Annotated in this window: 106 protein-coding genes, 1 tRNA gene, 1 other RNA gene and 1 pseudogene (2 of these 109 running past the window's edge); 59 read left to right on the forward strand and 50 right to left on the reverse strand. The window is 63.0% G+C overall.

The window, feature by feature from the left end; all coding sequences use genetic code 11:
• The 16 genes from F0Q04_RS12540 to F0Q04_RS12615 form a co-directional block, all read left to right on the forward strand.
• On the forward strand, nt 1-1,196 hold the 3' portion of the coding sequence (locus tag F0Q04_RS12540; protein ID WP_182340985.1) for a hypothetical protein. The gene continues 1,192 nt to the left of window position 1, outside the view; the window shows 1,196 of its 2,388 coding nt (coding positions 1,193-2,388); its start codon lies off the left edge, out of view; the stop codon is at nt 1,194-1,196.
• A complete protein-coding gene (locus tag F0Q04_RS12545; protein ID WP_182340987.1) occupies nt 1,193-1,633 on the forward strand; it encodes a hypothetical protein in 441 nt (146 codons plus the stop codon). Before F0Q04_RS12540 ends, F0Q04_RS12545 begins: the two co-directional genes overlap by 4 nt.
• Before the next feature lies 1 nt (nt 1,634).
• Complete coding sequence (locus tag F0Q04_RS12550) at nt 1,635-3,446, forward strand: hypothetical protein (protein ID WP_182340990.1); 1,812 nt, start codon at nt 1,635-1,637, stop codon at nt 3,444-3,446.
• Between the two features lie 52 nt (nt 3,447-3,498).
• Nucleotides 3,499-3,945, forward strand: coding sequence for a hypothetical protein (locus tag F0Q04_RS12555; RefSeq protein ID WP_182340993.1), 447 nt, complete (start codon nt 3,499-3,501; stop codon nt 3,943-3,945).
• Nucleotides 3,942-4,448, forward strand: a complete 507-nt coding sequence (locus F0Q04_RS12560) for a hypothetical protein (protein WP_182340996.1) — start codon at nt 3,942-3,944, stop codon at nt 4,446-4,448. Before F0Q04_RS12555 ends, F0Q04_RS12560 begins: the two co-directional genes overlap by 4 nt.
• A 1-nt stretch (nt 4,449) precedes the next feature.
• Nucleotides 4,450-4,968 carry a hypothetical protein gene (locus F0Q04_RS12565; RefSeq protein WP_182340999.1) on the forward strand — a complete coding sequence of 173 codons (519 nt, stop codon included), beginning with the start codon at nt 4,450-4,452 and terminating at the stop codon, nt 4,966-4,968.
• A gap of 104 nt (nt 4,969-5,072) precedes the next feature.
• Nucleotides 5,073-5,702 (forward strand): hypothetical protein, encoded by a 630-nt coding sequence (locus F0Q04_RS12570; RefSeq protein WP_182341002.1) that lies wholly within the window; start codon nt 5,073-5,075, stop codon nt 5,700-5,702.
• 3 nt (nt 5,703-5,705) lie between these two features.
• Nucleotides 5,706-6,257: a hypothetical protein gene (locus F0Q04_RS12575; RefSeq protein WP_182341005.1), complete on the forward strand. Its 552-nt coding sequence runs from the start codon at nt 5,706-5,708 to the stop codon at nt 6,255-6,257.
• Entirely contained in the window at nt 6,254-6,562 is a 309-nt protein-coding gene (locus F0Q04_RS12580; protein ID WP_182341008.1) for a hypothetical protein, read from the forward strand. The genes F0Q04_RS12575 and F0Q04_RS12580 overlap by 4 nt, the downstream gene beginning before the upstream one ends.
• On the forward strand, nt 6,555-6,875 hold the full coding sequence (locus F0Q04_RS12585) for a hypothetical protein (RefSeq protein ID WP_182341011.1): 321 nt from the start codon (nt 6,555-6,557) through the stop codon (nt 6,873-6,875). Before F0Q04_RS12580 ends, F0Q04_RS12585 begins: the two co-directional genes overlap by 8 nt.
• 54 nt (nt 6,876-6,929) lie before the next feature.
• Nucleotides 6,930-7,313 carry a holin gene (locus tag F0Q04_RS12590; protein ID WP_182341014.1) on the forward strand — a complete coding sequence of 128 codons (384 nt, stop codon included), beginning with the start codon at nt 6,930-6,932 and terminating at the stop codon, nt 7,311-7,313.
• Nucleotides 7,314-7,345: 32 nt separating this feature from the next.
• Nucleotides 7,346-7,942 carry a glycoside hydrolase family protein gene (locus F0Q04_RS12595; RefSeq protein WP_232539327.1) on the forward strand — a complete coding sequence of 199 codons (597 nt, stop codon included), beginning with the start codon at nt 7,346-7,348 and terminating at the stop codon, nt 7,940-7,942.
• 8 nt (nt 7,943-7,950) lie between these two features.
• Nucleotides 7,951-8,253, forward strand: coding sequence for a DUF6527 family protein (locus F0Q04_RS12600; protein WP_232539328.1), 303 nt, complete (start codon nt 7,951-7,953; stop codon nt 8,251-8,253).
• A complete protein-coding gene (locus F0Q04_RS12605; protein WP_182341022.1) occupies nt 8,250-8,801 on the forward strand; it encodes a hypothetical protein in 552 nt (183 codons plus the stop codon). Before F0Q04_RS12600 ends, F0Q04_RS12605 begins: the two co-directional genes overlap by 4 nt.
• Nucleotides 8,782-9,144 (forward strand): Gp49 family protein, encoded by a 363-nt coding sequence (locus tag F0Q04_RS12610; RefSeq protein ID WP_182341025.1) that lies wholly within the window; start codon nt 8,782-8,784, stop codon nt 9,142-9,144. The genes F0Q04_RS12605 and F0Q04_RS12610 overlap by 20 nt, the downstream gene beginning before the upstream one ends.
• A gap of 142 nt (nt 9,145-9,286) precedes the next feature.
• The gene (locus F0Q04_RS12615) at nt 9,287-9,949 is read left to right on the forward strand and encodes an SOS response-associated peptidase (protein ID WP_182341027.1); all 663 of its coding nucleotides are present in this window, start codon (nt 9,287-9,289) and stop codon (nt 9,947-9,949) included.
• Nucleotides 9,950-9,955: 6 nt separating this feature from the next.
• On the opposite strand, the gene F0Q04_RS12620 is transcribed toward F0Q04_RS12615, so the two are convergent.
• The 3 genes from F0Q04_RS12620 to F0Q04_RS12630 all read right to left on the reverse strand — a co-directional run bounded on the left by F0Q04_RS12620 (nt 9,956) and on the right by F0Q04_RS12630 (nt 12,082).
• On the reverse strand, nt 9,956-10,189 hold the full coding sequence (locus tag F0Q04_RS12620) for a hypothetical protein (protein WP_182341030.1): 234 nt from the start codon (nt 10,187-10,189) through the stop codon (nt 9,956-9,958).
• Nucleotides 10,190-10,335: 146 nt separating this feature from the next.
• Complete coding sequence (locus tag F0Q04_RS12625) at nt 10,336-11,637, reverse strand: Y-family DNA polymerase (protein ID WP_182341033.1); 1,302 nt, start codon at nt 11,635-11,637, stop codon at nt 10,336-10,338.
• Between the two features lie 7 nt (nt 11,638-11,644).
• Nucleotides 11,645-12,082, reverse strand: coding sequence for a LexA family protein (locus F0Q04_RS12630; protein WP_182341036.1), 438 nt, complete (start codon nt 12,080-12,082; stop codon nt 11,645-11,647).
• A gap of 907 nt (nt 12,083-12,989) precedes the next feature.
• On the opposite strand from F0Q04_RS12630, the gene F0Q04_RS12635 reads away from it, so the two are divergent.
• Nucleotides 12,990-13,829, forward strand: coding sequence for an alpha/beta fold hydrolase (locus F0Q04_RS12635; RefSeq protein ID WP_182341039.1), 840 nt, complete (start codon nt 12,990-12,992; stop codon nt 13,827-13,829).
• Nucleotides 13,830-14,670: 841 nt separating this feature from the next.
• Here the strand turns inward: F0Q04_RS12635 and F0Q04_RS12640 are convergent.
• The 4 genes from F0Q04_RS12640 to F0Q04_RS12655 form a co-directional block, all read right to left on the reverse strand.
• On the reverse strand, nt 14,671-14,994 hold the full coding sequence (locus F0Q04_RS12640) for a helix-hairpin-helix domain-containing protein (RefSeq protein WP_182341042.1): 324 nt from the start codon (nt 14,992-14,994) through the stop codon (nt 14,671-14,673).
• Nucleotides 14,995-15,307: 313 nt separating this feature from the next.
• Nucleotides 15,308-15,853 (reverse strand): endonuclease V, encoded by a 546-nt coding sequence (locus F0Q04_RS12645; RefSeq protein WP_116927362.1) that lies wholly within the window; start codon nt 15,851-15,853, stop codon nt 15,308-15,310.
• Nucleotides 15,854-15,945: 92 nt separating this feature from the next.
• Nucleotides 15,946-16,284, reverse strand: a complete 339-nt coding sequence (locus F0Q04_RS12650; RefSeq protein WP_133248210.1) for a hypothetical protein — start codon at nt 16,282-16,284, stop codon at nt 15,946-15,948.
• 871 nt (nt 16,285-17,155) lie between these two features.
• Complete coding sequence (locus F0Q04_RS12655; RefSeq protein ID WP_116927358.1) at nt 17,156-17,374, reverse strand: hypothetical protein; 219 nt, start codon at nt 17,372-17,374, stop codon at nt 17,156-17,158.
• A gap of 428 nt (nt 17,375-17,802) precedes the next feature.
• Here F0Q04_RS12655 and F0Q04_RS12660 point away from each other — a divergent pair, with 428 nt between their 5' ends.
• Nucleotides 17,803-17,982, forward strand: a complete 180-nt coding sequence (locus F0Q04_RS12660) for a hypothetical protein (RefSeq protein WP_182341045.1) — start codon at nt 17,803-17,805, stop codon at nt 17,980-17,982.
• 163 nt (nt 17,983-18,145) lie between these two features.
• On the opposite strand, the gene F0Q04_RS12665 is transcribed toward F0Q04_RS12660, so the two are convergent.
• Entirely contained in the window at nt 18,146-18,355 is a 210-nt protein-coding gene (locus F0Q04_RS12665) for a hypothetical protein (protein ID WP_133248208.1), read from the reverse strand.
• Between the two features lie 719 nt (nt 18,356-19,074).
• Here F0Q04_RS12665 and F0Q04_RS12670 point away from each other — a divergent pair.
• The 5 genes from F0Q04_RS12670 (at nt 19,075) to F0Q04_RS12690 (ending at nt 23,956) form a co-directional block, all read left to right on the forward strand.
• Nucleotides 19,075-20,199 (forward strand): branched-chain amino acid ABC transporter substrate-binding protein, encoded by a 1,125-nt coding sequence (locus tag F0Q04_RS12670; RefSeq protein WP_116927355.1) that lies wholly within the window; start codon nt 19,075-19,077, stop codon nt 20,197-20,199.
• A gap of 89 nt (nt 20,200-20,288) precedes the next feature.
• Nucleotides 20,289-21,212 carry a high-affinity branched-chain amino acid ABC transporter permease LivH gene (gene livH, locus F0Q04_RS12675; RefSeq protein WP_116927424.1) on the forward strand — a complete coding sequence of 308 codons (924 nt, stop codon included), beginning with the start codon at nt 20,289-20,291 and terminating at the stop codon, nt 21,210-21,212.
• On the forward strand, nt 21,209-22,441 hold the full coding sequence (locus F0Q04_RS12680) for a high-affinity branched-chain amino acid ABC transporter permease LivM (protein ID WP_409935194.1): 1,233 nt from the start codon (nt 21,209-21,211) through the stop codon (nt 22,439-22,441). Before livH ends, F0Q04_RS12680 begins: the two co-directional genes overlap by 4 nt.
• A 37-nt stretch (nt 22,442-22,478) precedes the next feature.
• Entirely contained in the window at nt 22,479-23,246 is a 768-nt protein-coding gene (livG, locus tag F0Q04_RS12685; protein WP_182341048.1) for a high-affinity branched-chain amino acid ABC transporter ATP-binding protein LivG, read from the forward strand.
• Between the two features lie 8 nt (nt 23,247-23,254).
• Complete coding sequence (locus tag F0Q04_RS12690) at nt 23,255-23,956, forward strand: ABC transporter ATP-binding protein (RefSeq protein WP_116927423.1); 702 nt, start codon at nt 23,255-23,257, stop codon at nt 23,954-23,956.
• 90 nt (nt 23,957-24,046) lie between these two features.
• On the opposite strand, the gene F0Q04_RS12695 is transcribed toward F0Q04_RS12690, so the two are convergent.
• From F0Q04_RS12695 to ffs, 12 genes are all read right to left on the reverse strand, one after another.
• On the reverse strand, nt 24,047-24,910 hold the full coding sequence (locus tag F0Q04_RS12695; protein ID WP_116927352.1) for a TIGR00730 family Rossman fold protein: 864 nt from the start codon (nt 24,908-24,910) through the stop codon (nt 24,047-24,049).
• 154 nt (nt 24,911-25,064) lie between these two features.
• Complete coding sequence (gene crcB, locus F0Q04_RS12700; RefSeq protein WP_116927422.1) at nt 25,065-25,448, reverse strand: fluoride efflux transporter CrcB; 384 nt, start codon at nt 25,446-25,448, stop codon at nt 25,065-25,067.
• A 70-nt stretch (nt 25,449-25,518) separates the two neighbouring features.
• Nucleotides 25,519-27,339, reverse strand: coding sequence for a peptidase M14 (locus tag F0Q04_RS12705; protein WP_182341051.1), 1,821 nt, complete (start codon nt 27,337-27,339; stop codon nt 25,519-25,521).
• Nucleotides 27,340-27,473: 134 nt separating this feature from the next.
• The gene (gene mnhG / locus F0Q04_RS12710; RefSeq protein WP_116927350.1) at nt 27,474-27,851 is read right to left on the reverse strand and encodes a monovalent cation/H(+) antiporter subunit G; all 378 of its coding nucleotides are present in this window, start codon (nt 27,849-27,851) and stop codon (nt 27,474-27,476) included.
• Nucleotides 27,848-28,126, reverse strand: a complete 279-nt coding sequence (locus F0Q04_RS12715; protein WP_021028262.1) for a K+/H+ antiporter subunit F — start codon at nt 28,124-28,126, stop codon at nt 27,848-27,850. Before F0Q04_RS12715 ends, mnhG begins: the two co-directional genes overlap by 4 nt.
• Entirely contained in the window at nt 28,123-28,611 is a 489-nt protein-coding gene (locus tag F0Q04_RS12720; RefSeq protein ID WP_116927349.1) for a Na+/H+ antiporter subunit E, read from the reverse strand. Before F0Q04_RS12720 ends, F0Q04_RS12715 begins: the two co-directional genes overlap by 4 nt.
• Complete coding sequence (locus tag F0Q04_RS12725; RefSeq protein ID WP_116927348.1) at nt 28,608-30,380, reverse strand: monovalent cation/H+ antiporter subunit D; 1,773 nt, start codon at nt 30,378-30,380, stop codon at nt 28,608-28,610. The genes F0Q04_RS12720 and F0Q04_RS12725 overlap by 4 nt, the downstream gene beginning before the upstream one ends.
• Nucleotides 30,380-30,745 carry a Na+/H+ antiporter subunit C gene (locus tag F0Q04_RS12730; RefSeq protein WP_021028259.1) on the reverse strand — a complete coding sequence of 122 codons (366 nt, stop codon included), beginning with the start codon at nt 30,743-30,745 and terminating at the stop codon, nt 30,380-30,382. Before F0Q04_RS12730 ends, F0Q04_RS12725 begins: the two co-directional genes overlap by 1 nt.
• A gap of 12 nt (nt 30,746-30,757) precedes the next feature.
• The gene (locus tag F0Q04_RS12735; RefSeq protein WP_116927347.1) at nt 30,758-33,682 is read right to left on the reverse strand and encodes a monovalent cation/H+ antiporter subunit A; all 2,925 of its coding nucleotides are present in this window, start codon (nt 33,680-33,682) and stop codon (nt 30,758-30,760) included.
• Between the two features lie 469 nt (nt 33,683-34,151).
• Nucleotides 34,152-35,318, reverse strand: coding sequence for a lipopolysaccharide assembly protein LapB (gene lapB / locus F0Q04_RS12740; protein ID WP_182341054.1), 1,167 nt, complete (start codon nt 35,316-35,318; stop codon nt 34,152-34,154).
• Nucleotides 35,308-35,619 (reverse strand): LapA family protein, encoded by a 312-nt coding sequence (locus tag F0Q04_RS12745; RefSeq protein ID WP_116927345.1) that lies wholly within the window; start codon nt 35,617-35,619, stop codon nt 35,308-35,310. Before F0Q04_RS12745 ends, lapB begins: the two co-directional genes overlap by 11 nt.
• 98 nt (nt 35,620-35,717) lie before the next feature.
• Nucleotides 35,718-35,813, reverse strand: an RNA gene (ffs, locus tag F0Q04_RS12750) — signal recognition particle sRNA small type.
• 155 nt (nt 35,814-35,968) lie between these two features.
• On the opposite strand from ffs, the gene dnaX reads away from it, so the two are divergent.
• The 4 genes from dnaX to F0Q04_RS12770 all read left to right on the forward strand — a co-directional run bounded on the left by dnaX (nt 35,969) and on the right by F0Q04_RS12770 (nt 41,003).
• Nucleotides 35,969-38,230: a DNA polymerase III subunit gamma/tau gene (dnaX, locus tag F0Q04_RS12755; RefSeq protein ID WP_182341058.1), complete on the forward strand. Its 2,262-nt coding sequence runs from the start codon at nt 35,969-35,971 to the stop codon at nt 38,228-38,230.
• A 64-nt stretch (nt 38,231-38,294) separates the two neighbouring features.
• The gene (locus tag F0Q04_RS12760; RefSeq protein ID WP_021028254.1) at nt 38,295-38,627 is read left to right on the forward strand and encodes a YbaB/EbfC family nucleoid-associated protein; all 333 of its coding nucleotides are present in this window, start codon (nt 38,295-38,297) and stop codon (nt 38,625-38,627) included.
• A gap of 105 nt (nt 38,628-38,732) precedes the next feature.
• A complete protein-coding gene (gene recR, locus F0Q04_RS12765) occupies nt 38,733-39,323 on the forward strand; it encodes a recombination mediator RecR (RefSeq protein ID WP_116927343.1) in 591 nt (196 codons plus the stop codon).
• 366 nt (nt 39,324-39,689) lie between these two features.
• Nucleotides 39,690-41,003: an MFS transporter gene (locus tag F0Q04_RS12770; protein WP_182341061.1), complete on the forward strand. Its 1,314-nt coding sequence runs from the start codon at nt 39,690-39,692 to the stop codon at nt 41,001-41,003.
• 98 nt (nt 41,004-41,101) lie between these two features.
• Here F0Q04_RS12770 and F0Q04_RS12775 read toward each other — a convergent pair whose 3' ends face one another.
• Nucleotides 41,102-42,223, reverse strand: a complete 1,122-nt coding sequence (locus F0Q04_RS12775) for an EAL domain-containing protein (protein ID WP_182341064.1) — start codon at nt 42,221-42,223, stop codon at nt 41,102-41,104.
• Between the two features lie 232 nt (nt 42,224-42,455).
• A complete protein-coding gene (locus F0Q04_RS12780; protein WP_116927340.1) occupies nt 42,456-43,262 on the reverse strand; it encodes a ferritin-like domain-containing protein in 807 nt (268 codons plus the stop codon).
• A 112-nt stretch (nt 43,263-43,374) separates the two neighbouring features.
• Between F0Q04_RS12780 and F0Q04_RS12785 the strand changes: the two genes are divergently transcribed.
• Together F0Q04_RS12785 and F0Q04_RS12790 are read left to right on the forward strand one after the other, a co-directional pair.
• Nucleotides 43,375-43,902: a gamma carbonic anhydrase family protein gene (locus F0Q04_RS12785; protein WP_116927421.1), complete on the forward strand. Its 528-nt coding sequence runs from the start codon at nt 43,375-43,377 to the stop codon at nt 43,900-43,902.
• A gap of 68 nt (nt 43,903-43,970) precedes the next feature.
• Complete coding sequence (locus F0Q04_RS12790) at nt 43,971-44,960, forward strand: Hsp33 family molecular chaperone HslO (protein ID WP_116927339.1); 990 nt, start codon at nt 43,971-43,973, stop codon at nt 44,958-44,960.
• A gap of 24 nt (nt 44,961-44,984) precedes the next feature.
• Here F0Q04_RS12790 and F0Q04_RS12795 read toward each other — a convergent pair whose 3' ends face one another.
• The 6 genes from F0Q04_RS12795 to F0Q04_RS12820 form a co-directional block, all read right to left on the reverse strand.
• Nucleotides 44,985-45,521, reverse strand: a complete 537-nt coding sequence (locus F0Q04_RS12795; RefSeq protein ID WP_133248207.1) for a hypothetical protein — start codon at nt 45,519-45,521, stop codon at nt 44,985-44,987.
• Nucleotides 45,522-45,632: 111 nt separating this feature from the next.
• Entirely contained in the window at nt 45,633-45,911 is a 279-nt protein-coding gene (locus F0Q04_RS12800) for an FtsB family cell division protein (protein WP_021028246.1), read from the reverse strand.
• 60 nt (nt 45,912-45,971) lie between these two features.
• Nucleotides 45,972-47,258 carry a phosphopyruvate hydratase gene (gene eno / locus F0Q04_RS12805; protein ID WP_021028245.1) on the reverse strand — a complete coding sequence of 429 codons (1,287 nt, stop codon included), beginning with the start codon at nt 47,256-47,258 and terminating at the stop codon, nt 45,972-45,974.
• 97 nt (nt 47,259-47,355) lie between these two features.
• Nucleotides 47,356-47,646 carry a DUF1330 domain-containing protein gene (locus F0Q04_RS12810; RefSeq protein WP_021028244.1) on the reverse strand — a complete coding sequence of 97 codons (291 nt, stop codon included), beginning with the start codon at nt 47,644-47,646 and terminating at the stop codon, nt 47,356-47,358.
• Nucleotides 47,647-48,504, reverse strand: coding sequence for a 3-deoxy-8-phosphooctulonate synthase (gene kdsA, locus F0Q04_RS12815; protein ID WP_021028243.1), 858 nt, complete (start codon nt 48,502-48,504; stop codon nt 47,647-47,649).
• A 111-nt stretch (nt 48,505-48,615) separates the two neighbouring features.
• Nucleotides 48,616-50,271 carry a CTP synthase gene (locus F0Q04_RS12820; RefSeq protein ID WP_116927337.1) on the reverse strand — a complete coding sequence of 552 codons (1,656 nt, stop codon included), beginning with the start codon at nt 50,269-50,271 and terminating at the stop codon, nt 48,616-48,618.
• A gap of 189 nt (nt 50,272-50,460) precedes the next feature.
• On the opposite strand from F0Q04_RS12820, the gene coaBC reads away from it, so the two are divergent.
• Nucleotides 50,461-51,675 (forward strand): bifunctional phosphopantothenoylcysteine decarboxylase/phosphopantothenate--cysteine ligase CoaBC, encoded by a 1,215-nt coding sequence (gene coaBC, locus F0Q04_RS12825; protein ID WP_182341067.1) that lies wholly within the window; start codon nt 50,461-50,463, stop codon nt 51,673-51,675.
• A 57-nt stretch (nt 51,676-51,732) separates the two neighbouring features.
• Here coaBC and F0Q04_RS12830 read toward each other — a convergent pair whose 3' ends face one another.
• The 3 genes from F0Q04_RS12830 to F0Q04_RS12840 all read right to left on the reverse strand — a co-directional run bounded on the left by F0Q04_RS12830 (nt 51,733) and on the right by F0Q04_RS12840 (nt 53,888).
• Nucleotides 51,733-52,758 (reverse strand): Ldh family oxidoreductase, encoded by a 1,026-nt coding sequence (locus tag F0Q04_RS12830; RefSeq protein WP_182341071.1) that lies wholly within the window; start codon nt 52,756-52,758, stop codon nt 51,733-51,735.
• 12 nt (nt 52,759-52,770) lie between these two features.
• Nucleotides 52,771-53,355: a peroxidase-related enzyme gene (locus tag F0Q04_RS12835; protein ID WP_116927334.1), complete on the reverse strand. Its 585-nt coding sequence runs from the start codon at nt 53,353-53,355 to the stop codon at nt 52,771-52,773.
• Between the two features lie 89 nt (nt 53,356-53,444).
• Complete coding sequence (locus tag F0Q04_RS12840) at nt 53,445-53,888, reverse strand: DUF192 domain-containing protein (protein ID WP_116927333.1); 444 nt, start codon at nt 53,886-53,888, stop codon at nt 53,445-53,447.
• Nucleotides 53,889-54,203: 315 nt separating this feature from the next.
• Between F0Q04_RS12840 and icd the strand changes: the two genes are divergently transcribed.
• From icd to F0Q04_RS12885, 9 genes are all read left to right on the forward strand, one after another.
• Nucleotides 54,204-55,469 carry an NADP-dependent isocitrate dehydrogenase gene (gene icd, locus F0Q04_RS12845; protein WP_116927332.1) on the forward strand — a complete coding sequence of 422 codons (1,266 nt, stop codon included), beginning with the start codon at nt 54,204-54,206 and terminating at the stop codon, nt 55,467-55,469.
• A 56-nt stretch (nt 55,470-55,525) separates the two neighbouring features.
• Nucleotides 55,526-56,170, forward strand: coding sequence for a trimeric intracellular cation channel family protein (locus F0Q04_RS12850; protein ID WP_232539329.1), 645 nt, complete (start codon nt 55,526-55,528; stop codon nt 56,168-56,170).
• A gap of 31 nt (nt 56,171-56,201) precedes the next feature.
• Nucleotides 56,202-56,753, forward strand: coding sequence for a DUF1439 domain-containing protein (locus F0Q04_RS12855; RefSeq protein ID WP_182341074.1), 552 nt, complete (start codon nt 56,202-56,204; stop codon nt 56,751-56,753).
• Nucleotides 56,754-56,872: 119 nt separating this feature from the next.
• Nucleotides 56,873-57,877, forward strand: a complete 1,005-nt coding sequence (locus F0Q04_RS12860) for a sulfate ABC transporter substrate-binding protein (protein WP_182341077.1) — start codon at nt 56,873-56,875, stop codon at nt 57,875-57,877.
• 72 nt (nt 57,878-57,949) lie between these two features.
• Nucleotides 57,950-58,822, forward strand: coding sequence for a sulfate ABC transporter permease subunit CysT (cysT, locus tag F0Q04_RS12865; RefSeq protein WP_021028234.1), 873 nt, complete (start codon nt 57,950-57,952; stop codon nt 58,820-58,822).
• Nucleotides 58,823-58,834: 12 nt separating this feature from the next.
• Nucleotides 58,835-59,800 (forward strand): sulfate ABC transporter permease subunit CysW, encoded by a 966-nt coding sequence (cysW, locus tag F0Q04_RS12870; protein WP_165841235.1) that lies wholly within the window; start codon nt 58,835-58,837, stop codon nt 59,798-59,800.
• A 23-nt stretch (nt 59,801-59,823) separates the two neighbouring features.
• The gene (locus F0Q04_RS12875) at nt 59,824-60,957 is read left to right on the forward strand and encodes a sulfate/molybdate ABC transporter ATP-binding protein (protein ID WP_182341080.1); all 1,134 of its coding nucleotides are present in this window, start codon (nt 59,824-59,826) and stop codon (nt 60,955-60,957) included.
• Between the two features lie 134 nt (nt 60,958-61,091).
• Nucleotides 61,092-61,589 (forward strand): disulfide bond formation protein B, encoded by a 498-nt coding sequence (locus F0Q04_RS12880; RefSeq protein WP_232539330.1) that lies wholly within the window; start codon nt 61,092-61,094, stop codon nt 61,587-61,589.
• Nucleotides 61,590-61,808: 219 nt separating this feature from the next.
• Nucleotides 61,809-62,882: an alcohol dehydrogenase gene (locus tag F0Q04_RS12885; RefSeq protein WP_182341083.1), complete on the forward strand. Its 1,074-nt coding sequence runs from the start codon at nt 61,809-61,811 to the stop codon at nt 62,880-62,882.
• A 91-nt stretch (nt 62,883-62,973) separates the two neighbouring features.
• Here the strand turns inward: F0Q04_RS12885 and F0Q04_RS12890 are convergent, their stop codons facing one another.
• Nucleotides 62,974-63,294: an FHA domain-containing protein gene (locus F0Q04_RS12890; protein WP_165841234.1), complete on the reverse strand. Its 321-nt coding sequence runs from the start codon at nt 63,292-63,294 to the stop codon at nt 62,974-62,976.
• Between the two features lie 489 nt (nt 63,295-63,783).
• Here F0Q04_RS12890 and F0Q04_RS12895 point away from each other — a divergent pair, with 489 nt between their 5' ends.
• The 3 genes from F0Q04_RS12895 (at nt 63,784) to F0Q04_RS12905 (ending at nt 64,736) form a co-directional block, all read left to right on the forward strand.
• On the forward strand, nt 63,784-63,966 hold the full coding sequence (locus F0Q04_RS12895; RefSeq protein WP_021028228.1) for a CsbD family protein: 183 nt from the start codon (nt 63,784-63,786) through the stop codon (nt 63,964-63,966).
• 31 nt (nt 63,967-63,997) lie between these two features.
• Complete coding sequence (locus F0Q04_RS12900; RefSeq protein ID WP_409935195.1) at nt 63,998-64,384, forward strand: PRC-barrel domain-containing protein; 387 nt, start codon at nt 63,998-64,000, stop codon at nt 64,382-64,384.
• Nucleotides 64,385-64,659: 275 nt separating this feature from the next.
• A tRNA-Arg gene (locus tag F0Q04_RS12905) sits at nt 64,660-64,736 on the forward strand.
• A 196-nt stretch (nt 64,737-64,932) separates the two neighbouring features.
• On the opposite strand, the gene F0Q04_RS12910 is transcribed toward F0Q04_RS12905, so the two are convergent.
• On the reverse strand, nt 64,933-66,747 hold the full coding sequence (locus F0Q04_RS12910; RefSeq protein WP_182341086.1) for a M14 family metallopeptidase: 1,815 nt from the start codon (nt 66,745-66,747) through the stop codon (nt 64,933-64,935).
• A 314-nt stretch (nt 66,748-67,061) separates the two neighbouring features.
• Between F0Q04_RS12910 and F0Q04_RS12915 the strand changes: the two genes are divergently transcribed.
• On the forward strand, nt 67,062-68,009 hold the full coding sequence (locus F0Q04_RS12915; RefSeq protein WP_182341089.1) for an IS481 family transposase: 948 nt from the start codon (nt 67,062-67,064) through the stop codon (nt 68,007-68,009).
• Here the strand turns inward: F0Q04_RS12915 and F0Q04_RS12920 are convergent.
• Both F0Q04_RS12920 and F0Q04_RS12925 read right to left on the reverse strand, forming a co-directional pair.
• A complete protein-coding gene (locus F0Q04_RS12920; protein ID WP_182341091.1) occupies nt 68,006-69,118 on the reverse strand; it encodes an endonuclease/exonuclease/phosphatase family protein in 1,113 nt (370 codons plus the stop codon). The two genes, F0Q04_RS12915 and F0Q04_RS12920, sit on opposite strands and share 4 nt — an antisense overlap.
• Nucleotides 69,119-69,243: 125 nt before the next feature.
• Nucleotides 69,244-71,025, reverse strand: a complete 1,782-nt coding sequence (locus F0Q04_RS12925) for a DEAD/DEAH box helicase (protein ID WP_182341092.1) — start codon at nt 71,023-71,025, stop codon at nt 69,244-69,246.
• Between the two features lie 254 nt (nt 71,026-71,279).
• Between F0Q04_RS12925 and ettA the strand changes: the two genes are divergently transcribed.
• The 6 genes from ettA to recD all read left to right on the forward strand — a co-directional run bounded on the left by ettA (nt 71,280) and on the right by recD (nt 86,101).
• Nucleotides 71,280-72,941 (forward strand): energy-dependent translational throttle protein EttA, encoded by a 1,662-nt coding sequence (ettA, locus tag F0Q04_RS12930; RefSeq protein WP_027010548.1) that lies wholly within the window; start codon nt 71,280-71,282, stop codon nt 72,939-72,941.
• A 62-nt stretch (nt 72,942-73,003) separates the two neighbouring features.
• Nucleotides 73,004-75,037: a DUF1631 family protein gene (locus F0Q04_RS12935; RefSeq protein ID WP_133248112.1), complete on the forward strand. Its 2,034-nt coding sequence runs from the start codon at nt 73,004-73,006 to the stop codon at nt 75,035-75,037.
• Nucleotides 75,038-75,245: 208 nt separating this feature from the next.
• On the forward strand, nt 75,246-76,268 hold the full coding sequence (locus F0Q04_RS12940) for a tripartite tricarboxylate transporter substrate binding protein (RefSeq protein WP_182341094.1): 1,023 nt from the start codon (nt 75,246-75,248) through the stop codon (nt 76,266-76,268).
• A 136-nt stretch (nt 76,269-76,404) separates the two neighbouring features.
• Complete coding sequence (recC, locus tag F0Q04_RS12945; RefSeq protein WP_198424317.1) at nt 76,405-80,013, forward strand: exodeoxyribonuclease V subunit gamma; 3,609 nt, start codon at nt 76,405-76,407, stop codon at nt 80,011-80,013.
• A 5-nt stretch (nt 80,014-80,018) separates the two neighbouring features.
• A complete protein-coding gene (gene recB / locus F0Q04_RS12950; RefSeq protein WP_182341096.1) occupies nt 80,019-83,855 on the forward strand; it encodes an exodeoxyribonuclease V subunit beta in 3,837 nt (1,278 codons plus the stop codon).
• An 11-nt stretch (nt 83,856-83,866) separates the two neighbouring features.
• Nucleotides 83,867-86,101, forward strand: coding sequence for an exodeoxyribonuclease V subunit alpha (gene recD / locus F0Q04_RS12955; RefSeq protein WP_232539331.1), 2,235 nt, complete (start codon nt 83,867-83,869; stop codon nt 86,099-86,101).
• 9 nt (nt 86,102-86,110) lie between these two features.
• On the opposite strand, the gene F0Q04_RS12960 is transcribed toward recD, so the two are convergent.
• On the reverse strand, nt 86,111-86,572 hold the full coding sequence (locus tag F0Q04_RS12960) for a hypothetical protein (protein WP_182341098.1): 462 nt from the start codon (nt 86,570-86,572) through the stop codon (nt 86,111-86,113).
• Between F0Q04_RS12960 and F0Q04_RS12965 the strand changes: the two genes are divergently transcribed.
• The 3 genes from F0Q04_RS12965 (at nt 86,571) to F0Q04_RS12975 (ending at nt 89,145) form a co-directional block, all read left to right on the forward strand.
• Nucleotides 86,571-86,900, forward strand: a complete 330-nt coding sequence (locus tag F0Q04_RS12965; protein WP_182341100.1) for a hypothetical protein — start codon at nt 86,571-86,573, stop codon at nt 86,898-86,900. The genes F0Q04_RS12960 and F0Q04_RS12965 overlap by 2 nt on opposite strands.
• A gap of 133 nt (nt 86,901-87,033) precedes the next feature.
• Entirely contained in the window at nt 87,034-88,608 is a 1,575-nt protein-coding gene (rlmD, locus tag F0Q04_RS12970) for a 23S rRNA (uracil(1939)-C(5))-methyltransferase RlmD (RefSeq protein WP_182341102.1), read from the forward strand.
• A gap of 129 nt (nt 88,609-88,737) precedes the next feature.
• Entirely contained in the window at nt 88,738-89,145 is a 408-nt protein-coding gene (locus F0Q04_RS12975; RefSeq protein ID WP_116925544.1) for a GlcG/HbpS family heme-binding protein, read from the forward strand.
• A 101-nt stretch (nt 89,146-89,246) separates the two neighbouring features.
• On the opposite strand, the gene F0Q04_RS12980 is transcribed toward F0Q04_RS12975, so the two are convergent.
• From F0Q04_RS12980 to F0Q04_RS13005, 7 genes and pseudogenes are all read right to left on the reverse strand, one after another.
• Nucleotides 89,247-90,332 (reverse strand): metallophosphoesterase, encoded by a 1,086-nt coding sequence (locus F0Q04_RS12980; RefSeq protein ID WP_182341104.1) that lies wholly within the window; start codon nt 90,330-90,332, stop codon nt 89,247-89,249.
• Between the two features lie 133 nt (nt 90,333-90,465).
• Nucleotides 90,466-90,981 carry a dihydrofolate reductase gene (locus tag F0Q04_RS12985; RefSeq protein WP_116925546.1) on the reverse strand — a complete coding sequence of 172 codons (516 nt, stop codon included), beginning with the start codon at nt 90,979-90,981 and terminating at the stop codon, nt 90,466-90,468.
• Nucleotides 90,978-92,057, reverse strand: a complete 1,080-nt coding sequence (locus F0Q04_RS12990) for an acyltransferase family protein (protein ID WP_182341106.1) — start codon at nt 92,055-92,057, stop codon at nt 90,978-90,980. Before F0Q04_RS12990 ends, F0Q04_RS12985 begins: the two co-directional genes overlap by 4 nt.
• A 112-nt stretch (nt 92,058-92,169) precedes the next feature.
• Nucleotides 92,170-92,817 carry a glutathione S-transferase gene (locus F0Q04_RS24030; RefSeq protein ID WP_269780269.1) on the reverse strand — a complete coding sequence of 216 codons (648 nt, stop codon included), beginning with the start codon at nt 92,815-92,817 and terminating at the stop codon, nt 92,170-92,172.
• 63 nt (nt 92,818-92,880) lie between these two features.
• Nucleotides 92,881-94,008, reverse strand: a pseudogene (locus tag F0Q04_RS24035) (rhodanese-related sulfurtransferase); the annotation flags it as partial.
• Between the two features lie 93 nt (nt 94,009-94,101).
• Nucleotides 94,102-94,632: a DUF3617 domain-containing protein gene (locus F0Q04_RS13000; RefSeq protein ID WP_182341110.1), complete on the reverse strand. Its 531-nt coding sequence runs from the start codon at nt 94,630-94,632 to the stop codon at nt 94,102-94,104.
• 147 nt (nt 94,633-94,779) lie between these two features.
• The gene (locus F0Q04_RS13005) at nt 94,780-95,676 is read right to left on the reverse strand and encodes a LysR substrate-binding domain-containing protein (RefSeq protein ID WP_182341113.1); all 897 of its coding nucleotides are present in this window, start codon (nt 95,674-95,676) and stop codon (nt 94,780-94,782) included.
• Nucleotides 95,677-95,792: 116 nt separating this feature from the next.
• On the opposite strand from F0Q04_RS13005, the gene bla reads away from it, so the two are divergent.
• Nucleotides 95,793-96,683 (forward strand): class A beta-lactamase, encoded by an 891-nt coding sequence (gene bla, locus F0Q04_RS13010; protein ID WP_182341116.1) that lies wholly within the window; start codon nt 95,793-95,795, stop codon nt 96,681-96,683.
• Nucleotides 96,684-96,815: 132 nt separating this feature from the next.
• On the opposite strand, the gene argA is transcribed toward bla, so the two are convergent.
• The gene (gene argA / locus F0Q04_RS13015; RefSeq protein ID WP_116925551.1) at nt 96,816-98,162 is read right to left on the reverse strand and encodes an amino-acid N-acetyltransferase; all 1,347 of its coding nucleotides are present in this window, start codon (nt 98,160-98,162) and stop codon (nt 96,816-96,818) included.
• Between the two features lie 262 nt (nt 98,163-98,424).
• On the opposite strand from argA, the gene F0Q04_RS13020 reads away from it, so the two are divergent.
• From F0Q04_RS13020 to hrpA, 4 genes are all read left to right on the forward strand, one after another.
• Nucleotides 98,425-99,420, forward strand: a complete 996-nt coding sequence (locus tag F0Q04_RS13020; RefSeq protein ID WP_116925552.1) for a tripartite tricarboxylate transporter substrate binding protein — start codon at nt 98,425-98,427, stop codon at nt 99,418-99,420.
• 79 nt (nt 99,421-99,499) lie between these two features.
• Nucleotides 99,500-100,105 (forward strand): flavin reductase family protein, encoded by a 606-nt coding sequence (locus tag F0Q04_RS13025; RefSeq protein WP_116925751.1) that lies wholly within the window; start codon nt 99,500-99,502, stop codon nt 100,103-100,105.
• Between the two features lie 48 nt (nt 100,106-100,153).
• Entirely contained in the window at nt 100,154-100,891 is a 738-nt protein-coding gene (locus tag F0Q04_RS13030; RefSeq protein ID WP_182341119.1) for a glycine-rich domain-containing protein, read from the forward strand.
• 81 nt (nt 100,892-100,972) lie between these two features.
• A complete protein-coding gene (gene hrpA / locus F0Q04_RS13035; protein ID WP_182341122.1) occupies nt 100,973-105,046 on the forward strand; it encodes an ATP-dependent RNA helicase HrpA in 4,074 nt (1,357 codons plus the stop codon).
• Between the two features lie 55 nt (nt 105,047-105,101).
• On the opposite strand, the gene F0Q04_RS13040 is transcribed toward hrpA, so the two are convergent.
• The 4 genes from F0Q04_RS13040 to F0Q04_RS13055 are packed head-to-tail and all read right to left on the reverse strand — an operon-like array spanning nt 105,102 to nt 108,453.
• The gene (locus F0Q04_RS13040; RefSeq protein ID WP_116925555.1) at nt 105,102-105,767 is read right to left on the reverse strand and encodes an isochorismatase family cysteine hydrolase; all 666 of its coding nucleotides are present in this window, start codon (nt 105,765-105,767) and stop codon (nt 105,102-105,104) included.
• Nucleotides 105,768-105,802: 35 nt separating this feature from the next.
• A complete protein-coding gene (locus F0Q04_RS13045; RefSeq protein ID WP_232539332.1) occupies nt 105,803-106,645 on the reverse strand; it encodes an ABC transporter permease in 843 nt (280 codons plus the stop codon).
• A gap of 2 nt (nt 106,646-106,647) precedes the next feature.
• A complete protein-coding gene (locus tag F0Q04_RS13050) occupies nt 106,648-107,436 on the reverse strand; it encodes an ABC transporter ATP-binding protein (RefSeq protein WP_021024935.1) in 789 nt (262 codons plus the stop codon).
• A gap of 9 nt (nt 107,437-107,445) precedes the next feature.
• The gene (locus F0Q04_RS13055; protein WP_182341125.1) at nt 107,446-108,453 is read right to left on the reverse strand and encodes an ABC transporter substrate-binding protein; all 1,008 of its coding nucleotides are present in this window, start codon (nt 108,451-108,453) and stop codon (nt 107,446-107,448) included.
• 231 nt (nt 108,454-108,684) lie between these two features.
• Here F0Q04_RS13055 and F0Q04_RS13060 point away from each other — a divergent pair, with 231 nt between their 5' ends.
• Nucleotides 108,685-109,302, forward strand: coding sequence for a hypothetical protein (locus tag F0Q04_RS13060; protein WP_182341128.1), 618 nt, complete (start codon nt 108,685-108,687; stop codon nt 109,300-109,302).
• 69 nt (nt 109,303-109,371) lie between these two features.
• The gene (locus F0Q04_RS13065) at nt 109,372-111,117 is read left to right on the forward strand and encodes a long-chain fatty acid--CoA ligase (protein WP_182341131.1); all 1,746 of its coding nucleotides are present in this window, start codon (nt 109,372-109,374) and stop codon (nt 111,115-111,117) included.
• Between the two features lie 133 nt (nt 111,118-111,250).
• Here the strand turns inward: F0Q04_RS13065 and F0Q04_RS13070 are convergent, their stop codons facing one another.
• Nucleotides 111,251-111,412 (reverse strand): hypothetical protein, encoded by a 162-nt coding sequence (locus tag F0Q04_RS13070; protein ID WP_182341133.1) that lies wholly within the window; start codon nt 111,410-111,412, stop codon nt 111,251-111,253.
• Nucleotides 111,413-111,498: 86 nt separating this feature from the next.
• Nucleotides 111,499-111,517, reverse strand: the 3' end of a protein-coding gene (locus F0Q04_RS13075; RefSeq protein ID WP_182341136.1) for a cupin. It continues 296 nt past the right edge of the window; only the last 19 of its 315 coding nucleotides appear in the window; its start codon lies off the right edge, out of view — the gene reads right to left on this strand; the stop codon is at nt 111,499-111,501.

Consider the following 111,517-nt stretch of genomic DNA (forward strand, 5'->3'; position numbering starts at 1 on the left):
ACCAGCCAGTCTGGTCCAACCGCTCAGCCCCAATGGTGGTGATCACAAACCGAGAGTACCTCGGAGATGACGCCAACGGCAATCCCATGTACCGCACTACCTGGAAAGGTGCAGGGCCCGTGTCTGCAACGGAGGAATCCAGTTGGAAGGGTAAGAATGTTCTGCTGAACTACTTCGCAGGTAACGAGCGGGTGGTCCTGGTGGCCGAGTCGGAGGGGCGCTATTCATTGACCGCCAGCGGAAACTACGATGAGACGGCTGACATCTGGACGGATTCGTCCAGGAACAATGCCAGCAAGGAGCACAACGATGGCGGGACTATCTCTCGCTCTCGCACCTCGTACGTGACGCTCAACAGCGGGGAAAAATTCCAGCTCATAGAGCAGGTGGTCTCTGAGAGCGGGTCTTTTACCTCGCGCCAGGTGAATGCAGAGCACACCAACCAGGCGGAATTGTGGGTGGACAACTGGACAACCTCGGATGTGTCCTATTCAGCAAAGCTGCTGTCCAGAGGCATCTACGTGTATGACCCATCGCTCTATCTACTGGTCTACACGGAGGGCACGGCTGAGCATTCTGGCGGGTTTGCTTATGACGCTCATACATGGACACACAACAAAGGCGCACTGCGTGACAACGGGACAGATTCCTCCCTGTCCAACAACTGCCCCTTGCCCAATCCAAAATTCAGCTTGGTTATCCGCTTTGGCAATACGAAGCTCACTTTTCCCATCCAGCTGCGGACCGATGACGCCATTGCTCGGAAGCGTGCACGCCTGTCATGGGGCGTGACCTGCGGCGTGGAGCCGGAGTGGCAGCTACCTGCAAAAGGGTTGATCACTATCAACAGTGGCCGGAACTTTGGCACGCCCCCTGGTTTTCGGGAGAACGGCCAGCAATGGGGGGTGAACGAAGGGCGCGTGGTCAATTCGACCTACGCCTTTTTCGAGACCATCCCCCGCTGCGTGCCCTTGGGATGCTCCATGCCCACCATAGAGGTGTATTACGCCAAGGACCCGTGGACGGGTGCCGCGCTGCTGCTCATCAAACCCTACCAGATAGTCGGCGGCATTCCTGTGATTCTCACGGTAGACGAGCCCATGGCCTTTGCCATTGATCGCCAGGGAGTCAAGCGGCTATCTGCCATCGATGCCAGCGTGCTGGTCAACCAAACCACGAACATCAACCCAGAATGAACGCCATTGTCCTCAACACCCTCACAGGGGCCGTGAGCGAGTACACCCGCCACGAGTTCCAAAGCATCACGCCCACACACGCGGGGGCGGCCACAGGCCTGTATGCCTTCGGCGGTGACCTCGATGTGGATCTGCCCATCGTGGCAAGCATCCGGCTGCCGGCAACCTTGCGCGAGTCCACCTTGAAAAAGCGGATCGACATGACCTACCTGTCCATGCGCGGGGAGGGCTGCGCGCAGTTCAGCGTGCTGGGCCCAGATGACTTCCCCTGGGACTATCAGTTTCCCCTGCGCAGCAGCGGGCAGACCAGGTGCCAGGTGGGCAAAGGCATCCGCGAGAACTACCTGGGCTTTGCGCTCAGCAACCCCGCCGGCCAGGCTTTCACCCTCGATCGCATCGAGATCCTGACCCTCGAATCCAAAACACGGAGAGTTTGATATGGCAACCGATGTCAACGGCCCAGCCGAAATCGTCAAGGACAAATACGAGCGCTCTGTTGAGCTGGCCGACAAGGCCGCCAAAGAGGTAAGCACGTTCCAAGACGCGCTCAACAAAAGCATCTACCAGCCCCCGCAGATCAGCGTGCAGTGGTCATCCCTGGCTGCGCCCAACCTGCCGGCTATTCCTGATACCCCTGACCTGCCGGCCCTGGAGCTGCAGCTGCCCTCGGACATGCCAGCAGCTTTTAACGGCACCATGCGCGATGTCACGTTCAGCGATTTCGCGGTTTCGGCCCCGACGCTTAACTTTGGCGTTGCGCCAACACTCACTATCGGCCAGGCACCCAGCCTGCCGCAGATGCGCGAGGTGGCGCTGCCGGATGCGCCAGAGGTGGTAATGCCAGGGCTCCCTCAACTGCTGACCCTGACAACTCATACCTTTGGTGGCGTGAACCTGCACGAGGACTGGCTGGACAAGCTCGATGACATCCCCGCGCTGTCGGTGTTGCAGCCTGCGCCTTTGAAGTACACGCCCGGCCAGAAATACGCCTCTCAGCTACTGGACGGCCTCAAAGCCACGCTGACCGCGCGCATCAACGGCGGGTCAGGCTTGTCGCCGGCGGTGGAGCAGCTGATTTGGGACCGCGCGCGCGACCGGGAAACCTACCTGGCGCTGGCCCGGGAGCAGGAGGTGCAGCGCAGCGCCGAGGCGCTGGGCTTTCCTCTGCCTATTGGTGTCATGGCTGGCCAGCTCGCCGATGCGCGCCGCGAATACCACGACAAGCTCTCTGGCCTGAGCCGCGATGTTTCGATAAAGCAGGCCGAGCTCGAGCAGCAGAATGTGCGAGACAGCATCCAGTCTGCGCTGCAACTGGAATCGGCGCTGATGGATCAGCACTACAAGTGGGAAATGCTGGTGTTCGAGTCCACCAAAGCAGCGGCAGACAATGCCATCGCCATCCACAACGCTGCGCTGGAGCACTACAAGGCGCTGCTGGCCGGCTACCAGGCCTACGCCTCTGCTTACGATGCGGTGATTCGCGCTGAGCTGTCCAAGGTGGAAGTGTTCAAAGCGCTGCTGTCGGCAGAGCAGATCAAGGCCGACATCAACAAGAGCTTGGTCGACCGCTACAAGGCGGAGATTGAGGGAACCATGGCGGCCGTCGAAATCTACAAGGCCCGCGTGGGCGCAGCGCAGACCCTGGTGGAGCTGGAGCGCACGCGCATTCAAGCTGGCGGCGAGCAGATCAAGGCCTTTGTGGCCACGGTCAACGCCGAGCAGGCCAAGGCCGAGCTGTACAAAGCGCAGATCAGCGCCGAGGCCACCAAGGTGGATGCCTATGGCCGCATGGTCCAGGCATATAGCGCGCGTGTGGGTGCCCAGGCGGAACGCGCGCGGGTGGAGGTGGCGCGCTTCCAGGCGCTCATCTCGGCCAAGGGCCTGGAATGGGATGGCTGGAAAGCTCGTCTGTCGGCAGCCTCCGCCCAGGTGGAAGCGGCGGCCCGGTCATCCTCGGTGCTGATGGACGGCTACCGGGCCGGTGCCTACGCTGCTGAAGCGCAGGCCAACTCGCTCATGTACCGCTGGCAGTCCGATATCAAGCAGTACGAAGCCGGGCGCGAGCTCACCTACCGCGTGCAGAAGTCGAACAACGACGCGATCATCCATGCCAACGATGCGCGAATGGATGCGGCCAAGGTCATGCTGGGCACTGGCTCCCAGCAGGTGGCGTCTGCATGGAGCATGGTGTCTGCATCGGCTGCCATCTCTGCGGGCTCGTCGGATAACTACAACCACCAGGTGAATTAACGTACCCCGCGTAGGGTTCGCCTCGACGAGCCAAGGGCCGGACACTGTTCACATGACAGAACCGGCCCACCTTTGCTACACGATCTACCAGGGAGCGACGTTCCGGCGTCGCTTCCGGTGGTGCATTGCGCCTTATCCCACCAAGCTCCTCAACGGAAAGCTGGTGTACGCGCAGACCGGCCGGCCTGTTCCCGACTCTGACCTGATGCCGGTGGACCTGACGGGCTGCCAGGCGCGCCTGCAGCTGCGCTCCGATGTGCTTGCACCTGATGTACTGCTGGAGCTGACCACCGAGAACGGCCGGATCGACCTGTCTCTGGGTGATGGGCACATTGCTTTTTTCCTGGACGCCGCGACTACCGCTGGCTTGCCTTATGGCGAGTCTCCGCCCACGCGCTGGCGCACTGCTGTTGGCCAACTGGAGGTGGTGCACCCTAATGGCGATGTGACGCGCGCGGCCGAGATCTCCTGGAGCCTGAATCCTGAGGGCACGCGATGAACTGCGATTCCTCTGTTGTGTTCGACCTGCAGCCCGGCAGCATCCTGGTGACGCCCGAGCAAAGCCATGTGGTGGTGGACCGGGAAGAGGTCACCCATGTGGTGATCGCGCCTGGTGAGCAGGGGCCACCTGGTCCTGCGGGCCCGCCCGGGGGGGGCGGCGATCAATACGTGACGCGCACCGCTGGCCAGACCATCAGCGCCAACCGCGTGCTGTATGACCGGGCAGGCCTTGTGTATCCACTGGGCCAGACGGATGGCGACAACATTTTTGCCATCTTGGGGCTGGCAGTGTCTGCGGGCCAGGCCGGCGCCCAGATTTCAGTGCAGCGCAGCGGCACGGTGACAGATTCGGGCTGGTCTTGGGCCTTTGGCCGTGTCTACCTGGGCGCCAACGGGCAGCTTACCCAAACACCGCCTACCAGCGGCTTCTCTGTGCTGATCGGCTTTGCAGCCACTGCGACCAGCATCAATCTTTCAATTAACGATCCAATCGAGGTGTGATATGCCACAAGGTTTTTTGGCCCTGGTGGGCGGCAAGGTAAAGCAGATTATGGGCATCGCCACTTCGGCGGGGGCCACAGACGCGGGCAAGATCCCGGCGCTGGACAGCGCGGGCAAGCTCGACATGAGCATGATGCCAGCGGGCATCGGCGCCAATACCAAGATCGCTCCGGCGTTCGAGGCCTTGGGCACGGGCAAGTTCGTGAACCTGTTTTCTGACGCGGGCACCCTCAAGGCACGCCTGGCCGACAACTCCAACAACCGGCCGGCCCACGGGTTTGTGCTGGCTGCAGTGGCTTCGGCCGCGAATGCGACCATCTACCCGCTCGATGTGGCCAACACCGCTTTGACTGGCCTCACCTTGGGGAACGACTACTGGCTGGGCACAGCCGGCGATGTGACCTTGACCCCGCTGGATGCCACTGATGTCGGCAACGTGAACAAGGTCAACCAGATGCTGGGCACGGCCACGAGCGCGACTGAGCTGCGCACTGACGACTACGGCTTCCAGATTCTGTAAAGCTCATGGGCATCCGTAAGCCACTCGTCCTCAGCGGGGGAATCCCGAGGCAGCTGCCTGCCGGGGATGCCGTCGTGGCGCCGACGCGGCTGGTGCCAGTGCGCATGGCCGACGGCGTGACTGTGCGGGAGGTGGCGGTGAGCAGCGCGGGTCCAGCCATGGTGGTCTTTGCCAATGGCACAAGCGCGGAAGTGGCGGCGGCCAATGCAGCCGTTTGGCTGCTGACGCAGGATCCAGCCCCGCCCGATCCGGTGGACCTATCCGGCAAGCTGGATGTGGATTTCAGCGGGTTCGCGGATGGCGTAGCTCCACAGGTGACCGACCTCTGGCCGGTGCGCCGGGGCTCATCTACCTTCAAGCTGACGGTGCAGGCGTTGCTGACCTGGCTGCTTGGCTCGGCCCGGAACTGGCTGGGCGTGCAGACCTTCTCTGCAGGTGCAGTGCTGGGTGAGCAGTCACTGGTCATCAAGTCCAAGACGATAGATACCACGATGACCAGCAGCACTGTTGGTGTTGACCTTGTTGTCCATGGCTTGGTGCAGGCAGACATTCTGAGCGTTCAAGGCATGGTTTTTTCCACTGCTGGGCATTGGATCGGCGTGAACAGCATCTATGCCGATTCTCAATGGGCATTCAGCGTAAGCGCGACGAATCTTCGAGCCGCAGTAACACCCTCCGCCAGCGCAGCAGTCTCTGGGCGCCCAGCGCGGTTCCATATTTTCTACAAGGGATGACCTATGACTACACCCCTTAAAGCGGTAGCAGCCGGCGGCAATAGCGCAGAGCTGCGCGAGTGGGTTGCTGGAGATTTTCTGCCAGTGGCCAATGGCGGCACGGGCGCCACGACTGCGGCGGCAGCACGGAGCAATTTGGGCTTGGGCGCTGCAGCAGTCGCGGCCATATTGGGCACCGTTTCTCAGTCTGGGGGTGTTCCCACTGGTGCGATTTTTCAAACCGGAAGTAACGCGAATGGGGAATTCATCCGGTTTGCAAGTGGATGGCAGATTTGCTCTAGATCCTCTGCTGTCACTTCAATCTCAGGAGCTGCAGGTTCAGTATTCGTAAACGGGGCGGCGCTGGGCCCATACAGTTGGGCGGCTGCCTTCTCTAGCATTCCTCGCGAGATCTACATAGGTCATAAATTTGACGGTGCAGCAAATCATTGCTGGGCTGCGGCAGCCTCCAAAGGCAGCACAAGCCAATCAGGGACTTTTCAGCTGTTTCGAGCAAGCGCTTCCTCTGAAAATTTCTACGTCGAAATGATCGCTATTGGACGGTGGTTCGAATGAAAATCAATCTCTCCCCTCAAGTACGCCCAGATGCTCTGGAAGTGCTCAAGTCCGGTGACAAGCTCACGATCAACGGCGAGCAGTTTGACTTTGCGCCTCTGGCTGAAGGTGCTGTTCTGCCGGCGGCTGCAGTGGACTGCGAATTCATCATCTGCGATGTGCGCCGCCAGGGAGGCGAGTTGCATCTGACACTGCTGCTGCCCATCGCTTGGGATGCGCCCGAGAGCTGTGCCTTCCCGCAGCCGATCCTGAACCCAGCAGATGGCCGCGTGCCATTGCCTACCGACGAGGTGCCCAATGCCTAATATCGACTGGGGCCAGCTCAAGACGGCCGAGCAGATTGCCGAAGACGAGCGCCGCGCCCGCGTGCCAGCAGAGATCAGCCGGGCGCAGGGCAGGGCGATCCTGGGGTTACAGGGCCTCACACAGGGCGTTCTCGACTACATGGCTGGGATCACCAACGATCAAGAGGCGATGTGGGCCGACCTGGCGTGGAACCACACCAGCACCTGGCGCCGATTCGACTCGCCGTTTCTGACCAAGGCAGCAGCTGCGCTTGGTCTGAGTGACGATGCTCTGGACGAGATGTTCATCGCTGCGGCGGAGATAGTTATCTGATCCTCCCCCGCGTAGGGTTAGACGCAAGGGGCTGGGCCCGGGATCATGCGATCCATGGCCAACCAAATCCACGAATCCACAACCGATGTGGCAACCCCATGGCTGCAAGCGCTGGGCGCAAAGCTCAACGTTTACGCAGCCTGGTTTTTAAGCCTGTTCGGCACCATGACGCTGGACAAGCTGGTTGCGCTGTCTGGTCTGGTGCTGGGTGTGGCCGGCTATCTGATGAACCGGCACTACCGTCGCAAGGAGGACCGTCGCCAGGCGTTGCGCGCCAAGCGCGACGACGAGCAAGCCCGGCGCCTGCACATCAGCTGGGTGATGGATATGCGAGCCAAGCACTCTGAGTCGTACCTGATTGCGCAACTGGGCGAGAACTGGGCGGACTTCATCAAGCTGCCGCCCAGCGGCGATACGGATCTGGGGGCGCTGTCATGAGCCGCATACCTGATGCCCTGCGTTCTGGCCTGATGGCTCTGGCTGTTCTGACTGCAGGCGGTGGCGGCTACGTGGCAGTCGAGCGCGACAAGGAAGCTGCCCAGGCCATGGTTGACCAGAATCAGTACATCCAGGCTGTGGCTGCTGACTCAGGCACATCCGAGGCAGTCAAGATTGCCATGGTGATGGGCAGCTACTACGAGAGCAGCTACCGGCACATTGGCACCCCCTACGTGGACAAACTGGGCAAGGGTCAGCCGCTGACGGTCTGCAACGGCATCACTGGCCTTGCCGTGGTGGCTGGTAGGTACTACACGCCGGCCGACTGCTACGACCTGGAGCGCATCCGTTACCTGGCGGCCGAGCGCACTGCCATGAGCATGTTCCGTCTCTGGACCACCTACACCCCGCTGCAACAGGCTGTGTTCATCGACTTCATCCACAACAAGGGCGAGGGCGCGCTGTACACCTCGACCCTGCTGCGCAAGGCCAATGCGGGCGATGTGGTGGGTGCATGCCGTGAGAACCCGCGCTGGAACCGTGGCACGGTCAATGGAGTGTCTGTGGTGCTGCCGGGCCTGCAGGCGCGGGGCGATGCCAATGGCGAGATCTGCGAGGTGGGGCTATGAAACCAGTGATGCGACAAGACGATGAGTTGCTGCGCTTTAAGTGCCCGGGGTGCAAAACCTCGCACGCAGTCCAGCACGGCAGCGACTTCGGGCCCAACTGGGGCTGGAATGGCTCCCTGGAGAAGCCGACGCTTACGCCATCGGTGTTGGTGACCTACCCGGGCGCGGATGCCGGTCAAGATGGCGCCCCGCCTGCTGTGTGCCATTCCTTTGTGACGGATGGCCGTATCCAGTTTCTGGGCGATTGCACCCATGAGCTGGCTGGCCAAACGGTGGCGCTGCCAGAGTGGACTGAATGGGTGGCGCCATGAACCCGCAAATCAAGCTCATTCTGGCGGCCATCATCGCCGCGCTGGCCTTCTCATCCGGCTGGGTGGTCAAAGGCTGGCAGGCCAGCAAGACCATCGCCGAGCTGAAGCTTGATGCGACTACCCAGGATCTGAAAGAAGCCCAGAAGGTGCTGGGCGACATGGCTGGCTTTCAAAAAGGATTTACCGATGCTCTCTCCAACTTCCAAGCTGGCAACAGCGCCAATGCCAAAGCGCAGCAAGAGCTGGGCACTCTCATTCTTGATGTGCGCGGCACTGCTGCAGGGCTGCGCGGCGACTTCGCCAAGCTTCCCCAGCGGATCACTGACGCTGCCCGACCCGCCCTCGCAGAGTACGCCACAACCTGCACAGCCGTATTCGAAGCAATGGCAGCTGCAGGTGGAAGACTGGCAGAAGGTGGTGCAGGAATCGCGCGCCAAGCTGAAGGGCACGCTGCTGATGCGCGATTGATGCAGGAGGCGTGGCCCAAGACCCCGAGCCGGCCGGCAGCCGGTGCAACCCAGGAGAAGTATGAACGACCAAGCAATTGAACAAGCAATACTGGCCAAGGGCAAGACTGCCGCACGCGTGACGCCAGCGGACGTTGAAGCAGAGATCGCTAGCGAGTGGTACATCAACGGCGCAACAGGCGTCGTGCCAGATGAATTTCAGCCTCCAGTGCCAGCCGGTCACCCGCTGGACATGTTGAACATCTGCGTTCTCATCCTGCGCAATGGCACCAAGGTGGTTGGCATCAACCATGGCGCAATCGACCCAGCCGCGCATAAGGCAGGTCGTGGTCGCCAAGACGCCCGGGCACAGGCAGTGGAGAAAGTTTGGGAGCTGCTGGGCTTTCGCCTGCGGGACCAGCTGGCAGCCGAGGCTTCTGAATAAGCAACCAGGCGCGCAGCCAGAAATAGAAAGAGCCTCCCCGGCGCCACTACGGCACTGGGGAGGCTCTTTTTTCGTTTCAGATAGGGTTTCGGATGACACCGGCCGGATGCGTGCCCCTGTACCTTGGCGCTAGGAGGCTCCAATGTGCAATCGCTACCACTCCCCAGACGAAGGCTATATCCAGCAGTACTGGCGGCTGAACCCCAGGCAGCTTGGGCTGGGCGGCCGTGATGTGTTTCCGCGCTCAGCGGGCGGATTCATCCGGCGTGCCGTGGATGATCCTGGCTATAGCAAGGAGCTGGTAGTGGGACGGTGGGGCTTGATCCCCTGGTTCAGCAAGACGCCGGACATCAAGTACAGCACCAACAATGCCCGGGCCGAGGAAGTCGCGGACAAAGCCAGTTTCAAAGACCCGTGGAAGCGCGGCCAGCGCTGCATCATCCCGGCGACGACTTTTGATGAGCCTAACTGGGAGAGTGGGAAAAACGTGTGGTGGAGGTTTGCCCGGGCCGATGGCGACCCGTGGGGCCTGGCGGGACTGTGGAACACCTGGAAGGATCCAGCGACCGGCGAGCTGATCGAGAGCTACACCATGCTCACGCTCAACGCGGATGAGCACCCCCTGATGAATCGCATGCACAAGCCAGACCCGAAGCTCGCAGCTGACAAGCAGGACAAGCGAAGCGTGATCCCGATTGACCTGGCCGACGTGGACCAGTGGCTGGAAGGCTCGATCAAGGACGCGCAGGCGCTGCTGAGGCTGGCACCGCTCGAAGTGTTCGCGGCCGGGCCAGTCCAGACCTGAACGGGCTTAAATTTCCAGGTCCTGCAAAACCCACGCCTTCACCTGCTGGTACGGATCCATCCGGGGCATGTCCAGGAGGTGCGGCTGGTCAGCCTGCAGGTACTCGAAAAACAGGTGGATCTGCTTGCCCGAGTCGTAATAGGGGAACCACCCATCATTGAGGTCGCGCATGTTCTTGCGCCACAGGCGCCAGAGCGAGACAACGGTCTTTTCGCGGTCAGTAAGGTACATCTGGCTCAAGGCTCCTGTAAAGGCGCTGGAGTTCAGCGGTAGTCATGGGGGGCGGCGGGGCGACCTGCCGTAGCTTTATGTGCATCACCTGTTGTTCCTGAGGCGGGAGCGTATCAGGCGGGCATGTCCAAAAATCAAACTGCTGGCTCTGCATATCAGCACCTTGCAATGGGGATTTCGTCGATGTTGGTGGTGTAGCGGGGCGTGCGCCGCTCCTGGCGCATCCGCCATCCCGCTTCGTCCTGGGAGGCAAAGCCCGTGCTGGCAACGTGCACCGTGCCTTTGCCGAACCGGCCATTCACCCGATCCATGGCCTCCATGAGGCGGCTTTGATCCCGGCCAACGTCTGCGGCGGCGAGCAGGTCGTGCTGCTCATGGCGGCTTTCGGCAAGGTCCATCAGCATCACGCCGGCCTTGGCCAGGCGAAAGCCCGGCTGGTAGATCGAGTGCATGCCGCCCAGCGCAGCGCGCACTAGGGCTTTTGTGTCGGAGGTGGGGGGAACGAGTTGGGTGGTGGTCTGCCCGTAGAACCTGGGCCCTGGCCGGAAGGGTGAGGTATGGGCGAAGACGTGCAGGGCGCCGGCGCGCAGATCCTGCTTGCGCAGCTTCTCGGCTGCGCGCGTGGCGAACTCGCTGACGGCTTCGAGCAGGGGCTCGAGCTCATTGATGCCATGGCCAAAGCTGCGCGTGCACGCAATCTGCTTCTTGGGCGGCGGTGCCAGCTCCATCGGAATGCAGCTGATGCCCTGCAGCTCGCGGACGGTGCGCTCGAGCACGACACCCCAGTTGCTGCGCACCATGGGCCCCGGCATGCGGGAGACATCGAGCGCGGTGACAACGCCGCGCTCTGCCAGCTGAACAGCGATCCGCCGGCCGATACCCCAGACATCGCCAGCCATGGTCCGGCGTAGCACATCCTCACGCATGGCGGGCGGCATCTCCTGCCAGTTGCAAACCCGGGCCAGCTCGGCCGGGTAGCTGCCGGGCTTGCGCTCTGAGTCTTTGGCCACATGGTTGCAGAGCTTGGCCAGGGTCTTGGTGGGGGCCAGGCCTATGCAGCAGGGTATACCGACCCATTGCAGGATGCGCGCGCGCACGGCCCATGCACGGCGGTTCAGATCGCGCACGCCGGCCAGGTCGCCAATGAAGGATTCGTCAATGGAGTAGATTTCCTGCCGGGGCCCCAGCCCGGCGGCCAGCGTCATCATGCGGTCGCTCATGTCGCCGTACAGCTCGAAGTTGGCCGACAGGCACACTAAACCCTTGAGCTCGACCAGGTGCTGCAGTTGGAAGAAGGGCTGGCCCATTTTGACGCCCAAGGCTTTGGCCTCATCCGATCGGGCGATGGCGCAGCCGTCGTTGTTGCTGAGCACCACCACAGGCAGGCCCTGCAGGCTCGGCCTGAATACCCGCTCACAGCTCACATAAAAGTTGTTGCCGTCGATAAGTGCATACATGGCTGCCTCACGCGAAGATCTTGATGCAGCTGGTGACCACGCCCCAAATCTCCAGGCTCTGACCTTCCTTGGGCGTGATGTCGGGGTAGGTGGGGTTGCCGGCCTTGAGCTTGACCATGCCGGCGGCCTTGAACAGCTTCTTGACCGTGAACTCCCCTTCGATGACGGCCACGACTATGCACCCGTGGCGGGCCTGCAGCGCCCGGTCGACCGCGACCAGGTCGCCATCATCAATGCCGAACTCGCGCATGGACGGCCCGGCCACGCGCAGCAGGTAGGTGGCCTGCGGGTGCTTAACGAGCAGGGCGCCTATGTCTAGCCGGGTGACGGCAAAGTCCTCAGCTGGCGAGGGGAAGCCTGCGCGCACAGACCCTTCGGCCCGCAGGATTGAGAGCGGGGCAGCGGACACCAAGATCGGCGTGTTAGGCTGAAAAGTACTGTGCATGCATACAGTATATCTGAAAGGAAGATAACGCCTTCAACACTTTCTATTGATTCAATTCAGTAGCGATTTGTCATGGGAGACAGGGGGCCGGAGAGGCCTGCAGCGGTGGCAGGGCCCGGCTCACTGTAGGAGCTGAATGCAGCCAAAAGTGTTCCGCAAACGCTTTTCAGCATGTTGTAAAACAATAGGTTGCGCAGTGGTTCGCGCTCTCTTTTGCGGAACTAAATTTTTGGCAAGCCATTGTTTTTAAAAGATAAAGCAATGGCCTTTTAATCCGTTGGTCGCGAGTTCGAATCTCGCAGGACCCACCATATATAACAAGGAAACCCTGCTATCTCATAGGTAGCAGGGTTTTTCGTTTGTCTGGCGCGAAACAAGACATGTCTCCTATGCGGTACCGGGCAAATGATGCCATCGGTGTGTCGTTCGGTGGTGGCTTGGTGTCGCCACGAGCCATGCTCGGTGTAGCGCTCGGCACTGGTCTTGCCTGAAGGTTCATCGACTCCAAGATCTTTCAGCCTGATGCAAACGCAGGATGACCCGAAGGGCTTTCGCCACCTGGCCGCGGAGATAAGGGAATTGCTGCTGCGCGGTATCGGCAATGCGGTCGCCCAAGTAGGGCGCGGCGGCCTAGAAGGAGTCAGCCAGCAGAGCTTGCCCCAGTGTCCCGGATGATTTGCTCAGCCCATCAAGCGTTGCTCAAAGTCGGCGGCGGCGCGGCAGGCATTGGCGGCAAGTACGGACCCGCGTTAATCAGAAAGCCAGTGGGTGTGTGGCGGTAGTCCTTCTGCATTTACGCCTCCGTTTTCGGTATCTACCCACAGGCGTATCAGCTATCCCTGACAGGCCTCGTCATCAGAATTTGGGACAGTGAAGCTGTCGATTCACGGTCTGACAGGAGTTATACGTGCCGCACATCACACTTCCATCCGCTGACAATCAAGAGGTTCGCCTCCACTACCAGGACTATGGCCAAGGCAAACCGGTTGTGCTTATTCATGGCTGGCCGCTCAGTGGCCGTAGTTGGGAAGCGCAGATCCTGCCGCTGGTTGAGGCTGGATTCCGCGTCATTACGTATGACCGCAGAGGATTCGGAGAGTCCTCGCAGCCCTGGTCTGGCTATGACTACCACACTTTTGCCCAAGATCTCGAGGCTTTGCTCGACGCCCTGACGCTCCAAGATGTCACCTTGGTCGGCTTTTCTATGGGGGGTGGAGAAGTGGCCCGCTACCTGGGTTTATATGGCAGCAAGCGTATTGCCAAGGCCGTGTTCGCGGCGGCTGTCACCCCGTACCTGCTCAAGACAGACGACCACCCAGAAGGCCCGGTGACAGAAGAGGCCATTGCGGAGAAGGACGCAGCCATCCGCGCTGACCGCCTGGCTTTCTTGGAAAAATTTACCCATGATTTTTTCACCCCCAAAGGCGGAAAGCTGGCAGTCAGTGAAGCCCAACGTGCTTACGCGTATGCCATCGCTACGTTGGCATCACCTAAAGCCACGCTCGATTGCAGGCATGCATTCTCGCGCACTGATTTTCGGGGAGACCTGAGAAAGATCACCATCCCCACCTTGGTGTTGCACGGTGACAGTGATGCCATCGTACCGTTTGAAGTGAGCGGCCATCATACGCACCAACTGGTGAAAGGTTGCGAGTTGCACCTCATCAAGGGAGGCCCGCACGGTTGCAATGTATCGCATGCAGCTGAGTTCAATCAGGCCCTGATCAGCTTTATGAAGCGAGGCTGACTAACGTCAATCGCTGGGATTGGCGGAGGTTAGAGGCGGATGGCGAGTTAATCTAAGGCCGTTAAATGACTGCCAAAGAGGGATTGGCAAATGCCAGTCTCCAGCCAAAACCGTGATCTATTTGCCCGAACTGGCAGTGGCTTGGATGGGTTGAAGGCGCGGGCGTAAACCGTAGCTCGCGGATTGAAAAAATAGCACACTCCGCCGAATAAAACTTTAAAAATCAAGCCCTTGCGTGCATCGCGCGAGGGCTTTTCTTGCGTTCCCTTCCGCAATTTTCGGGCGTGCTCCGCAATGCGTATGCAGTGAATAACTGGAGATGGGGCGCGTAAAAAAAAGCCACCGGCTGGGGTGGCTTGAATGCCCGCAGGGTTACGGGCGGGAGGGAGCTGTGCAAAGGGCTGGTAGGTCAACCAGCCCCATGACTTGAGATGATCCTATGCAAGCGATTGGCCGGGAGTTTGTCTCTGGTGTGAAGCGCAATGTAACTCTTTGAAACTCTGTGGATAGGTCTCACCTAGCCCGCAGCTGGGCCTGCAGCTAGGCTGGGTGCCGTGTGCATGGTGGAAAAGCGATCTGTTTGGGCGCTTGGGCGCGGTCGCCGTGCGACGGATATTGGCCGTTATTCAAAAGCGACACCAGGCGGTGGATGGGCGTACCCTCCATGCCATAGCAGGCAGGGATCTGTCATGCCGGGGTTGCGGAGCCTTATTGCTGCGGCAGCATTCGAGGCTGCGGTTGGGATGGTGACATGCAGTCACCACCCTTTGGAGGCGAATGAGGCGCGAACGCAAAGATCGTCGCAAGGTCTCCCATGGCCCTTAGCCCGGCCCAGCCTTGGCTACTTGAGATCGTGCCGCCTCAGTGCATTCTGGGTGCGTCTGAAAAAAGGCAGGGCTCTGGGTGCCTGGTCCAGATCGGCCTGCGCAATGTTCGGCTGCTGGGGAGGCGCATAGCGCTCGCCTGGAAACAGGCTTTCCTCTATTTTTCTGAAGGTTCTGGGGCCCACGCTGGGCATTTGCAAAAGCTTTTCCGGGTAGCTCTGGGCTACCTGTTCAATGGTGGTAATGCCATTTCTTGCAAGCACTCGCCACAAATGAGGCGGTAGCAAGCCTTGCAAGGTCGTAGCCGCATGGAGCGATGGGTGTGCAGTGCTGGTATTCATCTCTAGCCATCCAACAATGTAGAACTGAAACGCCGCAGCCCGGGTGCGTTGGGAAGTGAAGGGCTGCGGAGTTTGAAGCATAGAGTGAGCGCGTAACAATTGGTATCACTGAAAATAGTGATTCTGTCAATGTCAACGCAAAAAGAAGGGGTGTGCCGAGGTCTGCACTGGAGGATATCTAGCGTCGTATCGCTCGCTACGACTCCGTGCCGGGTCCTGGGGTGCCGGCCAAGCAGGATTGCCAACTATAGGGCCTCGGCCCACCAATGGCCAAGCACCTCTGCCACACGTGCGGCACAGGCCAGAGCGCTTCCTAAGCAGGCCTGTGGTTCGCCTGCAGTTGACCATCCATGCTGCCAGACCTGGAGAGCTGATCGGTCAGGGCCAGCAGTGATGGGATTCTGTGCGCGCCCGCCATGCGCGAGACCCGGGCACTGGCTAATTGAGGGCTGACGCCTACGGCTGTCACAAACAGGGGGCGCTGCGATTGCCCGCGGCGCACCTGAACCACGTCCGGGCAAGACGCCACACCATGAAACGCGGTCTTTGCAACGCCGATGACTGGCGCAGCGCCATCCAGTGCCTCGTAGAGGTGGGCGCCCAGCCCCGCACGCTTTTCGTCGCCCAGCCACACATAGCCGTCGATGACGATGGCTTGGGGCAGTGCGGGTAGCGTTTGCAGAACACTCAGCAGACAAGGCAGCTCACGCTTGTAAAACGCCCCGGGTTCATAGTCTTGTATGGCTTCGATATGGGCCAGGTAGTGGTGCAGGGCGGCTGGTGATGACCAATCGCTCGCAGTGACGCAAGCGGCTTGCGCCTTTTGGCCCTGGTAGTGGACATCCAGAATCGCAATCATGGTGCGGATTCCCTGGCTGAGCCGCCACTTCTGCTGATGGCTTGCATGACTCGAGTCTTCGTGGGGGCTGCAGTGAGGAGCGAGCCCATCGCTTATTCCAATTCCAGATCCAGGCGCTGCTTAGCCGTGCTGAGCTTGCTTTCCAAGGCGGAGAGGCGCAGCGCGTACGCGTATTTTGTTTCTTCCGCTTGGGGATCGATGCCGTCCAGAAAGGTCATGAATGCCACCTGGTAGTCTTTCACGGCCTTCTTGGCGTCGCTCCCCTTGGCTTTGCCGAGCACTTTTTGGTAGACGTTCTTGGATGCCTGCAAGACTGCAGTTCGGCAGTCCAGGAAATCGCTGTAAGCCTGTTGTGGTGTTGTCTCACCCTGGTTCGCCTGGAGGCGACCTATCGTATATTCTTCCTTGCAGATCATGGCTTTGATCTTCAAGGTCTTCCAGGCAAAGGCTTCTTGTGAGGCGGGACTGGCGTGGGACAGACCTGCATATGTGAATAATACACATGAGAGTGACAAAGTAAGCCGGGACAACATGGTGGACACCTGGTGTTCTGAAGACGCAGGCAGTTTACGGCCATCCGGGCTGAGCGCTGCAGCGGAAATTCTCTTTGTCTTGGTGCGCAACTGGTGCGAAAGGCATCCGCAAGCTGCCCGCGGGCAAGAGACGGCCACGATGGACGTATATTAAGGACGATCACCGCTGCAGCTCGCCACCAAGTCCCAAAAAAAGGCCACCCGAAGGTGGCCCGAGGCGCTGAAAAAAGCCGTTCCTGATCGCTCAGGCATGTTCATGCAAATATAGAGAGGGAGGGAGGATGGTGCATGAATCCGGCAAAATCGTTAGATATATTCTATAGATTGATATAAAACGATTTTGCAAGGGTATTCCCTTGGTTCGCAAAAAAAAGAGCCTGCGTTCAGCCGGCTCTCAAGCGATGACTAGCTCATACTTCGTTCTAGCACCTCCCTATATTCATAAAATCATAAGCTAGACCAATTGCAGGACGGTCTTGGTACCATCAACAACTGTCAGGGCAAGCGTGTCAGCATGTGAGCTTGCGATGCAACATCATCGGGCTCACACCCCTTGGACGGAATTGCCCGGCCGGACTGGCCATCCCAATGCCATCTCGCCCAGTGGGCCCACTGGATCGACTTGGCCCACTTGGCCCACCTGAACCACTTCACCATTTGTCGAATCCATGCCAATGGTGGTCCTTCATGGGGCCTAGCAAGCCTGAAGGCTGGCACCGATCCCTCGGCAGCTCGTGCCTGCACCAAACGCTGCGCTCGGCAAAAAATTTCAACCCAGCAACAAGCTTCCCGCATCCAGAGCAGGAGGTCGCAAAAGATCGTCATTGACCCCCATGGCCAGGCTTGCGCGCTCAATGGCCTGCCAGAGGTTCGAAGGCATCTGCAGAATTTCTTCGGGGGAGTTGGACTGGTCAATCCAGGCGCTGATCTCGCCATGTTGGGCATGGGTGAGCAGCTCCAGGCTCAGCATTTCGTCGATGGTTTTCATAAAGCTCAAGCGGTGTGCACGGGCGAGATGACCGCAGTCATGCGCCATCGGCAATCAAAAGGAAATCGGGGCGGAGAGGGGACGGGCAAGTCTGCTGCGTGCGTCAAGGAGCGGCTGGTACTTGAAGCGCGTATCCATGTGCGTGCGTGTCCGGGCTGCAGTTGCGTTGCGCTTGGGTGGCCATGGAATCCTCCTGATGCTATGCCCCACTGTAACCGGTTCCGGAGCGCACGCAGGCGCATTGGTTGCCATGCAACACAATCCGAGGTTGCGTTGCGGCCGGGAGGGAGTAGGCGGCTGTCATACAGGTCATGCCGCAGGGCGGGGGAGTAGCCGCTGGGCGCGGGGACAAGGCATTTCGCCCGACAATAGCGGCTCTCGAAAGACAAGGAAAAGCGGTGGTCCCTTCCCAAGAACATGCTGCGTTGATGGCCAGTTACCAAAAGCTGGTGGCCGAGGTCAACCAGAAAACGGCCCTGGTGCGCATCGCATCGCTCAAAGGGCCTCAGGCCATGCGTGCTGCGATGGCGACTGCTGCAAAGGCTGAGCGCCGGCGCGATGTGCTGGCCGCCAAGCTGGCGGCGGCTGGGGTGGTAGTGGGTGACTGACGCCAAACCGGAGCGTGCAGCCAAAAAATCTGGCAGTCTCGGCAGTGAAAGCGGTGCTGGGGCAACCGCATAGGCGCTTGCCTTTGCGCAGCGATGCTGCAGGGAGACATGACCCCGGCGCCGCCAACCGGTATAAGCGGCCAGCGCGCAAAGCCCGCAGCGCTTAGGCTGGCGTGCAAAACGCCCGGTTGGGGTAGAGAATATCCGTAAGCACATGGTGGCCACGGGTCTGCAGCAGGTAGGTGCCTGGCCCGCCGTCAGCAATGGCCTGCTCCAGCAGTTCCAGGAATTGCTGGCGATGGTGGACGTCATCGGGCAGCCAGGCAGAGGCAGCCACGGCGTTGTCCGCGCCGCTGCCTTTGGAATTGATCAACCTAATCTCTTTCATGTTGAACAATTCTCTATACGTGATTGACATTGTGCAAGCAGTTTTTGCTTGAGTTAGCAATGGTTAAAGAATCACCCAATAAAAACATTCACATACCGTTAGGTTCGGGCAGCAATATAAGCCCATGTGCATCAAGCGTGTTTACCGATTTCTGGGTGGTTGGCCACGCTCTAGGCGACCGTAAGGGTGGCGATTTTTGATTGCGGATGTAACAAAAAAACCTGTGAACTCGGTGCGCGTTGCCGATCTTGGCGGGCTGTGGATGTGTTTGGACTGGTCAGAATGCGCGCGCGGCAGGATTTTTCGCGCACAATGCTGCCTCTCGCAATGGCGTGCTTGTACTCTGGGCTTGATGATAGCCGTTGGGCGGTTGGCCAGGGGAGGGTTGAGCACGCTGCAGATGCCGGGGAGGGCGCGGGTCCTTCTTATAGGTGCACTAAATGCATTTAAATGTAGAAGGTCTCAACCACCGCTTGCGGTGGCTTTAGCGGTATTTGCACACATTTGGTGCAAAGATGCCGATGGATGCCTCGCATAGGTGCAAAGGTCACTGTCTGCTAGCACATACGTGACATATTTGGCAATCCTTGGCATCCCTCTTGTGAGAGTTGGTTAGACCTATATGCTGTCTCCGCATCGCATTTGATAGTTGCTCTATTGGCAATGATTGCGATCCATAGCTTGATTAAAAAAAGGATTCCGATATGAAGGTACCGTTTCGCCTCAACTCGATGGTGGTTGCATTTGGTTTGGCCGGCAGCATGCTCGCTGGCGCCGCCCAGGCTCAAAATATCAAGATTGGTGTGGTCATTCCTGCGACGGGTCCGCTGACCCAGTACGGCGACATGGTCAAGGAGGGTGTGGATACGGCGCTCGAGCAGATCAATGCAGCCGGTGGTGTCAATGGCAACAAGCTCGAAGCGGTGATCGTTGACGATGCCTGCGAGCCCAAGCAAGGCCCAGTGGCCGCCAACCGCGTGGTCAACGCCAAGATCCATTACGTGGTCGGCCCCGTGTGCTCGGGCGCTGCCATTGCTGCGGCGCCCATCTACAACAACGAAGGTGTGGTGGTGGTGACTCCGTCGGCCACGTCGCCAGCGCTCACCGAAGGCAAGAACTTCAGCTCGATCTTCCGCACCATTGGCCGTGACGACCAGCAAGGTCCTTTCGCTGCCAAGTTCATTGCCCAGAACGTCAAGCCCAAGAAGGTTGCCGTGCTGCACGACAAGCAATCCTACGGCCAGGGCATTGCCACGGCCGTGCGTGACACGCTCAAGGCCGACGGCGTGAACGTCGCGCTGTTCGAAGGTATCAACGCCGGTGACAGCGACTACTCTGCCGTGATCACCAAGCTGAAAAGCGCCGGTGTGGACTTTGTCTACTACGGCGGCTACCACCCAGAGATGGGCCTGCTGCTGCGCCAATCGGCTGAGCAAGGCCTGAAGGTCCGCATCATGGGCCCAGAAGGCGTGGGCAACCCTGAAATCAACGCCATCGCCGGCCCGGCTGTTGAAGGCATGCTGGTGACCTTGCCTGCGGACTTCGCTTCCAACCCCAAGAACGCCGCCATCGTCAAGGCCTTCAAGGACAAGAAGCGCGATCCTTCCGGCTCGTTCCAGATGGGCTCGTACACCGCAGTCCAAGTCATTGCTGACTCGATCAAGGCCGTGGGCAATGATGGCGCCAAGGTGGCCAAGCACCTGCATACCGCAACTTTTGAAACCCCGCTGGGTAAGCTCGCCTGGGATGCCAAGGGTGACCTGAAGTCCTACGACTTCCAGGTGTTCAGCTGGCACAAGGACGGCAGCAAGTCGCCTGCAACCAAGTAAGTGTTTGGCAAAAGCATGGCTCTAAAACATAGAGCCATGCTTTTTTATTTTGGCGGCCACAAGCGCCAATGGAATTGGGTTGGTACGGTATGAACGATTTTTTGCCCCAATTCATACAACAGTTGTTCAATGGTCTGTCACTGGGCGCGATCTACGCGCTGGTGGCCATTGGCTACACGATGGTGTATGGAATTATCGGAATGATTAATTTCGCCCATGGCGAGATTTATATGATTGCGGCCTATATCGGCCTGGTGACCTTGTCGGCCATCGGCACGCAAAGCGGGCTGCCGGTCTTTGTGGTGATCGGTGCCATGCTGCTCGTAGCGGTGGTGCTCACCGGTGTCTATGGCTATGTGGTCGAGCAGGTGGCTTATAAGCCCTTGCGCAGCAGCCCCCGTCTGGTGGCCCTGATCTCGGCCATTGGTATGTCAATCTTTTTGCAAAACTGGGTGGCCCTGGGCCAGGGCGCACGTGATATGGCGGTGCCTTCGCTGTTGCCTGGTGCCTTCAACTTTCACATGGGTGATTTCGAGGTCTTTGTGCCCTACACCCGCATCTTGATCATCGTAGTTGCCGTGGTGCTGATGGCCGCGCTGACCTTCTACATCCGCCACTCGCGCATGGGCCGCGCCTCGCGCGCCTGCTCGCAAGATATGCAGATGGCCAATCTGTTGGGCATTGACACCAACAAGGTGGTGTCGTTCACCTTCATTCTGGGCGCGGTGCTGGCTGCGGTGGGCGGCGTGCTGATTGCGCTGGCGATCGGCAAGCTCAACCCGTATATCGGTTTTGTTGCGGGCATCAAGGCCTTCACAGCGGCGGTGCTGGGCGGCATCGGCAGCATTCCGGGTGCGATGCTGGGCGGCGTGCTGCTGGGCGTGGCCGAGACCATGGCTGCCGCCTATATCTCGTCCGAGTACAAGGACATCGTCGCCTTCGGTCTGCTGGTGCTGATCCTGCTCTTCCGCCCCACGGGCCTGTTGGGCAAGCCTGAAGTGGAGAAAGTCTGATGGTGAAAGCGAACATCAAGAACGCCATCATCTCGGCCGTGCTGGCCGCTTTGGTGGTGGTCCCCATCTTTGGCCTGCACCTGGAGCGCAAGGGCGGCCAGAACTACATTGAGCCGCACTGGAACCTGGTGATCTGGGGCTTTGTCATCGTGCTGGTGCTGCAGCTGGTCAAGCCGATGCTGGGCAAGCATATGGCACGGGTGCAGGCGCCGCGACTGCCCGAGGTCAGCGCCCGCATGCGCATGACGCTCATGTGGCTGGTGATTGTGGCGGCCATTGCCTGGCCGTTTTTCAGCGGCCGCAACGCGGTCGATATTGCCACCTTGGCCTTGATCTATGTGATGCTGGGCCTGGGCCTGAACATCGTCGTGGGCTTTGCCGGTCTGCTCGATCTGGGCTTTGTCGGCTTTTATGCGGTGGGCGCCTATACCTATGCCTTGCTGTTCCACTGGGCCGGCTGGTCGTTCTGGGAAGCGCTGCCGCTGTCCGGCGCAGCCGCTGCCCTGTTCGGCTTCTTGCTGGGATTTCCGGTGCTGCGCCTGCGCGGCGATTACCTGGCGATCGTGACCCTGGGCTTTGGCGAAATCATCCGCCTGCTGCTGGTCAACCTGGTGGACTTCACCGGCGGGCCGGACGGCATCTCGAGCATTCCCAAGCCCACCTTCCTGGGCTTTGAGCTGACCCGTTCGGCCTCGCAAGAGGGTGCGCAGACCCTGCAGCAGTTCCTGGGCATCGAGTTCAACACCATGCACATGGTGGTGTTCCTCTACCTGTTGGCGCTGGGCCTGGCCTTGGTCACCTTGTGGATCAGCAACCGTTTGATCCGCATGCCCATTGGCCGTGCCTGGGAAGCGCTGCGTGAAGACGAAGTCGCCTGCCGCTCACTGGGCATGAACCCCACGAAGATCAAGCTCTCGGCCTTCACCTTGGGCGCCATGTTTGCCGGTTTTGGCGGCGCATTCTTTGCCGCGCGCCAGGGCATTGTCAGCCCCGAGTCGTTCAGCTTTATCGAGTCGGCCCTGATCCTGGCCATCGTGGTGCTGGGCGGCATGGGCTCGCAAATCGGCGTTGTCGTGGCCGCGATCCTGATCACGGTGCTGCCTGAGCTGGCACGCGAGTTCTCGGAATACCGCATGCTGATTTTCGGCCTGGTGATGATCTTGATGATGGTCTGGCGTCCGCAGGGCTTGTTCCCGATGAAGCGCCACCATGAAGAGTTGAAGCAATGACCGTAAACACGGAAAACGCATACAGGGAGAAGTGTTTATGAGTCAAAGCATACTGAAGGTCGACGGCCTGTGCATGCGCTTTGGCGGCTTGCTCGCGGTCGACCAGGTCGCGCTCGATGTCAAGCCGCAGGAGGTGTTCGCCATCATTGGCCCCAATGGTGCGGGCAAGACCACCGTGTTCAACTGCATCAGCGGTTTCTACAAGCCCACGGCCGGTACCGTGTCGCTGGGCGGGCAGTCGATTGCCGGCCTTGCCAGCCATGAGGTGGCCAACCACGGCGTGGTGCGTACCTTCCAGAACGTGCGCCTGTTCAAGGGCATGACCGTGCTGGAGAACCTGCTGGTGGCCCAGCATCAGCAGATCAAGCGCCACCTGCTCTCGGGCCTGTTCAAGACTAAGGCCTACCGCGCGGCCGAAGAGCACGCCAAGGAGCAAGCGGCCCACTGGCTGGATGTGATGGGCCTGCGCGCCTTCACCAACCGCGAGGCGGGCAACCTGGCCTATGGCCACCAGCGCCGGCTGGAGATTGCGCGCTGCATGATCACCAAGCCCAAGCTGCTGATGCTCGACGAGCCTGCAGCGGGCCTGAACCCGCAAGAGAAGGTGGAGCTGCAGCACCTCATCGACCGCTTGCGCCGCGAGTACGGCGTGACGGTGCTGCTGATCGAGCATGACATGAGCCTGGTGATGGGGGTGTCCGAGCGCATCCTGGTGATGGAGTATGGCAAGCCGATTGCATTGGGTGTGCCGGAGGTCATTCGCAATGACGAACGCGTGATCAAGGCATACCTGGGAGAGTCCTGATGCAGCCGATGTTGGAAATCAAGAATATCAGCACGCATTACGGTGCGATTTGTGCAGTCAACGATGTGAGCCTGCATGTCAATGAGGGGGAGATCGTCTCGCTGATCGGCAGCAATGGCGCTGGCAAGACCACGTTGCTGATGAGCGTCTGCGGCAATCCCTGCGCCACCACGGGCTCGATCAAGTTCGAGGGTGAAGAGCTGGTGGGGCAGTCCTCGCACCTGATCATGCGCAAGGGCATTGCGATCTCGCCCGAAGGCCGGCGCGTCTTCAAGGACCTCACGGTCATGGAGAACCTGCAGATGGGCGCGTTCTTCTTGAACAAGCAGGAGATTGCGCACGGCATTGACTATGTCTACGGGCTCTTTCCCCGCCTCAAGGAGCGTGCCGAGCAGCGCGCCGGCACCATGTCGGGCGGCGAGCAGCAGATGCTGGCCATTGGACGGGCGCTGATGAGCAAGCCGCGCCTGCTGCTGCTCGATGAACCCACCTTGGGCCTGGCGCCGCTGATCATTGCGCAGATCTTCGAGATCATCAAGGCCGTGCGTGAGCAGGGCGTGACCGTGTTCCTGGTCGAGCAAAACGCCAACCAGGCGCTGCAGATCGCCGACCGGGGCTATGTGCTGGAGACCGGCAAGGTCACGCTGGAAGACAGCGGGGTCAACCTGCTGCGCAACCAGGACATCCGCAAGGCCTACCTGGGCGGCTGATCGGCGCAGCGGCAGACGCTGCCACTACCCAAAGCAAAACCGCTCCTGGCTGCATGGTCAGGAGCGGTTTTTTAATGCCTGGGCGCTGCGTTAGCGCTGGTAGTAGGCCTGGATGATGCGGCAGGCCTCATGCACATCGTCGGTGATGTGGAAGAGCTTGACGTTCTCGGGCGAGATGGTTCCGTACTCGATCATCACATCGAAGTTCAGCATGCGCGACCAGTAGTCCACGCCAAACAGCACAATGGGCACACCCTTGGCCTTGTGGGTCTGCACCAGGGTGAGCACTTCGAACAGCTCATCCATCGTGCCAAAGCCGCCGGGAAACACCACCAGGGCCCGCGCGCGCATCATCAGGTGCATCTTGCGCAGCGCAAAGTAGTGGAACTTGAAGCACAGCGCCGGCGTGATGTAGCGGTTGCCCGACTGCTCATGGGGCAAGGTGATGTTCATGCCGACATTGGGTGCGTGCTCCTCGGAGGCGCCCCGGTTGGCCGCTTCCATGATGCCGGGGCCGCCGCCAGTGCAGATGTAGAGGCGGTCTTCGAGCTTCTGGGTTTCGCTGAACTTGGCCACCAGGCGTGCAAAGCGGCGTGCGGCGTCGTAGTAGCGGCTGGTGGCCATGGCGCGCTGCGCCACGGCAATCGCTTGCGCATCGCCCTGGGCCTGGGCGGCCGCCAGCAGCAGCTCAGCCTCTTCAGGCGCCACAAAGCGCGCGCTGCCAAACACCACGACGGTGTTGTTGATGCCTTGGGCGGTCAGCTCCAGGTCGGGCTTGAGCATCTCGAGTTGAAAGCGGATCGAGCGGGTCTCGCGGCGGCTCAGAAACTCGGGGTCTGCAAAAGCCAGGCGGTAAGAGTCGCGCTTGGCCGCCTGCTCTGCAGGTATGTCGGCACCGAACAGGTTCCAGTCATGCGCCATGACTTGTTCGTCGAGTTGGGTGTTGGCGTCCATGGTCTTCTCCAGCTTTCACAATGCCAGTGCCCGGCAGGCACCAGCGTTCACAAAAAACACAAACAGCGCAAGCGGGGCCTGCGCTGCTACTGAATATAGAGCGATTTGGGCATGCACTCGCGGCAATGCCTTAAAAAATACGCCTTAAGGATTCTTAGCGCCCACCCCACAGCGCCTGGCCGGTCGCCAGGCCCAGGGCCGTCAACGCCAGCGAGCCCAGCAGGTGCAGGCTGCATTGCAACAGCGCCAGGCCGTAGCGCTGGGCCTGCAGCATCGATACCGTCTCGGCAGAGAAGCTGGAAAAGGTGGTGAGGGCGCCCAGAAAACCGGTGATCAGCACCAGGCGCCAGACCGGGTCGATGCCCGGTGCGTTTTGGAACAGCGCCACCAGCAGGCCAATGGCGTAGCCGCCCCCCAGGTTGGCCGCCAAGGTGCCCCAGGGCAGCAAGGCATGGGGCTGGTTGAGCCAGCGGCCCAGTTGCCAGCGTGCCAGCGCGCCCAGGCAGGCGCCAATCGATATGCCAAGAACATTCCACATGGCAGGCAGCTTAGCAGGGCGCAGCTGCACTGCGTGAAAAATCGGTGCCACGCCAGTGATGCTTCCCAGCTCAGCGCGTTTGCACAATGTCCTGCCAGGCGGCATAGGCGGCCAGCACCGCAGCGCGTTGCACAGTATGCGCAAAGACCAGCGCATCGCCCACCACCGTCTGGTCCGGGAACTCGGTGATCAGGCTCACGGGGGTCAGGCTGTTGTTGTCGACCTGCATCGTGCAGGGTGTGCCATGCCGCAGCTCAAACGGCTGGCGGCCGGAATGGCTTTGGTACAGCGCCAATTGGCGGCGGTTGTACTCCGGCAAGCCCGCCACCTGCAGCAGGGCCTGCGCCACCCGCTCGGCCAGCGCTTCGGCCTGCGGCTGCCACTCTTCCTGGTAGCGCAGAATCAGGAAAAAGCCCTTCGGAATGGTCCAGAGGTCAAAGCCCTGGGGCACATAGCCGGACAAGGGGCGCGTCCATTCATGGGCGGGATAGCCATGCAGGCTCAGGTGCAGCTGCGCGCCGCTGGCGGCAATCGCATCACGGCGCAGTGCGCCTTCGTACCAGGGGGCATGGTCGCGGTAGGCCAGGTCATCGCCCAGCGCGGTATAGCGTGCTGCATGGTGCATCTGCTCGGGGGCGTAACGGCAGTACCACTGGTGCAGGTCATAGCCGTCGGGGTTCTCGACGGGGATGTAGGCAAAGTGGCTGTCCGCCTGCTGCGCCAGTGCCAGCGCGCCGCGCAAGGCGCCTGTCACACCTGATATCTCATTGGCATGCTGGCCGCCACTCAGCACCACCGGATGCTCGCTGCCCTTTTTGTAGGTGGCGGCTATGCGGCGGCCCTGCACGCTCTGGCCCTGGCAGGCGCTGCCATAGGCATCAAACAGCGGCTGGACCAGCGCATCCATCTGGGTGAGGCTCGGCGCGCGCTGCAGCTGCGCTGCGGCCGCATCGGCCTGGGCAAAGCTGTGGGGGCTATAGGTAGCGGTTGGCAGGCCTTCTTCCACCTCGGGCAGGGGCTCGCTCAGCGCGAGTGCGCGGATCTGCAAGCCGACCGTTGTCAGCTCCAGCGGATGGGACTGTGCGGCGATCTGGATGTCCGGCACGATCTGGCCCGGTTGCAGGCGGCGGTCACCGGCTGCGCGCCCGGACAGCTTTTGAAAATGTTCCAGCAGCGAGAAATACAGGTCCTCGTGCATGGCTTCGGGCGTGCTCATGGTCTCGCCGGTGCCGGCAATCGCTTGTTCAAATCCGGGCAGTTGCATGGCGATATGCAGACGGCCAAAGAAGGGCTCGGTCTTGGGCCAGGCATGGTGCTCAATGGCCTGCATGGCCTGGCTATAGGCTGCCTCGTAGTCCGTGAGCAGGGCGGCATCGTGCACGGTGCGGCCTTGGGCGTCATGCGCCTGCTGCCAGCCGCAGGGGGTGATGCCGCTGCTGCCGTGCGCTGATTGGAAAGCCCGGTTGGGCGCGAACACCTGCAGGCTTTGTGTGCGCCCATCCTGGTAGCGCAGCGCCAGGGTGTAGTTGCTGTTGTGCTGGCCGGCGGCCATCTGCAGATCGACACCGTGTGGCAGCATGGCGGCCAGCGGGTAGGCCTCCAGCATAAAACGGTTGGGCGCCGCATCCGCATGCAGCGGATAGTGCAGCTGCAGGCTTTGCAGCCCGGTGGTGTCTAGGTCTTCCAGCACCGCATGTACCATCGGCTTGTAGGCACTGCGAATGCGGGCGCGGATGCCGTGCTTGGCCAGTTGCTGCTCAGCCGCCCGGCGTGCATCAACGCCTTCAAAACACCAGAGCTGCCATGCCAGCTCGGGCTGCGGATGGGCCAAGCGCTCAGCCATCCATTGGCTGAGCGTGCGGTTGAGGGTGTGGGAGAGCAGAAGCGTCATGGCAGGGCCTGGGGTGTGGATGCTGGTGATCCACCAGCATAGAACAAGCGCGCTGTTCCTGCTGTCCCCGGGCGCTTATTCCCGCCTGAACCTCGTCCCTGGCGGTGCCTTAGCCGCCTACCGCCATCACGGTTTCAGGCGTCGTTGCCTTCCGGGTTGGCCGACACGATGCGGCTCAGGCTAGGCGGCACATCCTTGCCCATGCGCCGGTCGCGGAACAGCGCCGCACGCATCAAAAAGATATTGGTGATGGGTACGGCCACGGACAGCAGCACAGCGATCAGCAAGGTGTGAAAGCTGGGTTTGTGCGACTGCAGGCTGAAGAAGAGGACCGAGCTCCAGACAATCAGCCAGCAGCCGGCGCAGGCGATGATGGACGGCGTGTGGACGCGTTCGTAGTAGCTGGGCAGGCGAAACAGGCTGAGCGCGCCGATCAAGGTGATCAAGCAGCCCGCGAGCACCAGCACCGACACCACAATCTGCACCCAGATGGGCAGGTCGATTTCCGTCATTCGATCACCTCCCCGCGCAGGAGGAACTTGGCCATGGCCGTCGAGCTGACAAAGCCAAACAGCGCGATGAGCAGGGCGGCCTCAAAGTAATTGACCGACGCATAGTGGATGCCCAGCACCAGCATCGCGAGCATGCCGATCAGGTACATGCAGTCCAGGGCCAGCACACGGTCCTGGGCCTGCGGGCCCTTGAGCAGCCGGATCATCGCAAACAGCATGGCCAGCAGCAGGATGAACAGGGCCGCCGGCATCGTCCAGGCAAGAATGTTGTTCATTCGAAAATCTCCATGAGGGGCCGTTCATAGAAGGCCTTGATGTGGTCGATAACGCCCTGTGGGTCATCCGCCTCCAGCACGTGCAACAGCAGGATGGAACGGTCACGCGATATCTCGGCCCAGGCGGTGCCCGGCGTGATGCAGACGATCATTGCCAGCACCGCCAGACCGTTGGGATCGCGCAGTTGCAGGGGCACGTGCACAAAGCCAGCCGGCTTTTTGCGGGTGCCGGGCATCAGCAGCAGGCGCAGCACGGCGCGATTGGATTGCAGCGAATCGGCGGCGACACGAAAGCCCAGGCGGATGATGGTCCAGGGCTTTTTGATGCTGACCGAGCGGGGACGCAGGCCTTGGGTCAGCACAGGAATCAGCAAGCCGAACAGCACGCCCAGGATGATCTGGCCCGGGCTGATGCTGCGGTTGAGCAGCAGCCACACCAGGCACAGCAGCACGGACAGCAGGGGCGCAGGGAAAAGGCGCTTCATGGCTCGGTACCTCCGGCGATGGCTGCATCGGGCGCAGCGGTAAAGCCAGTTTCAGGCAGCACGGTCGGGATCTCGGGCGTGACCACGGGCTTGGCCGTGGGGGAGGGCTTGGGGTTGGTCTCCAGCACAGCGCGGATGTAGTTGCCAGGCGAATGGAGGTTGTCGGCCGCGCGCTGGGTAAAGCGCATCACACTGGCGCCATGGGTAACCATCAGAATGCAGCAGCCCAGCAAGATGGCGAGCGGCAGGCCTTCAATCACCTTGAGCTCGGGCGTGCTGCGGCTGATGCTGGACCAGAACTCGCGAATGCCGATGCGCACCAGGGCCGTCAAGGCCATCAGGCCCGTGGCGATCAAAATGGCCATGAACAGCCAGCCCAGCCAGCCGATCTGCGTGCCCGCCGACGAGCCCAGGCCCAGCGGATTGAGCAGCGCCGAGAGCATCGCGAATTTGCCGATAAAGCCCGACAGCGGGGGAAGGCCGGAAATCACCAGGGTGCAGACCATGAACGACAGGCCCAGGAAGGCCATCGCCGCCGGAATGGCCCGGCCAATCAGCACTTCCTCGTCCTCGTCGAGGTTGAGGCCCTCGCGTGGCAGCAGCTCTGCGGTCAAAAACGGCGCCTCCTCATCCTCAAAGCGCACACTGGCGCCATCGGTGGTGCGCCATCGCTCGATCAGGTCAGTGACCAGGAACAGGGCCGCTACGGCCAAGGTGGAGCTGGGCATGTAGTAGAGCAAGGCGCTGGTCATCAGGTTCTGGCCAAAGCCAGCAGCGGCGAGCAAGGTGCCTGCCGATAATATGGCCGCATAGCCCGCCACATAGCCCAGGCGCTGCGTACCCAGGATCGAGATCGCCGCGTACAGCATCGTGGCCAGCCCGCCCAGGATCAGCCAAGCGCTGCCAAAATGGGCCGAAGGCCCGGCCTCGCTGCTGAACATCAAGGTCCACAGCCGCACAATCGTATAGATGCCCACCTTGGTCATCAGCGCAAAAATGGCGCCCACCGGCGCGGTGGCCGAGCCATAGGCGGGCACCAGCCAGAAGTTCAGCGGCCAGACTGCCGCCTTGATCAAAAAGGCCGTGGCCAAGATACCGGCTGCGGTGTGCAGCAAGCCCCGGTCAGCGCTGCTGACGCTGGGGATGATGCGCGCCAGATCGGCCATGTTCAAGGTGCCGGTGATGCCGTAGAGCATCGACACGCCGATCAAAAAGAGCGAGGATGCTGCCAGGTTGATGGCGATGTAGTGCAGGCCATGCTGCACCCGGGATTTGCCCGAGCCGTGCAGCAGCAAACCGTAGGAGGCGGCCAGCATGATCTCGAAGAACACGAAGAGGTTGAACAGATCACCGGTCAGGAAGGCACCGGCCAGGCCCATCATCTGGAACTGGAACAGCGGGTGAAAATGCACACCCACCCGGTGCCAGCGCGCGCCGGAATACACCACGGCACACAGCGCGACCACGCTGGTGGTCAGCAGCATCAGGGCCGAGAGCCGGTCGAGCACCAGCACAATGCCAAATGGCGCGGCCCAGTTGCCCGACAGGTAAACGCTCATCGAGGTGGCCATGCCATCCTGGTTGCTCCACTTGACCAGGGCCATGGCGATGACCAGGCCGATCAGGCAGGAGCTGATGTTCATCAGCAGTTTGGTGCGTTGGTACTTCTCGCCCAGCGTCAGCATCAGCGCTGCCGTCAGCATGGGCAGCAAAATCGGTGCCAGCAGCAGGTGCGGCATCAGGCGCTCAGTCAGCGTCATCAGCGACATCAAGGCGCCTCCTGCACATCGTTGGAAAGGGATCCGTCCACGTGGTCAGTGCCCGTCATGCCGCGCGAGGCGAGCAGCACCACCAAAAAGAGGGCGGTCATCGCAAAACCGATAACGATGGCCGTCAGCACCAGGGCCTGCGGCATGGGGTCGGCGTAATGCATCAGGTCGGTGGGCACACCGGGCTGCAGTATCGGCTCGCGGTCGATCGCCAGGCCCACGCGGCCCATGCTGAAGATAAACAAATTGACCGCATACGACAGCAAGAGCAGACCCATGATGATCTGAAACGTCCGTGGGCGCAGCAACAGCCAGACGCCGGAGCCGGTCAATACGCCAATGGCAATGGCCAGTACGATTTCCATTCGGTATTGTCCTTAGGGTTGAGAAGCAGAGTCGCTGCGCTCGCCTTGCTGGCGCTCGTGGAAGCGGAATCCCCGGACGGATTGGTGGGCAATGCTGGTGAGCATCAGCATGGTCGAGCCCACGACCAGCGAGAACACCCCAATATCGAAGAACAGCGCGCTGGCGATATGGATCTCGCCCACCACGGGCAAGGTCAGATGCGCAGTGTGGCTGGTCAGGAACGGGTAGCCAAAGTACCAGCTGCCCACACCGGTGCCCAGCGCAAACAGCAGGCCGGCGGCAATCCAGCGGCGCGGGTAGATCGGCAGATGCGACTCCACCCAGTGCGTGCCGGAGATGATGTACTGCAGCAGCAGGCCGATGGCCAGGGTCAGGCCGGCCACAAAGCCGCCACCGGGCTCGTTGTGACCACGCATGAACAGGTACATCGCCACAATCGCGGCAAACGGCAGCAAGAGGCGCACCAGCACGGCGGGCACCATCAGGTAGCCCACGGCGGTATCGGTGGCACTGCGCGGGTTGAGCAGGTCGGTCTGCAAGTCAGCCGGCAAGAAGCGCTGCTGCTCGGGCACATCCATGGCCTCTGGTGCGGGGCGGAAGCGCCGCAGCAGGGCATAGACGGTGAGCGCCACAATGCCCAGCACGACGATCTCGCCAAAGGTATCAAAGCCACGGAAGTCGACCAGCATGACGTTGACCACGTTGGTGCCGCCGCCCTCGGGCAGGGCGCGCTCCAGGAAGAAGGTAGAAGTGCTCTCCGGGAAAGGCCGGCTCATCATCGCAAACGACAGCCAGGCCATGCCTCCGCCGGCGAGCAGCGCAATGGCCAGGTCACGCCAGCGGCGCAACGTGACCAGTGCACCATGCTGGGAGACTTTCTTGAGCTTCTTGTCGCGCTTGGGGAGCCAGCGCAGGCCCAGCAGCAGCAGCACCGTGGTGACCACTTCGACGACCAGCTGGGTCAAGGCCAGATCGGGTGCGGAGAACCACAGGAAGGTAATGCAGGTGGCCAGGCCCGCGCCGCCCAAGGTGACCAGGGCCGCCAGGCGGTGGTACTTGACCAGGAAGGCCGCTGCCAGCGAGCAGCTGATACCGATGAGCCAGAGAATGCCAAAGGCGGGCGACAGCGGCTGCAGGCCCCGGTTGCCCAGCTGCAGGCCGTGGATCAGCAGCGGCAAGGTGGCGGTCAACAAGGCCGCCAGCACCAGCCACAGTGCCTGCCACTGCCAGCGGCGCGTGCCCAGCCAGCGGCGCATATGACGCGCGCCATTGGTGATGATCGCCATCACCGCCTGGAACACCCATTGGCCATTGACGCGGCCAACCAGCGGCGCATCATCGAGGTATTGCTTGGCACGCAAGAGGCGCAGCAGCAAATACAGCAAGATGCCCGCCAGCATCGCGATGATGCTCATCACCAGCGGTGCATTGATGCCGTGCCACAGCGCCAGACTGAACTCTGGCAAGTTGCCGCCCACCACGGGCGAGGCGGCAGCATCCAGGTAGCTGCCCACCGCCCAGGCCGGGAAGATCCCCACCAGCAGGCAGATCAGTACCAGCAGCTCGACCGGCACGCGCATCCAGTGCGGTGGCTCATGGGGCTCGTGCGGCAGGTCGGTGGCCGGTGGGCCAAAAAACACATCGACCGTGAAGCGCAGCGAATAGGCGACGCTGAAAATGCCCGCCAAGGTAGCGGCCACCGGCAAGGCGGTGGTCAGAAACGGTGTGGTGTTGATGTACACCGTCTCGGCAAAAAACATTTCCTTGGACAAAAAGCCGTTGAGCAGCGGCACGCCGGCCATCGCTGCACTGGCCACCATCGCCAAGGTGCCGGTGATCGGCATCATCTTTTGCAGGCCGGAGAGGCGGCGGATATCGCGTGTGCCTGACTCGTGGTCGACAATGCCGGCGGCCATGAACAGCGAGGCCTTGAAGGTCGCGTGGTTCATGATGTGGAAGACGGCAGCAACGGCGGCCAGCGGGCTGTTGAGGCCCAGCAGCAAGGTGATCAAGCCCAGGTGCGACAGGGTGGAATACGCCAGCAGCGCCTTCATGTCATGCTGGAACATGGCGATATAGCCGCCCAGCAGCAAGGTGATGGCGCCGGCGCCACCAACGAGCCAGAACCATTCCTCGGTGCCGCTCAGCGCAGGCCAGAGGCGGGCGAGCAAAAAGACACCGGCCTTGACCATGGTGGCCGAGTGCAGATAGGCCGAGACCGGGGTGGGCGCCGCCATTGCGCGCGGCAGCCAGAAATGGAAGGGGAACTGCGCGCTCTTGGTGAGCGCGCCGAGCAAGATCAGCACCAGGGTGACGCGGTAGAGCTCATGGTTGCGGATCTGGTCACCGGCGGCCAGCACATTGTCGAGCTCATAGCTGCCCACGATGTGGCCCAGCAGCAGCACACCGCCCAAGAGGCACAGGCCCCCGGTGCCGGTCACGGTGAGCGCCATGCGCGCGCCCATGCGTGCGTCCTTGCGGTGGTGCCAGTAGCCGATCAGCAAAAAGGAGAAGAGGCTGGTCAGTTCCCAGAAGAACACCAGCTGGATCAGGTTGCCCGAGAGCACCACGCCCATCATCGAGCCCATGAAGGCCAGGAAGAACGAGAAAAAGCGTGGCACCGGATCGGCTTGCGACATGTAGTAGCGCGCATACAGCACCACCAAGCTGCCGATGCCCAGCACCAGGATGGAGAACAACCAGGCAAATCCATCCATGCGGAAGTGCAGATCCAGCCCGAGCTGGCCCAGCCAGGCCACATTGTGGTGCACCACGCCGTTGTTCTGCGTTTCCGGGAAAAGCATGGCAACTTGAACCACGCAGAACACCGCAATGGCCCCTGCCAGCGTGGACTCGGTGTTACGCGCGTTGGCAGGCAGCAGCGCTGCAATTGCGCTGCCGATGAAGGGGAGGAGGATCAGGTAGGAAAGTGCCATTTCTTTGTAAATTCTACAAGCTGGCCCGATCCCAGCTGCTACTAAAACCCGAGCAAGTTCAGGATATTGGTCATGGCTTATCGATAGTCAATACCCTATGTTAGTGACTGCAAATGCGCGAGCAAAGGTGGTTTCTTGATGCCTGTTTTGAACATGCGCCCATGCATGCTTTGCATGAATAGCCGGCCACTTGCCCATAGGGCAACACTGCAGCGTTGCGGCAGGGGGCTGGGACAGGGGGAGGAGATGGTTGCGCCGCAGGTCCGCTGAGTCCAGGAGTTGTAGTGCGCGGGGCGGGGGCGCGCGCGGTACCGCTGCTGGCGCATGGCAGCAGGGCTGTGCGGGCGAGGCTGGGGTGCGTAGGGTCCGGTGCCGTGGCATATCAGGGCTCCTGCGCCCAGAGCAGGGCGTTTGCGCATCCTAGCAGAAGCGACTGGGAAGTCCTACCTCTCCTGGGAGAGCGAGGTTCTTATTGCTCTTCCACCCGGCGCGGCGGGTAGCTGTCCCAGGACTGGCAGCCGGGGCATTGCCAGAAATGCTGGCGCGCCTCAAAGCCGCAGGCGGCGCAGCGGTAGCGGGTCAGCGGTTTTGCGGCATTGTCCAGCGCGCGCTGAATGGCGGGGTGGTGCTCTTCGTGGCTGAGCGATTCCTGGGCGAGCCAGCGGCCGGCCGCAACCAGTGAGGGCTCGTGGCGCAGGTGCTCGATGTACCAGTCGCGCCCGACCGGTCCCTCGGCTTGCTCCACGCCGGCAAATTCGTCCAGCTGCACCAGGCTTTGCATCACATCCAGCGATGGCGCGCTGTGGTAGTTGGCCTCCAGCAGCGCACGTACCTGGGGCTTGCGCTCGTCGGCCTTGACCAGCTCCAGCATCAGCGGCGCGACCAGGGGCACCGAGGAGGGCGACACCGCGGCCAGCTCCATCAGCGATCCCAGTGCCAGCGCGGGATGGCCGCTCTTGTGCTGCAGATGGGCCAGCTCGATCCGGGGGCGCGGTGCATGCGGCGCCTCGGACTGGGCTTGCTGCAGCAAGTCCTGCGCGGCGTCGAGCTGGCCATGGGCGAGTTGGCCCAGCGCCTGCTCACACAGGTAGTGGGCAATGCGCACGCTGTAGTCGCCCTGGTTATGGCTGTGCATCAGGCGCGCAATCTGCACGGCTTGCGGCCAGTCGTGGGCGCGCTCGTAGATCGCCAGGCGCGAGAGACGGGCCTCGTTCTCGTAAGGGGTGTTCTCCAGCCGGGCCAGCGCATCTTCGGCGCGGTCCAGCAGCCCGGCCTTCATGAAATCCAGGGCCAGCGCATGCTGGGCGCGCTCGCGCTCGGGCTTGCTGATGTCGGCGCGTGAGAGCAGGTGCTCATGCACGCGTACCGCACGGCTGTATTCGCCCCGGCGGCGGAACAGATTGCCCAGTGCAAAGTGCAGCTCGGCGGTATCGGGGTCGTTCTGCACGGCCTCGATAAAGGCATCGATGGCCTTGTCCTGCTGCTCGTTCAGGAGAAAGTTCAGCCCCTTGAAGTAGGCCTTGGGGGCGCTGCGGTTCTCGCGGCGAATCTGGCGCAAGTCAAAGCGCGAGGCCAGCCAGCCCAGCACAAACGCAGCGGGGAAACCCAGCAGGATCCAGGAGATGTCAAATTCCATGAGGTGGCAGCGGGGTGGTCTCGTCCGCAGGGGCGTTGGTGGAGGGGGTGGGTTCGCCCGCAATGGCTTGCGCCGCCGCTGCACGCTGCGCGGCTTTGCGGTGCTTCCACCAGCGCGGCACCATGCCGATGATGCCGAGAATCACGCCCGCGCTGAAGGCGAGCAGCACCACCAGAACGAGCGGGGCCTGCCATTGGGTGCCAAAGAACAGGTGCACCACCACATCCCGCTGGTTATTGAGCGCAAATGCAAACAGGGTGAAGAAGATGACAGCTTTGAGCAGCCACAGCAGGTATTTCATGGCAGTGACAGGAATGGCTTGGGCGCCATTCTACGTGGATTCCCACGCCTGGCCTGGAAAAGCAAATGCCAGCACGAGGCTGGCATTGTTCGAAAGAAGGTGACGAGCCTGACCCCGGCACTGGATCCACAGTTAGGGCTGCTTGGTTCCCCACCTGACCCGGTTGGCCGCTTCCCCATGCGAGGAGGCCCGTCAGCTGTCGATTGTACCTAAAGAATGGGGCCCCTTGGCCAAGCTGGCCAAAAAGTCCTTGTTCGCCTGTGCGGCCAGGGCGCAGCGGCCAAAAGTATTGCAAGCTGCGCGCAGCCAGTGCCGCCCATGGCCGTGACTGACCGTAGAATGCGATGCTATGTCTTATCTTGTTCTCGCTCGCAAATACCGTCCGCGAAATTTCTCTGAAATGGTAGGCCAGGAGCATGTGGTGCAGGCGCTGTCCAATGCGCTGGTGCAGCAGCGCTTGCACCATGCCTACCTGTTCACGGGAACCCGGGGTGTGGGCAAGACGACGGTCTCGCGCATTCTGGCCAAGTCGCTCAACTGCACGGGCGCGGACGGCCATGGCGGCATCACCGCTGCGCCTTGCGGCGTGTGCCCAGCCTGTACCGAGATCGACAGCGGACGTTTCCCCGATTACACCGAGCTCGATGCCGCCTCCAACCGTGGTGTCGATGAAGTGCAGGGCCTCCTGGAGCAGGCGGTGTACAAGCCGGTGCAGGGGCGCTTCAAGGTCTTTATGATCGACGAAGTGCACATGCTCACCAATACCGCCTTCAACGCCATGTTGAAGACCCTGGAAGAGCCGCCCGAGTACCTGAAGTTTGTGCTGGCGACGACCGACCCGCAAAAAGTGCCGGTCACGGTGCTGTCGCGCTGCCTGCAGTTCAACCTGCGCCCGATGGCGCCAGAGACGATCCAGGAGCACCTGGGCCGCGTGCTGGTGCAAGAGCAGATTGCGGCCGAGCCGCAGGCCTTGCGGCTGTTGTCGCGCTCAGCCCGGGGTTCCATGCGCGATGCGCTGTCGCTGACCGACCAGGCCATTGCCTTTGGTGGCGGCCAGCTGCAAGAGGCCAGCGTGCGCCAGATGCTGGGCGCCGTCGATTCCAGCCATGTGTTTCGCCTGATTGAGGCACTGGCGCGCGGCGATGGCGCCGAGGTGGTCGATACCGTCAACCAGCTGCGCCACCAGGGCTTGTCTGCTGCGTCTACCCTGGAAGACATGGCCGTGCAGCTGCAGCGCATGGCCGTGTTCCAGGCTGTGCCGGGCAAGGCCCAGGCCGCTGCCGCTGAGGACGACGCCGAGCAGCAGGAGCTGCTGCGCCTGGCCCAGTTCATGCCGGCGGACGAAACCCAGCTGCTGTACAGCATTGCGCTGCATGGCCGGGGCGAGCTGGGCCTGGCACCGGATGAATATGCGGCCTTGACGATGGCGCTGCTGCGACTGCTGGCCTTCAAGCCTGCGGGCACGGCTGAAAAAAAAACTCTGAATAGTGCTGGGGCTGCGGCGCCGGTGGCTGCTGGGCCCAAGCAGGCTGCTGCCCCCCTTGCCGCGCCTGCCGTGGCTGTTGCTCCGCGCGTGGTGCCGCCGCTTGCTGCGTCTCCAGCGCCGCAGGTCGCCACTGCGGTGGATGCGTCCGTAGCCCTTGCAGCGCCTGTTGTTGCTGCTCCGCCATCCGCAGCCATTTCTGCGCCCGTTTCTACACCTGTTTCAGTGCCCGCGCCCGTGCCCACACCGGCACCTGTGGCGGCTCCAGTGGCCCAGCCAGCACCTCCGGCTTCGGAGCCTATCGTCGCCACGCCCACGGTCGAGGCCGTCAAGCTGCCTGTGCGCAGCGCAGAAGATTTGATTCCCGCACGCGCCACTGCCACTGTGGCGCCTGTCCCAGTCGACCCGCCGACCCCCGCCCAGACCGAGAAGGAGCTGGTGGAAGAGGAGCAGCCGCAGTCCCATGACGACGATGCCCCGTCCGAGCCGGACAGCGATGCCGAGGACGAGACCGCAGCGCCGTACTTTGATGAGGTACCGATGGAGGCGTATGCGGATGACGAGCCAGCAGCGCTGGCCGATCTGCCCGATGCGGCGCCTGCTGCGCAGCCGCCCGCTGCAGCGGCACCTGACCGTGCCAGCCTGATTGCCTTGCCGGTGCAAACGCCGCAAGCCAGTGAGCTGGACCGGCCAGCGGCCAACTTTGGCGAGAACCTGGGCCGGGTGCCGCCCGAATTCGAGGACACCGAAGAGGGGCGTTTCTGGAACGACACCGTGACAGCCCTGGTGCAGGCCGAAGCCATTACGGCGGTGGCGCGCCAGTTGGCGCTGCGCTCGCAGCTCATCAAGCGCGAGGCCGACGAGTGGTGGCTGCGGGTGGACCTCGAGTCGCTGGCCCAATCCGGCACGATCGAGCGCCTGCGCACCGCACTGGTGGCCGCCGGTCTGGTGGGCAAGATCCAGGTGTCGGTGGGCGCCGTGAGCGACTGCCCGGCGCGGCGCAAGGCCCATGCCGTGCAGGCCCGCCAGCGCGCGGCCGAGGAAACCGTGCGCCAGGATCCCTATGTCCAGTCTTTGATACAGCAATTTGGCGCGAAAATAGTGCCCGGCAGCATTCAGCCTCTATGATGCGGCGTTCGCTGGCAGATGGGCCCTCCCGTCTGCTGCAGGTTTTTATACAAAAGGATTTTCCATGTTCAACAAAGGACAACTCGCAGGTTTGATGAAGCAAGCCCAGGCCATGCAGGACAACCTCAAGAAGGCCCAGGACGACCTGGCCAACATCGAGGTCGAAGGTGAGTCTGGTGCCGGTCTCGTCAAGGTGCTGATGACCTGCAAGCACGACGTCAAGCGCGTGACCATTGACCCCAGCCTGCTGTCCGAAGACAAGGACATGCTCGAAGACCTGGTGGCTGCCGCCTTCAACGCCGCGGTGCGCAAGGCCGAAGAGACCAGCAACGAGAAAATGGGCAAGATCACCGCTGGCATGCCAGGCCTGCCCGGCGGCATGAAGTTCCCGTTCTAAGCGCGCGCCTCGTTTTGCCGCACGCTTTTGCCGCCCCTGTGCCTTTGGCTGCCACGCGCAACCCAAGGCTTGTCTGCGCTGTGCACTGCTTGGTGAGGCATCGCCATGTCTGATACCGGCACGCTGGAGGCCCTGGTGCAGGCACTGCGCCGACTGCCGGGCGTGGGGGTGAAGTCGGCATCGCGCATGGCGTTTCACCTGCTGCAAAACGACCGGGAGGGGGCCGAGCTGCTCGCGCGCGCCTTGCACGAGGCCAGCAGCCGGGTGCAGCACTGCGAGCGCTGCCATACCTTTACCGAAAACACGATCTGCGACACCTGCCTGGATGAGGGGCGCGATGCCGCTCGCCTGTGCGTGGTGGAAACCCCCGCTGACCAGGCAGCCCTTGAGCGCACCGGTGCCTACAAAGGCTATTACTACGTGCTGATGGGGCGCCTGTCACCGCTCGATGGCATTGGACCGCGCGATATCGGTGTGCAGCAATTGCTGCAACGGGCGAGCGACGGCGTGGTGCAGGAGGTGATCCTGGCCACCAATTTCACCGCCGAAGGGGAGGCCACTGCCCATGTGATCAGCGAGGCTTTGCAGCGCAGGGGTATTGGCTTGACGCGCCTGGCCCGTGGGGTACCCATTGGCAGCGAGCTCGAATATGTGGACCTGGGCACGATTGCCCACGCATTGGCGGATCGCCGCTAAAGCCTTGGTCATTGGGAGGGGTGGCAGCGCCTTTTCCCAGCAATTCAGCGGCTTGCACCGTCTTTGGCGCAGGGCCTCCCGCAGCTTGGGAAAACCGGTTTTCCTGCGCCGCCATTTGGGCTAAATCCGGCTGAGGCGCCCGGCGCGCTGCTTGCGACCGATTACAATTCAATGCTGATCTTTATGGTTATTTATGCATTGCGTGCATAAATCAAGCCCGGTGCGGTCTGTGTTTTCCTGGATTTGCCCGTTTTTCAGTCTTGCACGCCTGTCTGTCTGCACCGCTCCAAAGATCATTCTCCGTTCTCCTTATTGCATCTAGCCGTGTTGCTGCCGGCTGTGCCTCGTGTTTTTTAGGATTTTTGCGTGCAATCTACTGCTGTATCCAAGCGAAATATTCTGGCCGCTGTCATTGGCAACGCGCTCGAATGGTATGACTTCCTGGTCTTTGCCTTCATGACGCCCATTGTGGCCAAGCTGTTCTTCCCCTCCAACCCCAACGATCCGAGCGATGACCTCAACCGCATCCTGATGACCACGGCGGTGTTTGGCGTGGGCTTCTTTATGCGTCCGGTGGGCGGCATCTTGCTGGGCCTGTACGGCGACCGCAAGGGCCGCAAGGCGGCGATGGTGATGGTCACCGGGATCATGGCCGTGGCCATTGCACTGATCACCTTTGCGCCGACCTACCAGGGTGTGGGTATCTGGGCGCCTATCTTCATCGTGCTGGCACGCTTGCTGCAAGGTTTTGCCGCAGGGGGCGAATTCGGCACGTCGACGGCCTTGCTGATCGAGCTGGCGCCCAAGGGCAAACGGGGCTTTTATGGCTCCTGGCAGATGACGGGCCAGATGGCGGCACTGCTGATTGGCGCGGCGGTGGGCACCTTGATCACCGACTTCTTCACCCAGGAGCAGCTGATGTCCTGGGCCTGGCGCATTCCCTTCGCGGTGGGCCTGTTAATTGTGCCGGTGGCCATCTATATCCGCCGCCATGTCGAAGAGCCAGAAACCTTTGTGAAGATGCAGGCCGCGCAAAAGGCGGGCACGGTCAAGCAAGTGGGCGTGCTGGAGATGCTGCGCACCCATGCGCGTGAAACCCTGGTGGGCATGGGCCTGGTGGTAACGGCCACGGTGTCCATCTACATCACCTTCACCTATCTGGTGACCTATTCGACCGTCACCTTGAAGCTGCCGCTGCACGATACCTTCATGGTGCAGATGGCCGGTGCGGCGCTGATGGTTGTGCTGATGCCCTTCATGGGCGCCTGGTCCGACCGGGTGGGCCGCCGTCCCTTGATGATTGGTTCGCTGCTGGGCTATCTGGTGGTGCTGTACCCGCTGTACGCCTGGCTGACCGATGGCCCGAGCATTGCCAAGCTGATGACCGTGCAGGTCGTTGTGTGCCTCTTTGTGTCGGTGTTCTTTGGCGTCTTCAGCACGGTGATGGCTGAGCTCTTCCCTGCGAATGTGCGCTCTGTGGGCATGTCCATGGCCTACAACATCGCCGTGATGGTGTTTGGCGGCTTTGCCCAGTTCATCGTGACTTGGCTGATCAAGACCACGGGCTCGACGATGTCGCCGGCCTTCTATGTGATGTTTGGCGTGACTTTGGGACTGATTGCGGCGTTCTTTATCCGTGAGCGCGCGCATGACGACGACCTGGATGGCGAGATGGTCTGATCACCCCGGCCAGCAGGCATGACGCTGCTGGTCAGCGAGCTGACAAAAAAGCCCGGTGCTGATGCAGCACCGGGCTTTTTCTGTGGGGTGTATAGGGCTTAGGCCAGCACGGGCAGCAACGCCTGCCACTCCTGGGCCAGCAGGCGCGCTGATGAGGCCAGCGCGCCGGGCAGCAGCTGGCTGGCGGTGTGCTCGACGCCCATGCCCAGGATGTGGCCAAGCAGCAAGGCGCCGGCCACCAGCTGCAGGTTGCCGGCGGGCACCTGCGGCCACTGCGCCTGGGCCTTGGCTGCCAATTCTGCGCTCAGGCGCGGGTAGAGCTTTTCGCAGTGCTGGATCTGGGGCAGCTGCGGAATCTTGGCCGCCACGGCCTGCAGCAGGGTCTCCCAGGCCTTGAGGTCTTCGGCCGGGTAGGCCTGGACCAGCTCGGGCAAGGACAGGTAAGGCGCGCGCGCCTCCAGGTTTTGCGACTGTGCCATGCGCAGCAGATTGAACAGCAGGGCGGGGCGGTGCTGCAGCAACTCGACCAGGGTCGCGGTATCGGCCTTGTTGTTCAGCGCCTGAGCCAGTGCCGCGACATCGGCGGTGCTGGGCAGCACGACCCGGGCGGGTATGGGTTCTGGGCGGCTGACCGCATAGCCTTGCAGCAGATGGGCCTTGTTCTCCTGCGCCAGTTGCAGCTGCGCAGTGGACTCGATCTTGTCGGCGATCAAGGTGGCGCCAGAGATGCGGCGCGCCCACTGCAGCATCAGTACCGCGCGCTCGGCCGAAAGCACCGAGAAATCGATCTTCAGGTAGTTGACCAGGTCGTGCCAGGGCGCGTAGGCCGAATCGAGCACCGAGTGGTTGAACGCGAGCGCAAAACCTTTGGCACGCAAGGCCTCCAGCGCGGGGCGGCGTGCCAGCGCTTCAGACGATGCGGCATGGCCCAGTGACGGGATCTCCAGCACCACCTGGCTTGCAGGCAGCAGATTCAGATGGCTGCCGCGCAGGCTCTCGAACGTGGTGTTCAGAAACAGCAGGCCATCGCCCAATAAGGGGGCGGGCTCGATGTGCGAGAGCACGGCATGCGTCAGCGCCAGGTCTGATTCCAGCGTATGGGACGACGCGGTGCGGGAGCGGTTGAATATCTCGTGGCCGGTGACGGCGCCGCTGGCATCTTTGATCGGCTGCCAGGCAATAGGGGGTGCGGGTGATGTGAACACCATGGCAGCTGCCATGGAGGGGGGTGTTGAAGGAGGCGCGCTCGTGTGTTGCATGTACGGCTGAACCATTGCATGCATCAGTGGTGCCTCACCAGCAACTGGTGTAAGCAATGTCTGCATTTCGTTAACTCGGGATCGACGTGCATTGTCCTTCATATCGGGCATTTCACGCGTCTATGGAGAGAGTGAACCTGCTGGTTTTGTAGCAAACTGCACACGCTTTTGGCGTATAAAAAGCGTCTGTTTGTTACAGTTGCCCCTGCAGCCAGTCCAACTCGCTCTGGCTGAACCCGGCCTGGCGGCGGGCAGGCAGGTTGATTGGCGGGCGGGGGCGGGGTGCCTCGTAGTGGCTGACAAGCCAGCTGTAGTGCTGCTCTGGGTCCAGATCGCGCTGCGCACAAAGAAACCGGTACCAGTGGTTGCCGATCGCCACATGTCCCACCTCTTCGCGCAGGATGATGTCCAGGATGGCGACCGCCTCCAGTGCGTCTGGCGCAGCTGTTTGTTGCAATTTTGCCTGGATCTGGGGAGTTGCATCCAAACCACGGGCCTCCAGGGTGCGGGGTACCAAGGCCATGCGCGCCACGATGTCATCGGCCGTTTTCTCGCACATGGTCCACAGACCCTGGTGCGCGGGGTAGTCGCCATAGTCATGGCCCCATTTGCGCAAGTGGGCACGCAGCAGCCGGAAATGCTTGGCTTCCTCGCCCGCCACCTGCAGCCAGTCCTGGTAGAAGGCCTCGGGCATGCCTTCATAGCGCCAGATGGCATCGAGCGCCAGGTTGATGGCGTTGAACTCGATGTGGGCGATGGCGTGCAGCAAGATGGCGCGCCCCTCAGCCGTTGCCGGGGAGCGCCGGCCCATGGCGGTATGGACCTTGAGCTCGGGTCTGGCCGGGTGGCCGGGCAGGCTGATGCCCTCGGGCACTTGCAGCTGCGCCCCGGGTGCTATTGAAATAGTGGCTCTTTGCGCATACATGGCAAGAGTGAGCGCGGATTTTTCCTCGGCATCGGCCACACACAGGGCTTGCAAGGCACATTGACGTAATTCCATCCCTACAATTATGAGGCTGGCGCCCCATGGAGGCGTGCAAGGCAGGCATGGCCCGCGCTCCTGCGAGCACTCACAGGGGATTGACCTGTAACCATAACCCGATGGAGACATGATGGCGAAGTATGAACTCGATGGTGTGCAACCGCAGGTTGCCGCCTCGGCATGGATTGCAGACAGCGCGCAGGTGGTCGGCCGCGTGGAGATGGCCGCAGACAGCAGTGTGTGGTTTGGTGCCATTCTGCGCGGGGACAATGACCCGATCCGCATTGGCGAGGGCAGCAATATTCAGGACGGCAGCGTGCTGCACACCGACAAGGGCAAGCCCTTGGACATCGGCAAGCACGTCACCATCGGCCATAACGTCATCTTGCATGGCTGCACGATTGGCGATGCGTCGCTGATCGGCATGGGCGCCATTGTGCTCAACGGCGCCAAAATCGGCCGCCATTGCCTCGTGGGTGCTGGCGCGGTGGTGACCGAGAACAAGGAGTTTCCTGAAGGCAGCTTGATTGTGGGCAGCCCCGCCAAGGTGGTACGCCAGTTGAGCCAGGAGCAGATCGAGGGGCTGCGGCGCAGCGCTGAGGGCTATATGGCCAATGCGCGGCGTTTCAAATCGGGTCTGCGAAAATTGCCGGATTGAGGCGCTGCGGCCCCGGGTGCGAAGCCCGGGCGCAGCAGGCCTGCATGTATTGAATTGGAAGAATTACAGTGTCTGAACTGCATAAATTTTTGTTTGATGGGCTGCCCGTGCGGGGAGCCATTGTTCGACTGACCGATGCCTGGCAAGAGATCTTGCAGCGCCGCGCCGTCAATACCAGTACCGGCCCGTACCCGCTGCCCGTGCAGGAGATGCTCGGCGAGATGACCGCCGCTGGCGTGCTGATGCAGTCCAACATCAAATTCAATGGCGCGCTGGTGTTCCAGATCTCGGGTGATGGCCCGGTGAAGCTGGCCGTCACCGAGGTGCTGACCAACCTGAGCGTGCGCTCCACCGTCACGATGGTGGGCGACTTGCCCGCCGATGCGACCTTGACCGACCTGGTCAATGTGCATGGCAAGGGCCGCTGCGCGATCACCTTGGACCCCAAAGACAGGCAACCTGGTCAGCAGCCCTACCAGGGCGTGGTGCCGCTGGTCGATGTGGATGGCCAGCCGCTCCAGAGCATGGCTGCCATCTTGCAGCAGTACATGCGCCAGTCCGAGCAGCTCGACACCGTGCTGGTGCTGGCAGCCAACGACAAGGTGGCCGCTGGCCTGATCGTGCAGCGCATGCCGATCAAGGGCGAGGCCAATCTGGCCGCAGGCGCGCAGAACACCGAAGAGGTCGACCAGATCGGCCTCAATGAAGAGTACAACCGCATTGCCCACTTGGCTGCCAGCCTGACCCGCGATGAGCTGCTGAGCCTCGATGTCGAGACCATCCTGCACCGCCTGTTCTGGGAAGAAAAGCTGCTGCGCTTTGTGCCTGAAGACGGCGAAGGCGGCCCGCACTTTGCCTGCACCTGCAGCCGCGAGCGTGTGGGCAATATGCTGCGCAGCCTGGGCCAGGAAGAGTCCGACAGCATTCTGGAAGAGCAGGGCATGATCGAGGTGGGCTGCGAATTCTGTGGCCAGCAGTACCGCTTTGACGCTGTCGATGTGGCGCATCTGTTTACCGAGCGCGGCAATGACCCGCCGGCCTCCAACCTGGTGCAGTGATGCCGGGCGCCCCGCTGGTCGCGCTTAGCTGGTTTGCGGTGTGATCAGGCCCTGGAACAGGCGCAGCTCGCAATCGGGGTCGCTGCATTTTTCGCAGTTCCAGCGCGCACGCGCGCCTGGGTTGGCCTGGCCCAGTGCCATGCGCAAGGCCTGCAGGCCCGGCGCCTGCGGGAACCAGTTGCACAGCGCTGCAAGTGCTTCCTGCTCCAGCCGGTGGCCCTGGCTGAATAACAATTGAAACGCCTGCCCCTGGCCCACCAGGTGCAGGCGTGCCTGCATCAGCAGAGTCTGCGCTGGATCGGACTGGCCTGAGCTGGCCGGCAGTGGTGGCGCAATCAGCAGTACGGCGTCGTGCCTGTCTAGCAAAATGGCTGGCGCATCCTGCGCTGGCAGACCTGCCAATTGGGTAAAGCTGCATGCCTTGAGCACCAAGGCGGGCGTGGATGCGGTAGCGCTCTGTGCCAGGTAGTGCTCCAGCTGCTGTGCAAGCCGCTTGGCATCTTCACAGGCAGCAGAGGCCAGATAGACCGCCGGTGGCGAGCGCTGGGTACTGGGCGTCATGGCTGGGTTGGGCGTCGCAGGCATGGCCGCGATGATACGGCCAAAGCCAGCGCGCAGCGACAAAAAAGCGCCTGCAAAGAGGCGCTTGTCGGGGCTGGGGGCGGCGCTGCTTTATTTGCGCGTGTACTGCACAAATACTTCATTGGGCTTGACCATGCCCAGCTCATTGCGGGCCTTGCCTTCGACCATGTCCATGCCCTGCTTGAGGTCGTTGACCTCGGTCTCCAGGCGCACGTTCTCACGCGTGGCCGCTTCGTTCTCTGTTTTCTGCGTGGCGATTTGCTGCTTCATGTCCTTGACATAGGGCACGCTGCCGCGCCCACTCCAGAGCTGGGCATGGATGCTGACCAAAATGGCCAGCAGCACAAAGGGAACAATGCGAGAGATCATGGCAAACAGGGCTCGAAAGGGCTGGCGGGGCAGGGCCTGAGGCCATGCCCCGCAGCAGGCTTAGCGCAGATTGTAGAAGGCGGCGCGGCCGGGGTACACGGCCACTTCGCCCAGGTCTTCTTCAATGCGCAGCAACTGGTTGTACTTGGCCATGCGGTCCGAGCGGCTGAGCGACCCGGTCTTGATCTGGCCCGCGTTCAAGCCCACGGCGATATCGGCGATGGTGCTGTCTTCGGTCTCGCCCGAGCGGTGCGAGATCACGGCGGTGTAGCCGGCGCGCTTGGCCATCTCGATAGCGGCAAAGGTTTCGCTCAAGGTACCGATCTGGTTGATCTTGATCAGGATCGAGTTGGCGATGCCCTTGTCGATGCCTTCCTTGAGGATCTTGGTGTTGGTCACGAACAGGTCGTCACCCACCAGTTGCACCTTCTTGCCCAGGCGCTCGGTCAGCACCTTCCAGCCATCCCAGTCGCCTTCGTGCATGCCGTCTTCGATGGAGATGATGGGGTACTTGTCGCACCAGGCGGCCAGCATGTCGGTCCATTGCTCGGCCGTCAGGCTGATGCCGCCTTCGCCTTCGAGCACGTACTTGCCGTCCTTGTAGAACTCGGAGGCAGCGCAGTCCAGCGCCAGAGCGATCTGCTCGCCAGCGGTGTAGCCGGCCTGGTCGATGGCTTCGAGGATCAGCTGGATGGCGGCTTCATGGTTCTCGACCGATGGCGCAAAACCACCTTCGTCACCCACGGCGGTGGGCATGCCACGGCTGTCGATGATCTTCTTCAGCGCGTGGAACACTTCAGCACCCCAGCGCAGCGCTTCGCGAAAGCTCGGCGCGCCCACGGGCACGATCATGAACTCTTGCAGGTCCAGCGAGTTGTTGGCGTGCGCGCCACCGTTGATCACGTTCATCATCGGCACGGGCAGCTGCACACCACCCATGCCGCCAAAGTAGCGGTACAGCGGCAGACCGGCTTCTTCGGCAGCAGCGCGGGCCACGGCCATCGACACGGCCAGCATGGCATTGGCGCCCAGGCGGCTCTTGTTGTCGGTGTTGTCAAGATCGATCAGGGTCTTGTCCAGGAAGGCCTGTTCGGCGGCGTCCAGGCCCAGGATGGCTTCGGAGATTTCGGTATTGATGTGCTCGACGGCCTTGAGCACGCCCTTGCCCAGGTAGCGGCTCTTGTCGCCGTCGCGCAGCTCGATGGCTTCACGCGAACCGGTGGAGGCGCCCGATGGGACGGCCGCGCGGCCCATCACACCCGATTCCAGCAGTACATCACATTCCACGGTGGGGTTGCCACGCGAATCCAGAATTTCGCGGCCAACAATATCAACAATTGCACTCACTTTAGAGCCTTTCAGAGATTGAGAAAAGGGTTGGTGCGCTGCAAACGGGTGGACTGCAACTGCACGGAATCAAGGGGAGGGGATGCGGGATGGACGTTCAAACGCCTTCGACCAGCACCATGCGCATGATGGCGGCGCCGGCACGCGCTTCGCGCGCCTTGCTGTATTCGGGCGAATCATAGAAACGGCGGGCTTGCTCGCTGTCCTTGAACTTCAGGATCACGGTGCGGCCGGGGTTCCAGTCGCCCTCGATCACCTCGACCTTGCCGCCGCGCACGCAGACCTCGGCGCCATAGGTTTGCATGGCGATGGTGCTGTACTTGCGGTACTCCTCGTACTGCTCGGGGTTGGTGACGGTGACCGATGCAATGATGTATGCGCTTGGCATTTAAGCTCCAAAATTGTTTTCCAGAAAACCGTTCTTCTTGGTGATGCTGTCCAGCGCCACCATGGTTTCGAGCAAGGCCTTCATGTGCTTGAGCGGCACGGCGTTGGGGCCGTCGCTCAGGGCGTTGCAGGGGTCGGGATGGGTTTCCATGAACACGCCAGCGACGCCCACGGCAATCGCTGCACGGGCCAGCACGGGCACCATTTCGCGCATGCCGCCACTCGACGTGCCATTGCCGCCGGGCAACTGCACGCTGTGCGTGGCGTCGAACACCACGGGCGCGTTGGTTTCGCGCATGATGGCCAGCGAGCGCATGTCGCTCACCAGGTTGTTGTAGCCAAAGCTGGCGCCGCGTTCGCAGGCCATGAAGCTGTCTTCGGGCAGGCCCACTTCCTTGGCGGCAGCGCGGGCCTTGTCGATGACATTCTTCATGTCATGGGGCGCCAGAAACTGGCCCTTCTTGATATTGACCGGCTTGCCCGATTGGGCGACCGCACGGATGAAGTCAGTCTGGCGGCACAGGAAGGCCGGGGTCTGCAGCACATCGACGATGCTGGCCACATAGGGCACTTCGGCTTCGGTGTGCACATCGGTGAGGATGGGCACATTCAGCTCTTTTTTCACCTTGGCCAGAATCTCCAGGCCCTTTTCCATGCCGGGGCCGCGAAAGCTCGTGCCCGAGCTGCGGTTGGCCTTGTCAAAGCTGCTCTTGAAGATAAAGGGGATGCCCAGGCTGGACGTCATTTCCTTGAGCTGTCCGGCCACATCCATCTGCAGCTGCTCGGACTCGACCACGCAGGGGCCGGCGATCAGGAAAAACGGTTTATCAAGCCCGATATCAAATCCGCACAATTGCATGGACGGTGTTCCTTAAGGATGGGGTGAGAGCAAAGACGCCATGAAAAACGCAGCGTTGGTGGATGCTTTGTTTGTCATGGCTTCTGTGTGTGCCGCAGCGTGGCCGCAATTTTACTTGGCTGCCTGCTTCTTGCGATCGACTGCCGCCTTGATGAAGGCATTGAACAGCGGATGGCCGGCCCAGGGGGTGGACTTGAACTCGGGGTGGAACTGCACACCGATGAACCAGGGGTGCACCGCCTTGGGCAGCTCGACAATCTCGGTCAGATGCTCACGCTGGGTCAGCGCCGAGATCACCAGGCCGGCGCTGCGCAGCTGGTCCAGGTACTGGGTGTTGGCCTCGTAGCGGTGGCGGTGGCGCTCGGTCACCACATCGCCATAGATGCTGTGGGCCAGTGAGTCCTTTTGCACATCGGACGATTGCGCGCCCAGGCGCATCGTGCCGCCCAGGTCCGAGTTCTCGTCGCGGGTCTTGATGGTGCCGTCGGCATCCTTCCACTCGGTGATCAGCGCGATCACGGGGTGGGGCGTCTGGCGGTCAAACTCGGTGGAGTTGGCGTTGTCCAGGCCCGCCACATGGCGGGCGTATTCGATGGTGGCCACCTGCATGCCCAGGCAGATGCCCAGGTAGGGCACCTTGCCTTCACGGGCAAACTTGGCCGTGGAGATCTTGCCTTCGACACCGCGCGAGCCAAAGCCGCCGGGCACCAAAATGCCGTCATAGCTCTTGAGCAGCTCGGCTGCATCGCTGTCATGGATGGTTTCCGAATCCACGTGCGTGATCTTGACGCGCACATGGTTTTGCATGCCGGCGTGCTTGAGCGCTTCGTTGACGGACTTGTAGGCATCCGACAGCTCGACATACTTGCCGACCATCGCGATGGCCACTTCACCCTTGGGGTGCTCGGTCTCATAGACCAGGTCATCCCAGCGCTTGAGGTTGGCCGGCGGCGTGTTCAGGCGCAGCTTGTCGCAGATGAGGCCATCGAGGCCCTGCTCGTGCAGCATGCGGGGCACCTTGTAGATGGTGTCCACATCCCACATGCTGATGACGCCCCAGGACTGGACGTTGGTGAACAAGGAGATCTTGTCACGCTCTTCCTCAGGCACCGCATGCTGGGCGCGGCACAGCAGCGCATCGGGCTGAATACCGATTTCGCGCAGCTTTTGCACCGTGTGCTGGGTAGGCTTGGTCTTGAGCTCGCCGGCCGCTGCAATGTAGGGCAGGTAGGTCAGGTGCACAAAGGCCGAGTTGTTGGGGCCGAGCTTGAGCGACAGCTGGCGCACCGCTTCCAGGAAGGGCAGCGACTCGATATCGCCGACCGTGCCGCCGATCTCGCAGATGGCGACATCGACAGCGTGGTCGGTGCCGATGCCGGCGCCGCGCTTGACGTATTCCTGGATCTCGTTGGTGATGTGCGGGATGACCTGCACGGTCTTGCCCAGGTAATCACCACGGCGCTCCTTTTCTAGAACGCTTTGGTAGATGCGGCCGGTCGTGAAGTTGTTCGTCTGGCGCATGCGCGTTTCGATGAAACGCTCATAGTGGCCCAGGTCCAAGTCGGTCTCGGCGCCATCGTCCGTCACAAACACTTCGCCGTGCTGGAAGGGAGACATGGTGCCTGGATCCACGTTGATGTATGGATCCAACTTGATCAGGGTGACTTTGAGTCCGCGCGATTCCAAAATCGCTGCAAGGGAGGCTGAGGCGATTCCCTTGCCCAGGGAAGACACCACACCGCCAGTAACGAAGACAAATTTGGTCATGTCTTTTAGGGAGGTGGGAAATTCTGATTATAAAGGCGTATGCCAGCCTGTGCGGGCAGCTGCAGTAAATGGGCTTCCAAGGTCACGGGTTTGCACCCGATGCATCGCTGCCAAGATAGCCGCCCTGCTACTGCTCTCTTGTCTGCTGCAGTGCAGCGGCAGCGCTGCGCCTCTGCTACATTGGCGGGCATGAACCAGCTCCATGGAAAACATATTGTCCTCGGCATGTCGGGCGGCGTTGCCGCCTTCAAGTCTGCCGAGCTGTGCCGCCGGTTGATCAAGGCGGGCGCGACCGTGCAGGTGGTCATGACCGAGTCGGCCACCCAGTTCATGACGCCGGTGACGATGCAGGCGCTCTCCAACCGCCCGGTCTATACCTCGCAGTGGGATGCGCGCGAGCACAACAACATGCCGCACATCAACCTCAGCCGCGAGGCCGATGCCATTGTGGTGGCCCCTTGCAGCGCCGACTTTATCGCCCGCCTGGTGCAAGGCCGCGCCGATGAGCTGCTGAGCCTGTTGTGCCTAGCGCGGCCGATCGATACCGTGCCCTTGATCCTGGCCCCGGCGATGAACCGCGAGATGTGGGCCCACCCTGCGACACAGCGCAACCTGCGCCAGGTGCAGGCAGATGGTGCGGTGGTACTGGGCGTGGGCAATGGCGACCAGGCCTGCGGCGAGACCGGTGACGGCCGCATGCTGGAGGCCGCCGAGATCGAGGAAGAGCTGCAGTATTTTTTCAGCGCCAAGGCGCTGGCAGGCAAAAAGCTGCTGATCACCGCCGGCCCCACGTTTGAGGCGATTGACCCGGTGCGGGGCATCACCAACCTCTCGAGCGGCAAGATGGGCTTTGCGATTGCCCGCGCCTCCCAGGCCGCTGGCGCCGAGGTCATGCTGGTAGCCGGCCCCGTGCATGTGCCCACGCCGCGCGGTGTGCGCCGCATCGATGTGCAATCGGCGCAAGACATGCTCCAAGCGGTGCTGGCCCACATTGACGGCGCCGATGTATTTGTCGCCACCGCTGCGGTGGCCGACTGGCGCCCAGCCCAGGCGGCCGACCAGAAGATCAAAAAAGACGGCAGTGGCGAGGTGCCGCAGCTGGCCTTTGTCGAGAACCCGGACATTCTGGCCACCGTTGCCCAGCTGCCGCGCGCCCAATGCGGCGATCTGTACTGCGTGGGCTTTGCTGCAGAAAGCGAAAACCTGCTGGCTAATGCCCAGGCCAAGCGCCTGCGCAAGCAGATCCCGCTCTTGGTCGGCAATATTGGCCCCGCTACCTTTGGCAAGGATGACAACGCCTTGCTGCTGGTGGATGCGCAAGGCCACAAGGAGCTGCCCCATGCCAGCAAGGCAGTCTTGGGTGAGCAGCTGGTCGCCGAGATTGCCAAGCGCATCGCGCGCTAGTCCGGCCACAAGCTTCCCAAGTTGCAGCCGCCAAGATGGGCGGCTGTTTGCTGTGCATCAGTTCAACAAGGCCAGGATCTCGTCGTGCAGTTGGCGCGGCAGGCGGATGCCTTGCTGCGCACTCGAAGCCCGCGCGGCATAGCGCCGCTCGGATGGCAGGCGTGCGCCCTGGCCCTGGATGGCGGCAAACAGGGCCTCGGCGCGCGCCTGGTGGCCAGGCCAGTCTTCGCCGGCAAAGCGCTTTGGGTCAAAAGCCAGCACCAGGTGGCCATGGCAGGGCATGCCGCCGGCACCAGCGTCCAGCGCCATCGATTCCTGGCTGCCCAGGTCGCCAATCAGCATGCCCGCCATCAACTCGACCATGGTGGCCAGGGCCGAGCCCTTGTGGTCGCCAAAAGTGCGCATCGCCCCTTGGGCAACGGCTGCCGGGTCGGTGGACGGTTGGCCCTGTGCGTCAATGCCCACGCCTTCGGGCAGCGGGGTGCCGGCGCGGCGGTGCAGGTCCAGATCGCCGCGCGCAATGGCGCTGGTGGCAAAGTCAAACACATAGGGGTAGGGGCCGGGCCGGGGCCAGCCAAAGGCGATCGGGTTGGTGCCAAATACCCCTTTGCTGCCGCCTGCCGGAGCCACCCAGGCATGGCTGGGTGTCATCACCAGCGCGGCCAGGCCCTCGTCGGTGAGCATCTCCACCTCGGGCCACAGCGCCGTAAAGTGAAAGCAGTGGTTGATCACCAAGGCGCCCATGCCCAGCTTGCGGGTGGCTGCCACCAAGGGCGGCAGGCCCACTTCCAGCGCCCAGGGCGAGAAGCCGCGCTGGGCATCGACCCGGGTGATCGCGCCTTGCGTAGGCTGCAGCAGAGGAGGGGCCTGCAGGTCCACCAGGCCGGTGCGGATGGTCTGGGCCGCGCTCAGGATGCGATAGGCGCCATGGCTTTGGCAGGCATCGCGCTGGCCGGCCACGACAATGCGGGCAATGGCCTGGGCATGGGGGGCGCTCAGGCCCAGGTGCTGCAGCACCTGCAGCGCCAAGCGGCGCAGGTCGCTCTCGCTGATCAGCAGGATGTCTTCTTGTGATTGATCCATGCCTCGCCTTTCTTATGACTTGCTGCGGGGAATGCGCCCCATCAGATAGAACTCCTCATTGGGCTGCATACCGGCAAAGCTGGCCATGCGGTTGCTCAGGCCAAAAAAGGCGGTGATCGCAGCGATGTCCCAGATGTCTTCGTCATCAAAGCCATGGGCATGCAGGGCGCTGAAGTCGGCCTCGTCAATCTCCTGCGAGCGGGTGCAGACCTTCATCGCGAAATCCAGCATCGCGCGCTGGCGCGCCGAGATGTTGGCCTTGCGGTAGTTCACGGCCAACTGGTCGGCCAGCATCGGGGCCTTGTCGTAGATGCGTACCAGCGCGCCATGCGCGACCACGCAGTACAGGCATTCATTGTGGGCGCTGGTGACGGTGACGATCATCTCGCGCTCGGCCTTGCTCAGGCTGCTTTCCTCGCGCTCCATCAGCGCATCGTGGTAGGCAAAGAAGGCGCGCCATTCCGCCGGGCGGCGTGCAAAGGCCAAAAATACATTGGGGATGAAGCCGGCCTTTTCCTGCACCTGGGCAATGCGGGCCTGGATGTCTTGGGGCAGGCTCTTGAGGTCAGGCAGGGGGTAGCGCGCAGTTGCAGCCATGGTCTTGTCTCCACAGGGTTGTTCTGCGGACCATCATAGAGGCAAGCCCTGCGCCGGGCCTGCCTGTTGGTGACTACTGCAGGGGAGGGTCAGTTTGCGCTAAAAGGGCGGCCGCGCAGCTTGGTACCAGCGGCAATGCCTTTTTGCTTGAACCAGCCCTGGTTCATCTCCAGCACATAGCGCACCGGCTTGCTCGAGCAGTGCGAGTCCTCGGTCATCGGCTGCATATCGGCCAGGTTGACGATGGTGCCGTCATCGCTGACAAAGGCGGCGGTCAGCGGCAACAGGGTGTTCTTCATCCAGAAGCACTGAGTGCCGGGGCGGTCAAACACAAAAAGCATGCCTTCGTTGGCCGGCATCTCCTTGCGGAACATCAGGCCGATTTCCTTCTCGCGCGCCGTTTGCGCCACCTGCGCATGGATGCGGTGCATGCCGGCCGTCAGCTCGGTGCGGGCCAGCTGCATCTGGGGCTCTCCGGTGGGTGCGGCCTGCTGCGCCGCAGCCGGCAAGGCCGCGGCCAATGCGCAGGCCATGGCCGATGCGGCAAGGCAGCGCTGAGCGAGGCGGGAAGAACGGATGGCCAAGGGGGTGGGGAACATGGTGGTCAAGACTCTCACAAAGCAGGGTGCACGAGATGTGCCGTGGCGGCGCAGCGCGCCATAGCCGGTTTTATACACCATGCCCGCTTTGCTGCGGGCCCGCTGTGCCATGCGCGGTGCGGTGTCTGGCTGTCGCATCTGCGCAGTCAGGGCGGGCCGGTATTTGTCGATAGAATCGTTGGCGGTAACACATGCGCCTGGTGCCTGGTGTGGGGCTGGGCGAAGAATCAGATTGGGAGATTTGTGACGATGCGTGCTCAACATATCCAGCAGCCCGAGGGCGGACAGGCCATCACGGCCAATGCAGACCACAGCCTGTGCGTGCCCGACCAGCCCATCATCCCCTTTATCGAAGGCGATGGCGTGGGCCGCGACATCACGCCGGTGATGCGCAAGGTGGTGGATGCAGCGGTGGCCCAGGCCTATGGCGAGGCCCGCCGCATCGCCTGGATGGAAGTGTTTGCCGGTGACAAGGCAGTTGGCCTGTATGGCGAGGGCCAAAGCCTGCCCCAGGAAACCATGGATGCCATCGGCCAGTACCTGGTTGCCATCAAGGGGCCGTTGAATACGCCGGTGGGCGGCGGCATCCGCTCGCTGAACGTCACCCTGCGCCAAACGCTGGACCTGTATGTCTGCCTGCGGCCGGTGCGCTACTTTGAAGGCGTGCCCTCGCCGGTGCGCGAGCCGCACAAGACGCATATGGTGATCTTCCGCGAGAACTCCGAAGACATCTATGCCGGTATCGAGTTTGCGGCCGGCTCCGATATAGCCGTCAAGCTGATCGCCTTTTTGCAGCAGGAGATCGGCTCGCAGAAGATCCGTTTTCCGCAAAGCTCGGGCATCGGCATCAAGCCTGTATCGCGCGAAGGCACCGAGCGCCTGGTGCGCCAGGCCATCCAGTATGCGATCGACCATGACAAGCCCAGCGTGACCTTGGTGCACAAGGGCAACATCATGAAGTTCACCGAAGGCGCGTTCCGCGACTGGGGCTATGCGCTGGCCAAGAAGGAGTTCGGCGCCGAGGTCATCGATGGGGGGCCCTGGATGCGCCTCAAAAGCCCCAAGGATGGCTCCGAGATCATCATCAAGGATGTGATTGCCGATGCCTTCCTGCAGCAGGTGCTGCTGCGCCCGGCCGATTACTCGGTGATCGCCACCCTCAATTTGAATGGCGACTACATCTCGGACGCGGTCGCCGCCCAGGTGGGCGGCATCGGCATTGCGCCGGGTGCCAATCTGTCAGACAAAGTGGCGGTATTCGAGGCCACGCATGGCACAGCGCCCAAGTATGCGGGCAAGGACTATGTCAATCCAGGATCGCTGATCCTGTCGGCCGAGATGATGCTGCGCCACATCGGCTGGAGCGAAGCGGCGGACCTGATCATTGCCGCGATGGAGGCCACCATTGCCTCCAAGCGCGTGACCTATGACTTTGCGCGGCTGATGGATGGCGCCACGCAGGTCAGCACCTCGCGCTTTGGCGACGAGATGATCAGCAATATGCAAGCTGCCTGACCTTCCACCGGCGGGGGTGCGCACCAAGCCGCACACCGCCCCTTACCTTGTTGCCCATGGCCATGGACACACCGCACATCATCGACACTGCGCGCCAGGTGCTGGAGATCGCGGCGACGATCGCGTTTGCGCTGTCCGGGGTGATCAAGGCGGCGCACAAGAGGCTCGATGTCGTCGGCGTCTGCGTGGTGGCGTTTGTGGCCGCGTTTGGCGGCGGCACCTTGCGCGATCTGCTGCTGGACCAGCGGCCCTTCTTCTGGGTGCGGCAGGAGACCTTTGTCTGGGTGATCCTGGGCATCAGCCTGCTGGCCATCGTGTTTTTGCGGCAGCGCCATTTTGCGCTGACCGAGCGCGCCATGCTCTGGCCCGATATGCTGGGTTTGGGCCTGTTTGCCGCGGTGGGCGTGGACATGGCTGCCGAGCAAGGGCTGCCCGCGCTCATTTGCGTGATGATGGGCGTAATCACCGGGGTGTTTGGCGGGGTGTTGCGCGATGTGATGTGCGGCGAGATCCCGCAGGCTTTCCGTGACCACCAGCCCTATGCAGTCTGCGCTTTTGTCGGTGGCTGGGTGGATCTGCTGCTGCGCAGCTCGCCCGTGCCCGAGATGGCACCAATGCTCGGCTGTGTGTTCGTCACCGCCGGGCTGCGGGCGATTGCGCTGTGGCGGCATTGGCGGCTGCCGAGCTGGCGGGTGGAATAAACAAGGTTGTAGCTAGAGGAGTTGTGCAGGCATGGGAAAAAAATTTGCATGGTCACTGCTGGCGCTGCTGGCCTTGGTGGGCGCCGCTGCCATCTGGTACCTGGCGGGCAAGACCTATGAGATCCGCATCAGCCAGGCGCAGCTCGAGCAAAAGCTCGCCGAGCGCCTACCGCTGACCCAGCGCTACCCGTTGGTGTCGGTCACCATGGCGCAGCCGCGGGTGCATTTGAGTGAGGACAGCGAGCGCGTCGACTTTGGGCTGAACATGACGGTCACGACCAACACCAGCGGCAGTCAGCTGCTGGGCGCGCAGATCGATGTGTCTTCCTCACTGCGCTATGACGCCGAGCGCGGCGCGATCTTTCTGGACCAGCCGGTGATGGACAAGCTGGTGGTGCAGGGCCTCGATGACCGGCGCACGGCGATGGCGCAGGTCGCTTTGGAGGCCGCGATGGCCTCGTACTTGGCCCAGCAACCGATCTACACGCTCAATGCATCGGACGCGCGCCAGCGCGTTGCGCGCATGAAGGTTCGCGACGTCAAGGTGGACAAGGGTGTGATCGTCGTCATTTTGGGCCTGTGATGCTGCGCTTTTTTCTTTATTCTCAAAACACCATAAATTAACAAGAATATATTCGTTTGAGTTTTAAGTACAAAAGTCCACAATTTGCTACATCACTTCATACGAACGGGTAGCAGAACATGAAACTGGGTGGATTGAAATCTTTGGTGGTTGCCGCAGCGCTGGTGGCCAGTGGTTCGGTGCTGGCACAAAACCAGCTGCTCAATGTCTCGTATGACGTCGCACGCGAGTTCTACAAGGACTACAACACAGCCTTTATCGCCCATTACAAGAAGACCAAGGGCGTTGACATCAAGGTCGACCAGTCCCATGGCGGCTCCAGCGCCCAGGCGCGTGCCGTGTCTGAAGGCCTGGCCGCCGATGTGGTGACCTTCAACACCACGACCGATGTGGAGTTCCTCGCCGACAAGGGTGTGGTCGCCAAGGACTGGGCCAAGAAGTTTCCCAACGACGCATCACCCACCACCTCGACCATGCTGTTTTTGGTGCGCAACGGCAACCCCAAGGGCATCAAGGACTGGGATGACTTGATCAAGCCCGGTGTGCAGGTGGTGGTCGTGAACCCCAAGCTGGGTGGCAATGGCCGCTACGCCTATCTGGCTGCCTGGGGCCAAGCCCGTGAAAAGGGTGGCTCGGACGCCGATGCGCAGGCCTACATCAGCAAGCTCTACAAGAACGTGCCGGTGCTGGCCAAGGGCGGTCGCGATGCGACGGCCGCCTTCTTGCAGCGCAATGTGGGCGATGTGCTGATCACCTTTGAATCGGAAGTGGTCTCCATCGACCGTGAATTTGGCAAAGGCAAGGTGGACCCCGTCTACCCATCGGTGAGCATCACCGCTGAAAACCCGGTCGCCGTGGTCGAGCGCACGGTCGAGAAAAAGGGCACGGCCGAGCTGGCCAAGGCCTACCTGGATTTCCTCTACTCGGATGAAGGCCAGGAAATCGCTGCCAACCATGCGATCCGTCCCCGCAGCGAAGCGGTGCTGAAAAAGCACGCAGACGTGTTCAAGCCGATCAAGCAGTTCACCGTGGCCAAGTACTTCGGCAGCCTGGGCGAGGCGCAAAAGACCCATTTCAGCGACGGCGGCTATTTCGACAAGCTGTTTACCGACCCCAAGAAGTGATGAGCCAGCAGCAGCGCCCGCCAGCCGGGCGCTGACTGCGTATTTTCTGTAGATTTTTGCCGATCGGAATCCATGTCAGCTGCCATCACTGCCCCGGCCAACGCCGTGCCCAGTGCCAAACGCCGGAGTGCCAAACGGGTACTGCCAGGCTTTGGGCTCACCCTGGGCTACACCATTTTCTACCTCAGCATCATTGTGCTGATCCCGCTGGCGACCTTGCTGTTCAAGACCTTTGAGCTGACCTGGGACCAGTTCTGGACCACGATTTCCGCACCCATTGCCGTGGCCGCCTACAAGGTCACCTTCGGTGCCTCACTGATCGCCGCACTGGTGAACCTGGTGTTTGGCATGCTGATCGCCTGGGTGCTGGTGCGTTACAAGTTCCCAGGCAAGAAGATCGTCGATGCGCTGGTCGATCTGCCTTTTGCGCTGCCCACGGCCGTGGCCGGCATTTCGCTGACCGCCTTGCTGGCCGACAACGGCTGGATTGGCCAGTACTTTGCGCCGCTGGGCATCCAGCTGGTGTTCAACCGCGTGGGTATCGTGTTTGCGCTGATCTTTATCGGCCTGCCGTTTGTGGTGCGCACGGTGCAGCCGGTGCTCGAAGATTTTGAAAAAGAGCTGGAAGAGGCTGCCGGCAGCCTGGGTGCCTCGCGCTGGCAAACCTTTTACAAGGTGATCCTGCCCGCGATCGGGCCGGCGCTGCTGACCGGCTTTGCGATGGCCTTTGCCCGCGCGGTGGGCGAGTATGGCTCGGTCATCTTCGTGTCCAACAACATCCCGATGGAGTCGCAGATCACGCCTTTCGTCATCATGGCCAAGCTGGAGCTGCATGACTATGCCGGTGCCACCGCCATTGCGATGGTGATGCTGGTGATCTCCTTCGTGCTGCTGCTTCTCATCAACGGCCTGCAAAGCTGGCAGCGCAAGCGTGCGGGGATTTAAGCCATGCCAACCATGTATCTCGTATTGATTGCCATCGTGGTGGTGGTGCTGGGCACGGTGCTGGCGCGCTACCAGTATGTGGCCCGCCATGCGCCCGAAGTGCAGAGCACCGTGACCGAGCCGCGCTGGGTGCGCTGGACCCTGACCGGTATTGCGCTGACCTTCATGGTGCTGTTTTTGCTGCTGCCGCTGGTGGCCGTGTTTGTCGAGGCGCTGCGCAAGGGCTGGGACACCTATGTGGCAGCGCTTACCGAGCCCGATGCCTGGTCGGCCATCAAGCTGACCTTGATCACGGCGCTGATTGCCGTGCCGCTGAACCTGGTGTTTGGTGTGGCTGCCGCCTGGGCGATTGCCAAGTTCGAATTCAAGGGCAAGGCCTTGCTGACATCGCTGGTGGACCTGCCGTTTTCGGTGTCGCCGGTGGTGGCGGGCCTGACCTATGTGCTGCTGTTCGGTGCCAATGGCTGGTTTGGCAGCTGGCTGGAGGCCCATAACCTGAAGGTGATCTTTGCCGTGCCGGGCATTGTGCTGGCTACCGTGTTCGTGACCTTCCCCTTCATCGCCCGTGAGCTGATTCCGCTGATGCAGGCCCAGGGCAATGATGAGGAGCAGGCCGCCATTGTGCTCGGAGCATCGGGCTGGCAGACGTTCTGGCGCGTAACCCTGCCCAATATCAAATGGGGCTTGCTCTATGGCGTCATCCTGTGCAACGCACGAGCCATGGGCGAGTTTGGCGCGGTCTCAGTCGTCTCCGGCAGCATTCGCGGCCAGACCAACACCATTCCGCTGCATGTCGAGATTTTGTATGCCGACTTTCAGTCTTCTGCAGCCTTTGCGGTGGCGTCGCTGCTGGCCTTGCTGGCGCTGGTGACCCTGGTGCTCAAATCGATCGCCGAGTGGCGTGCCGAGAAAGAGCACAAAGAGGCAGCCAGCCTGCCGCCCGAGCGGCCGCGCGATGACAGCGCAGTCACGGCATAAACACGGTATTTTCGAGGTCGGATATGAGCATTGAAATCCAAAACATCTCCAAGTCGTTTGGCAGCTTTAAAGCGCTCCATAACGTCAACCTGGACATCAAATCTGGTGAACTCATCGCGCTGCTGGGCCCCTCGGGCTGCGGCAAGACCACCTTGCTGCGCATCATCGCGGGCCTGGAGTCTGCGGACCAGGGCACCATCCAGTTCAGCGGAGAAGACACCACCGATGTGCATGTGCGCAACCGCAACGTAGGCTTTGTTTTCCAGCACTACGCGCTGTTTCGCCACATGACGGTGTTCGAGAACGTGGCCTTTGGCCTGCGCATCAAGCCCCGCAAGGAGCGCCCCAGTGAAGGCCAGATCCGCGAGAAGGTGATGAGCCTGCTCAAGCTGGTGCAGCTCGACTGGATCGCAGACCGCTACCCCTCGCAGCTGTCGGGCGGCCAGCGCCAGCGTATTGCGCTGGCCCGCGCGCTGGCGGTAGAGCCCAAGGTGCTGCTGCTCGACGAGCCCTTTGGCGCGCTCGATGCCAAGGTGCGCAAGGAGCTGCGCCGCTGGCTGCGCCGCCTGCACGACGAGCTGCATGTGACCAGCATCTTCGTGACCCATGACCAGGAAGAAGCGCTGGAAGTGGCCGACCGCGTGGTCGTGATCAACAAGGGCCAGATCGAGCAGGCCGGCACGCCCCAGGAAGTCTGGGACAGCCCGGCCAGCCCCTTCGTCTACGGCTTTCTGGGTGATGTCAACCTGTTCCATGGCCGCGCCACCGGCGGGCATACGGTGGTGGAGGGGGGCGTGCAGATCGATTCACCTGAATTTGCCTCGGCCAACAATGCCCAGGCGCTGGCCTATGTGCGGCCCCATGAGCTGGATGTGGAGCGCTACTCGCCCGGCCAGGAAAAAGACGCCGATGGCCGCCAGCGCGGCATCGTCGCCCAGCTCGACCGCGCGATTGTGGTCGGCCCCATCGCCCGTCTGGAACTTATTGCCATTGGCGGGCACCAAGCCCAGGGTGCCGAGGCTTCGAACAGCGATAAGCTCATTGAGGCGCAGATTTCTGCGCAGCAGTTCAAAGCCATGGGCCTCAAGGAAGGCGAGACGCTGGTGGTGACACCGCGCCAAGCCCGAGTTTTTCTCGATCAAGCAGCCAATATCTAATGCCCTGGCGCTCGCGCCTGCGCCTGATGCTGTGAGACCCGGTTCTGCCCATGAGGTGGGGCCGGTTTTCTGGTTTCAGGCCCCTGCAGGTCTGTACGCGTAAGATGGCGGGGTTGGCAGCATAAGGACATGACTTGAACTGGATCTGGAACGCACCGCGCCGCACCTTGGCGCTGATTTTTGTGGCCTGCGCGGCCATGATGGCCTTTGGCATGTATTTGCAGCACGTGGTGGGGCTGGAGCCCTGCCCGATGTGCATCGTGCAGCGCTACTGCCTGATTGCAGTCGGTGTGCTGGCACTGCTGGGCAGCCTGCGGCCCTCGTCGGCCGGTTGGTGGAAGAGCTTTGGCGGCCTGGCGCTGCTGTTCTCGGCCTTTGGTGCCTTTACCGCAGCGCGCCAAAGCTGGCTGCAATGGAATCCACCGGAGTTCGCTACCTGCGGGCGCGACTTCTACGGCATGATCGAGAACTACCCGATCAGCCGCTCGCTGCCGATGATTTTCCGTGGCTCGGGCGATTGCACGGCCATCGACTGGACCTTTCTGGGTCTGTCGATTGCCAACTGGTCCTTCATCGCTTTCGCTGGCTTCACCATTGTGCTGCTGCTGGCCTTGTTCAAAGCCAAGCGCTAAGCACCTTCGGTGCTGCATGCCAACGCCCCTTTTGAGGGGCGTTTTTGATGCCCGACCTGCGCTGGCAGATGCCCGCCCACGCTTTATCGCCAATGCGACTGGTGTGCGTGATAGCGAGCTTGTGCAGAAACACTGCCGCACTAACATGCTCATCTGACAGGCATCGAGACAGGCCCGTTGGCCCGGCTCATTACAACGAACAAGCAACAAGGAGATCGCATGATCAGCTATGACGTCACCGGCTTTGGTGAACCCCTGGTGCGCAGCGAGCGCCCAACCCCCGTACCGACCGGAGACCAGGTGCTGGTGCGCATTGAGGCCGCGGGTGTGTGCCACTCGGACCTGCACATCTGGCATGGCGAGTACGACCTGGGCAATGGCAAAAAGCTGTCGATGGCCGACCGCGGCATGAAGCTGCCCTTGACCCTGGGCCATGAGATCGCCGGCGAGGTGGTGGCGATGGGCCCGGACGCCAAGGGTGTCGAGATCGGCAAGCGCTATGTGGTTTTCCCCTGGCATGGCTGCGGCGAATGCAAGGTCTGCAAGCGCGGTGACGAAAACCTTTGCCTGGCTGGCAAATCGATGGGTGTGTACCAAAATGGCGGCTACGCCGACCATGTGCTGGTCAACCATGCCTACTACCTGGTGGACATCGGCGACATGCCCGCCGAGCGCGCCGCACCCTATGCCTGCTCGGGTCTCACCACCTACAGCGCGATCAAGAAGATCTCCCCCCAGGTGTTCAAGGACGAGAAGGTTGTGTTGTTTGGCGCAGGCGGCCTGGGCCTGATGGCCATCTTGCTGATGAAGGCCATGGGTGGCGCTGGCGTCGTGGTGGTCGAGCCTGATGCCAGCAAGCATGCAGCGGCATTGAATGCGGGCGCCGATGTCGTCATCGATCCCAAGTCGGCGGACTTCATCGCGGAGGTCAAGGAGGCTGCCGGTGGCGCCGTCTGGGCCATCATTGACTGCGTGGGCTCGAGCCAGACCGTGCAGCAGGGCATTGACATGCTGACCAAGGGCGGCCACCTGGTACAGATTGGCCTGTTTGGCGGCCATGTGGACCTGCCCACGCCCACGCATGCGATCCGCGCCATTACCTACCAAGGCACCTATGTGGGCAACCTGGGCGATCTGCGCGAGCTGATCGCACTGGTGCGCGACAAAAAGCTGAGCCCGGTGCCGACCACCTGCATGCATTTCAGCAAGGCGTTCTCGGCGCTGGTGGCGCTGGAGCAGGGCAAGGCCGTGGGGCGCCTGATGCTGACCCCCAACGAAGAAGCGGTGGCCTGAATCTCCCGCCGCTGAACCAGACCGCCACTGACCATGCAGTGGCCATGCAAAAAGTCCGCGAATGCGGACTTTTTTCGTGGGGCGGCAGCGCTTAGTCCTGCGTCTCCAAGGTCGGCACGGAGCCGGACTTCACGACGATCTGGAAAGGGCCGACGCTGACCTGGTCACCCGCATACAAAACCTGGCGCTTGACGCGGCGGCCGTTGACAAAGATGCCATTGGTGCTGTCATGGTCCTCGACCATCAACAGGCCGATGTAGTAGCTGAAGGCCCCATGGTCGCGGCTGATGCTCGGGTCGCTCAGGAACAGACCGCTGCTCGGACCTCGGCCAATGGCCGTGCAACCGCGCTCCAGCTGGATGGCGCGGGGGGGAGATTGCAGATCAGAACGAACAAGGATTTCCGGCAACATGGTGAGCTCCTGGAGGAACTGGCTATTGAAAGGTCTGGGCGGATTATGCATCTATTATTCGCTCACAATTGATACACATTGCCAATCATTGTCATAGCAGCGCTCAATGCGCAAAAACTATGAAAAAAACCAAATAAAAACAAATAATCTAAAAAAGGGTGCGCGATTGTAGGGGTTAGTACCCATCCTGGGTGCCGGCTTTGTGTCAATCCCTACCGTTTTACTCAAAGGCTTTGAGCGCGGTTTTCAGATGGTCCGCAGCTCAGCACTGAGGATGCACCAACAAATTTCACGCGCATCCAAGCACAAACAGGGCCGGGCATCACTACCTCCCTCCAGCGCAAAGGCGATCGTTGAACCATCCATGGTGGGCCGCTGTAAGCCTATCCCCACTACCGGACAGGTACTGCACCTAGCGTTTTGCCTGTTGTTGCGCGCTATCGTTGAGCCATCCCAACGTTGCTTTGCAACACCACTGAAGGAAAAAGCATGAACAAGAATCAAGTCGCAGGTGCCGTCAAAGATGCGGCTGGCAAGGTCCAGCAGAAGGTCGGTGAAGCAGTGAACAGCCCTGAGCAGCAGGCCAAGGGCATTGCCAAGCAGGTGGAAGGCAAGACACAGAAGGCAGCAGGCAATGTGCAAGAAGCCGCCAAAGACGCTGCGAAGAAATAAGGAGTTGACGATGAAATCCAAATCGATATTGATGCTGGGCGCTTTTGCGATCACGATGGCTGCGGGCTCCGCCTTTGCGCAGACACAAGTGCCCGTTGCAGGTGGCGTAAAGCTGGGTGTCGAGCAGACGGAAATCCAGGCCGTTGCCACGGGTTGGAGCCTCAAGAAGTCTGTTCTCGGCAAGAGCGTTTACAACGAAGAAGGCAAGTCCGTGGGCAAGATCGACGACGTGATCGTTGCGCCCGACAAGGCCGTCTCTTATGCCATCATCGGTGCTGGCGGTTTTCTGGGCGTTGGCAAGCATGATGTCGCGATCCCTGTGGGCCAGTTCCGCGTGCAAAATGACAAGATCACATTGCCGGGTGCGACCAAGGATGCGCTCAAGGCATTGCCTAAGTTTGAGTACGCCAAGAAATAATTGCTGCGTCGATGATCAGACTTGAAAAGCCCCGAAAGGGGCTTTGTTGCGTTGGATAGCGTTTGTCATTTTGCACTTGGATCCGCTTGCTGGACCGCCACTGCCTCTACCCATCCATCTTTGGCTTGGCCAGGCCTGTCGCGAGGTTGGGCCGGGTGATTCAGTGCATAATGACGCCCAGTCATAAAAAACAAAACGACCCATGTGGAGCGCTCCGCATATCTTGGGTCTCAGGTTGCGCCCATACCGGCAAAATACCTCCATCAACCAAACATCTGCCCGTAGCTCAGTTGGATAGAGCAACAGCCTTCTAAGCTGTGGGTCACAGGTTCGATCCCTGTCGGGCAGGCCAAACTCCTATGCAGCAGGCTAGCTGCTGCTGCCGCACGCAATCGCATTCCCCATACTGATCACACGCCGTGTGTAGCATCGTATGACTGTTCAACTACCCAAAAGCAATGCCCGCAGTTCAAAAGTACTGCGGGCATTTTCTAATCAGAGCCAGCCATGCATCGATCAATGCATGGCTACGAAGGGCAGGGTAGCGCTTACTCGGTCTCTTCGTAAACCAGCGAGGGATTGTTCATCGACCGGGCCACATCGTTGAGGCTGGAGATGATGTGGTTGGCAAAAAAGCTGCTTTGCGTGTCGGGCTCCAGCGCCGCAATCGCCACATTGGCCAGCGACTGGTTCAGCGGAACGTAGTAGCTGCCTTCGGGCACGTCGATGGCGACACGCTCCAGGCCGACCTTGACGCGCTCCACGCTCTGCTGCCCAGGGCCCAAGACATCGCTCTTGGCGCTGCTGCTGCGTTCTTGCTCCTGGTAGGTGTCGGCCAGGAGGTTGCCGGGCTCGGCCACGCGCAGCACCTGCAGGCCCAGCGCGCGCAGTTTGTCGACAGCGTCGGTGGCATGGCCCGCCAGCCAGTAGCCGCAAGGGCGTGCACGCTTGGGGCCGGGGTTGAGCTTGACCGAAGAGTGCCAGTCCACTTCCTGCTGCATCTCCTCACCCGTTTGCGGGTCGAGGAAGACCACGCGGCGCTTTTCCGTGGTTTGTTGCGACTCCAGCGTGAATTCGCCCCGGCAGGCCTGGGAGGCGATGTCGCGGTTCGCGTAGTTGCGCACCTGCTCGAGCTCCTTGGTGCGCTGGGCGGTGGTCTGCAGTGCCGAGGCGAGCGCCACATACTGGCTGTGTACGCGGCGCTGGATATGCGCGCGGCCAATGCCGACACCCCGGGTCTCGACCAGCATCGTGGCGGCGTTCTTGAGCGCGTTCACATTGCGGCCCGTATCGGGGCGCACGCCGCCCATGGACAGCGACAGGTCCTGCGGGTCGCGGGTGGTGGTGTAGTACCAGTTGCTGCTCTGTCCCTGCTCGGTCAGCGCCTTTTGCATGGGCAGCAAATACCATTCCGTGGACGCCTTGGCGATGAACTCATGCACATTGGCGGTGGTCGGCGTTTGCAGCAGCGCGTCATAGCGCTGCACGCCCTTGAACTTCTCCAGATAGCGGCCAGCCACGGTGAACTCATGGGCATCAAATACCGCAATGGGGCGGTAGATGCGGCTGAGCTTGGCCAGCGCCTGGGCTTCGGGCGTCTGCAGCAGCAGGTGGTCGCGGTTCATGTCCAGGCCATTGGCGGTGCTGCGCCGGCCAGCGGCTGCGCCATCGGGGTTGGCGCGGGGCACGAGCAGCACGTTGATCTTGTCGAGCACTGAGGCCAGCGGGCCTTGCTTGAGGTCCTGGGCCAGGGCCAGCAGCGCTTCGCTGCCGGCGGGCTCATCGCCATGCTGCTGGCCGATCAGCAGCACGGTAGGGCGCTGGCTTTGGTCCAGGTCATGCAAGCTGGTGCTGGCAGCGCGGGTCAGCAACAGCGCCAAAATGGGCTGGCCTTCCTGCGAGGTACCGGCGGTGACCAGCTCGGCCTTGGTGCCGGACTGGCCTGGCGTGGCCAGTTGGCGCAGCCACTGGCCCAGCTCGGCATTGCTGGTGTAGGTGGTGCGGCCCGCGCTCAGTCCTGGCGTGGCGTAGCTGCGCTCGGGATCGGGAAATCGGGCAGCGACTTCGTCGCTCTCCTTCCATCCGCCAAGAGGGCTGCCTTGCAGCGGAACCGTCTCGACCGGCGTGGCGACCACGCCTGGGCTGCCGATGCCAGGGATCTGTACGGGGCTGGGGCCGCTGGCAGGTTTGGTGGTGACTGTCCCGGGCGCTGGCTGGCCGCCCGCGATCGGCGTGCTGTTCCAGGCAGGCAGTGGCGTGCTCGAGCATGCGGACAGCGCAAGCGCTGCGGCGATGACAGTCAGGCTGGTCCAGCCTGGCACTGCGCGCTGGGTGGATGGGGATACTGCGTCGGGTTTCATCATCGTTGTTGTGCGTGACGAATCACGCCCCTCCTGAAAAATACGTTGCCATTATGCAAAGCCGCGTGCAGCTTTTACGTAGGATGGGTGCGAAACAATAAGTTTCCGTGCGTATCTGAAACACACGCTGTCGGCGGCGGTTTGCGCCGCTGCGGTGCCGCCTGGCGGGCGGGTTCATCGCAGGCCCGGAGGAAGCGCCTCAGCGTCGCAGGGCGCTAGGTGTGAAGGTTCAATAGGTTGTATCCGGTGTTCATCCGGGTTGGATTTGAGAGACTGGAAGTCGCCAAACACCCAACCCACTCAGGACAGCCAACCGGATGAACACTCATAAGCATGCCCGACTTACCTTTGCCCGGAGACTGGAGATGGTCAAACAGATGACCTTGCAAGGCCTGGATGCCTCTCAGGCCGGAGCCCTTCAAGGCGTCACCGCACAGACCGCTCGCAAGTGGCTGGGCCGCTACCTCTGGGGCGGCGAAGCAGCCCTGGCCGATGCTTCCTCCAGGCCCATTTGCTCTCCCAAAGCCATCTGCGAGTCCAAGGCCTTACTCATTGTTGAGCTACGCAAACGCCGCATGCTGCAGTCGCGCATTGCCAGCTACGCAGGCGTCTCGGCGTCCACCGTGAGCCGGGTATTGGCCCGTGCGGGCCTGTCTCGACTCAGCGATCTGCAGCCGTCCGAGCCCGTGGTTCGCTATGAGCACGATGCGCCTGGAGACATGCTGCACATCGATACCAAGAAGCTCGGGCGCATCGTTCGGCCCAGCCACCGCGTCACAGGCAATCGGCGCGATTCGGTCGATGGTGCGGGATGGGAGACACTGTTCGTGGCCATTGACGACCACGCACGCATTGCCTTTACCGCTATGCATCCGGACGAGAAAACGCCGCAAGCCGTCGCCTTTCTGCGCAACGCCGTGGCGTACTACGCGGGGCTTGGAGTGAGCATCAAACGCCTGCTGACCGACAACGGTGCGGCATTCCGCTCAAGGGAGTTCGCTGCGGCCTGCAACGCCTTGGGCGTGCAGCACAAGTTCACCAGGCCGTACCGGCCACAGACCAACGGCAAGGCCGAGCGATTCATCCAATCGGCGCTGCGCGAGTGGGCCTATGGTTGGACATACCAGAATTCAGCTGAGCGAACACAAGCCTTACATCGCTGGCAGCATTACTACAACTGGCACAGGCCTCACAGCGGCATTGGTCGAATTACCCCGATGGCCAGGCTCAAATCTGCAAACAACCTCTTGACAGTTCACAGCTAGGCGCCATCATGCGACTGCTCGAATGTAACAGCCGCATCCAGGTCGGGCGACCAATCCCCGGAACCAGCCCCGGGTGTCAGGGCCCGCATGCGCAGCAGCGCACGCACGAAACCGTGGTCCGAGCGGCTGCGGTCGCGCCCTTCATGCAGGTGGTCGTTGAAGTAATCGACGCGGCGCACATCGCCCACGGCATGGCGGCTGCGCGGGTCGAATTCCTCGCTGACCAGAATCTGGTCGAGCACTGCGGGTGCGCCTTGGTGGATGTGGGAATAGGCTACATCTTTTTTCAGCGCTGCATCACCCAGCAGATCGAAGGCATTGAACAGCGCGCGGTCGCGGGCCTTGCGGTCGTAAGCGACCTCGGAGCTGGCGGAGATCATCTGCGTGGTGACGCTGTCGGGCGTGTCGTTGAAATCGCCCAGCACTACCAAGGGCATGCGCGTGTGGCGCAGCAGGTCGATCACCAGGCAGCGCAGCGCTGTGGCTTCCACGCCGCGCATGACCAGCGAGCGCAAGGAGGCAAGGGCGGCGATCTTGGGGTTGTCGCGGTCTTCGAGCGGATTGCCATTGGCATCGAGTAGAAACTTGGGGCGCTTGGATTTGAGGTGGCAGGTGAGCACCGTGAGGATCTGGCCGCGTTTCATCTGCAAGGTGGCGACAAGTGGCGGGCGCTCAAAGCGGGTGTGGACGCCCAGGCCCGGAATGGGCTGGCCCAGCCCGGCAGGAAAATCGGTGAACGAGCGCGTGGCCAGCACCTTCAGCCGCGTAGCCAGCCCCACGCGGGGGGTGCCGCTGGCACCAGCCCGGCCTTCGGTGTTTTCTGCGCCGGGCACCACCGCATAGTGGTAGTGCAGGCCGCTGGCGGCCAGTGCTTCGGTGAAGGCGGCTTCGTCCCATACTTCCTGCACGGCCAGAATGTCTGCATTCAGGGTCTGAAAGCGGCCGCCCAGCCATTGCGTCTTGCGCTCGTACTGCGCCCGCGTGTAGGGCGCCTGGTTGGCGTAGAACTCCCGCTCGGGCAGCGCCAGGTTGAGCACATTGCAGGTGGCTACCGTCAAGGTGTCGGGAGGCAAGGCAGGCGCTGCAGGGTTGGCAGCGGAAGAGGGCATAGAAAAAGGCCGCATGAAACTCGCTTTCGAATGCGGCCTAACCCTAGCGGAATTGGGCGTCCAAATCAACTGCCATCGGCGATGGCGGTAGAAATGCGACGGCCCAGAACGCTGTTTATCGCGATCTATCGCGAGAAGGAGTGGTTGCGGCCGCCCCGGCCTGCACCACCACCGCCGCCGCCGCCATTGCGGTTGCCACCGCCAAAGCCGCCGCGGCGGCCGCGCTCGGCCATGCTGTCCACGCTGGTGCGCATCGGATCGGGCTGGGCCGCGCCGCTGCGGCGATGGTCACGGCCATCGACCGTGCCGCCAAACTGCGTGCCCAGGTGGGCATCAGCGCGTGGCTGGCGTTCGCTGTCCTGGCGCGGGCCGCGACTTGCACCGGGGCCCGCCTGGCGTGGACCTTGCGACGCGCGCTGTGGGCCACGCGCCTCACCCGAGGGGTGGCGTGGGCCTTGGCGGCCGTCGCGGCGTGGTGGGCGCTGCTCGCGGCGTGCCTGGTCCAGGCCTTCGCCGCCAAACTCTGCACCGCCTTCGGCGCGTTCAGCGCGTGGGCCGGGGCTGCGCTTGGCATTGCCGCCGCGCTGGCCGCCGCCTGCATTGCCACCAGGGCCGCGAGCGACCTTGTTGGTGCGCACGCGTTCCATCATTTCCTGGCGGGCAGCCTTGGCCGCTGCCTGCATCACATCACGGCCGGGGGCCTTGCCTGCGCCGCCCCAGATGGTCTGGCGGCCCATGGCGATGGGTTCGGCCTTTTCACCTTCTTCCGGACCAAAGCCTTCGAGCACCTGCACAGGAATGTCCTGCTTGGTGAAGCGCTCGATGTCCATCATAAAGCCTTCTTCATCCATGCACACCAGGCTCACGGCATTGCCTTCGCGGCCAGCGCGGCCGGTGCGGCCGATGCGGTGCACGTAGTCTTCCGAGACATTGGGGATCTCGTAGTTGACCACGTTGGGCAATTCATCAATGTCGATACCGCGTGCTGCAATATCGGTGGCGACCAGCGCGCGCAGATCGCCGGACTTGAAGCCTTCGAGGGCCTGGGTGCGGGCGCTTTGGCTCTTGTTGCCGTGCAGCGCCATGGCCGAGACGCCATTCTTGCTGAGGTATTCGGCCACATTGTTGGCGCCAAACTTGGTGCGGGTGAAGACCAGCACCTGGCTCCAGTTGTTTTCCTGCACGATGTGCAGCAGCACCTGCTTTTTCTTGCCGCGGCCCACAGGGTGGATCACTTGCTTGATGCGCTGCACCGTGGTGTTGCGCGGCGTCACCTGGATGGACTGCGGGTTCTTCAGCAGGCCACTGGCCAGCTCGCGGATTTCATCGCTGAACGTGGCCGAGAACAGCAGGCTTTGCTTGTCCTTGGGCACCATCGCCAGCACTTTTTTCACGTCGTGGATGAAACCCATGTCCAGCATGCGGTCAGCTTCGTCGAGCACCAGGATCTCGACCGTAGACAGGTCCAGAAAGCCTTGCTGCTGCAGATCGAGCAGACGGCCGGGAGTGGCCACCAGCACATCGACGCCCTTTTTGATGCGGTCGATTTGTGGGTTCATGCCCACGCCACCAAAGATGACGGTGGACTTGATGTCCAGGTGCGTGGCGTAGAGGCGCACGTTTTCTTCGACCTGGGCGGCCAGCTCGCGGGTGGGGGCCAGAATCAGTGCGCGGATGGCCTTGTTGCCCCATTTGTTGCGGCTGCCTTCAGATTGGGTCAGGCGCTGGAGCATGGGCAGCGTGAAAGCGGCCGTCTTGCCGGTGCCCGTCTGTGCGCCGGCCAGCAAATCGCAGCCTTGTAGCACGAGCGGGATAGCCTGGGCTTGGATAGGGGTAGGCGTGTCGTAGCCTTGTTCGCGCACAGCCTGCACAATGGCAGGTGCCAGATTCAGTTCTTCAAAGTTCATTGGATCAGATGCGTCCAACCTGGACGCTGGGTATCGGCCTCGTCTAAGCAATTTTTTGGAATAATTGCAGCCAGTCAGGTAGGCAGATGGGTTCAAAGAGGGAGCCCGGAACTGTGTCCATCGTCCCCAGCATTAGCGCTGAAGTCCTAGGCAACTGGAGCCTTTGACTGCGGGTATTGTCGCATGCACCGATAATCCCAGGGTGGCCGCGATCAAAAATCGCATATTTTTTTACTGATTTACCAAAAGAACACATGGCTCAATACGTTTTTTCGATGAACAACGTCACCAAGACGGTTCCTCCGAAGCGACAGATTCTGAAGGGTATTTCTCTGAGCTTTTTCCCGGGCGCCAAGATCGGTGTGCTGGGTCTGAACGGTTCGGGAAAGTCCAGCTTGCTCAAGATCATGGCGGGCGTCGACAAGGAGTTCGAAGGCGAAGCCATCCCGATGGCGGGACTGTCGATTGGCTACCTGCCGCAAGAGCCTCAGCTCAACCCCGAGCACACCGTGCGCCAGGCGGTTGAAGAGGCGATGGCCGAAGTCAACAATGCCAAGGCACGCCTCGAAGAGGTCTATGCCGCCTATGCGGAAGAAGACGCCGACTTCGATGCGCTCGCTGCCGAGCAAGGCCAGCTGGAGGCGGTGATCGCCGCTGCGGGCACCGACTCCGAGCACCAGCTCGAAATCGCGGCCGACGCGCTGCGCCTGCCCGCCTGGGATGCCATCGTCGGCCAACTCTCCGGTGGTGAGAAGCGCCGTGTGGCGCTGTGCAAGCTGCTGTTGTCCAAGCCCGACATGCTGCTGCTTGACGAGCCGACCAACCACTTGGACGCCGAATCGGTGGACTGGCTCGAGCAGTTCCTGCACCGCTTTACCGGCACCGTGGTGGCCATCACCCACGATCGCTACTTCCTGGACAACGCGGCCGAATGGATTCTGGAACTGGACCGAGGCCATGGCATCCCCTACAAGGGCAACTACTCCGACTGGCTGCTGCAAAAGGGCAACCGCCTGGAGCAGGAGCAAAAGGGCGAGGAAGCCCGTGCCAAGGCCCTGAAGAAGGAGCTCGAATGGGTGCGCCAGAACGCCAAGGGCCGCCAGGCCAAGTCCAAGGCCCGTATTGCCCGCTTTGAAGAGCTGAGCGATTACGAATACCAGCAACGTAACGAAACCCAGGAAATCTTCATTCCTGTGGCCGAGCGTCTGGGCAGCCGCGTGATCGAGTTCAAGAATGTCTCCAAGGCGTTTGGTGACCGTCTGCTGATCGACAACCTGAGCATGAACATTCCGGCGGGCGCCATCGTCGGCATCATCGGCCCCAACGGCGCGGGTAAATCCACGCTGTTCAAGCTGATCGCCGGCAAGGAGCAACCCGATTCGGGCGAGGTCGAAATCGGCCAGACGGTGAAGATGGCCTTTGTGGACCAGCACCGCGATGCGTTGGCCAATGAAAAGACCGTGTGGGAGGACATCTCCGGCGGCCTGGACATCATCAACGTGGGCAAGTTCCAGATGGCCTCGCGCGCCTATGCGGGTCGCTTCAACTTCAACGGCCAGGACCAGCAAAAGAAGGTGGGCAACCTCTCCGGTGGTGAGCGCGGTCGCCTGCACCTGGCCAAGACACTGATCCAGGGCGGCAACGTGCTGCTGCTGGACGAGCCCTCGAACGACCTGGACGTGGAAACCCTGCGTGCACTCGAAGACGCCTTGCTGGAATATGCGGGTACAGTATTGGTCATTTCCCACGACCGCTGGTTCCTCGATCGCATTGCGACCCACATTCTGGCGGCGGAAGGGGATAGCCAATGGGTATTTTTTGATGGAAACTATCAAGAATACGAGGCAGATAAGAAGAAGCGGTTGGGAGAAGAAGGGGCAGCGCCCAAGCGGATGCGCTACAAAGCCCTGAAGTAACCCACACCGTACGCCCGTCGCTTTTGCCAAGCGCCGGGCGTTTCAACTGGGAGAGGTGAAGCGTGGAGCAACGGGCCGTATCGGTATTTGACACCTGTCTGGAGCAGGCATTGCATGAGGCCGAGCCTTTGATGGCTGCCATGGGCAATGCGGCTTTGGCGTCTTTGGCTGCGCAGTTGTCGTCTTACAGCAACGTACAAGATCAACAATTGTTGCTGTACGCGCAATCCCAGCTGGCCAGCAAAAAGGCGCAACTGCCGCTCGCGTATGCGCTGCGTCTGCGCCAGGCCGTCTTTGCGATTGCGGAGGGCAAGCGCGAGGACTACCACGCGCAGATGAGCGGCCAGGGCCAGGCCGATGGCTTGCAGGAAGACCGCAACGCGCTGCGCGCCCAGATCGAATGGGGCCGCATGCAGATCAACCTGCTGCAGCAGACCGAGCAAAGCCTGACGGGCCTGGAGCGCGTCTACCGCCCATTGCGCAAGATCACCCGCTACTGGCGCAACGGTAACCCTTTGCACCACACCGTATACCTCGACAGCCTGCAGGCCACGTTGAGCGATGTGGAAATTTCTGCCGACGCAACCGCGCTGTTTCTGCCCGACATGGTGGGCGTCATGGCCGACCACCTGCAGACCAGCTACCAGCGCATCATGACCTTGGCGATGAACAGCTATGCCGAGCTGCTGGCCAAGGCCGAGCTCAAGCGCCGCGCCGCCAAAGACAATACCCGCAGCTTTGTGCAGCGGACCAAGAGCCTGTTCGACATCCCGGCGCATTGCCCCGTGGGCGCCGTCCGGGCCTATAAAACCTTGATCCCGGTGATGGAGCGCATGGCCGCCCAGGACAGCTCGTTCTGGACCGATGCCGACCACCCCGCCCGCGTGCTGGTGCAAACCATTGTCGACAAGGCCACGGTGCTCAAGGAAGAGGGCCGCGCGCTGTCCGATCCGCAGTTCCCGCAGCTGGTGACCGAGACGGTCGAGACGCTGTCGGCCCTGGCCCAGCCCAGTGCGGCAGATTTCGCCCAGGCGCTCAGCCGCTTTGGCGTGCGGCTCAAGCCCCGGCTGTCGTCGGCGCTGCAGGATGTCAATGATTCGGGCTACTCCAGCAGCATGCTGCTGGAGAGCCAGTGGGGCGCGTCGGGCCTCATCAGCATCAGCCCTGAATCCGACTGGGCGCAACTGGCCCAGATGCAGGCAGAGCGCGAGGTGATGGCGCAGCCCGCACCCAAAGCCGGACATCAGCCCGAGCCTGCGCTACAGCCAGCCCCAGCGCCGCTGGCGGCCAGCGCCGCCACGCCAGGCCCTGGAGCGTCTGCCAACCTGGAGCAGATCGAGGCCGAGGTGATGCTGCGCCTGGCCACCAGCTTGCACAGCTTTGATGTGGACCCGGCGCTGCTGGCAGCCTTGACGGGCGCCTGGCCCAAGGTGCTGCTGCAGGCGGCCGAGCGCTCAGGCCAGGATTCATCGCATTACCGCGCCTACCAAGAGGCGGTGGACGACGTGTTGGCCCTGGCAGGGGCCCATGCCAGTGCCAGCATGCACAGCGATGCAGACATGCTGATCCCCTCGCTTCTCACGCGCCTGAAGGCCGGCCTGACCAGCATCGGCTGGATGCCCGAGCGCATTGCACCGGTGCTCACCGCCGTCGCGCAGATGGCGCCCAGCGCGCTGGTGGAGCTGCAAATGGTGCAGGAAGAGGGGCGCCATGCGGTGCCGGCCGTGGCCGCGCCATTGCCCGCTTCTGCGGGGGCCATTGCGTTGTCGCCTGCGCCAACCCCATCGGCCTGGGCTCAGCTGCCCGAGGCCGTGGACGCCATGGGTGAGGATGAGCCCGCCATCATCGTGACGGGCTCGATGCTCGATGCCCCCAAGCCCGACAGCGTGGGGCTGTGGATTGGCGGCAAGCGCCTGGAGGCCGGGGTCTGGCTGGAGTTCCTGGGCCAAGGTGGTGGCTGGGTGCCCAAGCAGCTGAGCTGGACCAATGCGCGCTCGACCATGTTCCTGTTTGTCGCCAGCGGCGGCGCGAGCCAATCGATCACGCGCCGCATGCTCGAGAAGCTGGCGCAGGAGCGGGCGGTACGGCCGGTTTGAGTGCTGGCGGGCAGAGGTCGCAACTGCCTAGTCGCCAACCGCTCATCGCCTAAAGGGCATCTGGGTTTCAGGCCTTTTGGCCGTGGCACAATCTCCGCTTTCGGGGCACCAAGCCCCAGTGGCATGCAGCCACACCAGGCTGCAGCCACCATCAGCCAATAAGCCAATCGCCTGGATGTGCTCAGCGTCCAGGTGCCAAGGAGACACCATGAGCCCATTCTCGCGCAGCCGCATTGCGGCCGCATGCCTGCCCTCGCGCCGCAACCTGCTGGCTGCCACCTTGCTGGGCGCCGCAGCCCTGCTGCCCCTGGCCTCGCAGGCCGCCGATCCCAAGAAGTACCCCGAGCGCACCGTGCGTGTCGTGGTGGGCTTTTCTGCTGGCGGCACCACCGATGTGGTCGCGCGCATTATGGCCAAGGAGCTGACGGCCGAGCTGGGCCAGTCCTTTGTCGTGGACAACAAGCCAGGCGCTGGCAGCAACATCGCCACCGAGCAGGTGGCCCGCGCCGAGAACGATGGCTACACCCTGCTGTTCGTTGCGGTCACCAGCGCGATCAACCAGACGCTCTACCCCAAGGTGCGCTTTGACCTGGAAAAGGACTTTGCGCCCGTCGCGCTGGGCGCCAAGGTGCCCAATGTGCTGGTGGTGAACCCCAGTGTGCCCGCCAATAACGTGCAAGAGCTGATCGCCTTTGCCAAGGCCAACCCCGACAAGGTCTCCTACGCGTCCTCGGGCAGTGGCACCTCGATCCACATGGCAGGGGAGCTGTTCAAGCTGCGCACGGGCCTCAAGACCCAGCATATTCCCTACAAGGGCAGCTCGCCTGCGCTCACCGACCTGATGGCCGGCCAGGTGCAGTTCATGTTCGACAACATGCCGTCGGCCTGGCCGCATGTGAAGGCGGGCAAGCTCAAGGCGCTGGCCGTGACCACCACCAAGCGCTCGCCCACCGCGCCCGATCTGCCGACGATGGAAGAGAGCGGTATCAAGCCTTTTGATGTCTCGTCCTGGTTTGGTCTGATTGCGCCGGCAGGCACCCCGCCTGAAGTGGTGGCAAAGCTCAATGCCGCGATGAACCGCGCCTTTGACAAGCCCCAGGTCAAGGAAGCCTATGAAAAGCTCGGCGCTGTGGCCGAGAAGAACACGCCCGAGCAGTTTGGCGCCTTCATCAAGTCCGAAGTGGCGGCTTGGGCACCGGTGGTCAAGTCCTCGGGCGCGACGGTGGACTGAGGCGCGCCCCTTTCCCATCCGCACAGGCAGCTTCGGCTGCCTTTTTTCTGGCCTGCGCTGGCCTGGGCTACGCCAGCAGGCGGTGGCCTGCGTTAAAGTTCCCAACTGGCACATCCTGACTGATCTTCCTCCTCTGATGCAATCCTCCCCCGTCCATGCGATGACCCCCGGCCTGATGGTGATACACAGCAACCATCCGGAGGCTTTGCGGGACCTGGTCGTGGCCTGGATGCAGCGCTACCCACTCCGCCCCCTGGAGAGCGAGACGATTCTGGTGCAAAGCAATGGCATTGCGCAGTGGCTCAAGCTGTCGATGGCCCAGCCGGTGGCAGAGGGCGGCTGCGGTATTACCGCGGCTGTCGATGTGCAGCTGCCTGCGCAGTTTCTGTGGCAGGCCTACCGGGCGGTGCTGGGCAAGCACGAGGTGCCCGAGATATCGCCTTTGGACAAGCAGCCGCTCACCTGGCGGCTGATGCGCCTCTTGCCCGATCTGCTGGCCCAGCCCGCGTTTGCCGCGCTGCAGCGCTTTTTGGCCGAGGACCATGACCAGCGCCGGCGCTACCAACTGGCCGAGCGCATTGCCGATCTGTTTGACCAGTACCAGGTCTACCGCGCCGACTGGCTGCGCGACTGGGCCGAGGGCCGGGACCAGCTGCGCAGCGCACGCGGCGATATCCAGCCGCTCGATGAAGAGCAGCGTTGGCAGGCGCAGCTATGGCGCGCGCTGCTGGACGATGTGGGCGCCGCCGGAATGGAGACCAGCCGCGCCGCCGTGCACCAGCGCTTTGTGCAGTACCTGCAGTCGCCGCAATCGCCGCAGGCGCATGTCCCCCGCCTGCCGCGCCGCGTGGTGGTGTTTGGCATCTCGTCGATGCCGGCGCAGACCTTGCAGGCGCTCGCTGCCATCTCGCGCAGCTGCCAGGTGCTGCTGTGCGTGCACAACCCCTGCCGCCACCACTGGTCGGACATCGTCGCCGACAAGGATTTGCTGCGCCACCAGTACCGGCGCCAACAGCGCAAGGGCAGCATGCACGGGCTTATCCACGACGACGACCTGCACCAGCATGCCCATCCGCTGCTGGCCGCCTGGGGCAAGCAGGGGCGCGACTACATCCACCTGATTGACGAGTTCGACCAGCCGGACCAGTACGCGTCGCTGCTGGGGCCCGTCAATGGCGGGCGCATTGACCTGTTTGGTGAGGCCGAGCCCAGCCATATGCTGGCCCAGTTGCAGGACGACATCCTGGACCTGCGGCCGCTGGCCGAAAGCCGCGCGCTGTGGCCGGCGGTGGACCCGGCGCAGGACGCCTCCATCCGCTTTCAGACCGCGCACAGCCCGCAGCGCGAGGTGGAGGTGCTGCACGACCAGCTGCTCGCCCGCCTGGGCGCCGATCCTAGCCTGCGGCCGCGCGACATCATCGTCATGGTGCCCGATATCCAGGTCTATGCACCGCATATCGATGCGGTGTTTGGCCGCATCGCCCGCAGCGATGCGCGTTACATCCCCTATTCGCTGGCCGACCAGAGCCAGCGCGGGCGCGAGCCCATGCTGGTGGCGTTGGAGCATGTGCTCGCGATGCCCGAGAGCCGCTTTGCGGTGAGCGAAGTGCTCGATCTGCTCGCTGTCGATGCCCTGCGCCAGCGCTTTGGCATTGACCCGGATGACCTCGCGTTGCTGCACCGCTGGATCGAGGGCGCCGGTGTGCGCTGGGGTCTGGATGCCGCCCAGCGCGCCCGCATTGGTCTGGCGCAGGCGGGAGAGACCAACAGCTGGCGCTTTGGCCTGCGCCGCATGATGCTGGGCTTTGCGGTAGGCCGTGGCGAGGCGCTCGGAGACATCCAGCCCTACGACGAGATTGGTGGCCTCGATGCTGCCGCGCTGGGCGGCCTGGCCGCTTTGCTGCGCGCATTGGAGCAGGCCTGCGATCTGCTGGCCGAGGACCTGCCGCCCAGCACCTGGGTGGAGCGCGCCCGCGAGGTGCTGGTCTTGCTGTTTGACCCCCAGCAAGAACATGAAAAACTGCTGCAGATGCAACTCATCCAAGGCCTGGAGCGCTGGCTGGGCCAGTGCGAAGCGGCAGCGTTTGACGAGGCCTTGCCGCTGTCGGTGGCGCGCGAGGCCTGGCTGGCCGGCATGGATGCCAGCAGCCTGAACCAGCGCTTTATGGCCGGGTCGGTGAGCTTTTGCAGCCTGATGCCCATGCGCGCCATTCCGTTTCGGATGGTCTGCCTCTTGGGCATGAATGACGGCGCCTATCCGCGCCCGGTATCGGTGCTGGATTTTGACCTGATGCGCCAGCAGTACCGGCCCGGCGACCGCTCGCGCCGCGATGATGACCGCTACTTGCTGCTGGAGGCGGTGCTGTCCGCCCGCGAGCAGCTCTATATCAGCTGGGTGGGGCGCAGCATCCGCGACAGCACTGCCCGGCCGCCTTCGGTGCTGATCGGTCAGCTGCGTGACCATCTGGCCCAGGGCTGGCAACTGGCGGGCACCCCCGCAGCACTGTCTGGCCCTGCCGCTGGCGAGGCGCTGCTGAGCGCGCTCACGCAAGAGCACCCGCTGCAGCCTTTCAGCCCACGTTACTTCGCGCAGTCGCCCTCGCATGCGGGCAGCGATGGCCTCTACACCTATGCACAGGAATGGCATGGTGTGCACGGCGATGGCCTGCAGACCGAGGCGGCCGAAGACGCGCTGGAGGCCTTGCCCGAGATGGGGCTGGAGGCCGCGCTGAACCTGCGCCAACTGCAGGACTTTGCACAAAAGCCGGTGGCTGCTTTCTTTCGCCAGCGCCTGCGTGTGTATTTTGAGGACGAGGACCTAACCGGCCAGGACGAGGAAATGTTTGCCCCCGATGGCCTGCAGGCCTGGGCCTTGCAGGTCAGCTTGTTGAGCGCCTTGGAGCCCTGGGTGCGCGACAACCCCCAGGCGGCGGCCGATGCGCCCCGCCTGCGCGCGCAGCTCGATGCCGCTGCCCAGCGTTTGCGGCTGGAGGGGCGCCTGCCGCTGCGCGCCTTTGCCGATTGCGCGCTGGAGCCCGCTTGCGATGCCGCCCAGCGTGCGCTGCAGGTCTATGCGGCGGCACTGCGCTACTGGCCGCAGGCGAGCAGCGCAGCACTGGAGCTGCGCTACAGCGATGGCGCAGAGGGCCCGGCCGTGGCCGACTGGTTGCGCGGCCTGCGCTGGGCCGATGCAGCCGGCCAGCAGCAAGCCGCCAAGATCAGCCTGTCTGCCGGCCGCTTGCATGCCGGCGAGCAGCTGCGCTATGACCGCCTGGTGCGCGCCTGGGTCGAGCACCTGGCCTGGCACAACGCGGGCCAGGCGCTGACGACGGTGGTTTGTACCGAATCGGGCATTGCGGTGTTTCCCTCGCTGGCCGCTGGCGCTGCGCAAGCGGCCTGGCGCCAGTTGCTGGCGCTGTGGCAGCAAGGCATGCGCGCGCCCTTGCCGGCCGCTGTGCGTACCTCCATCGCCAGCCTGGCGCCCACGGCATCTGCCGGCCAGCTCGCGGCGCTCTATGACGACAGCTACCGGGGCACCGGTGAGCTGCAGCGCTCGGCCGAGCTGGCCCGGGTGTTTCCGGATTTTGATGCGCTGCTGGCCGCTGGTTTGCTGGATGTGGCCCAGCAGCTCTATGGCGACATGCTGAACCACGTGCAATTGGTCAATGGCCAGCATCCGCAGGCGCTGGCGCGCTTTGCGGAGGGTGATGCGGGCGACGCGGGTGATGGGGAGGGGCCGCAATGAGCGCGATGCCAAGCGATACCACTCTGCCACTCGAGCCGCTGCGCTTTCCGCTGTGGGGCAGTCGCTTGATCGAGGCCAGTGCCGGCACCGGAAAAACCTATACGATCGCCGCGCTCTACCTGCGTCTGGTGCTGCAGCATGGCGGCGAGCAGGCCTTTGGCCGGCCGCTGGCGCCGCCCGATATTCTGGTGGTGACCTTCACCGATGCGGCGACGCAAGAGCTGCGCGACCGCATTCGCCAGCGCCTGTCAGAAGCTGCCCAGCTGTTTGCGCAGAACCCGCAAGAGCCGGATAGCGAAGCGGCAGTGGATCCCTTGCTGCTGGCACTGCGCGCCGACTACCCCGCCAGCCGCTGGCCCGCCTGCGCCCGTTTGCTGCACGAGGCCGCGAACTGGATGGACGAGGCGGCGGTCTCCACCATCCACAGCTGGTGCTACCGCATGCTGCGTGAGCATGCGTTTGACAGCGGCAGCCTGTTCCAGCAGAGCCTCATCACCGACCAGAGCGAGCTCCTGACCCAGGTGGTGCAGGACTACTGGCGCCGCCAGTTCTATGATCTGCCCGCCAGCTCACTGCGCAGCTTGCTCCAGGTGGTGGCCACGCCGCAGGCCTTGCAAGAGGCCATCCAGCCCATGCTCAGCCGCCAGGATGCCGACTGGCGCTACGACGGCGCGGCACTGGCGCCTGCCGACCAGGTCGATCTGGCCGCATTGCTGGCCCAGGCCAGCGAGGCAGCCGCACGCCACACCGCGCTGGAGAACAGCGCACGCCTGCTTTGGCAGCAGCACCGGGCCGAGCTGGAGCAGCTGCTCATCGCGCTGCTGCCGGGTCTCAACGGCACGACCTATCCCAAAAAGGACGAGCCGGGCGTGTTCGAGGCCTGGCTCGCCGCCATGGCGGCCTGGAGCGATGGCGAGCCGGCCCCCGCCAAGATTCGAGCCTTCAGCCAATCGGGTATCAAGGCTAAAAAAGGCGTGACCGTGCCCGCGCATGCGGCCTTTGCCGCCATCGATGCCTGGCTGGAGGCCGTAGCGCAAGACGCAGAGTCCGCCACGCCACTCAAACCGCTGCTGCTGCGCCATGCGATTGCCCATGTGCAGCGCGCGCTGGAGGCGGAAAAGCAGCGCCGCGCCGAGCTGGGCTTTGACGACCTGCTGCAGCGCCTCGATAGCGCCTTGCATGCGCCTGGCGGTGAGGCGCTGGCGCAGCGCATCCGCAGCCAGTTTCCGGTGGCGATGATCGACGAGTTCCAGGATACGGACCCGCTGCAGTACCGCATTTTTGAGTGCATCTACCGCATCGCTGACAACGACCCCGCGCAGGGCCTGTTCATGATTGGCGACCCCAAGCAGGCCATTTACGCGTTTCGCGGTGCCGATATCTACACCTACCTGCGCGCCCGCGCTGCCACCCAAGGGCGCCATTACTCGCTGGGCACCAACTACCGCTCCACCCAGGCGGTGGTGCAGGCCATCAACCACTGCTTTGTGCATGCCGAGGGCCATCCCCGCGCGGCCTTTCGCTTCCGGCAGGACGCGCAGCACAATCCCGTGCCCTTTGTGGCCGTCGATGCAAACGGCCGGCGTGACGCACTCTTTTTGCAGGGCGAGGCTACGCCGGCGATGACCTTGTGGACCCTGGATGCCGGCACGCCAGCGCTGGCCGATGCCGCCGACGAGCAGGGCGATGCCGCAGCCACTGGCAAGAGCGCGCGCACCGGCGTGGCCGAATCGGCCTACCGCCAGCGCATGGCGCAGTCGGCAGCCAGCCAGATCACCACCTGGCTCAATGCCACCCGGGCGGGCCAAGCCGGTTTTGGCCCATCTGCGGATGCGCTGGTCCGGCCGCTGCGCCCAGCCGATATCGCCATCCTGGTGCGGGGCCGCGCCGAGGCAGAGCTGGTGCGCAATGCGCTCAAGGACCGGGGGCTGGCCAGTGTCTACCTGTCGGACCGCGACTCGGTGTTCCAGACCGCTGAGGCCGCCGACATGCTGCGCTGGCTGCGCGCCGTCAATGCGCCGGGCCATGACGGCCTGCTGCGCGTGGCGCTGGCCACCGCGTCGATGGACTGGTCCTGGCAGGACCTGGAGCGGCTCAACCACGATGAGCAGCATTGGGAGCAACTGGCGCTGCGCACCCGCGTGTTGCAGCAGCTGTGGCAGAAAAAGGGTGTGTTGCCGATGCTGCGCCAGTGGCTGCTTGATTTTGACCTGCCCGCGCGCTGGCTGGCCCAGCCGGGCGGCGAGCGGCGCCTGACCAATGTGCTGCACCTGGCCGAATGGCTGCAGCGCGCATCGACCGAGGTGGAGGGCGCGCAGGCGCTGATCCGCCGCCTGGCCGAGCAGATGGACAGCCCCGAGGGCGAGGAAGAAATCCTGCGCCTGGAAAGCGATGCCGATCTGATCAAGGTGGTCACCATCCACAAGTCCAAGGGGCTGGAGTACCCGCTGGTGCTGCTGCCCTTCATCAGCAGCTGGCGCGATTTTGATGGCAAGAGCCGGGGCTATGCGCAGTACCACGATGCCGCATCGGGCGGCCTGGTGGTGGAGCTGAACAACAAGCACCAGGACGCCGTCAGCGCCAATAACGACGAGCGCCTGAGCGAAGACATGCGCCTGCTCTATGTGGCGCTGACCCGCGCCCAGTACGCACTGTGGCTGGGCGTGGCGCCGCTGGCCAAGGGCATGAGCCGCGCGGGCAGCCTGGAGAAAAGCGCCGTCGGCTACCTGCTGGCCGGCGGGCAAAAATTGCCTGACCTAGAACTGCATGCCTATCTGCAGGACTTTGCCAGCGGCTGTCCGCAGATGGCCGTGCAGCCGGTGCCCGAGGTCAGCCTGCAGCGCTACCAACCTGAGCGCCCGCCCGCCGCCTTTGCGGCGCGCCAAACGCGCCGGCAGGCCGATGAGCACTGGTGGATCGCCAGCTTCTCGGCGCTGACCGAGCGGCTGGGCTATGCCGCCCCTTCGCCGAGCCTCTGGATCGAAGACGCGCTGACAGCCGCTGAACCCGAAACGGCGCAGCAGGACCAGTACCTGGAGCCGCAAGAGCCCGCACCCGATGCGGCCACGCCCGGCCAGCCGGAGCCCGGTAGCCTGCATGCCTTTCCCAAGGGGCCTGACGCCGGCAACTTTCTGCACGGCCTGCTGGAATGGTGCGCGCAAGAGGGTTTTGCCACGGTGCTCAGCAGGCCTGCGGCATTGGATGGCATCATCGCCTACCGCTGCCAGGTGCGCGGCTGGGCCGATTGGGCCGAGCCGCTGCAAGGCTTTGTGCGGCAATGGCTGCAAACGCCGCTGCGGCTGCAGGGTGCGCCCACTGACAGGCAGGTCGACACGCCGGTCGACAGCCCGGTCGCACTGCAGTCGCTGGGCGACTACCAGGTCGAGATGGAGTTCTGGCTGTCGATCCACCGGGCCTCGACCGGCCAGCTCGATGCGCTGGTGCAGCAGCATGTGCTGCCCGGCCATCCCCGGCCCGCGCTGCTGGCCAACCAGCTGCATGGCATGCTCAAGGGCTATATGGACCTGGTGTTCGAGCAGGGCGGCCGCTACTATGTGATGGACTACAAATCCAACTGGCTCGGTGCGGACAGTGCGGCCTACACGGCAGAAGCCATGGCCGCTGCCGTGCTGCAGCACCGCTATGACCTGCAGTATGTTCTGTACACCTATGCGCTGCACCGCTTGCTGCAGCAGCGCCTGCCCGGTTATGACTACGAGCGCGATGTGGGCGGTGTGCAGTATTGGTTTTTGCGGGGCGTCGGTGCGGACCTCCAGGGCCTCTACCATGACAAGCCCCCGCGTGCACTGATGGATGCGCTCGATGCGCTGTTTGCGCAATGATGATGAATGCAATGACGACAGAACCCCAGGACGGTATGCCCGAGAACGGCCAGGCTCAAGATGGCCTGCCCACCCAGCGATCGGCTGCCCGCACGCTGGCCGTGCCCGACGGCGCCACCGCCAGCCTGCTGCACACGGTAGAGCGCTGGACGGCACATGGCTGGCTGCGCAGCCTCGACCAGGCGCTGGTGCTTTTTCTGCGCGAACTCGATCCCGCCGCATCACCGCTGGTGCTGCTGGCCGCCGCGCTGGCCAGCCACCAACTGGGCCGGGGCCATGTCTGCCTGGATCTGCAGGCTACCCTGGACAATAGCCGTTTTGCGCTGTCGCTGCCGCCCGATACCGTGGCGCAGGGGAGTGGCGCCACCGAGCCCACGCCCTTGCCGTTGCCCAGCGAGCTGCTGGCCCAGGTCAACCTGCTGCAGTGGCAATCGGCCTTGCAGGCGAGCGCACTGGTGGCCGCACCTGGCAAACCCAGCCAGGGCGGCACGCCGCTGGTGCTGCAAGGTGATCGCCTCTATCTGCGCCGCTACTGGCAGTACGAGCAGGATGTGGCGCAGGCGATTGGCCAGCGCATCACTGCCAGCCAGCATCTGCGCCAGGGCCGCAGCGCCGCGCAAGACGCGATGCTGCGCCAGGCGCTGGACCAGCTGTTTCCAACGGCGGGTAATCCGATTTCCGATGCGCCGGACTGGCAGAAAATGGCCTGCGCCTTGGCGGCCTCCAGCGCCTTTTCCATCATCACCGGCGGCCCCGGCACCGGCAAGACCACCACGGTGGTCAAGCTGCTGGCGCTGCTGCAGAGCATGGCGCTGCAGCAGGACGGGCGGCCGCTGCGCATCTGTCTGGCTGCGCCCACCGGCAAGGCGGCAGCGCGCCTGTCCGAATCGATCGTGCAGGCCTTGCAGCGCCTGGGGGATGCGCAGCTTCCTGCGGTGCCGCCAGCGCCGGGCAGTGGTGAGGCGCGCAGCCTCAAACCGCTGATCCCTACGGAGGCCCAAACCCTGCACCGGCTGCTGGGCAGCCGGCCCGACAGCCGGCATTTTCGCCATGATGCCCAGCACCCGCTGACGCTCGATGTGCTGGTGGTCGATGAGGCCTCGATGGTCGATCTGGAGATGATGGCGGCCTTGCTGTCGGCCCTGCCGCCGCAGGCCAGGCTGGTACTGCTGGGCGACAAGGACCAGCTCGCATCGGTGGAGGCCGGCGCGGTGCTGGGCGAGCTCTGCGCCCAGTCCGAGCGGGGCCTTTATTGGCACGAAACGGCGCAGTGGCTGCAGCAGGTGACTGGCCAGCAGGTGCCCGCCGAGCTGCAGGACATAGCAGGCAAGCCGCTGGACCAGGCAGTGGCCATGCTGCGGGTCAGCCACCGCTTTCATGCCGACAGCGGCATCGGCCAGCTAGCCGGCGTCGTCAATACCGGGCGGCGCAAGGCGATCAAGCCGCTGCTGAAAGCGGGCTACCCCGATCTGGCCGCGTATGCGGTGCCGGATCTGACGCATTCGTCGCTGGCCCAGCTGGTGCTGGATGGCGGCGGCAAACGTTTTGTCGACAGTGCGGCCAAGCGCGATGCGGGGCCGGTGGGCTATGGCCACTACCTGCAGGTGTTGCGCGAGATGCCGGCCAACCCCAGCCCGGAGGCCTTGAACCCATGGGCGCTGCGCCTGTTGCGGGCACATGGCGAGTTTCAGGTGCTCTGCGCGCTGCGCAGCGGGCCCTGGGGTGTGGAAGGGCTCAATGAGCGCATTGCCCAGCTGCTGGCCCACCGCGAGCTGATTGCGCAAAGCAGCGGCTGGTATGCCGGCCGCCCGGTGTTGGTGACCCGCAATGACTACAGCCTCAAGCTGATGAATGGCGATATCGGCATCACGGTGCAGATGCCGGCGGGCCAGGCGCTTGACGCTGGCGGGGCAAGTGGCGCCGCGGTAGCGCAAGGCGCGCTGCGCGTGGTGTTTGCCACCAGCGAGGGCCTGCGCTGGGTGCTGCCCAGCCGGCTGCAGGCGGTCGAGACGGTGTATGCGATGACCATCCACAAATCACAGGGCTCGGAGTTCAACCATGCGGCCGTCGTATTGCCGCCCAGCCTGTCGCCGATCATGACCCGCGAGCTGGTCTACACCGGCATAACCCGGGCCAAGCGCTGGCTGACGGTCGTGGCTGGCGGCAGCAGCAATTTCGCGGTGCTGGAAGAGGCGACGGAGCGCCAGGTCCGGCGCTCAAGCGGATTGCGACAAGGTGAGTTGTAGCCGTTGGTGCTAGCGCTTGGGGCTTGTAGAGGTCGCAGGCCAGTGCAGCAGAGCAGGGCCGTTTGGAGCAAAGAGCGTCGCAGCGGTTGCGATAGGCGAGTGCGCATCGGCTGCGGGGGTTTCATCGAAAAAATGCGTGGCTGTGCGAAAAGATCGTTGGCTGGCCATAACGACCCTGGAGCTGAACGGGCCCCAAGAGTCGCCCCACGATGAAACAATCACCGTTGCGAGGGCGCTGGGCATGTGTGCATGCGCAACGCCCCTGACAGCGGCGATGGGCGAATAATAACACTGAATGAGAATAATTATCAATACTGGTATTGATATATGCTTCTGGTTTGCTGGATTTGTGTAAGTTTTTGTTTTTGGTTGATTTTTCTTGACCTTTCCCCTGGAAATGGGGATGCAGCGTTCAGGAAAATTTGGTAACTTCGCCGTATCGATAAAAAATATTGCGGGAGTTCCAACCATGTCCGGTTCCAGTTACAGCTTCAAATCCACAGCGCTTGCGATGCTGGCGCTCACGGCATCGGCCTGGGCGCAGGCTGCCTGCTACACGGTCTATGACAGCAAGAACGAGGTGGTGTATCGCAGTGCTGAGCCCCCGGTGGACATGTCCAAGCCGCTGCACCAGACGGCAAGCGAGCTGCCCAGCGGCAGCCGTGTTGTCTTTACGCCCAACCATGCCGTATGCGTCACCGAGGTGCATGCACTGCCAGGCGGCAAGAAGCTCACCTCGAGCAGCGCCAACATGGTCACTGACCAGCTGAGCCTGGGCAGCATGATCACGGCGCAGTAAATAGGCAGCGGTGGCGGCACACCGTGGCGTCCATGCATGGCAGGCAGCTCGCAGGCTGCCTTTTTTGCGTCTGCCTGCGCCAAATTGCCAGAGGTTGGCCGCAGGCCATTGCCCAGCCTGCGAAAATACCGGGATGAGCCAAGCGCAGACCCCACAGAATATTCCCGAATCCCCCGATGCCGCCGAAGCGGCGCAGTTCCCCGCAGATGCGTTGAAGATCGTGTCCATGGACATGGACGCCCAGGGCGTGGCGCGCCGTGCCGATGGCAAGGTCGTCTTTGTCGATGGCGCGCTGCCTACCGAATGGGTGAGCGCCAAGACGCGGCGCAAGAAAAACAACTGGGAGCAGGCCGATCTGCTGCAGATCCACCGCGAGTCGTCGCAGCGCGTGCGGCCCGGCTGCCCCAACTTTGGCCTGCATGCCGGCGCCTGCGGCGGCTGCAAGATGCAGCATCTGCATGTGGGCGCGCAAATTGCCACCAAGCAGCGCGTGCTCGAAGACAACCTCTGGCACCTGGGCAAGGTGGTGGCTGAGACGGTGATGCGCCCCATCGAGGGGCCCAGCTGGGGTTACCGCTTCCGCTCGCGCCTGTCGGTGCGCTATGTCGCCAAGAAGGGCAAGGTGCTGGTGGGCTTCCATGAGCGCAAGAGCCGCTACATCGCCGACATGGAAACCTGCAAGATCTTGCCGCCGCATGTCGACGCCTTGCTGATGCCCATGCGCGCGCTGATCGGCAGCCTCGATGCCCGCGAGACCTGCCCGCAGATCGAGGTCGCCTGTGGCGACCAGGTCACCGCGTTGGTGCTGCGCCACCTGGAGCCCCTGAGCGAGGCCGATCTGCAGCGCCTGCGCGATTTTGCCGCAGCCCACAAGGTGCAATGGTGGCTGCAACCCAAGGGGCCGGACACCGTGCACCTGATGGATGGCGTGGGCGAGCAGCTGTCCTATGCGCTGCCCGATTTCGGTATCACGATGCCGTTCAAGCCCACCGACTTCACCCAGGTCAACCCCCACATCAACCAGGTGCTGGTGACGCGCTCGCTGCGCCTGCTGGATGCCAAGAAGACCGAGCGCGTGATCGACTGGTTCTGCGGCCTGGGCAACTTCACGTTGCCGATCGGCACGATGGCCGGCGAGGTGCTGGGCATCGAGGGCTCCGAGACCCTGGTGCAGCGCTCGCACGAGAACTATGCCGCCAACAATGCGACGCGCCCCGAAGGCAGCGCGCTGGCGCCCACGCGCTTTGTGGCGCGCAATCTGTTCGAGATGACGCCCGAGATGCTGATCGCCGACGGCCAGGCCGACAAGTGGCTGGTCGACCCTCCGCGTGAAGGCGCGTTTGCGCTGTCCAAGGCGCTGGCCGACATCCACAAGGCGCGCCACCAAGTGCCTGATACCGCCCCGCTGCCTGACAGCGCCAAGGACTGGACACCGCCCCAGCGCATCGTCTATGTGAGCTGCAACCCCGCGACGCTGGCGCGCGATGCCGGGCTGCTGGTGCACCAGGCCGGCTACCGCTGTGTGGCCGCAGGCGTGGTCAACATGTTCCCGCATACCGCCCACGTCGAGAGCATGGCCGTGTTTGAATGGGATGGCCATGCACCGTCGGTCAAGACCGAGGGGGATGCGGCCGACGTGGAGACGGCCGCCGTGGACACGGCCGACGCTGCCGAGCCGAGCGCTGCGCCAGAAAACGCAGCAGCCTGATGACGACAGGGTATTACCCCCGTTTTAGGCACAAATGCTGTGATGCCTGTGCTTGATTAGGGCGGTGAAATACCGTTAAGCTGGCAGGCTGAACAACCGGGTTTCCCGAATATTTTCCAAGGAGTTACCATGAAAACCAAAGCAGTGCTGGAGTTGGCCGATGTCAAGGCGGTGTTGAATGCGGCCGAGGCCGAAGCGGTCAAGAACCAATGGATCGTCAGCATTGCGGTGGTGGACGACGGCGGCAACCTGCTGGGCATGATCCGCCGCGATGGCGCAGCTCCCGTGTCCGCCCACATCTGCGTGGCCAAGGCCCGCACCTCGGCGCTGGGCCGCCGCGAGAGCAAGGGTTTTGAGGACATGATCAATGGTGGCCGCACCGCTTTCCTGAGCGCTCCGCTGATCGACGGCATGCTCGAAGGCGGCGTGCCGATCATCAAGGATGGTGAATGCCTGGGCGCCGTGGGCGTCAGCGGTGTCAAGGCACCTGAAGATGCACAGATCGCCAAGGCGGGTATTGCAGCCCTGGGGCTGTAAGGCATAGCCCTTGCGCCTTGCCAAGGTGCAAAGGGCTCCGGCCCATCAACGACGAAGCGGCCACTGGCCGCTTTTTCGCGTCTGAATGTGTAGCTGGGGCGTCAAACCAGCGCAGGTGCGGGCGCCTGCAGAAAGTGCGTGGTGGGCTCCGCACTGCCATCGTCGAGCATCAGCACCCGCTCGGGCCAGCGCAGGGCGGCGAGCTTGAAGTCCTTCTCGGGTGGCTGGCCCGCGAGCCGGGCCGTCCAGCGCGCGCCCACGGAGAAGTCCACGCAAAAGACATTGCCGCGCAGGCCATGCCAGGCATGCGGGTTGATGTCGGCGAACAAATCCTGGTCGCCCTTGCCCAGCATCGAGCGGTCGAGCTCATGGATGCGGCGCCAGTAGTGGCCGACGATGACCGGTGTGTTGTCGGTATAGGTATCCCACCAGGCAACACGCTCGACAAAGCGCCATTTGCCGCCGGCATAGAAGGGCTCGCTGCCGCGGCGCTCCACACCGCAGCTGAGCACCTTCAAGGGGTTGTACTGGGATTTGTTCAGCTCGCTGTCGGCATGCGCGGGCATGAACGGGGGGCAATGGGCGCCATCTTCCAGGTGGTAGGGCCAGGCCTGGTTTTCGGCCTTCAGCCGGGCTGGAATGCCCAAGGTCTTGGCGTGCAGGTAGGCTTCTTGCTCCAGGCGGTCATAGTCCTGGGCGACATGGCCGGGCCGCAGTGCGCGGGCCTGGTTGATCTTGTCGTCGATCCAGGCGGCATGAACGATGCGCAGGTCCGCGCGCTCCAGAGCCAGCGGCAGCTGGCGCAAAAACGGCAGCATTTCTTCATCAAAAGCCTGGTCCGCGCGTACATAGGGCGCGTACTTGCGATTGTCAGCCTCGATGCGCTCGTCAAAGTACCAGCCCGAGCCGTCCTTGGCATCTTCGCGCAGCAGGTTGATTTCATGGTTGCCGAGCACCGCGCAGGCATGGCCGTTGTCTACCCAGCGGCGCACCAGCGCCAGTACGCCGGGGCTGTCCGGGCCCCGGTCGCAGAAATCACCGACAAAGACCAGCGTGCGGCCTGCCGGGTGGCCACCATCTTTGTCATAGCCCAGATGCCGAACCAGCGACTCCAGTGCCTGGCGCTCGCCGTGCACATCGCCGATCACATCCAACGGGCCGGCGGGCAACGCTTGTACCAGGCTCATCGTCACAGTGTTCCGTCTTGTTGCAGCGCCCGGTGCTTGGGGCCCGGCGCGCCGCAGATTGCTATTCGATGAAATCCATTTTGCATGAATTTGCTGCGCCGCACCAGCGTGGTGCCATCGGTGAGCGCGTCTCTCAGGCGGGCTGGCGCTGGTAGCAGACAAACGCAAAGGGCAGGCCATTGCTGCTGGTGTGGCGCTCACGCGAGACCTCCTGCCACTGGCTGCCGAGCACCGGCGCATGGGCATCGCCGTCAAAATCCTGGTCGATCTCGGTCACCCAGACTTCGTCGGCCAGGGCCAGCGACTGGGCATAGATCTGCGCCCCGCCAATCACCCAGACGGGCTGGCCCAGCGCCTGGGCCGTGGCCAGTGCCTGCTCCAGATCGGCGGCGACGTGGACACGTTCACTGGCCGGGCTGGGCTGCCAGCCGCTCTGACGCGTGACGACCACATTGTCACGGCCCGGCAGCGGGCGAAAGCGCGGCGGCAGGGAATCCCAGGTCTTGCGGCCCATGACGACGGTCCCCCCAGCGGTCTTTTGCTTGAAAAAGGCCATGTCCTCGGGCAGGTGCCAGGGCAGCTGGTTGTCGCGGCCAATCACGCCATTGCGGGCGCGGGCAAAGATCAGATGGATGCGGGCTGGGGTCATGGCGTGCGGGCCACCCAACGCGCAATGGCGCGCCGGCAGGCCTGGTAGAGGGGGTGTTCGATCGCGTGGTAATACAGGGCCGACAGCGCGACCAGGACTGCCAGCACCAGCAGCAAGCTGAGCGAGCGGTGGGGAATGTCGAGCGCCAACGACGTGGTGGCGCGTTGCACGACCTGGAAGAGCAGCAGGTGCAGCAAATAGATCGCAAAGGAATAGTCCCCGAGCCTGGCGAGCAGCTGCCATGCCCGGTGCTGGGGCGTTGGCAGCAGCAAAGCTGCCCCTACCAGTGCGGTGGCGGCAGCCCCCACCAGCAGCGCGCGGTCCGCCCAGTGGAAAAAACCGACGATGCCAGGTGCGTACAAGGTGGCGCTGTGGCTGTAGTACACCGCTGTGGCGCCCAGCAGCGCGCTGGCCAGCAGCCAGGCGTACCAGCGCTGCTGCGGGTGGCGCTGCAGAAAGCGGTACATGAAGTAGCCGGCAAAGAACTCCAGCACCAGCGGCGCCGCATAGAACCAGACGAGTGGCGTGGCTTGCGAAAACATATCCGGGCGGTAGCGACCCGTAGCGGCGTAATACAGCACCAGCGCAACGATGACCATGGCCCATCCCGCCAGCGCGCGGTCACGCCAGAGCTTGGGCAGCAGCAAACTGGCGCCGATGACGAGATAGAAATATAGCTCGTAGACCAGGGTCCAGATCACCGCATTGATATGCAGGCTGAAATTGGCCGGATAGAGCAGCGCCGACGACAGCAGGTTCACATCCGGCGGCATGGCGCCCAGCGCTTGCAAGCCCACCACATAGAGCAGCATCGCCGGCCACCAGCCGGTGTAGATGCGGGCAAAGCGGGTGGCGACAAACTGGGCGGAAGGACGCAGGCCGGTGGGCGTGTTGCTGGTGGCCAGCGCCATGATGACGCCGCTGATGACAAAGAAGATGTCGACACCGACAAAGCCGCCCTCGGCAATGGCGCGCAGCCAGCCAGGAAGCTCGGGGAAGAAGCTGTAGGTCCGCGCATGGTAGAGCGCCACCCACAGGGCGGCAGCAAAACGCAGAATCTGGATGGACTGGATCATGGCACGGGGGTGGGCGCAGGCGGTCAATGCCGGGCAAGCGCTGCAGCGGGCGCTGGGATGCGCATCCGCTGGCAGTGCTTGTCACTTGCGTGCCGTCAGGGGCGGTGTCCGCTCAGCGGAACAGCACGCCCGCTTCGTCCGGGTGCCAGGCAGGGTATTTTTCCATCACCTGCTCGAACAGCGCCGAGTCGGTCAGACGCAGCAGCCAGGCTTGCAGATGGGGCCAGGGGTGATTCTGCCATGCCGCCTCATCGATGCCGGCAAACTGGCGCACAAAGGGGCGGATGGCCATGTCGGCCAGGCTCGGGTCGCGGCCAAACAGGTAGCCGGTCGCCGCCAGCTGCTGGTTGAGCGCACCCAAAAAGGTCTGGGCGGTGGCCGCTGCGGCAGCGGCGTCTGCTTGCGGGTAGCGGCTGGGGTATTTGCAGCGGTCCAGCGCGGGTTTGAATTCGCTGTCATGGCGGGCGATCAGCGCCTGCATCTCGCCCAGGCTACCGGCAGTGGGGCTGAGCCACTGGTCGGGGTCATTCTGGCGCAGCGCCCAGAGCATGATCTCCAGGCTCTCTTCGAGCACCGTGCCGTCGGCGAGCACCAGCACCGGCACGGTGGCCTTGGGCGATGCATCCAGCAGCGCCTGGGGCTTGTCCTTGAGGACGACCTCGCGCAGCTGGCAGGCAATGCCGGCATAGGCCAGCGCCAGGCGGGCCCGCATCGCATAGGGGCAGCGGCGGAACGAGTACAGCACCGGCAGGCCTTGCAAGGCCTGCTGCTGCGCGGCGATCTTTTGCTGGCGCGATTGCTGCGAGCTGGCCTGGGTGTGGCCCAGATGGGTGTCACCGCGCTCCTGCGCCAGGTCCATCTGCCGCTGGCGCTCGGCCAGCGACTGCAGTTGCTCAGGCGTGCGGCTGCCGTGGCAGTAGGGGCAGCTGACGCCGCGCACATAGTGGGCATGGGCCAGCTCGGCCGCGCCCAGCGGCATGCGGCAGCTGCGGCACAGCTGGTGGGGGCCGCGCACCAGGCCGTGGCCGACGGAGACGCGCTCGTCAAACACAAAGCAGTCGCCCCACCACATCGATTCGTCCTCGGCCACCGTTTCCAGGTACTTGAGGATGCCGCCTTCGAGGTGGTACACCTCCTCAAAACCCTGGGTCTTCATGTAGGCGGTGGATTTTTCGCAGCGGATACCCCCGGTGCAAAACATTGCCACCTTTTGCTTGCCATGCAGCGCGCCGCCGGGCTGGGACTGCTCGGCCACCCATTGCGGAAACTCGGTAAAGCTCTTGGTGTGCGGGTTGATCGCGCCCTCAAAACTGCCAATGCCCACCTCGTAGTCATTGCGCGTATCGACCAGCACCACATCGGGCTGGCTGATCAGCGCATTCCAGTCCTCGGGCTTGACATACTGGCCGGCATTGCGCGCGGGGTTCAACTCGGGCACGCCCAAGGTCACAATCTCCTGCTTGAGGCGCACGCGCATGCGGTAGAAGGGATTGCTGTCGGCATAGGCCTCCTTGTGTACCAGGTGGGCCAGGCGCGGGTCACGCTTGAGCCAGTCCAGCACCGCTTGCACATCGGCAGGCAGCCCGGCAATCGTGCCGTTGATACCTTCATGGGCCAGCAGCAGCAGGCCCTTGACCTGGTGCTGGTCACACAGCGCCTGCAAGGGCTGCTGCCACTGGGCAAACTCGGGCAGGTCGATGAACTGGTAAAGCGCGGCGGTGAGGTATTGCTGGGACATGGAGAAAATCTGCGAAAAATACGCGCCCCTGTGGCCGTATTTTTCGGGGTATTGCATAGGAAAAGCCAGGTGGACTGGAGGAGGGCCCTTCGATCCACCAACTTGGGGTGGCTGCAGGGGGCTGGCGCCGGCAGGGTGGCCTGCGCAGGCATCCCCATGGCGGGCGGGCCGCAGTCCAACGGCTGAACATCGTACTGTATCTGAATCGCCCATTTCTAGACCTGGATCAGCAAAATGGCCCAGCGTGCAGGCGTAAAAAAGCCCGGCAGGGCCGGGCGGGTTTTGCAGCAGTTGCGCGCTTGCTGATTACTTGGGGCTCAGGCCCGTGATGTCGTAGAAGTTGATCTTGCCGCCACCGTCAAAGACGCGGTCGCCAGGGTTGATGCCGGCAGGGCAGGCGCCCAGGTACTCGCCCTTGATATTGCGGGTGGTCTCCACGGTGCTGCCATCGGGCATCTGCTGCTTGGTGACCGACAGCACATGGAAGTTGTGCTGGAAGTCGCCGGTGATCTTGCGGCTGCTCTCGATGCGCTGCTCGGTCTGGCCCACCTTGCAGTTGGACGTGAATTGCCAGCCATTGCTGTCTTTCAAACTCGCCGTCTTGCATTGCTGCACATCGTACTTAGCCTTTTGCAGCTCACGGGTCTTGTAAAAGGTGTCCTTGTCCATGCAGTCCTGGAACTGGACGGTCTGGCCATCCTGGTCTGTGGAGCTGATCTGCCAGTGGCCTGACTTGGGGCGGGGCAGGTCTTCGATGTCGCCGGTGGAGGCGCAACCGGCTGCCAGCAAGGCGGCGGCAACGGCGGACAGGGAGGTGAGGTAACGGGTAGAAAGCATGGATGTCCTCTCGGTGGTTGTCATGCAGCATCGCTGCAGCGTGTTTTTGTACAGGAACGCGTTGTTACTTTATATCCTAGGCGGGGCGCTGCCCGCACATTGTCTGACAAGGGCCGGGCCGCGTGTAGGAGAGCACCCGGCGCGTGCTTACGGCAGCGGTTTTGTACGCTCTTCGGGGTGCTGATCTTGGCCACATTGCTCCAATAGCCAGCGCTCGAAGGTCTGCATCGCCAACGAAGGGCTGCGCGATTTCAGCTGGGTGAGCCAGTAGCTGCCGGTATCCAAGGTCTGCGCAAGCGGCGCGACCAGGCGCCCCGCCTGCAGATCACGCGAAAACAGGCGCAAGGGCAGCAGCGCGACGCCCAGGCCCTGCGCTGCCGCCTCGGCCAGCGTGAGGGATGAATCGAACACCGTGCCGCGCAGGCTGGGGCAGGCGAGCTTGTTCTGGGCGAACCACTGCTCCCACTCGCCTGCGCGGTAGGTGCGCAGCAAGGTCTCGCGCGCCAGGTCGGCCGGCTGCTGCAGGCGTGCGGCGATCGCGGGCGCGCACATGGGGGTCAGGGGCGCCTGCAGCAGCTGCCGGGCCGACGTGCCATGCCAGGCGCCGTCGCCAAAGCGGATCGCACAGTCCCAGCCTTCGCCGGCCAGGTCCACCCGGTTGTTGTGGGTGAAAAGGCGCAGGTCGACAAAGGCATGGGCCTCCTGAAAAGCACGCAGCCTGGGCAGCAGCCAGCCCACCGCAAAAGTGCCCACAACGCCGACCGAGAGCACCTCATGCGGCCGCCGGTCCTGCACCTGCGCCAAGGCACGCGACAGGCTGCCAAAGGCCTGGGCCACCACCGGCACCAGAGCCATGCCTTCATCGGTCAGTGCCAGGCCGCGCGGCAGGCGGCGAAACAGCGGCTTGCCCAATTGGTCTTCTAGCTGGCGAATGTGCTGACTGATGGCGGCCTGGGTCACATGCAGCTCCAGCGCCGCACGCGTCAGATTGAGGTGGCGCGCGGCGGCATCGAAAGCGCGCAGGGCATTCAAAGGCAGGTGCATAAGCTATAAGTTTTTCTTGTGGGTTTTCTTGGTTTTCATCGTTGGTCAAGCGCGCGGGATATCGGTAAATTTACGCCTGTCCGCTGGATAACAACGAATTTTAAGGATTGAAAACCATGTATAGAAGAAAGTTTTTCTTGACTATGGGTGCGGCCAGCTTGATCGCCACCTCCGCGCGCGCCTGGGCTGCTGCGCCATCGGCAGACAAGGCGGCAGCGCGCCAGTTTGCCCAGGCCATGCAGGATCTGGAGCGCTCGGTGGGCGGGCGCCTGGGCGTGTCTGCGCTCAACACCGTGACGGGTGCGGCGCTGGGCTGGCGCCAGAATGAGCGCTTTGCGATGTGCAGCACCTTCAAGATGCTGCTGGCCGCCCAGGTTCTCTCGCGCGTCGATGCGGGCCAGGACCGGCTGGACGCTGCGCTGACGTTTGACCGGTCGGTCCTGGTGGAGCATTCGCCGGTGACCGAAAAATTTGCTGGCAAGGCTCCGATGACGGTCGATGCGCTGTGCGACGCCATCATGACGGTCAGCGACAATGGCGCTGCGAACCTGCTGCTGGAGCGCGTGGGTGGCCCGGCGAGCTTTACCGCCTACATGCGCAGCTTGACTGACCCGGTCACCCGGCTGGACCGCATCGAGCCTGCGATGAGTGAATCCAAACCCGGCGATGTGCGCGATACGACCAGCCCACAGGCGATGCTGAGCAGCATGCGCGCGCTGACCCTGGGTACGGCCTTGAGCCCCGCCAGCCGCGAACGGCTGGTGGGTTGGATGGAAGCCAATACGACGGGCGACCACTGCCTGCGCGCAGGCGCCCCGGGCTGGAAGGTGGCGGACAAGACCGGGTCCGGACCTAACACCCGCAATGACATTGGCCTGCTGTGGGCGCCCGGCGCTGCGACGCCGATTCTGGTGACCAGCTACTTGACCGAATGCAAGGCCGAGCCCAAGGCGCGCGATGCGGCACTGGCGCGGGTGGCCGCCGAGCTGGTCAAGCTTTGGGGCTGATTGGGGATTGAATGGGGGATGGATCGGGCGCTGATCGCCTCGATTCAAACCAAACTGCCCCTTGCCAGAGGCAGTTTGGTGAGGGGCGCTGCCGGTGCAAGCAGGGCCCCTTGGCGCATTAACGCCAGGCGATCACAGGTACTTCACCAGCACCTGGCTCTTGCGGCTCCAGTTGTACTTGGCCTTGCGCTGCTCGGGCAGCCAGTCCGGGTCCACCGGCTGGAAGCCGCGCTTGAGGAACCAGTGCATCGTGCGGGTGGTGAGCACAAAAATGCTCTTGAGGCCGGTGGCGCGGGCGCGCTGCTCGATGCGCTTGAGCAGTTTTTCGCCATCGCCCGTGCCCTGGCTCTGGGGCGAGACGGTGACAGCGGCCATTTCGGCGGTGCCCGCTTCCGGGTAGGGGTAGAGTGCCGCGCAGCCGAAGATCACGCCATCGTGCTCGATGATGGTGTAGGCGGAGATATCGCGCTCGATCTCGGTGCGGCTGCGTTTGACCAGCGTGCCGTCCTTCTCGAAAGGCTCGATCAGCTGCAAAATGCCGCCGACATCATCGGGCTTGGCCTCACGCAGCTCTTCGAGGCGCTCATCGATCACCATGGTGCCAATGCCATCGTGCACATAGATTTCCAGCAGCAGCGCGCCATCGGTCGCAAAGGGCAGGATGTGGCTGCGCTCCACGCCTTCCTTGCAGGCCTTCACACAATGCTGCAGGTAAAAGCCCACATCGGTGGGCAAGGTGGCGGGTGGCAACTGGGCAAGCAGCTTTTGTGCCACATCCAGCGGCAGCTCGGTGTCGACCGGGTTGTCTTCTCCTTCGGGCTCCAGCGGGTTCAGGCGAATGCCGGCCACTTCGGTCAGGAACATCAGCTTGTCGGCTTTGAGCTCAATGGCCACGCGCGTGGCCACTTCTTCCATGCTGAGGTTGAAAGCCTCGCCCGTGGGCGAGAAACCAAACGGCGAGACCAGCACCATCGCGCCCATGTCCAGGGTGCGGTGGATGCCGCCGACATCAACCTTGCGCACCAGGCCCGAATGCATGAAATCGACGCCATCGACAATGCCGACCGGGCGCGCGGTGACAAAGTTGCCCGAGATCACGCGCACGGTGGCGCCGGCCATCGGTGTATTGGGCAGGCCCTGGCTGAAGGCCGCTTCAATCTCGAAGCGCAGCTGGCCTGCGGCCTCCTGGGCGCAGTCGAGCGCCACCGAATCGGTCACCCGGATGCCATGCGAGTAGCGCGGCGCATGGCCCTTGGCCGCCAGCTGCTCATTGACCTGGGGCCTAAAACCATGGACCAGCACGATCTTGACACCCAGCGCCTGGATCAGGGCCAGATCCTGGGCAATCGATTGCAGCTTGCCCGCTGCAATCGCCTCACCTGTCACGCCCACTACAAAAGTCTGGTTGCGAAACTTATGGATATAAGGCGCCACCGAGCGGAACCAGGGCACAAAGGTGAAATTGAATACAGCGGACATGGGGGTGGGGTGGGGGTATTTCCTAGAAGCACGCCAGATCGGCGGTTTGCGGCTGCCGCTATTGTTATACAAACATCACGCGTCTGCATGCAGTTCGCTACGGAATGGGGCCTGCGGTCATGGGAAAAATCCATCGGCGCCGCCCTGTCCATTTTGGCTGGCGCAAAGTGGAGGTTTCGCAATCACAAACGGCGCAGGTGTGGGCAAACCGGCGCGCCGGGCCGATGATGGCGGTTTTGCAAAAAATAGTCAGGAGACAAGCATGACCACCACCATGAACCGCCGCCAGCTGCTGGCGCTGGGCGCAGCGCCTCTGGCCGCCGGCCTGCCTTTGCTGCATGCGGGGGCTGCGCATGCGGCCGACTACCCGAGCAAGCAGGTGAAGTTCATCGTTCCCTTCCCGCCGGGCGGCCCGGTCGATACGACCGCGCGTGCCTTTGTGCCGCCGCTGGGCCAGCTGTGGGGCCAGGGCACCTTTATCGACAACCGCGCTGGCGGCGGCGGCATCATTGGCGCGGAGACGGCGGCCCGCCAACCGGCCGACGGCTACAGCCTGTTTGTCGGCGCAATCCACCATTCGGTCAACCCCTCACTGCATCCCAAGCTGAGCTATGACATCCAGAAGGACTTTGTGCCGGTGAGCTTTGCGGCGATGTTCCCGGTGTTCCTGGTGGTCAACCCCAGCGTGCCAGCCAAGAACGTGCAGGAGCTGATCGCGCTGGCGAAAAAGCCGGGTAGCAACCTGGCCTTTGCCTCATCGGGCAATGGTGGCGGCACGCACCTGGCCGGGGAGCTGTTCAACATGCATGCGGGCACCAAGCTCTTGCACATCCCCTACAAGGGCAGCGCCCCGGCGATGACCGATGTGCTGGGCGGGCAGGTGGCGATGATGTTCAGCGATGCGCCCACCGCCATCGGCCATATCAAGAGCGGCAAGGTGCGCGTGCTGGGCGTTGCCAGCCCCAAGCGCTCGGCGCTGATGCCCGAGGTGCCCACCATTGCCGAGCAGGGCTTGCCCGGTTACGAGGCCTATTCCTGGGCGGCGCTGTTTGCGCCGGCAGGCACGCCCAAGGAGATCGTTGCCAAGATCAATGCCGATTTCAACCAGGTGATGCGCGCCCAGGAAGTGCGCCAGCGCCTCTATGTGGCGGGCGCCGAAGCCGACCCCGGCACGCCCGAGGAGATGGCGCAGCGCCTGCAGTCCGAGATCGACAAATGGGCGCGGGTGGTCAAGGCCGCGCAGATCCGTATCGATTGAGCGGGAGGCTGCGCGGGTTGATGCACTGCATGGTGCAGGCATGCACAATGGAGGCATCTTGTACTTGCAGACCGCCTCTATGGACCTGATCTCTGGCAGCGCCGACCCCCATTTCCAACCGGTGGCGCTGGAAAAAGCCTACCGCCTGCTCAACCACGGCCCCACGGTGCTGGTGTCCGCCGCCCATGCCGGCGAGCGCAATGTGATGGCCGCCGCCTGGGCCTGCGCGCTGGACTTCACACCGCCCAAGGTGACCGTGGTGCTGGACAAGGCCACGCGCACCCGCGCGCTGGTCGAGGCCAGCGGCCGTTTTGCGCTGCAACTGCCCACCGTGCCTATCGCCGCCTTGACCGTGGAGTTGGGCACCATCAGCGCGCTGCAGCAGCCGGACAAACTCGCCCAGTCGGGTGTGCAGCTGTTTGAGGCGCCCGGCCAGCAAACGCCCTTGGTGGCGGGTTGCGCCGCCTGGCTGGAGTGCCGCCTGGTGCCCGAGCCCCACAACCAGCACAGCTATGACCTGTTCATTGGCGAGGTGACCGGGGCCTGGGCCGATGACCGGGTGTTCCGGGAGGGCCACTGGCATTTCGAGACAGCGCCGCAAGACCTGCGCACTTTGCACTATGTCGCGGGTGGCCATTTCTATGCGATTGGGGAGGCGATTGATGTGCCCGTGCCCAAGGCGTGATCGCGCGCCTGGCTGCATCCGCGCCAGCTTTGGCGCTGGGTGGGCCTGATGTTTCTGATCTTTGCCGCCCTCGTTGCCGCGCTGTTGGCCGTGCTGGGTTGGCGCAGCCTGCGCAAACGTCGGCAACTGCGCTTTTTGCAGCAATACCGCTTTGATGCTGCCTACCGCAAGGCGCTCTGGCGTGACTACCCGCATCTGAATGACGCGAGCCTGGCGCAAGCCGAAGAGGCGCTGCGCCAGTTTTTCATCATGCACTGGCTGTCGCCCCGCGCGCAGCTGCAGATGCCCTCGCGCCTGGCCGATGCGCTGTGGCATGCCTTTATCCTGGACACCCGGCGCTATCAGCAGTTTTGCCAGCAGGCCTTTGGCCATATGTTCCACCATCTGCCGGCGCAGCCAGCCAGCGCTGGGGCTTCGCAGAACCAGGCAGCAGCTATGCAGCCAAGCTGGAATGCAGCCATGCAGACTCGGCGTTATATGGTGGGTGCGCTGCTGGGTGGCATACCGCTGTTGTTTGCGCTAGATGCCGCTGCCGCGATAGACGACGGCTGGCTGTACCCGCCGGATTTGCTGGGCCAATGGGCTGCGGCATTTGCGCAGGCAGCAGCGGCGGCGAGCAACAGCACCGACAACACATCCAGCGGGGTCTCGGGCAGCGACCACCGTGACGACAGCGGCAGCGCTGGCGATAGCGCCGATGTGGCGAGCACCAGCAGCGGCGCGGACAGCGATGGCGGCGCGTCCAGCTGCAGTGGCAGCAGTTGCGGGGGCGGCAGCAGCGATTGAGCGGCAAAGCCTGCGTGGGCCCAAGGCGTTGTTGCGGCTTCGCAACCGGTGGGCGGCTGCTGCGGGGATAATGCTGCCCCTATGTCGCTCAAGATTACGTTTCCCGAATCCCTGCCAGTCTCCGCCCGCCGTGATGAAATCATGGAGGCCATGGACCGCCACCAGGTCATCATCGTCTGCGGGGAGACCGGATCGGGCAAAACCACCCAGTTGCCCAAGATTGCGCTGGCCCTGGGCCGCGGCAAGGTCAATGCCGCCCCCAATGACAAGGGGGAGGTGCGCGGCCATTTGATCGGCCACACGCAGCCCCGCCGCATTGCGGCCAGCAGCGTGGCCAAGCGCATTGCCGAAGAGCTGCAGACGCCGCTGGGCGATGTGGTGGGCTACAAGGTGCGTTTCCAGGACCGCTTGTCCAAGGACGCCTCGGTCAAGCTGATGACCGACGGTATCTTGCTGGCTGAGACGCAGACCGACCCGCTCCTCAAGCAATACGACACGCTCATCATCGACGAGGCCCATGAGCGCAGCCTCAATATCGACTTTTTGCTGGGCTATCTGCGCCAGCTCCTGCCCAAGCGCCCCGATCTGAAAGTGGTGGTGACCTCGGCCACCATCGATGCCGACCGCTTTGCCAAGCATTTCGCCGGCCCGCAGGGCCCGGCGCCGGTGATCATGGTCTCGGGCCGCACCTTTCCGGTGGAGATGCGCTACCGCCCCTTTGAAGATGCCAAGGACTACGACCTCAACGATGCGATTGCCGATGGCGTCGATGAGCTGTGGACCGGCGGGGCCGGCGGCGATATCCTGATTTTTCTGCCGGGCGAGCGCGAGATCCGCGAGGCCGCCGACCATCTGCGCAAGCACCTGCAGCACTCACCGGTGCTGCGCAATGCCGAGGTGCTGCCGCTCTTCTCGCGCCTGTCGCAGGCCGAGCAGGACCGCATCTTTGAAGGCCATACCGGCCGGCGCATTGTGCTGGCCACCAATGTGGCCGAGACCTCGCTCACGGTGCCCGGCATCCGCTATGTGATCGATGCCGGCACGGCCCGGGTCAAGCGCTATTCCTTCCGCAGCAAGGTCGAGCAGCTGCTGATCGAGCCCGTCAGCCAGGCGGCGGCCAACCAGCGTGCTGGCCGCTGCGGCCGCGTGGCCAACGGCATCTGCATACGTCTCTATGACGAGGCCGATTTCCAGTCGCGCAGCCCCTTTACCGATCCGGAAATTCTGCGTTCGTCCTTGGCCGGCGTCATCCTGCGCATGAAGGCCTTGCGCCTGGGCGATGTGGTGAATTTTCCGTTTCTCGAAGCACCGTCGGGCCGCGCGATTGCCGACGGCTACCAGCTGCTCGCCGAGCTGGGCGCGGTCGATGAGCAAGGCGAGCTGCTGCCGATGGGCCAGGCCTTGTCGCGCCTGCCGCTGGACCCGCGCGTGGCGCGCATGATTGTGGAGGCGCGCGAGCGCGGCGCACTGGCAGAGGTGCTGGTGATTGCCTCGGCGCTGAGCGTGCAGGATGTGCGCGACCGCCCGCTCGAAGCCCAGCAGCAAGCCGACCAGCAGCATGCCAAGTTTGACGACGAAAAAAGCGAGTTCAGCGGCTACCTGCGGCTGTGGAAATGGCTGCAGGATGCGCGTGGCGGCAAGATGGTGGCCAAGAGCCGCAAGGACATGGCCCAGCAAGCAGCCCCCGCCAAGGGCCAGGCGATAGGGCGCAATGCCGCCTTTTTGCCGGTGGCCCAGCGCAGCACCGGTGCGACTGCATCGGTGGAGTCCGCCGCGCCGCTGGCCGCTTTCACGCCGCAGGACAGCGTGGTGGCCGACGAGGCCAGCCACAAGCTCAGCAACCGCCAGTGGGAGCAGCTGTTGCGCCAGAACTTCATCAATATCCGCCGCGTGCGCGAGTGGCGCGACATCCATTCGCAGCTGCTGACGGTGGTCAAGGAGCAGCGCTGGCCGATGAACGAGGAGGCCGCTGGCTACGAGGCCGTGCACCTGTCGATGCTCTCGGGCCTCTTGGGCAATATCGGTTTCAAGACCGAGGAGGGCGATGGCTACCTGGGCGCACGCGGCATCCGCTTCCACCCGCACCCCGGCGCGCACCTGTCCAAAAAGCCAGGCCGCTGGATTGTGGCGGCCGAGCTGGTCGAGACCTCGCGCCTCTACGGGCGCGGCATTGCCGCCATCGAGCCCCAGTGGCTCGAGCAGGTGGGCGCGCATCTGCTGCGCAAGCAGTTGCTGGACCCGCATTGGGAGAAAAAGCAGGGCGAGGTGGCTGCCTATGAGCGCGCCACGCTGTATGGCCTCGTGGTCTACAGCCAGCGCCGCATCAGCTACGGCAAGATCGACCCGCAAGGCGCGCGCGATATCTTTATCCGCCAGGCGTTGGTCGAAGGCGATTGGGAGACGCGCCTGCCGTTCTTGCAGGCCAACCAGAAGCTGATTGCCAAGGTCGAGGAGCTGGAGCACAAGAGCCGCCGCCAGGACGTGCTGGTGGACGATGCGCTCATCTATGCGTTCTACGACCAGCAGATTCCGCAAGATATCTGCACGGGCCGGGCGCTCGAGCGCTGGGTCAAGGACGAGAGCGCGCGCAACCCTGATCTGCTGCGCCTCTCGCGCGATGAGCTGATGCGCCATGAGGCCGCCGGCATCACGACGGCGGCCTTCCCCAAGACCATCAAGATGGGCGGGGTCGATTGCACAGCCAGCTACCTGCACCAGCCAGGGGACCCGCGCGATGGCGTCACGGTGACGGTGCCGCTCTTTGTGCTCAACCAGGTGAGCGAGGAGCGCGCCGAATGGCTGGTGCCGGGCATGCTCAAGGACAAGATCCAGGCCTTGCTCAAAAGCCTGCCCCAGCGCCCGCGCAGCCGCTTTGTGCCACTGGCCGAAAACGCCCAGCGCCTGGCCGAGCTGCTGGGCAGCGCCGAGCGCTTTGGTGCGGGCAGCCTGGTTGAGGTGCTGCTCAAGCAGGCGCGCGACGAGACCTCGCTGGACATCAAGCGGGCCGACTTCAAGCTCGACATGCTCAGCCCGCATCTGTTCATGAACTTCCGTATCAGCGACGAGCATGGCCGCCAGTTGGGCCAGGGCCGCAACCTGGGCGCCTTGAAGGCCCAGTGGGGCGCCAAGGCGCGCGGTGCCTTCCAGGCGCTGGCCGAGCTCAAGATCGCGCCGAAGGCCGATGGCGCGGCAGCCCCGGCGCCGGCGCAAGCGCCTGCCGCCGCTGCCAAGCAAGGTGGCAAGTTGGCGGCACCTGCAGCCAGCGCTGCGGCGCACAGCAAGGCCCAGGGGCCCGTGCTTGCCGCCGACAAGCTCTGGACAGATTGGAGCTTTGGCGCCTTGCCCGAGCTCATGGAGATCAAAAAGGGCAACCAGACGCTGATTGGTTTCCCGGCACTGATCGACCACGGCAACGGCGTCGGCATCGAGGTGTTTGACGAGCCCGAGGTGGCAGCCAGCCGCCATGCGCTGGGCCTGCGGCGCCTGTTTGCGCTGCAGATCCGCGATGCGCTCAAGTACCTGGAAAAGAACATCCCCGATCTGCAGAAGATGGCGGTGGGCTATATGCCGCTGGGCACGCAGGAAGAGCTGCGCGAGCAGATCATCAATGTGGCGATTGACCGCGCCTTTTTGCAAGAGCCGCTGCCCGCCGACGCCGAGCAGTTCAAGCAGCGGGTGCAGGAGGGGCGCGGGCGCCTGACCCTGATCGCCAACGAGGTGGCGCGCATGGCAGGCGCGGTGCTGCAGGAGTACATGGCGGCGGTGCGCAAGATCAAGGACACCAAGAACGCGCCTGAGGCCACGGCCGACGCCCAGCAGCAGCTGCAAAAGTTGGTGCCCAAGAACTTTATCGCGATTGCGCCCTGGGCCCAGCTGGGCCACTATGCCCGTTACCTGAAGGCGATCACCGCACGCCTCGATAAGTACCGGGCTGACCCCGCGCGCGATAGCGCCAAGTTGAAGGAGCTGCAGCCATTGGAGCAGCGCTACTGGCGCCTGGTGGCAGAGCGCAAGGGCCAGGTCGATGCGCGCATGCAGGAGTACCGCTGGATGCTCGAAGAGCTGCGGGTGAGCTTTTTTGCCCAGGAGCTGCGCACGCCGTACCCGGTCAGCAGCAAGCGGCTGGACAAGGTCTGGCAGCAGTTGCAGCAGTAAGGACTTAGGGATACCCGGCTATGCTGCCTTGCGCAACATGGCCGGTTTTTCTTTGTCACACCAGGCGTTCCACCACCTCGTCCACCGTCAGTACATCGCCAAAGAACAGCATCCAGTTGTTGAGGCTGTGGACATGCTCATAGGGCGTCACGGCGGCCAGCGCGTCGTCGACCATGATGGTGGCGTAGTCCAGCATCATCGCGTCGCGCGCGGTGGATTCGCAGCAGACATTGGTGACGGTGCCGCCGATCAAGACGGTGCGCACGCCCTGCGCCTTGAGGACGGCGTCGAGCTCGGAGGCGCCGGGGGCCAGCGCGCTGTAGCAGCGCTTGACGACCGTGAGGTCGCCTGGCTGTACATCGAGCGCAGGCGGCATCGCAAAACCGGCGTGGCCGCTGCCCAGCTCCAGCAGCCGGCGCGCGCTGCGCTCGGGCGTGAGCATATGGCGGTGGTGGTGCGACCAGAACTGGTCGGCGCCATCGGCGCTGGTCTTGATCCACACGACGGTGCCGCCCTTGGCGCGCAGGGCGGCCGCCAGCTGGTTGACCTTGGCAAAGATCGCACGCGCCGGCGCGCATTCGCCCTGGTAGCCAGGCTGGGTGTAGTAGTTCTGCAAGTCCACGACGACAAAGGCGGTGGTCGCGGCGTCCAGCTGGTCATAGGGGTGGAGCACCCCCTGGCGGGCCAGCACGCGCTCTTCAATCCAGGGCTCAAACTGCATGGGGAATATCTTTTCTGGTGTAGATGGGAAACAGCTCAGGCGTAGCGGTGCTGCACGCTTTTTTCCAGGCGGGTGACGGCCATGTACATCACGGCCGACAGCAGCGCCAGCACGACGATCGAGGCCATCACCACATTGAGCTTGAACACCTGGCTGCCATTGACGATCAAAAAGCCCAGGCCGGCGCTGGAGGACTGGAACTCGCCGACGATCACGCCGATCAAGGACAGACCAATGTTCATCTTGATCGCAGCAATCACCGCGGGCACGCTGCCGGGGAAGACCACATACTTCATCACCTGGGCCTTGCTGGCGCCCAAGGTGGTGGCCAGCTTGATCTTGTTGGGGTCGATGGCCAGAAAGCCTTCATAGACGACCATGATCGTGATGAACAGCGAGATGGCGACGGCCATGCCGTAAACCGAGTATTCCGAGCCCAGCCAGATGTAGAAGATCGGCACAAAGGCAATCTTGGGCATGGCATTGGCGATCACGAGGAAAGGATCGAGCACCTTTTTCAAAAAGCTGCTCCACCACAGCATGGCAGCCGTGCCGATGCCCAGCAGCATGCTGACGACAAAGCCGATCACTGTGGCCTTGAAGGTGATCCAGGTGTGGCCCAGCAGGTCGCCGTTGCGGGCCAGATCGACCAAGGTAGGCAGCACGGCAGACGGGTAGCTGGTGAGCATGGGGTTGAGGATGTGGCTGCGCGCGAGCAGTTCCCAAATCAGCAAAAAGGCCAGCAAGAGCCCTGCGCGGCTCAGTGCCACCAGGCGCTTGCGGCGCTGGATCTGGGCCAGCCACTGGCGGTATTCGGGGCTGCGGGTATCGGCCTGGGCCGGGGCCGCCGTGTTGGTGGTGTTCATGACGGTGCTCATGCTTAGCCTTCCACGTGGGCGTCGATCTCGTCCCACAGCACATTGAAGTAATCGTTGAATTCCGGGCAGCCTCGGGCCTCAAAAGGCGTGGGCCGTTTGCCCCCCTGCGAGGGAAAGTCCATGTGGTGCACCGATTTGATGCGGCCAGGCCGGCGAGAGAGCACGATGACGCGGTCGGTCATCGCAATGGCCTCGCCGATGTCGTGCGTGACCAGGATCACCGACTTGCCTTCGTCGCGCAGCACATCGACCACCTCATCGGCAATCGACAAGCGGGTTTGCGAGTCGAGCGCCGAGAACGGCTCGTCGAGCAGTACCACGTCCGGGTTGGTGACCAGGGTGCGGGCCAGGGCCACGCGCTGGCGCATGCCCCCCGAGAGCTGGCGTGGGTAGTGGTGCAGGTAGTCGCCCATGCCGCATTTGTGCAGCAGCTGCGTGGCGCGCTTTTCGGCAGCGGCCAGGTCCTTGTTCTGGATCTGGGCGCCCAGCAAGGTGTTCTCCAAAATGGTGCGCCACTCGAAGAGGTAGTCCTGCTGCAGCATGTAGCCTATGCGCGGGTTGGGGCCGACGATGGTCTGGCCATCGACCAGCACGGTGCCGCTGGACGGCGGCAAAATGCCCGCCAGGATCGACAGCAAGGTGCTCTTGCCGCAGCCCGACTGGCCAATCAGGCTGATGAATTCGCCTGCCTTGACCGAGAGGTTGATGTTCTGCAGCGCCTGGGTTTCGCCCTGGGGTGTGAAATAGCGCAAGGAGACGTTGTCGACATGGACGCGGTAGGGGTGGGTCATCGCAACTCCTTATTTTTGCGCCAGGCTCTGCACCAAGCCCATGTCGACAAAGCGGGCGTAGTCGACCTTTTTGCCGGCCTCCAGCACGCCGCCTTGCACCAGCATGTCCTGCAGCTGGTCCATGGCCTGCTTCTCGACCATCGGCGTCTTCTTCCACAGCTGCAGCTGCTGGTAGCGCTCAATGGCGCTGACCAGCTCGGCCTTGCTCAGGCCCGTGAAATAGCTGCCCACCAGATCGGCCAGCTCGCCTGCGGGCGCAGCTGCGGTGTACTGCTGGGCTTTCGCCACCGCTTGGGTCCAGGCCTGCACGGCGGCGCGGTTTTTCTTCAGGTAGGCGTCGGTGGTGGTGAACACGGTGTAGTCGACCATGCCCACCTCTTTGCCCACTGCGCCCAGCGGGAAGGCCTTGCCTTGTTTTTCCAAGCTGCTGGCCTCGGGCTCCAGAAAGGTCGCGTAGTCGTTTTGCCCCGCCAGCCAGGCGCCAGTGCGCGCGGCCGGGCCGATATTGCTGACCAGCGTAACGTCTTTCTTCGGATCAAGCCCCTTTTTGCGCAGGGCCGCCTCCAGAAAGATATCGGGGTTGGAGCCCGGGCGGAAGGACATGATCTTGCTGCCCTTGAGCTTGCTCCAGTCAAAATTCGCATCGGGTTTGCGGCCCATCAGCAAAAAGCCGTCAGTGGCAGTCAGTCCGGCAAACACAATGGGTTTGACCGGCGACTCGCTGTTGGCGACATAGATCGATGCTTCGGGGCCAATCAGCACAATATCGGCGCTGCCCGAGAGCAGGGCGGCCATGCCCTTGTCGGTGCCCTGCGAGGTTTTCATGCTCATCTCGATGCCCGCGTCCTTGAACATCCTCTTTTGGATGCCCACATACATGGGAACATAGAGCACCGAGCGCACCACCTCCTCGTACCGTATCTTGTGCGCTGTCTGCGCCTGGGCTGCCGACAGCGGCAGCAGCGCCGCCAGCATGGAAGCAATAACAGCCGCACGGCGGCGAAACATTTTCTTCATACCCACTCCTTGTATACAGAAAATAGTGACGGATGACTAAAAACAGCTTCATGCAAGAACAATGCCGAAATAAATGCTGAATTTGCCAAGGCAATGTCTTGTTATGTATTCAGTATCCAATTTATCGTGCGCGCCGAGGATCGGTGTTAACCATCAGGACTGGGCACCCCTATTGGGTGTAGGGCGAAGTTTTAGGGTCGCCCGAGACAGCCGTTTCAGGGGCCCGCGTTGATGCCGCGGCGAATCGCGAACCCATGGATCCACAGTCTGCGGCGCGCGCTGTTCTGGTCTCGGCCACTCACGGGCGACGAATGGGCGCTACTGGCGCGTTATTTTGGCCAGCCGCAGCACCCGGGCTGGTCGCGCATGCGCCTGTACCTGCGCCGGTTGAGCGATACGCGGCGTGCGCTGTCGTTCAACGGCGGCTTTGTGTCGATGCCAGCCCTCTGTTTTGCAGCATCAGACCCGCGCCAGTGCCTGCGCCTTGGCGATCCATTGGTCGCAGGGTGGCTCGCACACGAGGCCTTTCACCACTGGCAGCGGCTGCAGGGCAGGGCGGTAACCCGGCAGGCATTGGGCCTGCAGTGGCGCTTTTGGTGCCATGGAATCAACCCCTATGCCTATACGCCCAGTGCATCGCCGGTGGAGCTGCTCGCCCAGTTCCAGCAGGCCCAGGTCGAGCAGCAGGCGCAGATGTGGCAAGACGCGGTGATGGCCGATATCGCCTGGCGCCAGGCCGGGCCCGGTGCGGAACGGGAGCGGCTGGCAGCCGCTGCCCAGCGCTGGCATGCGGTACTGCACTGGGTGCAACAACAGGGTGCGTCACACCGGGGCTTGCCGGTCCCCTAAGCGACGGCCTTGTGCCTGGGCCGCTGGGCATACTGGACCGCAACTCGCTTTGAATGTTCGGGACCCGCCATGACCGCTGCTGCAGACCTGCCTGCCTCCACTTCAACCTCTGCCCCGGTATCTGCCCCGATATCCGCCTATTGGCCCGGGCGTGTGCCCCGGCAGCTGACCATGCCGGCCACCTCGGTCTGGGACAACCTGGCCGTCAATGCCCGGCGCTATCCGGACCATGCCGCACTGGTGTTTTTTGACCAGGCCATCAGCTATGGCCAGATGTGCGAACAGACCGAGCGGCTGGCCGCCCATCTGTACCAGCAAGGCGTGCGCAAGGGCGACCGGGTCATCTTGCTGATGCAAAACTGCCCGCAGCTGGTGCTGGCCCATTACGCGATCCTGCGCGCCAATGCGGTGGTGGTGCCCGTCAACCCGATGAATACCGCTGCCGAGCTGGCCCACTACATCAGCGATGCCGATGCGCGCGTAGCGATCACCACCGCCGATCTGGCCCCTGCGCTGTGCCAGGCCAGCAGCAGCCTGCCGCCCGAGCAGCAGCTGGCGCACCTGGTCATCAGCCATTTGTCGGACACCATGCCCGCCGATGCGGCGGCGCAGCCGGATTTTCCACCTGCCTGGCAGCCTTGGCTGCTGGGCAACCAGCCTTTGCCGGGTGCCGATCTGCTGGGTGCCACCACGGTCAGCCGGTGGCTCGATGCCGTCCAGTGCCGTGCCGAGCCCCCCGCCGTGGAGGTAGCGGCCAGCGATATGGCGATCCTGCCCTACACCAGCGGCACCACCGGCCTGCCCAAGGGCTGTATCCATGCGCACAGCCATGTGCAGCATGCGGCCATGGCGGGTGTGCTTTGGGGCCGGCAAAGCACCGAGAGCGTGAACCTCGTCGTGGCGCCGATGTTCCATATCACCGGCATGGTGTCGATCATGCATGTGCTGATTTGCGCCGGGGCCACCTTGGTGATCATGCCGCGCTGGGACCGGCAGCTGGCGGCCGCGCTGATGGCGCGCTACCGGGTGACGCACTGGGCCAATATCCCGACGATGGTGGTCGATCTGCTGGCCAGCCCGCACCTGGCGCAGATGGACACCCGCAGCCTGGTCTACATGGGCGGCGGGGGCGCGGCGATGCCGCAGTCGGTGGCGCAAAGGGTCAAGGAGGTCTGGGGCCTGGACTATATCGAGGGCTATGGCATGACCGAGACCTGCGGCGCCTCGCACGCCAATCCCTACGAGCATCCCAAGCAGCAGTGCCTGGGGCTGCCGCACATCGGCATGCAGTCGCTGGTGATCGACCCCGAAACCTTGCAGCCCATGGCCGATGGTGAGGTGGGCGAGATTTTGGTGCGAGGCCCGCAGGTGCTGCAGGGCTACTGGAAGCAGCCCGCTGCCACCGCCGCCAGCTTCGTTGAGGTGGGCGGGCAGCGCTTTTTCCGCACCGGGGACTTGGGTTACCGCGATGCCGACGGGTATTTCTTTTTGACCGATCGCTTGAAACGCATGATCAATGCCAGCGGCTACAAGGTCTGGCCGGCCGAGGTCGAGAGCCTCATGTACCGCCACCCTGCCATCCTGGAGGCCTGCGTGATCGCGGCCCGCGATGAATACCGGGGCGAGACCGTCAAGGCTGTGGTGGTGTTGCGCCAAGGCCAGCAGGGCCTTGTCAGCGCGCAGGACATCATCGACTGGTGCCGTGAACACATGGCGGTATACAAGGCGCCGCGCCTGGTGCAGTTGGTAGATCAGCTGCCCAAGAGCGGCAGCGGCAAGGTGATGTGGCGCTTGCTGCAGGAAAAGGAGCAGTGACGGGCGAGCGGGAGGCCCCTGTACGGCTTGTATCCGGGCTGTATACGGGCTGTTTGGGCAGATGGCTGCGCTACCACCAGCGCATCAACTGCAGCATCCTGTGCCAGAAACCATCGCCATAGCGGACCGCAAGCTAGGCGCAAACCGCTGCGCAAATGGCACATAGCAAGGCCCATGCAGTCCAGCTGGGATCGGTGTTAAAGCCGATGACACCCGCGATAAACAGGCCCAGCAAGCCACCGCAAACGATGCGGATATTGCGCTCTTCGGTGTCGCGGGGCGGGTCTTCTTGCATGGCTTGACGAGGCAGTGCTGGGCCAGGCAGTGTAGGCGGAGGCAGTCAGCGCTGCCAAGCCTGCCTGGCCTTTCCTGGGGCTGGCACTACAGGCTGCCAGCCTTT

It is taken from the genome of Comamonas koreensis (genome assembly GCF_014076495.1).
Lineage (GTDB): Bacteria > Pseudomonadota > Gammaproteobacteria > Burkholderiales > Burkholderiaceae_C > Comamonas > Comamonas squillarum.

Excerpts from the sequence above, each read along its gene's own strand:
- coaBC (WP_182341067.1), top strand. The coding sequence starts at position 50,461 with ATGAACCAGCTCCATGGAAAACATATTGTCCTCGGCATGTCGGGCGGC.
- F0Q04_RS12810 (WP_021028244.1), bottom strand. The coding sequence starts at position 47,646 with ATGCCAAGCGCATACATCATTGCATCGGTCACCGTCACCAACCCCGAG.
- F0Q04_RS12695 (WP_116927352.1), bottom strand. The coding sequence starts at position 24,910 with ATGGACGCCAACACCCAACTCGACGAACAAGTCATGGCGCATGACTGG.
- F0Q04_RS12895 (WP_021028228.1), top strand. The coding sequence starts at position 63,784 with ATGAACAAGAATCAAGTCGCAGGTGCCGTCAAAGATGCGGCTGGCAAG.
- F0Q04_RS12745 (WP_116927345.1), bottom strand. The coding sequence starts at position 35,619 with ATGAAATACCTGCTGTGGCTGCTCAAAGCTGTCATCTTCTTCACCCTG.
- F0Q04_RS13045 (WP_232539332.1), bottom strand. The coding sequence starts at position 106,645 with ATGAGCACCGTCATGAACACCACCAACACGGCGGCCCCGGCCCAGGCC.
- F0Q04_RS12705 (WP_182341051.1), bottom strand. The coding sequence starts at position 27,339 with ATGACGCTTCTGCTCTCCCACACCCTCAACCGCACGCTCAGCCAATGG.
- F0Q04_RS12640 (WP_182341042.1), bottom strand. The coding sequence starts at position 14,994 with ATGAATACCAGCACTGCACACCCATCGCTCCATGCGGCTACGACCTTG.
- recD (WP_232539331.1), top strand. The coding sequence starts at position 83,867 with ATGACGACAGAACCCCAGGACGGTATGCCCGAGAACGGCCAGGCTCAA.
- F0Q04_RS12545 (WP_182340987.1), top strand. The coding sequence starts at position 1,193 with ATGAACGCCATTGTCCTCAACACCCTCACAGGGGCCGTGAGCGAGTAC.
- F0Q04_RS12820 (WP_116927337.1), bottom strand. The coding sequence starts at position 50,271 with ATGACCAAATTTGTCTTCGTTACTGGCGGTGTGGTGTCTTCCCTGGGC.
- mnhG (WP_116927350.1), bottom strand. The coding sequence starts at position 27,851 with ATGACGGAAATCGACCTGCCCATCTGGGTGCAGATTGTGGTGTCGGTG.
- F0Q04_RS12565 (WP_182340999.1), top strand. The coding sequence starts at position 4,450 with ATGCCACAAGGTTTTTTGGCCCTGGTGGGCGGCAAGGTAAAGCAGATT.
- F0Q04_RS12990 (WP_182341106.1), bottom strand. The coding sequence starts at position 92,057 with ATGATCCAGTCCATCCAGATTCTGCGTTTTGCTGCCGCCCTGTGGGTG.
- F0Q04_RS13065 (WP_182341131.1), top strand. The coding sequence starts at position 109,372 with ATGACCGCTGCTGCAGACCTGCCTGCCTCCACTTCAACCTCTGCCCCG.
- dnaX (WP_182341058.1), top strand. The coding sequence starts at position 35,969 with ATGTCTTATCTTGTTCTCGCTCGCAAATACCGTCCGCGAAATTTCTCT.
- F0Q04_RS13055 (WP_182341125.1), bottom strand. The coding sequence starts at position 108,453 with ATGAAGAAAATGTTTCGCCGCCGTGCGGCTGTTATTGCTTCCATGCTG.
- F0Q04_RS12725 (WP_116927348.1), bottom strand. The coding sequence starts at position 30,380 with ATGTCGCTGATGACGCTGACTGAGCGCCTGATGCCGCACCTGCTGCTG.
- F0Q04_RS12920 (WP_182341091.1), bottom strand. The coding sequence starts at position 69,118 with ATGCCCTCTTCCGCTGCCAACCCTGCAGCGCCTGCCTTGCCTCCCGAC.
- F0Q04_RS12660 (WP_182341045.1), top strand. The coding sequence starts at position 17,803 with ATGGCCAGTTACCAAAAGCTGGTGGCCGAGGTCAACCAGAAAACGGCC.
- F0Q04_RS12560 (WP_182340996.1), top strand. The coding sequence starts at position 3,942 with ATGAACTGCGATTCCTCTGTTGTGTTCGACCTGCAGCCCGGCAGCATC.
- F0Q04_RS13030 (WP_182341119.1), top strand. The coding sequence starts at position 100,154 with ATGTTTCTGATCTTTGCCGCCCTCGTTGCCGCGCTGTTGGCCGTGCTG.
- F0Q04_RS12570 (WP_182341002.1), top strand. The coding sequence starts at position 5,073 with ATGGCCGACGGCGTGACTGTGCGGGAGGTGGCGGTGAGCAGCGCGGGT.
- F0Q04_RS13050 (WP_021024935.1), bottom strand. The coding sequence starts at position 107,436 with ATGACCCACCCCTACCGCGTCCATGTCGACAACGTCTCCTTGCGCTAT.
- F0Q04_RS12985 (WP_116925546.1), bottom strand. The coding sequence starts at position 90,981 with ATGACCCCAGCCCGCATCCATCTGATCTTTGCCCGCGCCCGCAATGGC.
- F0Q04_RS12780 (WP_116927340.1), bottom strand. The coding sequence starts at position 43,262 with ATGGAATTACGTCAATGTGCCTTGCAAGCCCTGTGTGTGGCCGATGCC.
- F0Q04_RS13040 (WP_116925555.1), bottom strand. The coding sequence starts at position 105,767 with ATGCAGTTTGAGCCCTGGATTGAAGAGCGCGTGCTGGCCCGCCAGGGG.
- cysW (WP_165841235.1), top strand. The coding sequence starts at position 58,835 with ATGTATCTCGTATTGATTGCCATCGTGGTGGTGGTGCTGGGCACGGTG.
- F0Q04_RS12625 (WP_182341033.1), bottom strand. The coding sequence starts at position 11,637 with ATGTATGCACTTATCGACGGCAACAACTTTTATGTGAGCTGTGAGCGG.
- F0Q04_RS12840 (WP_116927333.1), bottom strand. The coding sequence starts at position 53,888 with ATGGCCTGCGCATTGGCCGCGGCCTTGCCGGCTGCGGCGCAGCAGGCC.
- F0Q04_RS12975 (WP_116925544.1), top strand. The coding sequence starts at position 88,738 with ATGAAAACCAAAGCAGTGCTGGAGTTGGCCGATGTCAAGGCGGTGTTG.
- hrpA (WP_182341122.1), top strand. The coding sequence starts at position 100,973 with ATGTCGCTCAAGATTACGTTTCCCGAATCCCTGCCAGTCTCCGCCCGC.
- F0Q04_RS12690 (WP_116927423.1), top strand. The coding sequence starts at position 23,255 with ATGTTGGAAATCAAGAATATCAGCACGCATTACGGTGCGATTTGTGCA.
- F0Q04_RS12590 (WP_182341014.1), top strand. The coding sequence starts at position 6,930 with ATGGCCAACCAAATCCACGAATCCACAACCGATGTGGCAACCCCATGG.
- F0Q04_RS12980 (WP_182341104.1), bottom strand. The coding sequence starts at position 90,332 with ATGAGCCTGGTACAAGCGTTGCCCGCCGGCCCGTTGGATGTGATCGGC.
- recR (WP_116927343.1), top strand. The coding sequence starts at position 38,733 with ATGTCTGATACCGGCACGCTGGAGGCCCTGGTGCAGGCACTGCGCCGA.
- F0Q04_RS12910 (WP_182341086.1), bottom strand. The coding sequence starts at position 66,747 with ATGATGAAACCCGACGCAGTATCCCCATCCACCCAGCGCGCAGTGCCA.
- F0Q04_RS12610 (WP_182341025.1), top strand. The coding sequence starts at position 8,782 with ATGAACGACCAAGCAATTGAACAAGCAATACTGGCCAAGGGCAAGACT.
- F0Q04_RS12585 (WP_182341011.1), top strand. The coding sequence starts at position 6,555 with ATGCCTAATATCGACTGGGGCCAGCTCAAGACGGCCGAGCAGATTGCC.
- F0Q04_RS12600 (WP_232539328.1), top strand. The coding sequence starts at position 7,951 with ATGCGACAAGACGATGAGTTGCTGCGCTTTAAGTGCCCGGGGTGCAAA.
- argA (WP_116925551.1), bottom strand. The coding sequence starts at position 98,162 with ATGTCCGCTGTATTCAATTTCACCTTTGTGCCCTGGTTCCGCTCGGTG.
- F0Q04_RS12580 (WP_182341008.1), top strand. The coding sequence starts at position 6,254 with ATGAAAATCAATCTCTCCCCTCAAGTACGCCCAGATGCTCTGGAAGTG.
- F0Q04_RS12855 (WP_182341074.1), top strand. The coding sequence starts at position 56,202 with ATGGGAAAAAAATTTGCATGGTCACTGCTGGCGCTGCTGGCCTTGGTG.
- F0Q04_RS12795 (WP_133248207.1), bottom strand. The coding sequence starts at position 45,521 with ATGACGCCCAGTACCCAGCGCTCGCCACCGGCGGTCTATCTGGCCTCT.
- F0Q04_RS12720 (WP_116927349.1), bottom strand. The coding sequence starts at position 28,611 with ATGAAGCGCCTTTTCCCTGCGCCCCTGCTGTCCGTGCTGCTGTGCCTG.
- F0Q04_RS12595 (WP_232539327.1), top strand. The coding sequence starts at position 7,346 with ATGGCTCTGGCTGTTCTGACTGCAGGCGGTGGCGGCTACGTGGCAGTC.
- F0Q04_RS12550 (WP_182340990.1), top strand. The coding sequence starts at position 1,635 with ATGGCAACCGATGTCAACGGCCCAGCCGAAATCGTCAAGGACAAATAC.
- cysT (WP_021028234.1), top strand. The coding sequence starts at position 57,950 with ATGTCAGCTGCCATCACTGCCCCGGCCAACGCCGTGCCCAGTGCCAAA.
- F0Q04_RS12760 (WP_021028254.1), top strand. The coding sequence starts at position 38,295 with ATGTTCAACAAAGGACAACTCGCAGGTTTGATGAAGCAAGCCCAGGCC.
- F0Q04_RS13025 (WP_116925751.1), top strand. The coding sequence starts at position 99,500 with ATGGACCTGATCTCTGGCAGCGCCGACCCCCATTTCCAACCGGTGGCG.
- F0Q04_RS12775 (WP_182341064.1), bottom strand. The coding sequence starts at position 42,223 with ATGGCAGCTGCCATGGTGTTCACATCACCCGCACCCCCTATTGCCTGG.
- F0Q04_RS12900 (WP_409935195.1), top strand. The coding sequence starts at position 63,998 with ATGCTGGGCGCTTTTGCGATCACGATGGCTGCGGGCTCCGCCTTTGCG.
- F0Q04_RS12830 (WP_182341071.1), bottom strand. The coding sequence starts at position 52,758 with ATGGATCAATCACAAGAAGACATCCTGCTGATCAGCGAGAGCGACCTG.
- ettA (WP_027010548.1), top strand. The coding sequence starts at position 71,280 with ATGGCTCAATACGTTTTTTCGATGAACAACGTCACCAAGACGGTTCCT.
- F0Q04_RS12555 (WP_182340993.1), top strand. The coding sequence starts at position 3,499 with ATGACAGAACCGGCCCACCTTTGCTACACGATCTACCAGGGAGCGACG.
- livG (WP_182341048.1), top strand. The coding sequence starts at position 22,479 with ATGAGTCAAAGCATACTGAAGGTCGACGGCCTGTGCATGCGCTTTGGC.
- recC (WP_198424317.1), top strand. The coding sequence starts at position 76,405 with ATGCAATCCTCCCCCGTCCATGCGATGACCCCCGGCCTGATGGTGATA.
- kdsA (WP_021028243.1), bottom strand. The coding sequence starts at position 48,504 with ATGCAATTGTGCGGATTTGATATCGGGCTTGATAAACCGTTTTTCCTG.
- F0Q04_RS12615 (WP_182341027.1), top strand. The coding sequence starts at position 9,287 with ATGTGCAATCGCTACCACTCCCCAGACGAAGGCTATATCCAGCAGTAC.
- F0Q04_RS12655 (WP_116927358.1), bottom strand. The coding sequence starts at position 17,374 with ATGAAAACCATCGACGAAATGCTGAGCCTGGAGCTGCTCACCCATGCC.
- F0Q04_RS12875 (WP_182341080.1), top strand. The coding sequence starts at position 59,824 with ATGAGCATTGAAATCCAAAACATCTCCAAGTCGTTTGGCAGCTTTAAA.
- icd (WP_116927332.1), top strand. The coding sequence starts at position 54,204 with ATGCGTGCTCAACATATCCAGCAGCCCGAGGGCGGACAGGCCATCACG.
- F0Q04_RS12965 (WP_182341100.1), top strand. The coding sequence starts at position 86,571 with ATGTCCGGTTCCAGTTACAGCTTCAAATCCACAGCGCTTGCGATGCTG.
- F0Q04_RS12890 (WP_165841234.1), bottom strand. The coding sequence starts at position 63,294 with ATGTTGCCGGAAATCCTTGTTCGTTCTGATCTGCAATCTCCCCCCCGC.
- F0Q04_RS12575 (WP_182341005.1), top strand. The coding sequence starts at position 5,706 with ATGACTACACCCCTTAAAGCGGTAGCAGCCGGCGGCAATAGCGCAGAG.
- F0Q04_RS13060 (WP_182341128.1), top strand. The coding sequence starts at position 108,685 with ATGCCGCGGCGAATCGCGAACCCATGGATCCACAGTCTGCGGCGCGCG.
- F0Q04_RS12850 (WP_232539329.1), top strand. The coding sequence starts at position 55,526 with ATGGCCATGGACACACCGCACATCATCGACACTGCGCGCCAGGTGCTG.
- F0Q04_RS12860 (WP_182341077.1), top strand. The coding sequence starts at position 56,873 with ATGAAACTGGGTGGATTGAAATCTTTGGTGGTTGCCGCAGCGCTGGTG.
- F0Q04_RS12730 (WP_021028259.1), bottom strand. The coding sequence starts at position 30,745 with ATGGAAATCGTACTGGCCATTGCCATTGGCGTATTGACCGGCTCCGGC.
- F0Q04_RS12960 (WP_182341098.1), bottom strand. The coding sequence starts at position 86,572 with ATGGTTGGAACTCCCGCAATATTTTTTATCGATACGGCGAAGTTACCA.
- F0Q04_RS12885 (WP_182341083.1), top strand. The coding sequence starts at position 61,809 with ATGATCAGCTATGACGTCACCGGCTTTGGTGAACCCCTGGTGCGCAGC.
- F0Q04_RS12735 (WP_116927347.1), bottom strand. The coding sequence starts at position 33,682 with ATGGCACTTTCCTACCTGATCCTCCTCCCCTTCATCGGCAGCGCAATT.
- F0Q04_RS12800 (WP_021028246.1), bottom strand. The coding sequence starts at position 45,911 with ATGATCTCTCGCATTGTTCCCTTTGTGCTGCTGGCCATTTTGGTCAGC.
- F0Q04_RS12915 (WP_182341089.1), top strand. The coding sequence starts at position 67,062 with ATGAACACTCATAAGCATGCCCGACTTACCTTTGCCCGGAGACTGGAG.
- F0Q04_RS13020 (WP_116925552.1), top strand. The coding sequence starts at position 98,425 with ATGACCACCACCATGAACCGCCGCCAGCTGCTGGCGCTGGGCGCAGCG.
- F0Q04_RS13005 (WP_182341113.1), bottom strand. The coding sequence starts at position 95,676 with ATGCACCTGCCTTTGAATGCCCTGCGCGCTTTCGATGCCGCCGCGCGC.
- rlmD (WP_182341102.1), top strand. The coding sequence starts at position 87,034 with ATGAGCCAAGCGCAGACCCCACAGAATATTCCCGAATCCCCCGATGCC.
- F0Q04_RS12925 (WP_182341092.1), bottom strand. The coding sequence starts at position 71,025 with ATGAACTTTGAAGAACTGAATCTGGCACCTGCCATTGTGCAGGCTGTG.
- F0Q04_RS12670 (WP_116927355.1), top strand. The coding sequence starts at position 19,075 with ATGAAGGTACCGTTTCGCCTCAACTCGATGGTGGTTGCATTTGGTTTG.
- recB (WP_182341096.1), top strand. The coding sequence starts at position 80,019 with ATGCCAAGCGATACCACTCTGCCACTCGAGCCGCTGCGCTTTCCGCTG.
- livH (WP_116927424.1), top strand. The coding sequence starts at position 20,289 with ATGAACGATTTTTTGCCCCAATTCATACAACAGTTGTTCAATGGTCTG.
- lapB (WP_182341054.1), bottom strand. The coding sequence starts at position 35,318 with ATGGAATTTGACATCTCCTGGATCCTGCTGGGTTTCCCCGCTGCGTTT.
- F0Q04_RS12940 (WP_182341094.1), top strand. The coding sequence starts at position 75,246 with ATGAGCCCATTCTCGCGCAGCCGCATTGCGGCCGCATGCCTGCCCTCG.
- F0Q04_RS12630 (WP_182341036.1), bottom strand. The coding sequence starts at position 12,082 with ATGCACAGTACTTTTCAGCCTAACACGCCGATCTTGGTGTCCGCTGCC.
- bla (WP_182341116.1), top strand. The coding sequence starts at position 95,793 with ATGTATAGAAGAAAGTTTTTCTTGACTATGGGTGCGGCCAGCTTGATC.
- F0Q04_RS12605 (WP_182341022.1), top strand. The coding sequence starts at position 8,250 with ATGAACCCGCAAATCAAGCTCATTCTGGCGGCCATCATCGCCGCGCTG.
- F0Q04_RS12715 (WP_021028262.1), bottom strand. The coding sequence starts at position 28,126 with ATGAACAACATTCTTGCCTGGACGATGCCGGCGGCCCTGTTCATCCTG.
- F0Q04_RS12645 (WP_116927362.1), bottom strand. The coding sequence starts at position 15,853 with ATGATTGCGATTCTGGATGTCCACTACCAGGGCCAAAAGGCGCAAGCC.
- F0Q04_RS12835 (WP_116927334.1), bottom strand. The coding sequence starts at position 53,355 with ATGGCTGCAACTGCGCGCTACCCCCTGCCTGACCTCAAGAGCCTGCCC.
- F0Q04_RS13070 (WP_182341133.1), bottom strand. The coding sequence starts at position 111,412 with ATGCAAGAAGACCCGCCCCGCGACACCGAAGAGCGCAATATCCGCATC.
- crcB (WP_116927422.1), bottom strand. The coding sequence starts at position 25,448 with ATGTGGAATGTTCTTGGCATATCGATTGGCGCCTGCCTGGGCGCGCTG.
- F0Q04_RS13000 (WP_182341110.1), bottom strand. The coding sequence starts at position 94,632 with ATGCTTTCTACCCGTTACCTCACCTCCCTGTCCGCCGTTGCCGCCGCC.
- F0Q04_RS12785 (WP_116927421.1), top strand. The coding sequence starts at position 43,375 with ATGGCGAAGTATGAACTCGATGGTGTGCAACCGCAGGTTGCCGCCTCG.